This is a genomic window from Arthrobacter sp. SDR-2R, from assembly GCF_057747955.1.
On sequence record NZ_CM173231.1, the window covers coordinates 223,862 to 339,204 of the forward strand.

A 115,343-nucleotide genomic window follows, 5' to 3' on the forward strand; every position below is an offset into this window, starting at 1 on the left:
GTAGACCACCTCGCGGATGCCGGCCACCAGGTGCTCGCCCGTCTCGCCAACGCTGCCGCCCACCACAATCACGGACGGATTGAGCAGGTTCACCACGGTGGCCAGAACCTCGCCGATGTCCCGGCCGGCCTGGCGCAGCGCCTGGATGGCCTGCAGGTTGCCGTCGGCGGCGAGCCGGAGCACGTCCGAGCCCTTTGCCACGTCCAGTCCCTGGTCCCGGAGGGAGCGCACGACGGCGGGACCGGACGCCAGCGCCTCCAGGCACCCATAGTTTCCACAGGCACACAGGACATCCGCGCCGCGGGCCACCTGGACGTGGCCCAGGTCGCCTGCCGTGCCGTTCGCGCCACGCTGCAGTTCCCCGTTGCTGATGATGCCGGAGCCGATGCCGGTGGCCACCTTCACGAAGAAGAAGTTGTTGTGTTCGGGCCAGTGCGCGGACTGCTCCCCCAGCGCCATGATGTTCACGTCGTTGTCCACCAGCACGTGGACGGGCAGGGACCGCTGGACGTAGCTGACCACGTCGAACCCGTCCCAGCCCGGCATGATGGGCGGCTTGACGGGCTTGCCGGTGTCATGTTCCACGGGCCCGGGCAGCCCGATGCCGATCCCGGCCAGTTCCGCAACGGTCCGTCCGGTGGACGCCAGCAGTTCCTTGCCCTGCGCTACCACCTGGTCCAGCACGGCTTCCGGCCCGTCGGCCACCTGCTGCGCCAGCCGGTGTTCGGCCAGGATGTTTCCGCCGAGATCCGTCACCGCAACGATGACGTGCGTGGCGCCCACGTCCACGGCCAGCACCAGGCGGGCTGACGGGTTGAAGGCAAAGCGCGACGGCGGCCTGCCGCCGCTGGAGAGCGCCTCACCCGCGGGACCCACCAGGCCGGACAGCATCAGCGCATCGATCCGCGAGGCGACGGTTGAGCGGGCCAGACCCGTGCTCAGCGCAAGCTCGGCGCGGGTGCGGGCCCGGCCGTCACGAAGCAGTTGGAAGAGGTCCCCGGCGCGCGACAGGCTGCCGACATCGGACTCTTTTCCGGCCTGCTTACCTGTCACTGAAGTCATGTCTAAGTCATAACACTCTTACTTTCTGCTGTCACCAATCAGAAGAATGACGCGCAACAAACAACTTTTGCTTGACGTGCGTCAAAAGTAGTTCTACGTTGTGACTCAAGGCACATTCGCGGATCCGATGGTGAACATCAGCCGCACTGATTCCGGCACCGTAATCCGCTTACACCCCCAGAGTCCGCTTACAAAGAGGTAACTGACCTTGTCCCAGCAAGCAGCGTCCCAGCACGCAGCGCCGGCAGACCGGCCGCTCCTCGGCGTCGGCATCCTCGGCGCGGGGCCCGTCACGCAGGCCATCCACCTCCCGGCACTGGCCCGCCTCCAGGACATCCTGGAAGTACGGCACATCATGGATGTGGATGCCGCCGTGGCCTCGTCGGTGGCGGCCCGCGTTGGCGCCACGGCCGGCACCAGCATGGCTGCCCTGCTGGACGATCCCGCCGTGGACGTCGTGGCAATCTGCAGCCCCCACCAGTTCCACGCCGACCAGGTCATCGCCGCCTGCAGGGCCGGCAAGAAGGCCGTCCTCTGCGAAAAGCCTTTCGCCATGAACGCCGAGGAAGCCGCCCGCATCTCGGCCGTCAGCGCCGAAACCGGGGTGCCAATCGTCGTCGGGGCCATGCACACCTTCGACCCCGGCTGGCTCGCGGCCGAACAGAACTGGGGCGACCTTCCCGGGCAGGTCCACACCATCCGTTCCTCCATCGTCCTGCCGCCCAATGCCCGGTTCGAGGACTTCGCCACCGAGATCGTCACGCGGCCGGCCGCAGGCCGGCCCGACTACTCGGACCCGGACGTCATCAAGAGCGCACTCCGGGGCGGGATCATGGGCCTGGCCATCCACGACCTGCCGCTGGTCCGCCGGTTCACCCCGGACTTCACGGACCTCGAAGTCCTCCAGGTGTTCCACGTCCGCCCGTTCGGCTATGCCGTTTCGCTGCGCACCCCAACCCGCGTCATCGAACTGCGTGCCGTTATGAACGGCACCTGGAAGCCCGAGTGGACCTTCGAGGCCATCGGGGACGATGCGGCCCTTCACATCGACTTCACACCGTCGTATGTCCAGGCCGGCTCCGCAGTGGCCACCCTCACCCGCGGCAACGGCAGCGATACCCGCACGTTCGGCCCGTACGGCCACAACGGTTATGAGGGCGAATGGCGTGAACTTGCCGGGCTTGCCCGGGGAACCCGCCAGGCACCCGCCGCACAAACCCTGATCGACGACCTCACCTTTGCCCTCGCCATCGCCGACGCCACGGCAGCAAGCGCCGGGGCGGGGCATGCCGGTGCCGCGGAAAAAGCAGGAGTTACGCCATGAGCGGCCAGTACACGGTCTCGGCATCACCCGCCGCGCGGGAAGAGGGCGCGGTTACCCAAACGGTGGCCTCACTGCCTGAAACCTTCGGCCCGGCTCCGGAGAGCCGGCAGGGCACCGCCGACGTCCTGGTGGTCGCAGGCGCACCCGGCTGGACCACCGAAGCACTTCACGCCGTTGCCGCCGGCACCCGCGGCGTTGTGGTGGCCAACCCGGCACCCGAGGACACCACGGAACTGGCCGCCGCGGTTGACGCCGCAGGAACCGCCGTCGTCCTGGACCTCCGCTGGGCCTCCAACCCCGCCCTGGTGGCCGAAGGCAGCGCCCCGGACGCCCGCGACGCAGTGCGCAGTGCCCTGGGCAGCGCGTCCCTGCTGGACAGCGTTGCGACGGCGGCCCCCGGCACCGACCCGCAGCGGCTCCTGGGCGAACACCTCGCCGCGCTGCTGGCCGTCAGCGGACCGCTCGACGGCGTAAGCCTCCTCCGCAGCGACGCCACGGGATACACGGTGGCCGGCAGGCTGGCCAACGGCGCGCCCTTCACCGCCCAGGGCGTGCTGACCGCTGCCCGCCCGGCCGCCGTCGACATCCGCCTCTACACCGCCGACGGCGGGGTGTCCGTCCAGGTCCCGGATCCGGACGCCGCCTGGCCGGCCGAAGTCCGGGTCACCGGAGCCCATGGCGAACTTTTGCTTCCCACGCTTTACGAATCCGCCCACCGGTCAGCGTGGCGGCGCCTGAAGGACCATCTTGGCGCCGGCACCCGGCCGGACGATCTGGCCGGGTTCGCCCGGCTGACCGACCTCTACGCAACCCTCGCTGCCACGTAACCAGACCCACCGATACGCAACCTGAACAGCAGTCCAGTCCCACCTCCACTCTCGACGATGAGCAGGACCGCACCAACGGCGCACTGCGCCGGCCGGTCCCGAAAGGACACATCATGAACGCAACTTCCGAACAGCGCCGCCCCTTCTCCCGGCGCGGTTTCCTGGGCCTGACGGCTGCCGCCGCCGCAGCACCCCTCCTCGCCGCCTGCGGCGGCGGCTCGGCATCGCAGGGCGGCGGAGGCGGCGCGGGCGGAACGGTCAAGTTCTGGGACATGCCGTGGGCAACGCCCGCCTACAACGACGCCGCCAAGGGCATCGCAGAAGGTTTCTCCGGAGCCAACGGCGCCAAGGCCTCGTACCAGATCATCCAGTGGAACAACTTCTACCAGACCTTCTCCTCCGCGATCGCCTCGAAGACGGGCCCGGCTGTCTCCACCGGCGGCGGCTTCCAAGCCTTCCAGTTCGAGCAGCAGGGCCAGATCGCGTACGCGGACAAGGTGATCGAGAAGCTGAAGGCCAATGGCCAGTTCAACGACTTCCTGCCCGGCGTGCTGGACCCCTTCAAGTCGGACAAGGGCTACGTGGCGGTCCCGTGGCAGCTGGACATGCGCGTCTTCTGGTACCGCAAGTCGCTGTTCGAGAAGGCAAACGTTGCCCTCCCCACGGACTGGCCGTCCCTGCTGGAAGCAGGCAAGGCCCTGAAGAAGGTGGGCGCATTCGGCTTCACCACCGGCGCAGGCGCGGGCAACAACTACGCCAACCACTCCATGATCATGATGATGGTCAACAACGGCGGCGGTGTCTGGAACAAGGACGGCGAGCTGGACCTGATGAACGACCGCAACGTGGAGGCCATGGAGTTCGTCCTGGAACTCGTGTCCAACGGCATCGTCGACCCCGCCGCTGTCAGCTACACCACGGACAACATGTCCGCGCAGTGGAAGGACGGCAAGGCAGGCTACGGCCTGTTCCAGGTCAACGTTCCGCAGCGTGTGGGCGATACCTCGGGCGACCTGCTGGTGGCTGACCCCATCAAGGGTCCGCACGGCGACAAGGCAACGATCGTCTTCCCGAACAACATCATGATGTACACCAACACCCCGTCCCAGGAGGCGTCGGAGGAGTTCCTGGTGTACTACCTGGGCCAGCTCAAGCAGCTGTGGCAGAAGAAGCTGATGTCCGCCCTTCCGGTCTTCAAGTCGATCACGGAGATTCCCGAGTTCGCCAACGACCCCAACAACGTCAAGATCGTCAAGGACTGGCAGCCCATCGCCAAGACCTTCGCCGCCCAGGGCAGCAGGCTCAACGCCAACCTCGCCGCACTCGACGGCGGCCAGGCACTGAACCAGTTCAGCCAGACCATCATCACCGGAAAGGCCGACGCCAAGACTGCCCTGCAGACCTTCCAGTCCGGCCTCGAATCAGTCCTGAAGAAGTAGGACGGACCGCCCATGTCCAGCACCACCACCCAGTCCGGCCTGGCCCGGGCCCGCCGCGGGATTGCCCCCGGCGGGTCCGGGACCGCCCCCGGCAAGCGCAAGAGCAAGCTCTCCGCCCAGGCGACCAGGACCTTCTTTTGGCTCCTGCTTCCCTCCGTGGTCCTCCTTGTCCTGATCCACGGCTACCCGCTGATCTATGCGGCCATCCAGGCCACGCATGACGGGGACCTGCTCCAGACCGGCAACTTCGTGGGCGCGCAGAACTTCGCCACCGTCCTGACGTCGCCGGCCTTCTGGAAGGCAGCACAGTTCACGCTGTGGTTCACCATTGTGGGCGTCTTCGGGTCATGGCTCGTGGGCCTGGGCCTTGCCCTGCTCCTGCGGACCAGGATTCCGGCCGGCGGCACCTTCAAGGTCCTGCTGCTCCTGCCGTGGGTGGTGCCCATCGTGGTCTCCTCCACCGCATGGAACTGGCTGGTGGCCACCCCGGACAGCCTGATCCCGTCGCTGTTCCGGAACCTGGGCATGGGCACCCCGCTCTTCCTGGCCGACCCCTCCCTTGCTTCCATCACGGTGATGGTGTTCAAGGTCTGGGTCAGCTTCCCGTTCATGATGATGATGATCTCGGCCGCGCTGGCCTCCGTGGACACCACCGTTTACGAGGCAGCCAGCATGGACGGCGCCAGCCGCTGGCAGCAGTTCACGCAGATCACCCTGCCGCTGATTGCCCGCTCCACCTACATCAGCTGGATCCTGATGACCATCTTCTGCGTCAACGACTTCCCCACCATCTACCTGCTCACCGGCGGCGGCCCGGTCAACGCCACCACCTCCCTGGTGGTCCTGGCGTACCGGACCGTGTTCCAGGACTTCGCCACCGGCCCAGGCGTGGCCATCGCCTTCCTCATGACCATGACCCTGGTGGTCATCTCGGTTATCCTGTACCGCCAGATCCGAAAGTCGAGCGTCGAATAATGAGCGCAGTACTCCACGCCCATCCCGAATCCGGCCCCACGCTCGGCGTCGATGCCGGCAAACGCCGCAGGGTCCTCTCCGAGGCGGGACAGCGCGGCCGCTGGTGGCGGTTCGCCGCGATCCTCATCATCACGGGGATCGTGCTGGTGCCCATCATGGTCACCATCCTCCTGGCCTTCACGCCCGGGCCGAACAGCACGGCCACCGGCCTGACCTTTGAAAACCTCGGCAACGTCTTCTCCAAGACCCTGGCCGCCACCTGGCTGAAGAACAGCCTGATCACCACCCTTTCCACGGTGGTGGTGTCCGTGGCCGTGGCCGCACCTGCCGGCTACGTCCTCTCCCGGGGCCGCAGCAAGGCGGTTTCCGGATATTCGCTGCTCCTGTTCGTGATGCAGTCGCTGCCCATCATCACCTCCGTGGTGCCGCTGTTCATCCTGTTCGCCGGCATGGGCCTGGTGGACAACCTCCTGGGCCTGACCATCATCTACGTCGGCTCCACCATGACGGTTGCCACCTGGATGATGGCCGCCTACTTCGATTCCATCCCGATCAGCCTGGAGGAGGCGTCCTGGATCGATGGGTGCTCCGTTTTCGGCTCCTTCACCAAGGTGGTCCTGCGGAACTCCCTGCCCGGCGTCCTTTCCACCGCGATCTTCGCCTTCCTCCTGGCCTGGAACGACTACCTGGTGGCCATCGTGTTCCTGCGCTCGAATGAAATCTTCACCCTTCCCATGGGCGTGCAGTCCTTCTTCCAGCAGAATGCAACGGACTGGACCTCGGTCATGGCCCTGGCCGTGGTCATGATGCTTCCGCCCGTCATCGTCTTCGCCACCTTGAACAAGTACTTCAGCGTGGGCGGCATCGGCGGCTCGCTCGCCGGCCGCTGACCCCAACCCCAACGACCTCTACAGAACCGCTAAGGAAACCCATGTCCTACTCACTGCAGCTTTACACGCTCCGCAACGCCATTTCCGAGGATCTTCCGGGGACCATCAGGAAGGTGGCGGAGATCGGCTTCACCCAGGTTGAGCCGTACAACTTCGTGGCCACCGCCAGGGAACTCGGCGCCGCCCTGAAGGAGTACGGCCTCACCGCGCCGTCCGGCCACGCGCCCCTGATGAGCCAGGACCAGGACGAAATCTTCGCGGCGGCCAAGGAACTGGGCATCACCACCGTCATTGATCCTTTCCTTCCCGCCGAGCACTGGCAAAAGGCCGAAGACATCCAGGCCACCGCCGAAAAGCTCAACGCGGCCGCCAAAAAGGGTGCTGAATACGGCATCCGCGTGGGCTACCACAACCACGCCTGGGAACTGGAGTCCACCATCGAGGGCCGCACGGCCCTGGAGTACTTCGCATCCCTGCTGGACCCGGAACTGGTCCTGGAGGTGGACACCTACTGGGCAGCCGTGGGCGGCCAAGACCCCGTGGAACTCCTGGCCAGGCTGGGCGACCGGGTGAAGTTCATCCACATCAAGGACGGCCCCCTGAACAAGGACAATAAGGCCCAGCAGCCCGCAGGCCAGGGCAAAGTGCCCGTGATGGAGGTCATCGCCGCAGCAAAGTCGCTGGAGGTGGGCGTGGTGGAGTTCGATGACTATGCCGGCGACATTTTCGATGGCATCGCCCAGAGCCTTGCCTTCCTGAACAGCGACACCGACAGCAACACCGCAGCCGAAGGAGCCAACGCGTGAGCACCCCCGCAAGCAAGCCGGCCCGCACCGGGCCGGTGGGCGTTGGCGTCATCGGCGCCGGCGTGATCAGCAAGCAGTACCTGGACAACCTGACCGCGTTCCCGGACCTCAAGGTCCACGTGATCGCCGACCTCTTCGAGGAAGCCGCCGAGGCCCGGGCCAAGGAGTACGGCGTCCCGGAGTGGGGCGGCGTGGACAAGGCCCTGAACCACCCCGACGTCGAGATCATCGTCAACCTCACCATTCCCGCCGCCCACGTGGAGGTGGCCACCGCCGCCGTCAACGCCGGCAAGCACGTCTGGACGGAAAAGCCGTTCTCCCTGGACCGCGAATCCGGGCTGGGCCTGCTCAAGACCGCCGACGCCGCCGGGATCCGCCTTGGCTGCGCCCCGGACACCTTCCTCGGGGCCGGCATCCAGACGGCCCTGCGCCTGATCCAGCGCGGCGACATCGGCACGCCGCTGACGGCGATGACCACGTTCCAGACCCCCGGCCCGGAATCCTGGCACCCCAACCCCGCGTTCCTCTTCCAGCACGGCGCCGGCCCGCTGTTCGACATGGGCCCGTACTACCTCACCACCCTGGTCCAGGCCTTCGGCTCCATCCGCAAGGTGGCCGCCGTCGGGTCCAAGGCCAAGGATGTGCGCGTGATCGGTTCCGGGCCCAAAGCCGGCGAGGAGTTCACCGTCGAGGTGCCCACCCACGTCTCCGCGATGGCGCAGTTCGAATCCGGGGCCTCCTCGCACAGCGTCTTCTCCTTCGAGTCGCCCCGGACCCGGATGGGATTCGTGGAAATCACCGGGACCGAAGCCACCATCTCGCTGCCGGATCCCAACTACTTCACGGGCGACATCAAGCTCTGGCGCGCCGGCGACGAGGACTGGACCACCGTTCCGGCCACCGGGCCCGCCAACGGCCGCGGCATGGGCGTGCTGGACATGGCACGCTCGCTGCGGGCAGGAACAGCCCACAGGGCCACCGGCGAACTGGCGTACCACGTCCTGGACACCATGGTCTCGATCTCCGAATCCATCGATGCGGGCACATTCGTGAACGTCGAAAGCTCGGCCCCGGTATCCCCCGCCCTCCCCGAGGAGTGGGCACCGGAAACCGCCACCCTCTAAATCCAGCACGTAGTCCAGCCAGCAGGAAGCACGCAGGAACGCATCATGACCACACCCGCACACCCGTCCGAACCTTCGGCCTCCCAACCGGCTCCCCGCCCGCTGGGTGTAGCCGCGATCGGTTACGCCTTCATGGGCAAGGCCCACTCCAACGCGTGGCGGAACGTGGCCAGCTTCTTCGACGTCCCGGCCTTCGAGCAGAAGGTCCTCGTGGGCCGGGACGCCGGCGCCGTCGCCGAGGCGGCGGCCAAGTACGGCTGGGCAGAATCAGCCACCGACTGGCGCACGGTGATCACCCGGGACGACATCGACATCGTCGACATCTGCGCCCCGGGGTGGATGCACGCCGAGATCGCCATCGCCGCCCTGGAAGCAGGCAAGCATGTCCTGGTGGAAAAACCCCTGGCGAACACCCTCGCGGAGGCCGAGCTCATGACCGCCGCCGCGGCCAAGGCCCGGGCCAAGGGCGTGCAGTCGATGATCGGCTTCAACTACCGGCGGGTCCCGGCACTGGCACTGGCGAAGGAGCTCATCGCCGAAGGCCGCCTGGGCACGGTCCGGCATGTCCGCGCCGCGTACCTGCAGGACTGGCTCGCGGACGCGCAGGCCCCCATGACCTGGCGGCTGCGGAAGGAAACCGCCGGGTCCGGCGCGCTGGGGGACATCGCCAGCCACGCCATCGACCAGGTCCTGTTCCTCCTGGGCGACCAGGTCACCGAGGTCAGCGGCCGGCTGAACACCTTCGTGGGCCGCCGCCCCGGCACGGACGGCATCGAGGACGTCACGGTCGACGACGCCGCCTGGGCCACGCTGTCCCTCACCTCCGGGGCGGTCGCCTCAGTCGAGGTCTCCCGGGTGGCCACCGGCAGGAAGAACTCGCTGCAGATCGAGGTGTACGGGGACAAGGGCAGCCTCCTGTTCGACCTGGAAAACCTCAACGAACTCGGCTTCCTGGATGCCACCGTCCCGGTCCGCGAACAGGGCTTCCGCCGGATCCTGGTCAACGAGCCGGAGCACCCGTACCTGGACGCGTGGTGGCCGCAGGGCCATATCATCGGCTGGGAACACACCTTCACGCACCAGGTCCGCGACTTCCTGCTGGCCATCCGGGACGGAAACCAGCCCTCGCCGTCGTTCGAAGAAGGACTGAACGTCCAGTACGTCCTGGACGCTGTGGAGGAATCCGCCGCCAACAAGAGCACCCTCACCGTCGTCCGCCACTAGCACCCCCGTCTTCCAAGGAGCCCTGCATGCCCCGCCCGTTCACCCTGTTCACCGGCCAGTGGGCCGACCTGCCCTTCGAAGAAGTCGCCCGCCTGGCCTCCGGCTGGGGCTACGACGGCCTGGAAATCGCCGTCTCCGGCGACCACCTGGACGCCTGGCGCTGGGACGAACCCGGCTACGTCGAGTCCAAACTCGAAATCCTGGACAAGTACAACCTCAAGGTCTGGGCCATCTCCAACCACCTCAAGGGCCAGGCCGTCTGCGATGACCCCATCGACTTCCGCCACCAGGCCATCGTCGGCTCCAAAGTCTGGGGCGACGGCGACCCCGAAGGCGTCCGCACCCGCGCCGCCGAGGAAATGAAACACACCGCCCGGCTGGCCAAAGCCCTCGGCGTGGACACGGTCGTCGGGTTTACCGGCTCCTCCATCTGGCAGTACGTGGCCATGTTCCCGCCCGTCCCGGAAAAAGTCATCGACGCCGGCTACCAGGACTTCGCCGACCGCTGGAACCCCATCCTGGACGTCTTCGACGAATGCGGCGTCCGCTTCGCCCACGAAGTCCACCCCTCCGAGATCGCCTACGACTACTGGACCACCGTCCGCACCCTCGAGGCCATCGGCCACCGCGAAGCGTTCGGCCTGAACTGGGACCCCTCGCACATGATGTGGCAGGGCATCGACCCCGTCTCCTTCATCTGGGACTTCAAGGACCGGATCTACCACGTGGACTGCAAGGACACCAAGATCCGCCAGACCGGCCGCAACACCGTCCTGGGCTCCCACCTGCCCTGGGGCGACCCCCGCCGCGGCTGGGACTTCGTCTCCGCCGGACGCGGCGACGTCCCCTGGGAAGCCTCCTTCCGCGCCCTCGCCGCCATCGGCTACAACGGGCCCATCAGCATCGAATGGGAAGACGCCGGCATGGACCGCCTCCACGGCGCCCCCGAAGCACTCACGGCCCTGAAAAAATACGACTTCCCCGCCTCCCAAACCAGCTTCGACGCCGCCTTCAGCAGCAAGGACTAGGACGAACTGACGTGGTCCGCACCCTTCAACCAGGCCAGCGCTGCGAGGTGTGGACCGCGTCGGTCACCGGCGAATCCTCGCTGGTCTTCCGCACCGGGGACATGCTGCTCGAGGCGCCCAACTGGACCCTCGACGGCCGGGCACTGATCCTTAACGGAAACGGGGAACTCTGGCGGCTCGACCTGGCGGCCGGTTCGCTGGAGCCCCTCCCGCTGACCGGCGCCCCGGACCTCAACAATGACCACGTCCTGGACCCTGACGGCAGCAGCATCTTCCTCTCGGGCGGGGACGGCCACATCTACCGCGCACCACTGGCAGGCGGGCGGGCCACCAGGATCACGGACGACGACGGATCCTTCCACTTCCTCCACGGCGTCAGCCCGGATGGGCGCAGGCTGGCGTACGTGGACATTGCGGCGGGAGACTTCACCCGGCCCGGCCGGCTGCGCACCATCCCCGCTGGCGGAGGCCCGCCCTGGGACGTGGAGGTGGGCGGGGGGCACTGCGACGGGCCCGAGTATTCACCCGATGGCGACTGGCTGTACCTCAACACGGAGTCGTTCACCACGGCACCCGGCCATGCCCAGCTTGCCCGGGTCCGCCCGGACGGCAGCCAGTTCGAGCGGCTCGTCAGCAGTGCCACCGTCGACTGGTTCCCGCACCTGTCCCCCGACGGGCGCCTGGCCAGCTATGTGCGCTTTCCCGCTGGAACCCGGGGCCACCCCGCAGACCTGCCGGTCGACGTCGTCCTTGTCTCCACCGGCGACTGGACCGCGCCGCTGCACACCTGGCCGCTGTTCGGCGGCCAGGGCACGCTCAACGTCAACAGCTGGGCGCCGGATTCGAAGCGGTTCGCGTATGTGGCCTACCCGCTGGACACCGCGCAGGGCCACTAGGGCCTGGTCACACAGCGTCCTCGTTCAGGACCACGTCGTACGCCTCTACCCGCCGGTCCGTCACGGTCGTGGGCGATTCAAGGTGGACCGCGCCGGACGGCAGGATCCCGGCCCCGCCGTACCGTTCCATCACCTGCCACTGCGCCACCACGTCCTCCCCGGCGTGGTCTGCAGGGAGCGTGCTCCAGAAACGGAACCCGCCGGCGTCGTCCAGCGCCTCCCTGCGGTAGAGCACACAGCCGCCCAGCCAGGCCACGTGGTAGGGCACCCACTCGCCGGGCTGCAGCGACAGTTCCGCGCAGACGTGGCTGAGGTTGGCGGCGCTGTGCAGCGGCCAGCGTTCAAAACCCGGGGCACCCGGACGGATGCGCTCCGGAGCCACCGGTCCGTCCCAGGCCTGGAAGGAGGCCGTCTGTTCCGGCCTGCGGTCGTCCAGGAAGGACAGGCCCTGCGGTGCCATCCCCACGAAACCGCACTGGAGCTGGTCCAGTGCCTTGCTCAGCCGTTCCACGGCACCGGGCTCCAGCCAGACGTCGTCGTCCAGGAAGAGGCACTGATCCGCGGTGGACTGGTCCAGCAGGAACTGGCGGTGTTCGGCCAGTCCGCGCCGCGGAAGGTGCCGCAGCAGCGTGACGGGCCGGCCCTGCACCTGCAGCACCCGCACCATGGCGGCGGCAGCGGGATGGTCCCAGGCCGGCTGTCCGGCTGACTGGTCGCTGATGACGACGGCGAACGCGGGCTCGGACTGTGCGGCCAGTCCCGCGAGGGTGACGGCGAGTTCGGCAGGCCGGTTGCAGGTGGGCACCAGGACGTCCACCGCTACCTTGTCCGGCCGGTCCTGCGGCCGCGCCCACTGTTCGGAAGATCTCCTGCCCACACTCCACCTTCCTGGCGTTGACGTTGGTGCCGGCGGCAGCGCAGGCTGCTTGCTGCTGCCTGCCGACGGGATGGGGTTCCGCGTGTTCCGTACCCCGGGGGACGGGATGTATTCGCCTTGGCGAAACCGCAAAGGCCCCCGCTTCCACTGCCCGGGGGCAGCGGAAACGGGGGCCTTTGGTCAGGAGGCTTTATCCGGCGTCGAAGCTCTCGTCGTCGTCATTGGGCGACTCTTCCTTCGGAAGGTCGTTTCCGCTGCCGTCCGGAAGGCCCGTCGCTTCCTGGCCCGACTCCGAGGACACCGGCGCCGACCCCTGGGAATCGTCATTGGACTCGTCGATCTCGGCCGCGCTGGACGGAAGATCCATGTCGTGCGGGACGGGAGCCTGGCCCGCGCCCGACTGCGGTTCGTTCGTGTCCGCGCCGGCCGTGGACGCGCCGCCGCCGGACTGCTGGCCACCCTCCGTGCCTGCCGCCTCCTGCTCGGCCGTGGGGGTGCCGTAGCCGCCCGGAGCCGTCTCGGGTTCAGCCTGCTGGTTTTCCTGCGTCATGCTTCCTCCTGTTGTTCGTTGCCGATATTGCTGGTCTGGTGATGCCGGCCCGGATGCCCCAGCGGGTGGGACGCCCATTAAAGCCCCTTGCCGCCCGTGACCGGGAGGACTGCACCGGAAATGTAGGACCCGTCCTCGGATGCGAGCAGCACGTACGCCGCGGCAAGCTCGGCCGGCTGCCCCGCGCGCCCCAGCGGCGTGTCCTGCCCGAAGGAGGGGAGCCTGTCCGGCCATTCGGTGGCCGGGATCAGCGGTGTCCAGATGGGGCCCGGGGCCACGGCATTGACGCGGATCCCCTTGGGACCCAGTTCCTGGGCCAGGGCCTTGGTGAACGCCACCTGCGCCGCTTTGGTCATGGCGTAGTCGATGAGCCCGGGTGACGGGTTGAAGGCCTGGATGGAGGCCGTGGTGATGATCGAGGCACCCGCCTTCAGGTGCGGCACGGCCGCCCGCGCGGACCACAGCAGCGAGTAGAGGTTGGTGCGGAAGACCCTGTCGAACTCCTCGGTGGGGAGCGTCTCGAGGCTCTCGCGGTTCTTCTGGTACGCGGCGTTCAGGACCAGGATGTCGAGGCGGCCGAATCCGGAGACCGTCTCCTCCACGATGCGGGTGCTGAACTCCTCCTCACGTCCGTCACCGGGAAGCAGGAGCGCGCGGCGGCCGGTTTTCCGGATCCATTCCGCCGTATCCTGCGCGTCGTCTTCCTCCTCAGGCAGGTACGAGATCGCGACGTCGGCCCCTTCCCGGGCGAAGGCGATGGCGGCAGCCTTGCCGATGCCTGAGTCCCCGCCCGTGATGAGGGCTGCCTTGCCGTCGAGCTTGCCGTGCCCCTCGTAGCTGCGCTCCCCGTGGTCTGGTTTGGGGTCCATGGGGCCGGTCAGCCCGGGCTGCTTCTGTTCCTGCTCGGGAAACGGGCCCGAGTGGTAGCCGCCGCGCGGATCCTTCGGCTGGTCTGTCTGCTTGTCGGTCTCGCTCATAGTCCGCCTGCCTGTGTCGGTTGACCTGTGTCGGTGCGAAGGGCCCGCCGTGCTCCGGCCCTTCGAAGCTATCCCGGGCGGAGGACCAAGTCCACCGCCCAAGACTAATAATCAGTAAACTTATCAAATGTAGGAGCACGCGCAACGGCCTGCCTTGTTTCTGGGTACGGGAGGAGTAGAAAGAAAGCCTGGGCCGCGGCCGGAGAGGAAGGAGGGCCGATGTCTGAGGTTGAGGACTACACGGGCCGGACGGGACGCAATGAAACCCGCGAGGAGCAGCTTGACCGCAACTGGGCGGAACTCCTGCAGGAGCTCCGCGTACTTCAGACCGGGGTGCAGATCCTGGCCGGCTTCCTGCTGACGCTGCCGTTCCAGCAGCGGTTCGAAAAGCTGGACGGCTGGGAGGTTGGCCTGTATCTCGTCAACGTCGTCATCGCCGCGCTCACCACGGCCTTCATCCTCCTCCCGGTCAGTGTGCACCGCCGGCTTTTCCGCAAGCGGCTCAAGGAAACACTGGTCTCCAGCGCAGACAGCATCACCAAGATCGCACTGGGCGGCATCGCCCTGCTGAGCGCCGGAACAGCCGCCCTGGTGTTCGATGTTGCCGCCGGGCGGTCTGCCGGCGTCACGGCCGGGGGTGCACTGCTGGGCGTCATGGTGGTCATGCTGGTTTTCGTTCCGCTCCGCCTGAACAAGCGGGCTACAGGCAGGATCCTCCCGCCAGCATCGGACAAGGAGTAAGACATGCGCAAATGGGCAAGGGAACATGGCCTGCTGCTGGCCAACCTGGGCTGCTTCCTGGCGTTCTTCGTGGGCATGATCCTCTCCGGAGCCGCTTCCTACAGTGAAGACCAGCAGGCCCACGGGGAGCCCGCCGTCTCGGTCCTGGAGTTCCTGGGCACGGGCGCCTTCGTCGAGGCCACCTTCGAGAACTGGGAATCGGAGTTCCTGCAGATGGCCATGTACGTGGTCCTCACCGTGTTCCTGTTCCAGAAAGGCTCATCCGAATCCAAGCCAATGGGCAAGGAGGCGCCGCAGGATGAAGATCCCCGCCAGGCGGCCCTGCGGAAGGCCACGCCCTGGCCGGTGCGGCGGGGCGGAGTGGTGCTCAAGGTGTACGAGCATTCACTGTCGATCCTGCTGTTCTCCCTGTTCCTTGGCTCGTTCTTCCTGCACGCCGCCGGCGGTGTGGACGAGTACAACCAGGACCAGCAAAGCCATGGCCAGCCCGCCATCACGTACCTGCAGTACCTGGGCACCAGCCGCTTCTGGTTTGAGTCCTTCCAAAACTGGCAAAGCGAGTTCCTGGCCGTCGCGGTCCTGGTGGGCGCGTCGGTCTACCTCCGGGAGAAGGGGTCCCCGGAATCGAAGCCCGTTGCCGAACCCCACTACGAGACCGGGACCTGAAGGCCCGGCCCACCTGGCCGATCCAACACCCGGCCCAATCCAGCCGGCAATCCAACCAGCCCCACCCAAGTGGCCGTGGGCTAGGCCCCTTCGAGTACCTGGCTTGTTGCCCAGGCCAGGTACTTGCCGGCGTTCGCCACAGCGTCCTGTGGGCTGGATGCGACGTCCAGCAGCTGCGCCGCGGAAACCACGCCGTGCCCGGCAAGGTCCTCAAGGGTCACCAGGATCCTGCCGGCCACCACGATGACGGGAATTCCACGTTCCCGGGCTGCGTCCGCGAGCGCGATCGGCGCCTTGCCGGTGAGTGACTGGGAATCCATGGATCCCTCACCGGTGATCACCAGGTCTGCCTGGTCCAGCTGCGCGGCCAGGCCGGTCAGTCCGGCCACCAGTGCGAAGCCGCCTTCCAGCGTGGCGTCGGTGAAGGCAAGGAACGACGCCGGGAAGCCGCCGGCGGCGCCGGCGCCTGGGACGTTCACGTCCCGGCCCGTTGCTTCCCGCAGCACTGACGCCCAGTTGCGCAGCCCGGCGTCGAGCATTTCCACGCTGTCCTGGTCCGCGCCCTTTTGGGGGCCGAAAACGTGCGCGGCACCGGATGGCCCGTACAGCGGGTTGCGGACGTCGACGGCGATGCGGAACGTGGTTGCAGACAGCCGCGGGTCCAGCCCGGCGGTGTCCAGGGCGACGATGTCCGCCAGGGAACCGCCGCCCAGGGGCACCACGTTCCCCGCGCCGTCCAGGGGCTTCAGGCCGAGGGCGCGCAGGGCGCCGCTGCCGCCGTCGGTCATGGCCGAGCCGCCCAGGCCCAGGACGATCTCGGTGGCGCCCGCATCCAGTGCGGCAGCAATGAGCTGGCCGCAGCCATAGCTGTGGGCACGCAGGGCGTTGGCGGGCGTTGGTTCCATGTCCGCCAAACCGGAGGCCTGGGCCGTTTCGATCACTGCCGTAACCTTGCCGTCCCCCGCCTTGTGGATGGCCCAGGCAGCGCCCAGCGGGGCAAGGATGGGCCCCACCACGGCGTTCAGCCGCTCTTCGTAGCCTGCGGCCACGGCCGCCTCAAGGGTGCCCTCGCCACCGTCGGCAATGGGGAACTGCGTGACGACGGCGTCCGGGTACACCCGCAAGGCGCCTTCCGCGATGGCAGCGGCAGCCTCGGCCGCCGTCAGGGACCCCTTGAACTTGTCCGGAGCGATAAGAATGCGCATGCGCTCCATCATGCCAGCAAGCCGCCGGAAAGCGCTTGCCAGATCCGCGATATGGACTCTGTGACTGCCCCACGCTCAGGAGAACAGCCAGCGACAGGCACCAGGGGCCTACGCTTCGCGCCAGTCGTTGCTGGTGATGTGCGATCCCGCCTGCGGACCCATCTGGAGCATCCCGCCGTCGACCACCCACGCCGCACCGGTCACGTAGCTGGAGGCAGGCGAGGCGAGGAAGGCGATGACGTCGGCGATCTCCCGGGCATGCCCGGGCCGGCCCAGCGGCACCCCGGGGCGCTTCGTCGTCGTCGGGTCCTGGTCCTCCTGCCCCGTCATTGGCGTGGCAATCTCCCCCGGCGCCACCGTGTTGGCGGTGATGCCGTACTGGCCCAGCTCCAGGGCGAGCGTCTTCATCAGGCCGCCCAGGCCGTGCTTGGACGCATCATAGGCGGACGATCCGACGCGCGGCTGGAACTCGTGCACGCTGGACACCGCCACCAGCCGGCCGCCCTTTCCGGCCTTGACCATGCGCCTTGCTGCCGCCTGCAGGCAGACGAACGCGCCGTTGAGGTTCGTGTCCAGGATCCTCATCCAGTCATCGATCCCCATGTCCAGGAACTTTGTGCTCGCACCCGTCCCGGCATTGTTCACGAAGACATCCAGGCCGCCCAGCTCCCCGGCGAGTTCATCGATCACGCCGGCAGCGGCGTGGAGCTCGGTGGTATCCAGCTGCCGGACCACGGCCTTGCGCCCCAGGCCGCGGATTTCTTCGGCGGTACCCTCGGCGCCTGCCTTATCCGAATGCCAGGTGACACCCACGTCCATGCCGGCGCGGGCGAGCGCCACGGCGGTGGCCTTGCCGATTCCTGAGTCTGAAGCGGTGACGATGGCGGTGGTGGGCGTGAAGTTGCTGGTATCCGGCATGGCGGGGCCTTTCGTCAGGTCTGGCGGGTCTTGTCAGGGCGGCTCTGGTTCGGGCAGGGCGGCTCTGGTTCGGGCAGGCCGGCTCTGTTCAGGCCGGGCGGCGGAGATCGGGCTGGTAGGACTCGTCGGCGGCGGTGGCCGTGCTGCCGCCGGCTTCCCGGGGCTCCGGCTGCGGTTCGGGCACGGCCATCAACGGAACCGCGAAGGTCACCACTGGCCGGGCACCGCCGTCGTCCGCCGACCTGATGGTCAGGCTCCTGGTGCCGGGCGGCACCGACGGGGTAAACACCTGCAGGTTGCGGGAACCGACAGTGGCCGATTCCTGCAGGGTGTATTCCGTGCCGAAGTGGTCCTCCACGATGAGGTGCGGTTCAGCCGCGTCATCCGAGGGAAGGTGGATGTTGACCACCAGGCCGGATGCCCAAACCTCCACTGACAGGATGGTGAACTCCGTGGCGGAGGTGACGTGCCGCCCATAGGTGGGAGGAAGGAGCATCCGGCGCAGGGCGCCGGATGGAATGAAGTTGCTCATGATGGTTCCTGTAGGTCTTGCGCCGACGGTCGGGTGGCGGCGCCGGAGGGTGATCCGGTGGCGGCCGAACGTGGTGGCGCGGGTGCGGCTTAGGCGTCTTCGCGGTCCGCGGCATCCGCATCGCGGATCCGGTTGCCTTTATCTCCTGCCATGGCAGTCTTCCCTCCATCCCCAGCTAACTAGTAAGTCTACTTACCATAGAGCCTCCGGATCCGGCCCCTGTCAAGGGGATGGAAGGCAGCCTGCGGCCGGGCTGCGGGGATATGCGTGAAGTCTGCGGAATCAGTTCGAACACCCCACTGCCAGGGCTACCGGCGGGGGCGGACCACCGCGTAATACCCGGGCACCCTGTCCTGGCCCGGCACGCCGGTCACCGGGTTGGTTTCGATGGCCACATGGCCATCCTCAAGGAGTTCCCAGTCCGACGCCGGGAACGCACGTTCGCGCTCTTCCGGCCCGAAGTGCCCCGGCATGGGAAGCCCGCGGATGGCCAGCTCCAACGGCGCCGGAATGCCATGCGTGCTTGCCCCAAGATGGGTGACGTACTCCAGCGGGTTTCCCTGGAAGTTGGTTTCCGCCATGAAGACCGTCCCGCGGCCGCCCACCAGGATCCGCAGGTTGTCGACCATCGCCGTTTGGTGGGCCGCATCGAGGACATGCAGCACGCCGCGGATAAAGACGTTGGCGCCGTCAGGGCCCAACTGGAAGGACTCCGCCAGTTGCCCGGCAGCACCCTCCGCCGTCATGTCCCTGGCTTCAAAGGCGGCGTTTCCGATTCCTGCGGACTCCGCCCGCGCCCGGGCAACAGCATGGGGTGAGACATCCACGCCGATGACCCGTGGAAAGATCCCGGCGAGCGCGCGGGTGAAGCTGCCGTGCCCACAGCCGGTGTCCACAACGGGAAGCGCAGGGTCCAGGTTACGAAGGAGGCTGTCCTGGTAGCCCTGGAACTCATGGTTGCTCCCCGAGTCCCAGAGGACCTCGCCGCCCGGACCGGTGGAAGTAATGCCGGCCCAGTACCGGTCCCACGCCTTATGCCGGTCCTTGGGGGCGCTGCGTGAGAGCCTGATGAGCTTGGGGATCATCAGGTACTTCTGCCAGGTGGACCGTGGCGACTTTGTTGGAGACACGGCTCAAATATATGGTCCTGCCCGTCCCGGTGGCGGACCTTCGGCAACATTACGGCGTGCCACAACTCCCTGGCAGCGCGGAAAGCGGGGGTAAGGGTGCGCACGCCGTGGACCCGCTTCGCCCGCATCCCCCTAGAATGTAGTCAACTGGGAGGGAAGGGAGCACTGTGACGGCTGTCCCGAGTGACGCGCGCCTGCCCCGCACGGCCGTCGTGGCCGATCCCGACGCAGGCCGGAGGGCCCGTAACGCCCAGGCGCTGCGCGACGCCGGATACACCGTCCTCGAAGCCACCGACGCCGGCAGCCTCGCCGCGGTGCTGGACGGCGGTGAACCGTCAGTCGTCGTCGCCGATGCCTTCCTCTCCGGCGTCCTGTCCACCACCACGTCCGCCGCCCCGGTCCTGGTGATGGTGGACCTGGACAGCCCCGCGGAGATCGCAGCTGCCAACCCGCCAGGTGTCCACGACTGCATCACCAAGCCGCCTGCACCCCAGGAGCTGGTGCACCGCGCGTCCGTCCTCATCGACCAGGTATCCCGCCGCCGCGCCTCCAGGCAGGAAGCCGAAGCGCTCCGGGAGCAGTTGCGTGAAGTCTCTGCCGCGGTGCGCGCCACCAACGACCCCCAGGAAATCGCCAACCACGTCGTCGCGGGATTCGGCCGCACCTTCAAGGCCGACCACGTTGTCCTGGCAACCTTCGAGGATCACCGCGTCCCCGTCATCACGGCCGGGTGGCACAGGCGGGGCCTCGCGGAGCTGCCCGCTGACGCCCTTCCACGCGAGGAAGACGCCCGTGCCACGGCGGACATGCTCTGGGCCGGGACCGAGACGCTCTCCGCCGACGGAAACGAACCGGCCGCCCGCAGCGAGGCGAGGCCCGGCCCCGGTCCCGCCATCGCTGGAGCCGCCTCAACCCTGGCGGTGCCCATCGGCGAAGGAAATTCCTCCCTGGGCATCATCTGGATCGCCATGATGGACCGGCCCCGGACCTGGTCCAGCGCTGAACTGGGGCTGATCCAGCACGTGGCCGGCAACGCCGCCTACGGCCTCATCCAAAGCCACCTGATCAGCAGCCAGCAGCAGGTGGTCAAGCAGCTGAGGGAACTCGACAAGGCCAAGACTGACTTCCTGGCAACGGTGAACCACGAGCTGCGGACGCCGCTGACCTCGATCATGGCGTACCTGGACATGATCCAGGAAAGCACCGAGCATCCGGTGTCCCGGGAGGTCCACCAGATGCTGGACATCGTGGTCCGCAACACCGAACGCCTCCGCACGCTCATCGAGGACATGCTCAGCGTCTCCCGCGGCGGGCTGGACAACGCCGCGATGCAGCTGGCACCCGTGCGGCTGGGTCAGACCCTGGATCTGGTGGCCGCGGCGCTCCGTCCGCTGGCCACGCTGCAGAACGTCACCATCGACGTGGACCCCGTTCCGGAGGATCCGGAGATACTCGCGGACGAAGTGCAGCTGCAACAGGTCTTCACCAACCTGGTGTCCAATGCCATCAAGTTCACGCCCAGTGGTGGACGGATCGAGGTGGGCAGCGAGTCCCATGCCGCCGCGGACGGCTCCAAATGGGCCACCGTGCGCATCGCCGACACCGGCATCGGCATCTCGAGCGATGAAATCAACCACGTATTCACCAGGTTCTACCGCGCCTCCAACGCGATGAACGGCGCCATCCCGGGAACAGGCCTGGGCCTTGCCATCTCCAAGGACATCGTGGACCGCCACGGCGGCCGGATCGACGTCGCCTCCACCCTGGGCTCCGGGACCACTGTCACCGTCAGCCTTCCCCTCGGCACCGACAACGTCCAGGCCAACTAGGCGCCGAAGGAGGACCTGCCATGTTTGCCGACGACGATCCCCGGCTTTCGCAGCTGCTGGAAGGTATTGTCCGGCTGGCTTCCGGGGACCTCAGCTCACGGATCGAGGTCTCACCCGCCCGGGATGAACTGGACGCGATCATCATGGGCACCAATCTCCTGGCCGAGGACCTGCAGATCATCTACGAGGAGCTCGAGCAGCGGGTGCAGGTCCGGACCCAGCTGCTGCACGAGGCGCACCTTGAGATGCAGAAGATGGCAATGCAGGACCCGCTGACCGGCCTGGCCAACCGGTCCGCACTGATCGAAGCACTGCGCACCGCCCTGGAAGCCCGCACCGCGGCCGGCGGCGAGCCGGCGGATGAAGGCCCCGCCATCTTGCTGATGGACCTGGACGCGTTCAAATCCATCAATGACAGCCTGGGACACACGGCCGGCGACCAGGTCCTGGTGACTGTGGGCGAAAGGCTCCGGACCGCGGTCCGCGCGGCGGACGTCGTCGCCAGGCTGGGTGGTGACGAGTTCGCGATCGTCATGCCGTCGGCGTCGGCAGACCAGGCCGCCATCGTGGCGCACCGCATCCTGGCCGCGCTCACCGAACCCATCGAACTGCCCGGCCGCAGCGTGCGTTGCGGTGCCAGCATCGGGCTCAGCGTGGGCAGTGAAGGCCACAGCCCGGAGGACATGCTGATGGAGGCCGACGTCGCCATGTATGCCTCCAAGGCCGAAGGGCAGAACAGGCTGCACCGGTTCGAGCCGGCCCTGCTGCTGATGCGGCGGCTCCGCAGCCAGCTGGTGGACGACCTGCGGGCCGCCATCAAGGATGACGCGCTGACGCTTTACTACCAGCCCGTGGTGGAGCTCGCCACGGGACGGATCGAGGGCGTGGAGGCACTGGTCCGCTGGAACCACCCCACCCGCGGCTTCATCATGCCGGACGAGTTCATTCCCCTTGCCGAGGAGGCGGGACTGATCTCGGAACTGGGCCTGTGGGTGCTCAGGACGGCTGTGAGGCAGCTCCGGGCCTGGATCGACGCATGCCTGCTGGACAGTACGTTTTCCGTGCGCGTCAATATCTCCGCCACGGACCTGCAGAGCCTGCAGTTCATTGAGGACGTGCGGAACGTGCTCCAGGAGACCGGGGTCAGGCCCGACCAGGTGGTCCTCGAATTGACCGAAGTGGCCATCGTCAAGGGCAATGAACTGGACCGGTACTCGCTGGGCGGGCTGCGCGGCCTGGGCGTGGGCATCGAAATTGACGATTTTGGCACCGGCTACTCCTCCATCAGCTACCTCCGCCGGCTGCCCGTGGACCGGGTCAAAGTGGACAGAACGCTGATTACCGGGCTGGAGACCGATCCCAGCCAGCCTGCCCTGGTGGCCGCCGTGCTGCAGCTGGTACGGGCGTGCGGGCTGGAAGCCGTATGGGAAGGCGTGGAAACCGCTGAGCAGGCGGAAATCCTGCGCGGGCTTGGCTGCCGCAGCGCGCAGGGCTACTACTTCAGCCGTCCGGTTCCGCCGGACCAGATACCCCAACTGCTGGCTGACCAGCAGGAAAGCGCTAACCAGTAACGCAAAACTACTGCGCTTTTGTGGCCGCCGTTATACGATCAGCGTGCGGTGTCTGGTTTTTCGCCGCCGCGAAATTCAGGTCTGGCAACACCGTACTTTTATAAGGCGTTTGGAAATTTGAACATTATTGGGCCATCGGGTCATTACTTCGTCAACTGGGGGCGTTGCTAATGTCGGTTCGGGTACAGGCATGGGGAATTATCGCTGCCGTGCTGGCGGATACGGATCCTGCGGGAGCCGCTGTCCGGCAACGGCTGAGCAGGAGCCTCGACGAGAATCCTGGCGTGCCGGAACGCGCTTTGCTGGAGTATCTCCTGGAGACCCGGCGCAGCGATGCCAACACCGTGGAAACACTGGAAGCGGCCAGGGACATGCGCCTCACAGCGCCCACCCTGCCGCCGCAGTTCGCTGAGCAGCTGGACGCCATCCGCAGCATCTCACGGATCAGCGCCCTGCTCGAGAACCAAATGCTGATGACCGCATTCCAGCCCATTTACGGCCTGGAAGGAAAAACCGTGGTCGGCGCGGAAGCCCTCTCGCGCTTCGTCAGCGATGACGGTGCCGCTGCAGAACTGTGGTTCGCCGAGGCCGCGGCCGTGGGCCTGGGCGCAAACCTGGAGTTCTCGGCTTTGGGATCCGCCGCGGCGGCAGCCCGCGACCTGCCGGACAACCTTTATGTGTCCCTCAATATTTCGCCCACCTCCTGCATGGACCCGCGGCTGCCGGAACTGTTCGACCATATTGAACTCCCCATCGACCGCATAGTGCTCGAATTGACCGAGGACATTCCGGAAGAGGAATATCTGCAGTTCATTTCCGCGATCAATCCACTGCGGGAAAAGGGCCTGCGGATTGCCGTCGATGACACCCACACCGGGGCCGGCGCCCTCAGCCGCATGATCCACCTGCGTCCAGACTTCCTCAAGGTGGGACGCAACGTAATCGGCGACGTCGACAAGGACGGCCTCCAGCGGGCCCTGTCGGCCTGCCTGGTGGACTTCACCGACCAGATCGGCACCATCCTGGTGGCTGAGGGGATCGAAACGGTGGGCGAACTCAAGGTCCTCACCGAACTTGGCATCAGCGCCGGCCAGGGTTACCTGCTGGGGCGGCCGTCAGTGCGGCCCCAGGATTGGGCCAACTGGAACACGCGGCTGGACGTGGACGGCCTGGAGCGCCATTTGGCGGGACCAGGGGAGTCGCGGGGCCGCCATGGCAAAGAGACTTCCTGACACACAGCACGCTCACACCTAAGGCGAGCAGCGCGGCGCATGGCATGACGCCAGGCGCCGCGCCTGCCATTAACCGCTATTCGGAGTGGCCCTGGTCCCGGCTCATCTGGTCCTCTGCCGGCGGCGTCTCTCCCGGGGGCACTCCCCCGCCCGGTTCCAGCCCGGTGACATTGCCCTCTGCCGGGTCGGGGTTTGGCGAACCGGCCGCCTCCCTGCTGCGCTGCTCCGCCAGGTGCGGCTGGGCGGCGCCAACGTCTTCCTTCCCCGGGCGGTCGGGGTTCGCGGGGTCATTCTCCGGATGGTAAGTGCTCATGCTGATCTTCCTTCCTCTCCGGCTGCGGTCCGATTCCCCAGCACTGGACTAATTGTAAGCATGCTGATAATTCTGGAGGAGTAGGGCCGGTATGCCGCTGGGCGCCGGCACGCAATGTCGGAAGGAGCAGTCAGATGGGAATCGGCGACAGCATCGGCAAGGCAGCAGAAAACGCCATGGAGGACCTGGCCGGAACATCCAAGCCGACGGAGAAGATGAATGTGCCCGACCCCACGAACCCCAATGACGGCGTGGAAGTCCACTCGTCCCTGAGTGAAGGTTCAAATGCCATGGAGGCGGAGAAGCAGAAGGCGCCCGGCCTCAATACAGGCGCTGCCCCGGCACCGGTCTCCAACCGTCCCCTGGGCGGTGACACCGACGAAACTGACCCTGGCCAGGCGGACCGCGACGGCCTTACCGGCGACGCCACCGCGCCGTCCGGAGGCTAGGAACCCGGCGCAGGCGGGTGGCCCTGCGGCCACTCCCCGCGCTCCATGAGCACTTCGCGAAGCAGGTCCGCGCGGTCCGTGACGATGCCGTCCGCGCCCAGGTCGAGGAGGCGGTGCATTTCCGCGGCATCGTTGATGGTCCAGACGTGCACCGCCAGGCCAAGGGCGTGGGCGCGGCGGATGAACCCGGCGGTGGCCACAGGGATCCGTCCATAGCGGACGGGGACCTGCAGCGCATGGACGTCCCTGAGCACCCGGCGCATGAGCCGGTGGAACACCGGGCGTGGAAGCACGGGGCCCAGCAGGGTGAAGAGGGCATTGGAGGACACGCCGGCGGAGGAGGCAACCGGCCGGCTGAGCAGTTTCAGCACCGCCCGCCGTCGACGGTCCGAAAAACTGGTGACCAGGACCCGCTGGTGCACTTGGTGCCGCTCGATGGCGGCGGCCGTGCTGTGGACGGAGCCCCAGTCCTTGACGTCCAGGTTCAGCCGGGCGTGTGGCAGCTGGGTCACCAATTCATCGAACGTGGGGATGGGCTCGCGGCCGTTGATCCTGGCCTTGGCGACGTCCGCGGCCGGCAGGTCCGCCACGCGGCCGCTGCCGTCGGTCAGGCGGTCCAGGGCTTCATCGTGGAAGAGCAGCAGCACGCCGTCGGCCGTGGTGTGCACGTCCGTTTCCAGGTACCGGAAGCCCAGTTCGACGCCGGAGCGGAACGCAGCCATCGAGTTTTCCAGCCCCTCAGCCGAGAACCCGCGGTGGGCCATGGCGATGGGTAGCTGCCGACCGGCGTCGTCCTTGTGCTCGAAAAAGGGCAGGGTCACAATGTGAGCGTACCCGAGCCGCGCGGGGTTGGGGCCGGCGGGTCAGTCAGCGCAGTCGGTTTCCCCGCATGGCACAATGTCCACCCCGTCGCCGCAGTGCAGGAGCGTCCGGCCGCGGCCGCCGTCCAGGTGGACCCAGACTGCCGTGTGGTCGGCGGTGATGGTGTCCACCACGCCGCCCGCCTCAAAACCGGGAGAAAGCAGGACGCGGACCCGGTCGCCCTGGCGCAGCTGCTTCCAGTGCGGAGCCGGGGTTGCTGGCCGGTGCGGCCCATCGGCCATGTGCTGTTTGACGTTCCTTGCCATGGTTGCCCCCTATGAGCCGGCGTAAGTAGTGCCTGCTTTCCATGGTTCACGCTAGGGGGCGAAGGTAAACGCCAGGTGAGCGGCAGCTGTGAATACGGGGGGCTGCTGCGGTCAGGAAAACTGGACGCCCAGGGAGGCGAGCCGCGCCTCCAAAACCTGGGCCACGCCGTCGTCGTTAAAATGCGGTGCCTGCTGCCCCGCCGCGCGGATGGCCTCCGGATGGCCGCTGGCCATGGCATAGCCGTGACCCGCCCACCGGAGCATCTCGATGTCATTGGGCATGTCGCCGAAGGCCACCACATCCGCGGCGTCAATGCCCAGCCCCGAAGCGTACTCGGCCAGGGTAACGGCCTTGTTGACCCCCGGCAGGGAGAGTTCCAGCATGGCAACGCCGGGCGAGGAGTGGGTCGTCGCGGCCAGGTGTTCGACGGCGGGTGCCACCTCGGCGAGGAAATCATCGGGTGTGCCGTCGCGGACGATGGCAAGGAATTTGACCACCGAATCGTCACTGGTGAGCGTGTCCTTCAGCGGGGCCGGGGTGAATTCGGCCAGCAGCTCGCTGGATTCGTTTTCGATGAAGCCCGGTTCCAGATGGAATCCGGTGAGCGTTTCCGCTGCGAACAGGGCCGCGGGGCGGAGCGCCTTGATGATGCCGCGGACCTCCAGGACGGTGTGGATCGCCAGGGTGCGGGCGGAGACCAGGCGGTCCGCCTCCAGGTCCCAGACCACGGCACCGTTGGAGCAGATCACCCGTCCCGTGTGGCCCAGCTGCTCCTCGAGGGGGTGCAGCCAGCGCGGCGGACGGCCCGTGACAAACACGAGCTCGACGCCGGCATCGCGGCAGGCGTGGAAGGCGCGGATGGTGCGGGGGCTGATTTTTCCGTCGTGCCCAAGGATCGTTCCGTCAATATCGCTTGCTACCAGCCGCATGATGCCAGTCTACGTGGGGGTTTGTGCACCGTCGCCGCCGGGGCGGCCGCTTCGGGTCCGCGGGCTGTCCAGGGACGGCCGGGGTGGTGCCGTTGTCAGCCTCCGGGTCTACACTGAAACTATCGAACATATATTCGAATAAGGGTGTGTTGTGGGCGTTATTATTGGTCCCCGCGTGATAGATGCGGGCGCCTCGTTATTCTCGGTGCTGATCTCCCCCGTGGCGGTGGCGGCAGGGTTTCCGTCTCCTGCGCAGGACTACTTTGACGGGCGGATCGACTTGAACGCGCACCTCATCAAGGACATCACCAGCACCTTCGTGGTCCGGGTCACCGGGGACTCCATGGAGGGCGCCGGCATCAGCGACGGTGACGAACTGATCGTGAACCGGGCACTGGAGCCGAAGGACGGGTGCGTGGTGATTGCGGTGCTGGACGGGGAGCTGACGGTTAAGCGCCTCCGCATCACCGGCACCGGCGTGGTGCTGCAGGCGGAGAACCCCAAATATCCGGATATCCACGTCCCCGCCCTGTCCGAGCTGACCATCTGGGGTGTCGCCACCAGGTGCCTGCACCATGTCTGAGGTATTCCATGTTTGAGGAGCAGCATGCCTAAGCCGGTGCTCATGCGGCGGATGCCGCAGATCGCCCACGTGGATGTCAACTGCTTCTACGCCTCCGCGGAGCGCGCCTTCGACCCCTCCCTGGAGGGCCGCCCGCTGGTGGTGCTGTCCAACAATGATGGCTGCGCGGTGACCCGCTCCCCCGAGGCGAAGGCCCTGGGCATCGCCACCGGCGAGCCCTGGTTCAAGCTCGCGCCGCGGGCCAAGGAGTGGGGCCTGGTGGCGAAGTCCAGCAACTATGAGCTCTACGGGGACATCAGCTCCCGGGTGATGGAGCTGCTGGGCAGGTACTCGGCGTGGCTGGAGGTGTACAGCATCGACGAAGCGTTCCTGGGCGTGAAGGGAAAACCCGACGAGCTGCTGGCCCTGGGCCGCAGGATGAAAGAGGCCGTGCGGCGGCACGTGGGGGTGCCGGTCTGCGTGGGCATCGCCCCCACCAAGACCCTGGCAAAGCTCTGCAACAAGTGGGCCAAGAACAACGCCGCTTTTGGCGGGGTCTGCCTCTGGGAGTCGGTCCCGGCCGACGTTCGCGAGGCCCTCATGGGCCGGTTGCCGGTGGACGAGGTGTGGGGCATTGCCGGGCGGCTGATGAAGCGGCTCAACGTGTTGGGCATCTTCACCGTGCGGGACCTGGTCCGGGCGGATCCGGTGGCGATCAGGGACAAGTTTTCGGTGGTGCTGATGCGCACCGTCCTGGAACTGCGCGGCACCCCGTGCATTCCCATGGAGGAGGAGCGCGTCGGCCGCGACCAGCTGATATTTTCCCGTTCCTTCGCCACTCCCGTGACCACCGCCGCCGGCCTGCGCGAGGTTCTGAGCATCTACGGGCAGCAGGCGAGCGCCAGGCTGTCCAAGCACGGACTGCAGGCGAAAGTGCTGACGGCCTTCGCTGCCACGTCCCCCTTCAGGGATTACGAACAGGCCTACCCTTCGGTCTGCGTCTCCTTGCCCATGCCCACCGCGGACCCACTCCTGCTCACCAAAGCCGCCCACGCGCTGCTGCCCAATATCCGGGATGGACTGAAATATGCCAAAGCAGGCCTGATGCTCACCGACCTGCGGCCCACGGGAAACCAGCCCCCGCTCGAACTGTTCGAGAACCGGCACGAGGAACGCGGCATCGGGCCGTTGCTCGAGGATGTGAGCCGCCGGTTTGGACGGGGGTCCATCGGGCTGGGGCATGCGGGCATCAAGTCGGGCCTGGACTGGACCATGAAGCGGGACATGCGTTCGCCCCGTTACACCACGCACTGGGACGAGCTCCCCCTGGTGAAGGCCGCGTAGGGGCACCAGGAGGGCCGAATCAAGACGCTCCGCGACGATTTTTAACGCCCTGCTACGCCGCATTGAGGCTTCGCGTCTCCCCGTGAACCACTGCGACACGAATGATTGTGGGGCCGCCGGGCGCTCCGTAATCTCGTCTCAGCATCAGCCCCAGCAAAGGATTTCCCATGGCAAACCCGCAGGACAAGAGTCCGCAAAACCAGCAAGCATCCACCCGCATCGTCGCCGGCGGGTCAGCCAAGCCCCAGCGCCCGCTCGGCCTCAAAATCGGCATCGCGGCAGCCGCGCTGGCCCTGATCGGCGGGGGTGCCGCCGTCGCCTCCGCCGTCAACAACGGCACCGCTGCACCGGCAGCCGACGTGGCGCCCGCCGGCAACCCGGCGGCCGAGCTGAAGCTTGGCTACTTCGGCAACGTCACCCACGCCCCAGCCCTGGTGGGGGTCAGCAAGGGCTTCATCGCCGATGAACTGGGCAGCACCAAGCTCAGCACCCAGGTGTTCAACGCCGGCCCCGCAGCCATCGAGGCGCTGAACGCCGGCGCCATCGACGCCACCTACATCGGCCCGAACCCGGCCATCAACTCCTTCGTGAAGAGCCAGGGCGAATCCGTCAACATCATCGCCGGTGCCGCGGCCGGCGGCGCACAGCTGGTGGTCAAGCCGGAAATCGGCTCCGCTGCAGACCTGAAGGGCAGGACGCTCGCGTCGCCGCAGCTCGGCGGCACGCAGGACGTCGCCCTCCGGGCCTGGCTTGCCACCCAGGGCTACAAGACCAACGTGGACGGCAGCGGGGACGTGGCCATCAATCCCACCGAGAACGCCCAGACCCTAAAGCTGTTCCAGGACGGCAAGCTCGACGGCGCGTGGTTGCCTGAACCGTGGGCGTCACGGCTGGTGCTGACGGCCGGAGCGAAGGTCCTGGTCGATGAAAAGGACCTGTGGGATGGCACACTGTCCGGCAAGCCGGGCGAGTTCCCCACCACCATCCTGATCGTGAACCGGAAGTTCGCCGCCGACCACCCGGACACCGTCAAGGCGCTCCTGAAGGGGCATGTGAAGTCGGTCGAGTGGCTGAACGCGGCACCGGCCAACGAAAAGGCAACTGCCATCAACGCCGCGCTCAAGGAAGCCGCCGGGGCCGAACTGAAGGCCGACGTCATCGACCGTTCACTGAAGAACATCGTCTTCACCGTGGACCCGCTCGCCGGAACCTACCAGAAGCTCCTGGCCGACGGCGTGACTGCCGGCACCACCAAGCAGGCGGACATCAACGGCATCTTCGATCTGCGGGCCCTCAACAGCGTCTCGGACGGGAAGACCTCGGCAGCGGGGCTTGGCAAGGAGTAGGCCCTCCCTCCATCGGTTGCTCCGCAGGTGTCTTTTGAGTCCTCAGAACGGCACCTGCGGAGCAGCCGATTCCTGCGGAAATCCTGTGCATTTCCGGCGCTGAGGCTCAGGAGCACGCCACTAGGCTATGGAGGTTGGCCCGTGGCGGGCCGCGGGAGCCAGGGGGATGCCAATGCATGGTTACGGGAAGAGCAACCGGTCACAGCCAGACATTCCTGGCGGACTTGCCCCACCCCATGTTCGGCGTTCCCCCAGCGGACGGATCCCCCAATGGGCCATCGATGAGGCCTTCGGCAGGGCGGAAACACCATCTCCATGGCGCGCCGAGCCTCCCCGGCCTCGACGGAAGACGTCCTGGGCCTGGTCAAGGACGCGACGGCGGCCACAACGGTCGATGCAGTTCAAGACCGTGCTGGGGATTGCCCTGGTTGTCTGCCTGTACTTCGCGCCGGCGCTCTTTGACCGCGTGATTCTTCCTGTTGCGGCCCCGTACCTGCCTGGCGCGAAAGTGCCGCCTCCCGGGTACGAGGCCTCCTCATCGCCCCTCGGCACGCCTCCCGCAACCACCGGTTCCACCGCCTTTGTGCTGCAGGAGTCGCCAAAGGAGGGCCAGCCGTTTGTGGCTTACGATCCGTGCCGCCCGATCCATTACGTTGTCCGGCCGGACAACGCCGTGCAGGGTGGCGACATCCTGGTCCGGGAAGCAATAGCAGCAGCCTCCCAAGCCTCCGGCCTGCAGTTTGTGTATGACGGAACCACCACGGAGGCCCCGGCGGATGACCGGCAGGCGTTCCAGCCTGACCGCTACGGGAAGCGGTGGGCGCCGGTGCTGATCGCCTGGTCCGCCCCTGCGGAATCTCCCGGCCTTGCCGGCGATGTTGCGGGCAACGGCGGCAGCGGCTACGCCCAGGCCCCCGGACAGCCGCTGGTGCCGCTGGTCCTCGCCGCCGGACAGGTGCGCCTTGACGCGCCAGATCTTGGCGGCATCATCGCCAGCCGCCCTGACGGTACGGCAGAGGTGCGCGCAATTATCATGCATGAGCTCGGACACGTGCTGGGCCTTGATCACGTCGATGATCCGGCTCAACTGATGAACGCGAAAAACATGGGCATCATGGACTTTGCCGCGGGTGACCGCGCCGGCCTTGCCCTGCTGGGAGCCGGCCCGTGCGTGCCGCAACTCTAGGGAACATCGGCCCGTCTCCCCGGCAGGGAGGAAGATTGCGGAGTATCAGCTTCGTGGATATCTGATATCGAAAAGCTCGTCTTCCCCAAATATATGAAGTACTTCACAGTAGTTACAGGACCTGCACCAATCAGACGGCAGCCAGTAACCAAAAGGACTTCAACGTGGAAACTCCCCTCTCCCATCTTGCCCACCTCGAGATCACCAGCCCGGACGTCGAAGCCTCGGCACGGTTCTACGAGGAAAAGTTCGGCATGCGCATCATCGACCGCGTGGACGGTAACGTCTACCTCCGCTGCTGGGGCGACTACTACCGGTACAGCCTGGTGGTCACGGAAGGACCCGAAGCCTCCCTTGGCCGGATGGCATGGCGCACCAATTCGCAGGCAGCCCTGGAAGCAGCAGCCCAGCGCATCGAAGCGACCGGCGTGCAGGGAACCTGGACCGCCGGCGGCCACGGCTACGGCAAGGCCTACGAATTCACCGGCCCCTACGGCCACCACATGCGCCTCTTCTACGAGGTGGACAAGTTCGTGGCGGAGCCCGGCTTCGAATCCACTTACCCGGACCGGCCCGAGCGCCGCAGCAGCCACGCCGCAGCACCCCGGTTCCTGGACCATGTCACCGTTGCCGCGTCAGATGTCCGCGGCTTCGCCAAGTGGTACAACGAGGCCCTGGGCTTCCGCGTCATGGCCTTCGTGGACCTGGACGAGGCCCCCATCACCGTCTTCTCAGTCCTCACCACCAACGAAAAGTCCCACGACCTGGGCGTAGTGGCCGATACCTCCAACCGCCCGGGCCGCGTCAACCACATCGCCTTCTGGGTGGACACCACCGAGGACCTGCTCCGCACCGCCGACGTGATGATGGAAAACGGCACCCCCATGGAATACGGCCCCTCCATCCACGGCGTGGGCGAGCAGAACTTCCTCTACTTCCGCGAACCGTCCGGCCTGCGCGTCGAGCTCAACTCCGGCGGCTACCGCAACTACGTGCCGGACTGGGAGGCCAACACCTGGAAGCCGTCCGAAGGGTCCAACAACTTCTACAAGAACGGCGCCATGCCGCACTCCATGACCGAATCCTTCCCACCGGCCGAAGGCTTCACCGCCACCGAGGAAGGCGCGTCCCCGGAAATGAAGGAAGCGCTCCTGAACCCTTACGCCAAGCACGGACGGGGCTAACGGCACCATGGCCGAAGCACAGTACGCACTCATCCGGTTCCAGGAGCCTGGCGACGGCAAGCCCCGCGCGGGCCTGCTGGTTGATGACAGGGTCCTGCCCCTGAACGGGGATATCAACTCGCTGATCGAGCATTGGGACACCACCGAAGGACAGCTGGACGCCCTGGCCGCCACGGCAGGTAAGACCACCGGCCTGGCGCTTGCCGACGTCGACATCCTCGCCCCGGTGGAGCCCGCCCAGGTGCTGCAGACGGGCGCCAACTACCGCAAGCACGTCATCGACCTCGCCGCGGCGCACCGCGAACCCGGCGAGGACGAGGAGGAAGTGCGCGCCAAGACGGCCGCGATGATGGACAAGCGCGCAGGCCAGGGCACGCCGTACTTCTTCATCGGACTTCCGACGGCGGTCGCGTCCGCCACGGACGATCTCACCTTGCCTGCGTATTCCAAGTCCCACGACTGGGAGCTGGAACTGGCCGCGGTGATCGGCAGGACGGCGTTCCGGGTCACCCCGGAGGAGGCCCTCGAGTACGTGTTCGGCTACACCATGGTCAACGACATCACCACCCGTGAGTATGTCTTCCGCAAGGACATGCCCGCCATCGGCTCCGACTGGTACCGCGCCAAGAACGCCCCGGGCTTCCTGCCCACCGGGCCGCTGCTGGTGCCCGCCAAGTTCTTCGGCGACCCGCAGGACGTCCAGGTGACGCTGAAGCTCAACGGCAAGCCCATGCAGGACGAATCCACGCAGGACATGATCTTCGGTGTAGCCAAGCTGGTCAGCGAAGCCTCCCAGATCATGCCGCTGCGCCCGGGCGACCTGGTGCTCACGGGCAGCCCGGCCGGCAACGGCCAGCACTGGGGCCGGCTGCTGCAGGACGGCGACGTCATGGAAGGCACCATCACGGGCCTGGGCACCCAGCTCATCCACTGCAAGGACGAAGTGACAATGGAAAGCAGCAGGCAGTGACCACGCAGGACACAGCACCAGTCACCGGCACCGGGGAATCCGCGGATTCCCCGGTCATCCGGCGTGACGATCCACTCGGCAGCATCCGTGCCATGGCACGGGCACACAACAACTGGGGAAGGTGGGGCCAGGACGACGTCCTGGGCACCCTGAACTTCATTGACGCCGCCAAGCGCATCGAAGCAGCGGCCCTGGTGAAGACCGGCGAGGCCTTCTCGCTGTCCCAGCCCTTCGACACCAACGGCCCGCAGAAGGGCTGGCGCCGCCGCACCAACCCCGTGCACACCATGACGGACACCGGGGTGGACGCCGAACGCGGCAACCAGGGTTTCCCGCACGGCTTCGGCGGCGCTGATGACGTGATCGCCATGCCGCTGCAGTGCTCCACGCAGTGGGACGGCCTGGGCCACATCTTCGACCAGGGCAAGGCCTGGAACGGGCGCGCCGCAGGTGACGTGGTCACCTCCGAGGGTGACCTGGTGACCGGCATCGAAACCGCCGCCGCCAAGATCGTCACCCGCGGCGTCCTGCTCGACGTCGGCCGGGCGCTGGGCCCCGGGCTGGGACGGAACGACGGCGAACTGCCGGACGGTTTCGCCATCACTCCGGAACACCTCCAGCGGACCATCGAACTCCAAGGGCCCAGCTCAACAGTGGGCCGGGGCGATATTGTTGTGATCCGCACCGGGCAGTACACCCGGGTGAGCCGCGACGGCTGGGGCGACTATGCCGGCGGCTCCGCCCCCGGGCTGTCCTTCAGCACGGCACCCTGGCTGCACCGCAGCGAGATCGCCGGGATTGCCACGGACACCTGGGGTTTCGAGGTCCGGCCCAACGAGTTCGACGGCGCATTCCAGCCACTCCACCAGATCGCCATCCCCAACCTGGGCCTGTTCCTGGGCGAGATGTGGGACCCCGACGCATTGGCGGAGGCATGCGCGGCGGACGGCAGGTACGACTTCCTGCTGACCGCAGCACCGCTCCCCATCACCGGGGCCGTCGGATCACCGGTCAACCCGATCGCCGTCCGGTAGCTTTCACTACAACAAACCACCAGCAGTAACGCCGTCAATACAAAGGAGTCAGCGATGGCAGCAGTACAGAACGTCGGAATCGTGGGGGCGGGAGCCGCGGGGCTGGCCGCCGCCATCCTCCTGGCCGACGCCGGAATCCAGGTGGAAGTCCTCGAGAAGGCAGACGCCCCGCAGACCCTCGGGTCCGGCATCACGCTGCAGGGGAACGCCCTGCGCGTCCTCCGCCACCTCGGCGTCTGGGACCAGGTGGAGGCCAAGGGCTACGCCTTCAGCACGCTCGGCCTGCGCGCCCCGAACCCGGCCGGCACGGTGCTCGCCGTCCTGGAGGATATCCGCACCGGAGGTGACGACCTCCCCGCCACCATGGGCATGTACCGGCCGGACCTCACGGCCATCCTCCGTGAACGGGCGGAACAGGCGGGGGCCCGGATCAGCTACGGCCGGACGGTCACCAGCATCACGGACGACGGCGGCTCGGTCACCGTGGGCACCGCCGACGGCGGCACAGCCACCTACGACCTCCTGATCGGCGCCGACGGCCTGCACTCGGCCGTGCGCAAGGCCATTGGCATCGACGTGGAACCCCAGCCCACCGGCATGGGCATCTGGCGGGCGTTCGTGGAACGGCCGGAGGAAGTGGTCCGGACCGACCTCACCTATGGCGGCCCCTGCTTCATCGCCGGCTACTGCCCCACCGGCCCGGACACCATCTACGCCTACCTGGTGGAGAAGGCCCAGGAACGCAAGCACGAGGACGGCCCCCGCATCATGGCCGAACTCGCGGCAGCCTACGGCGGGCCCTGGAACGAGATCCGCGCCAACCTGGACCACAGTGCCCGCATCAACTACACGTGGTTCACCACCCACCTGGTGGACGGGCCCTGGAACCGCGGCCGCACCGTGATCATCGGCGACGCCGCGCACAGCTGCCCCCCAACGGTGGCGCAGGGTGCAGCCATGGCACTGGAGGACGCCTCCGTCCTGGCCGAGCTGCTGATCAGGGCCGACGACGTCACCGAAACCCTGTTCAAGGAGTTCAGCGACCGCCGGCTGGACCGCGCCAAGGCAGTGGTGAACGCCTCGGTCCAGCTGGGCCAGTGGATGCTCGACGGCGTCCGCGATGCCGATGTGCCCGGGCTGATGCACGGCCTGTCCGTCATGCTGAAGGAGCCGGCATGAGCACCCGTCCCCACACGAACCCCACGGTGGATGTCCACGCCCATATCCTGCTGCCGGCCCTCCAGCAGCTGGTGGCCGAGGCCGATCCGGAGGCCTTCGGCGCCCAGCAGGCCCTGGAGGTGCGCCGCAACGGACCCGAATCCATGGCCGCCTCGGGCCGGATGATCAAGGAACGCTGGCCGCAGCTGACCGACCTGGACCGCCGGCTGGCGGACATGGACGCCCAGGGCGTGGACGTGCAGCTGGTCTCACCGTCGCCGTCGCACTTCTACTACTTCGCCGGGGAGGAGCTGTCCCTGCAACTCGCCCGGGCCGCAAACCAGGCGGTGCGCGAGTTCGTGGACCGCGCGCCGGGGAGGCTGAACGGGCTGGGCCTGGTCCCGCTCCAGCACCCGGGCCTGATGGTGGATGCCCTGGAACACGCCGTCTTGGAGTGCGGGCTGCTGGGAGTCGAAATCGGGTCCTTCGCCGCCACTCCGGGTGACCCGGAACGAGGCACCATTGAACTCTCGGACCCCCGGCTGGAACCGTTCTGGACCCGCGCCGAAGAGCTGGACGCCCTGGTGTTCCTGCATCCGTTCGGCTGCTCGCTGGATGAGCGGCTGGACCGCTTCTACCTCGCCAACACCGTGTCCCAGCCGGCCGAGAACGCGGTGGCCCTGTCCCACCTGATCTTCAGCGGCGTCCTGGACCGGCACCCCGCCTTGAAGGTCCTGGCCGCCCACGGCGGCGGCTACCTGCCCACTACGCTGGGCCGGTCGGACCATGCCTGGATGGTGCGGCCGGAGGCACATGGGTGCGCCGCGCCGCCGTCGTCCTACCTGCGGAAGCTGTACTTCGACTCGCTGGTCCACAGCCCGGCTGAACTGCGGGCCCTTGTTGCCGCTGCAGGGCCCGGGCAGGTGCTGCTCGGCTCGGACTACCCATTCGACATGGGGTCCGACCTGCCGGTGGACGAAGTGGAGGCTGCCGCACTCCCGGCCGACGACGAGGCCCGGGTCTTGGGCGGCAACGCACGGGCCCTGGGCATCACCGCGGCAGCCGCCCTGGCCACCCGCCCCAACGCCTAAGGAACACCCACATGGTCAAGATTGCCCGTTGGAACCACGACGGCGGGACGCGGTCCGGCTTCGTGGACGGCGAACACTGCTATGCGCTGCCGGCAGGCCAGTCCGTGCAGACACTGCTCGATGCCGGGCTGCAGGAGACACTGGACCTTGCCCGGAAAGTCACCGCTTCCGCCGCACCCGTACCGCTGGCGGAGGTGCGGCTGCTGGCCCCACTGGAACCGGCCACCATCCGGGACTTCGTGGCGTTTGAGGAACACGTGGAAGGAGTGCGGAAGAGCATCGACGGCGTGGCGGGCGTGGTGCCCGAATGGTACGAAGCACCCACGTTCTACTTCACCAACCCGCACACCGTCACCGGTACGGGCGAGGTGATTGGCATTCCCGCAGGCTGCACGGACCTGGACTTCGAAACAGAGGTGGCAGCCGTCGTCGGCCGCGTCCCCGGCAGCGACGGGCGGAACCTGACCGCAGAGGAGGCGCACCGGCACATCTTTGGCTACACCGTACTCAACGACTGGTCGGCGCGCGACCTGCAGCGCCGGGAGATGAAGGTCAGCCTGGGACCGTGCAAGGGCAAGGACTTTGCCAACACCCTGGGGCCTTGGATTGTCACGGCGGACGAGTTCGAGGACCGCCACGACGCAGACGGGTTCCTGCCGATCTCCATGGCTGTGGAAGTCAACGGGCGGCTGATTGGGCAGGACCTGCTCTCCAACATGGGCTGGCCGTTCGCCGAACTGGTGGCCTATGCGTCGCAGGATTCCGTGGTCCGGCCCGGCGACGTGCTGGGCTCCGGCACCTGCGGCAGCGGCTGCCTGGCCGAGCTCTGGGGCCGGAACGGGGCACAGACTCCCCCGCCGCTGAAAACAGGTGACGTGGTGCGCATGACCGTGGAAGGCATCGGAACCATCGAGAACACCGTGGGCTCCCGGCGCGAAGCCGCGACCCGAGTTCCCGCCCGGAACCGGCCGCGGAACCGTGTTGCCGCTGCTGCTCCTTCCGGAATCTAGGGTGGTTTCGCTTCAGCTCGAGGGCCGGACGGTGGTGGTCACCGGCGCTGGCCAGGGCCAGGGTGCTGCCGAGGCGCGGCTCCTGGTGGAAGCCGGGGCACGCGTCATCGCCACTGACCTTGCGGCGGACATGCCCGCGGAGCTGGCCCGTGCAGCCTCAGGCCCTGCCGGGCAGTTGCTGTACCGGCAGCTGGACGTCAGCGATGCCTCCGGCTGGTCCGAACTCGCCTCCTGGCTCCAGTCCCACGGCTGGCGGGTGGACGGACTGGTCAACAATGCAGGCATCACCCAGCGCAGCCGGTTGCTGGACGCGTCAGTGGCCGATCTGCAGAAGGTCTATGAGGTGAACGTCGCCGGAGCCCTGCTGGGGATCCAGTCGCTCGCGCCCCTGATGGGCAGCGGCGCTTCGATTGTTAATGTCGGCTCTGTGGCGGGCCTGACCGCGCATTATCCCGTGGCCTACACCACCAGCAAGTGGGCGCTGCGCGGGTTGTCCCAGATAGCCGCCATGGAACTGGGTCCGCGCGGGATCCGTGTGAACACCGTCCATCCGGGTTTCATCGAAACACCCATGACAGCGGGCGCAAAACCAGAGTTCCGGCAGGCAACCCTGGCCGAAACCCCGCTGGGACGTACCGGAGGCGTGGAGGAAGTGGCCGGCGTCGTGCTCTTCCTCCTCAGCCCGCTCTCGTCCTACGTGACGGGTGCGGAAATTCCGGTGGACGGCGGCCAGTCCTCCCACGGCGGCGCCAAGTCCATCTCCGACGCGCTGCGCTGACCGACCCGGAAGACGGGTCAGCCCGGGAGCACCGCCGACCAGCCGCCGTCGACCATCAGGTTGGCTCCGGTCACGTAGGACGCTTCGTCCGAGGCAAGGAACAGTGCGCACTTTGCCACTTCTTCGGGTGCGCCGATCCGGCCCAGCGGGATGCTGCCGGCGATGGTGCGCATGGGGTGGTCGGGGGCGAGGAGGTTGCCCTCGGTGGCGGCCGTCCGGATCATGCCGGGGCTGACGGCATTCACGCGCAGGCCGTGCCTTGCCCCTTCCGCCGCGAGCTGCTTGGTCATGGCCACCACGGCGCCCTTCGTGGCGGTGTGGGCCAACCGGCCGTTGGTCATGGACCCGGTGACCCCCGCCGTGGATCCCACCAACACGATGGCCCCGTTCTGCGCCTGGATCAGCTGGGGCCAGAAGTACTTGACCGGCAGGAACACCACGTCCATCTCGTGTTCAATGTTCCACTTCCAGTCGGCATAGGTCAGTTGCTCCACCGGGGAGAAACGCGTGACGGCGGCATTGGCGTAGAGGATGTGGACCTGGCCGTGGCGCTCCGCAACGTTGGCAGCCCAACCAGCCACTGCTGCCTCATCGGTCAGATCCACCCGGCTGCTGCTCATCCGTCCCCCGGCGTCGGTGACCGCCGCTACGGTAGCCGCGGCGCCGTCGTCGTCCATGTCACACCCGACAACCAAGGCCCCTTCGGAAGCGAAGGCGAGCGCGGCCGCCCTGCCTTGGCCGCTGGCCGTTCCGGTAATGACGGCGGTTCTGCCGGCCAGGCGGTGGCTGGAGACAGGCATAAGGAGTCCTCCCGAAAGCGTGTTTTCACGACTTTCGCAGGAATTCGCCCGGCACGGAACGGCGTCTTGGGTCTAGGTGGTATCCGCCGCGCGGATAGTCCCGCAGATATCGCCAGGACGGGTTCAGCCCTCTTCCGTCGCGGGAGTGCCTGCTGCCGGTGCCGCAGCGTCCGCGGCGAGGGCTTTGCGCCGACGGGCAACCTGGACAGCAATGGCGGTGGGGATTGCGGCCAAAGCGGTGATCCGCATCCAGGGCCGGTCCAGGACATGGCCGGTAAGGGCATCGAGGGAGTAGGGCCCGGAGCCGCCGATAGTGAAGGCCGCTGCTGCCAGGCCCAGCACCGCGGGGTACTCGAGGCCGCCCTCCTGGGCGAAGAATCCGTTCGGGGCATGGACGCTGGCCGCTACGCCCATGGTGGTTGCAGCAGCAGAACCGGCGGCAGGCGTGGCAAACCCAAGGGCCAAGGCAAGCCCAGCTCCCGCTTCACCTACGCCCGCAAGGACGGCGCTTGTTTTAGCGGGGCGGAACCCCATGGCGTGCATGCCCTTACTGGTGCCTTCGACGCCTCCCCCGCCAAACCAGCCGAAGAGTTTTTGGGATCCGTGAGCGACGAGCACTCCTCCCAGTGCCACCCGGAACAAGGTTTGCGCCGCGGCCGCCGCCTCAGGGCTGGTGGTTACACTGCTCATGACAGTCCTCCTTGGGTTGTTTGAGTCGCTGCACGGCTCGCTTGCGCACGAGTCTACGACTGCCCAACCACCCCGTCACGGGAGGAATTATCGGCCAGGACACCCCGACACGGGAGAAAATAAGCCTGGCTTCACGGGGTATCCGCCGCGTGGATAGCCACCGGATGGGCGTTGACGGGGAACAGCTCGTGGAGCCGGGCGCAGGAGCGCTGGACCACTGACCGCAGCCACACACTCGCGGGATCTTCCGCCTGGGACGGGTGCCAGTACATGGCCTCCACCAGGGACGCTTCGGTGCCGCCGGAGAACTCCAGCACCACGATATCCGCGCCGCGCTGCGCCCGTCCGGCCAGCATCCTCGGGACCAGTGCCACAAGGTCCGTGCCTTCAACCAGGAGCGGCAGGGACAGGAAGCCGGCCACCACGGCAGCCACCCGGCGCTGGATGCCCCGGGACTCGAACAGCTTGTCCGCCGGGGTGCTGATGCCCTCACCAAAATAGCCGACGGCGTGAGGCACCGCGGTCAGGTCTTCGAGGGTCAGGCGGGGCTGCTGGAGCAGCGGATTGCCGGCGTCGGCCACGGCCACGAAGCTGTCACGGAAGAGCTGCTTGCTGGCTCCCTGCATCTGGTATCCCGTTGGCCCCACCAACAGGTCGATCTTGGAGTAGTCGGCCATCTGGCCTTGGATGCCCGAACCGGCCGTGGGGACGAAGTCCACGGAAACACCCGGCGCTTCTTCCCGCAGGATCCCACGCAGCGGCCCCACGATGAGCGCCGCAGCGTAGTCCGAGGCGGCGATGATGAACTCGCGCTCGCTGGTGGCGGCGTCGAACCCGGACCGCACGCGCGTGGCACGCTGGATGTGAAGCATGGCTTCATCAACCAGCGGGACCAACGACTGGGCAAAGGGCGTGAGGTCATAGGTGCGGCCGTTGCGGACCAGGAGCTCGTCGTCGAAATGGCGCCGGAGCCTGGCCATCGCCGCGCTGGTGGCCGGCTGGCTCAGCTGGAGCCGCTCCGCCGCCCGGGAGACGTTCCTCAGCTCGAGCAGGACCTGAAGTTGGGGCAGCAGGTTCAGGTCCAGATTCTTCATACCCACAGGTTATCCGTGCCCGGATCGTGCCTTTTCAAATGCCGCCTGCTGCAGACTGCCGGGTCAGGAACCCAGCTCCTCGGCCACCTTCCGGGCACCGCGCACCGCGATGGCCACGCTCATCAGCGTGGGGTTCATGGCCGTGGCCGTCGGAATGAGCGCGTTCCCGCCCACTACCAGGTTCTTGTAGCCCCACACCCTGGACCAGGGATCCGCCACTGAGCTGCCGTCGTCGGCCGCCCCCATGCGCATGGTGCCCTGGTAGTGCAGGCTGGAGCCATTGGGCATCAGCCGGGGCTCGGCCACAAAGACACCCAGGGCCTTGCCGGCACGCCGCAGCCGCTCGGTGGCCTGGGCAATTTCCGCTTCTTCGCGGTCGGTGAGCGCATATTCGATGGTCATGTTGGGGAAGCCGCGGTAGTCGGGCTCATTGTCGTCGAAGCTGACGGCATCCTCGTAGCGGGGATGCTTGCGCAGGCCATAGCCCATGTTGACGTAACCCCACCTGTTGTCCGAGTACGCGCTGCCGGGTTCCATCGGGAACGGTGTGGACTCCGAGTACATGACCTGGACGGAGAAAGGGTGTTCCGGCTCGGAGAAAGGGATGCGGTTCACAGCAGCGACGGGATCCGCGGGGTTCTGTGCCCGTCGTGCCAGTTCGGCATCAAGGTCCTCCTCCGCGGCGAAGCGGCGCATTTTTTCGGCGTCGAGGGCCACCGTGGAAATCACCACCGGGTGTTCGGTCAGGTAGTGGCCCAGCGCTTTAGGACGGACGCCCGAGGCCCACAGGAGCTGGGGCGAGCGGAAGGCATCGGCCGCCGCCACCACCACGTCCGCCGGCACAAAGGATTCCTCCCCCGTGCGCAGGTCCTGCACGGTGACACCGGTGGCACGGTTTCCGTCCAGCTCCACCCGGCGGACCAGGGTGAGGTCGCGGAGTTCGAACCGTTCTGACAGCGGACTGCCAGCGTCCACCAGCGGGCCCAGCACGACGTCGGCACCGGCCCACCGCACGGATCCGTCCGGTTGCGGGTCTCCGGCGACCGGAAGCGTGCCCACCCCGTAGCCTTCGGGAAGTTCCGCACCGAACTCCTCGTCCAGGAGGCTGCGGATGGCCTCCCCCACCTTCGAGTCGGCGAACGCCGCGCTGTGGACGTGCAACAGCTGCTTTGCCTCGTCAATCAGCCCATCCCACTCCTCATCTGCGATGAAGGGGATCCTCTCGCTGAAGGCAGGCGACGGCGTGGCGCAGGTCCAGTGCGCACCCTGGCCGCCCACATTGGTGGCGGCTGCTGCGGCTGGGAAGGTCGGCGCGTGGGCGGAGCCTTCCCCGCCAAAGTCCAGGAGATGGGTTCCCTGGCGGGCGGTGAACATGCCTTCGGTGATGGTTCCGGCCGGAATGCCCAGGGATTCCCGGAACTCCCCAGCCTGTGGCCCCTGGGACATCTCCCGGGCCCGGGCCTTCTCGGCGGGATCAGCGATGTTGCGGACGCTTTCGCCGGGAACGGCGGTCAGCTGCGGGCCGGCTTCGAACATCACCACCCGGGCAGTGGGGACTTGTTCCAGCAGCACGCGGGCGTAAGCGGAGCCAATGGGCCCGCTGCCGACGACGGCGATGGTGGGGTTGGACATGATGTCTCCTTTGAGATCAGGCCGAGAGGGTTTCGGAAGGTGTGCGGGGAGCGGATACGGGTTCGTCCGAGAGGCGCCCGGACGGCAGCAGCACGGCCGCGGGGATGCCCAGGGCGTAGGCAGCTGCCAGGCTGATGAAAATGGGTGTGAACACCGAGCTGTAGATCCCGGCAACAGCGGACTGGACCGCCGGCGCGGCCGCATGCACCAGCTGCGGGGTCAGCGTGGCGGCATCCAGGCCTGCCGGCAGGAGAACCGCGACGCCGGAGCCGATCACTCCGCCGATCACTGCCGTGGCCACCGTTGAACCTACCTGCCGCACCAGGTTGATGGTGGCGGTCATGGTGCCGGTCTGGGTGGCGGGTGCGGCGCCCTGGACAACCGCGATGATCAGGCTCATGAAAGCCCCGGTGCCCATGCCCACAAAGCCCATCACGATCATGGGCACCCACAGCGGAAGCCCGGCAGGCAGCACCGCCATCACCAGCAGCCCGGCGGCTCCCAGCATTGTCCCCAGGATGGGGAAAATCCTGTACCGGCCGGTGCGGCTGGCCACCCAGCCCGTGAGCAGGTTGCTGATCAGCATCCCGAACACGGTGGCGATGGGAACCAGGCCGGACACCGTGGCGGTGGTTTGGTAGGCCATCTGGAAGTAGGTGGGCAGGTAGGCAGTGATGGAGAAAAGGCCGACGCCGATAATCGCCGAGAGTGCGGTGCCTGCGGCAATGGTGCGGTTGGCAAAAAGGTGGAGCGGGATGATGGGCTCAGGGGCCCGCCGCTCGATCAGGAAAAAGGCAATGAAGCCCAAGACACTGATGGCCACCGCGGTTGCGGTGGCCATCCCGGCGTCAGGCTCTGCGAGCCAGGAGGCGGCGAGGACGAGTGCCACGAGCGAGGCGGTGAACACTCCAGCGCCGGCAACGTCGAAATGCCGCGGTGCGGGGCCTGGCTCCAGGCGCGGGACGGCAGCCAGCGCGAAGGCGAGTGCCGCAGCCCCGACCGGGATGTTGATCCAAAAGACCCATTGCCACCCCCAGTAATCGGTGATGGCACCGCCGAGGACGGGGCCTACCAGGATGGCGATGGGAAATGCAGCGCCGATGATGGCCATGTAGCGCGGCCTCTCCCGCTGGGTGGTCACGCGGGCAATGATGGTCTGCGACATCAGCTGCAGGCCGGCCGAACTCATGCCTTGCAGGACGCGGGCGCCGATCAGCCACTCCATGCTGGTGGCAAAGCCGCACACCAGGGAGGCGGCCAGGAACATCATCAGGGAAGCCAGGAAGACCCGGCGGGCGCCCAGGACGTCGCCGAGTTTGCCGAGCACGGGCAGGAGCAAAGTGCTGGCCAGCGTGTACCCCACCACCACCCAGCTCATCAGTTGAAGCGCGCCGAGTTCGCCGGCAATGGTGGCCAGGGAGGTGGAGACGACAGTGTGGTCCAGTGCCCCGAGGAAGGCGACGGACAGGAGGGAGGCGACGAGGAAGCGGAGCTTTACAGGCGAGAGTGTCATTGAGGTCTGCCCGAACGATCGGGCCGTCGGCGCGACGTGGTGTGCCTCCGGCGCAGCATCACGACGGAGAACGGGTCCGGTTGGAACCCCGGCGCCACTTCCACCCTATCGACACTTAGGTTGGAAAGCAACATAAGAATGCTTCACTTTGACATCATGGCTGCGGGTCAAAGTGCCCATCCCGGAGGGCCAGTGCCAGCGCCATGTCGTCCAACAGTTCCGCCAGGTCCATCACGGCCACCCCGCAGGACAGTGCCGCGATTGCCCGGCGAAGAGCCAGGCGGGGCGACGATTCGTAGCGCTGCGGGGCCCGCACGGATCCCTCCCCGGCGGCCGTCTCCACCCGGGTCAGCCCGGTCGGCTGGTCCACGGTCACTTCCGTCCGGACCTCCCCGAGGGCAAGGACCTGCAGCAGGCCTCCCGGATGGGCCCCGCTGACAGGCGTCGCCAGGAGGGTGCCCGGAGCCATTGCAGGGCGTCCGGGATGGTGCAGGAGCGCCATCCTGCCCCCACCCGTGGCCGCGCCCGACTTGAGCGCCGGCGATACTCCCGCCAATGACCGCAGCCAGCCAAATCCATCGCAGGCAAGGGCATCCAGCGCCGCAACCGGACCCGCACACTCCACGGATACCAGGCGCGCCGCGCTGCCGCCCCTTGCCCGGAGGGCGTCTTCAACAACGTCCTTGCGCAGGCGGGGCCGCTCGACAATCACAGGGATATCTCCGGGCCACGCCTCCTGGACCAAAGCCTTCCGCGGCGTCCCCGGGCCGGCAATCACCACGGCCACCGCTCCCTCGTCCCGGGCGTCCAGCATGCCCCTCCACCAGTCACCTCCCCCCGGAACCACCACGACGCTTCCCTTGGCACCCGCGGAGCGGATGGTGGTGACGGGCAGTTCGGCGACGGCGGCGCGATAGGACGGCAGGTCCGTGGAGACGCTCCACACGCGGCCCCCGCTGCTCATACCCGCGCCGCTTCAAGAAGCCGGGCCGCAGCGGCATCGGCAAGGTCGACCACATACTGCGCGTCCGCGAGCAGTTCGTCGTACTCCACCGGGCCGGATCCTTCGAGGAGAGAGGCAAAGAGCCGCCACTGCGCCAGGTAGCCGTCGTCCTTGTCCCGCCGATACTCCGTCCATTGCCCGCCCACACTGCGTACGCGGACAGCAGCGCTGCCCGCGTGGACGAAGGCAGGCGGAAAATCAACCTCGATCCGGTCACGGGAGGTGGCGATGGTCATGCGCCAGAAGGCATCCGGCCCCTGCGGCAGCATGGTGAGCGCCAGTTGGACCAGGACGCCGCCGGCCCGGTACCCCACCAGATAACCAACAGGCGGAACCAGCCGCGCGTAGGCCACCTCGTCGATACTCGGCGCGACGTCCCTGACGGCAGGCAGGTCATGGACGGCAAACCCGGTCAGCAGCTGCCACAGGACTCCAGCCGCCACGGCCGGGTCATCCAAATCCGGGTGGCCGCGGCGGGGAGCCTGGAAGGGACCGCCTTCCGCTACCAACTGGTGGTACCTGTCATTGGGAGGAAGCGCCACGGTGACCGAGACGGCCTGGACCTTTCCTTCACGTGCCACCAGGTGGTGCTTGGCGCGTCCCCAGGCAGCATCAAAGAGATGGTTGGTGCCCACCAGCAGGAGGACGCCCGCGGACCTGCACGCGTCTATGACTTCGCCGGCTTCCTCCCGGGAAATGGCCAGCGGTTTCTCGCAGAAGATGGCCCGCTTTCCGGCCGCCACGGCAGCCAGGATTTGGCGCGCATGTTCACCGGGCGGGCTGCAAACGGCGATGACGTCCACGTCCGGGTCCGCCAGAAGGTCCGCCTCGCCCGTCGACCAGCGGGCACCGCACCCTTGCGCCAGCCCCCGGGCGCGCCCACTGCCGGCATCGGCAATATGCCGCACGGTGAACTGGTCCGGCAGCCGTCGAAGCACGGGGAGATGGAGGGCCACCACCCCGGGTCCTGCTCCCAGTATTCCCACATTCCACGGCATCCCAGCCTCCCGTCTTATGTATTTATTATGCATAAGTTTGGGATGTTGCAGCCATAGTTCCCACAAACAGCGCGTTAGTGAGCCACCCTGTGTGAGAATTGTTGCCATGACGACAGACTCCACACTCCGCTTTGGAGCCCAGACGGATGAAGTGACCAGCCTCCTCCGGATCGTGAACCTGGTCCGGACAGGCGAGGCGACCACGCGGCCCGAGATCGGCAAGGTCACAGGGTTGGGCAGGGGCGTCGTCAGCCAGCGCGTGGACCAGGCCATCCAGATCGGCTTCCTGGGCGATGGCGAGTTTGGAGCGTCGTCCGGCGGACGCGCTCCACGCACCCTCCGTTTCCGCGCGGAACAGGGGCGGATCGTGATCTGCGCCCTCGGGGCAGCTCATATCCGGGTGGGCATAGCCGCGCTGGACGGGGACATCCAGGACCACGCGCACCGCCCATGGGACATCGCCCAGGGGCCGGAGAAAACAATCACCGCCGTCATGTCACTGGTCGACGATGTGCTGAAGAAGCACCCCGCAGTGCCCGTGTGGGCCGTGGTGGTGGGGCTTCCCGGCCCCGTCGACTTCGCAACAGGACAACCCGTGGCCCCGCCCATCATGCCGGGGTGGAACGGTTACGACGTCCGCACCCCCTTCGAGGAGCGCTTCAATGCACCGGTGTGGGTGGACAACGACTCCAACCTGCTTGCCCTGGGTGAGCGCGCCCGGCGGCGCGACTCCCTGACGGACCTCATCTACTGCAAGATCGGGTCCGGAGTGGGGGCCGGCCTGCTGTCCAAGGGCCGGATCCACCGTGGTGCAAACGGGGCGGCCGGCGATATCGGCCACGTCCGGGTTGCCGACTCCGACGCCCAGTGCCGGTGCGGCAAGGTGGGCTGCCTGGAGGCGGTGGCCGGCGGCTGGGCCCTGGTCCGGGACGCCGAGCAGGCCATCAAGGAGGGAGTCCAAACCTCCCTCGCCGGACGGACAAAGAAGGCCCCGCTGACCCTGGAGGACATCACCCTCGCTGCGCAGGGCGGGGATTCCCTGGCCATCTCACTCATCCAGAAGTCGGCACGCGTGGCGGGTGAAACCATTTCCGCGCTGGTCAACATGTTCAATCCGGGCGTCATCGTCATTGGCGGCGCCATCGCCTCGGCAGGCGAAGTGTTCCTGGCTGAGGTGCGGCGGCGCGTCTACGAACTCTCCCTGCCCCTGGCTACCCGGGACCTCACCATTACCCTGTCGGTGAATGATGAGCGGGAGCCCCTTCGTGGCGGCGCCGAACTGGCCCGCGAGCAGCTGTTTGAGATCACGTTCCCCCGTTGGTTCGCGGAAGGCAGGCCGTCTCCGGAGCGGGTGGCGGTACCCGCCTAGGCTCCTTTTCGGAACCGGCCTGGGTGCAGGTCAGGCCACGTCGCGCGAGGTACCTGGCTCCGCCGTCCGGCCAGCGTCAAGCCGCGACTCCACGTGGAACGGCAGGACCAGCGGCGAGCCGGGACGTGCCTGCAGATAGGGCACCATCAGCTCGAAATCGACGGCGACTGCGTGCGTCCCGGCCGGGAGTTCCCGCGGGGCGGCAAGGACGAGCCGGTCCTGGATGAACCACCACCCGGCCTCCGCCTGAAGGGCGTCCGCCGGGACCCGCCGGGCGCCCAGCACCACCGCCAGCTCAGGGGGTGCCACCGCAACGCCGGCCACCGCCAGCCGGAGACCGGCCACGCTGGCCAGGGGCATGGAACGGATCCAGGGCAGGCCCAGGCGCAGTTCGAATCCTTCCGGGGTGGCAGTCAGCGCATCATGCCGCAGGGCCATTTCCAACATAGTCGATATCCTTTATCCTGAATTAGGCATAAGTTTGCAGGTAAAAAGCATAACCGGGAGGGCTTGCTGTGGAAACGGTATTTCCGGAGGGCTGGACTCTGTGTGCCAGCACATTTAACTGGGCGCCGGACATTGTCGCGGCCCGCCGAAGGGCCCCTGACATCGTGGCCGGAATCGCCGACTCCACCGTAAAGACAATCGAGCTCGAACCCGGGCTGGTGTGGCGGTCGTTCCCGGATCCAAGCGACGGCGAGGTGGATGAGCTCCGGGAGAGCCTGGTGGCCCGGGGCGGACGCGTCAGTATCGTTGGCGTGAGCCTGGATGACTTCGTTACCCGTACCCAGCGCCGTTCCGCGCAGGAGCGCCTGGACTTCCTGGTCCCCCAGCTCCGCGCGGCGCACCGGGTGGGAGCGGGCGGCGTCCGGCTCCCCATCGGGCAGGCGGGCCCGGAGCTCCTTGCGATGGTGCGGCCGCTGCTGCACGAACTCGATCTGGTCCTGTACGAGGAAATCCAGGGCCAGCAGGTTCCGGACCATCCCGCCGTGGCACCGGCCCTGGAGGCGATTGCGCGGCTTGACGACGACCGGGTGCGGGTCCTCGTTGACATCAGCATGCTGATGCCCACCCTTCCCGTCACCTACCTTGAGGAACTAAGGCGGGGAGGCATCTCCCCGGACCTCATCCGCCGCCTCGAAGACGAATGGCGGGACCCCGCCACGCTCGACGCCGTTACCGCCCTGCTCCGTTCGGGCGACGTGCCTCCGCAGATCCACACCCTCTTCATGAACCTGCTCATCCGCTTTGGCCGCAGCGGCGCCGCCGACCTGGCGGGCATCCTGCCGCGCGTGGGTGCCTTCCACCTGAAGTTCTGGGATTTGGACGACGACGGCGGCCGGGTTTCCCAGCCGCTGCGGGACCTTGGTTGCCTGCTTGGCCGCAGCGGCTTCAGCGGCACGCTGACCAGCGAATGGGGCGGCCACGAATGGCTGACGAACGACCCCACGGAGATGACGCGGAAGCACCTGGCGCTGGCGGAAACGGCACTGGCCCCTTTCGGCTGAGCCTGCGCGGCGCCTGGTTCCACCAGCAGGGAAACGGCCGGCCCCGGGATCTTCCAAGGCCGGCCGTTCCATTGCCGGCGTCGCTATTTAGTGCTGAAGGCTGCGTCGAAGGCCGCCGCCGAGGGCTGGTACCCGGAGAGCCGGCGCACGAACGCCAGGGCCTCCGGCGCACCGTCCAGGCGGTCCATGCCGGCGTCCTCCCATTCCACCGACAGCGGTCCCCGGTAGCCGATCGAGTTCAGCATCCGGAAGGCGTCCTCCCAGGGCACATCACCGTGGCCGGTGGAGATGAAGTCCCATCCACGGCGGGGGTCGGCCCACGGCAGGTGGGATGACAGCCGGCCGTTGCGGCCATTGGCCAGCCGCTTCTTCGTGTCCTTGCAGTGCACGTGGTAGATCCGGTCCTTGAAATCCCAGAGGAATCCCACCGGATCGATGTCCTGCCACACCATGTGGCTGGGGTCCCAGTTCAGCCCGAAGGCCTCCCGGTGCCCGATCGCCTCCAGGGCCCGCTGGGTGGTCCAGTAGTCGTAGGCGATCTCGGACGGGTGCACCTCGTGGGCGAACCGGACACCCACCTCGTCAAAGACCTCAAGGATGGGGTTCCACCGGTCCGCAAAGTCCTGGTAACCGGCGTCCACCATCTTTTCGGAGGCGGGCGGGAACATGGCCACGTACTTCCAGATCGATGATCCGGTAAAGCCTGTCACGGTCTTGACGCCCAGCTTCGCGGCAAGGCGTGCAGTGTTCTTCATTTCCTCGGCGGCACGGCGGCGGACGCCCTCGGGGTCGCCGTCACCCCAGACGACGTCCGGCAGGATTCCCCGGTGCCGTTCGTCGATGGGGTCGTCACAGACGGCCTGGCCCTTGAGGTGGTTGGAGATGGTCCACACCTTCAGGTTGTTCCGTTGCAGGATGTCCAGCCTGCCCTGCACGTAGGCCTCGTCATCCCAGCGCCACGGGTCCAGGTGGTCTCCCCAGCAGGCAATTTCCAGCCCGTCGTAGCCCCATTCGCCGGCGAGCCGGGCCACTTCCTCGAAGGGGAGGTCGGCCCACTGGCCGGTGAAGAGGGTGATTGGTCGTGCCATGTAGTTTCCCTTTCCTAGCCGGCCTGGACGGGGACACGGGCGGCCACGCGCGTCCAGGCGGAGTCATTGTCGGAACTGCGCTCGACGGCGTCGAGCACGCGCTGCACCCCGAGCCCGTCGTCGAAGGTCGGCTGCGGGTCAATGCCGCTGGAGATGGCCTCCACGAGGTCCTTGACCTGGTGCGAGAAGCCGTGCTCGTAGCCAAGCATGTGGCCGGCCGGCCACCAGGCCGAAACGTAGGGATGGTCCGGCTCGGTGACCAGGATCTTCCGGAAGCCCTGCCTGTCCGCCGGTACTGTCCGGTCGTAGAACTGGACGCTGTTGAGGTCTTCCAGGTCGAAGGCCAGGGCACCCTTGTCTCCCGAAATTTCGATCTGCAGCGCGTTCTTCCGCCCGGTGGCGAAACGCGAGGCCTCAAACGATGCCAGTGCGCCCGATGCGAACCGGCCGGTGAAGATGGCGATGTCGTCCACAGTCACCTGGCCGTAGCCGGCCGTGGCCGTGCCGGACAGCCCGGACCCGGAGTCCAGGAGCGGCCGCTCCTTCACGATGGTGTCGATGACGCCGGACACCTTGTCGATGTTTTGTCCGGTCACGAACTGCGCCAGGTCGATGGCGTGGGCACCGATGTCGCCGAGTGCGCCGGAGCCGGCATGTTCCTTCTGGAGGCGCCACGCCAACGGCATGTCCGGGTCAACCAGCCAGTCCTGCCGGTAGGAGGCGCGCACCTGGTTGACCTTGCCTACGGCACCTTCGGCAATGAGATTGCGCAGGAGCATGACGGCGGGGACCCGGCGGTAGGTGAAGCCCACCATGGCCCGTACGCCACGGGCTGCCGCCTTTTCAGCCGCCTCCGCCATGGCTTCTGCTTCCGCCACCGTGTTGGCCAGCGGCTTTTCGCACAGCACGTGTTTGCCCGCTTCGAGCGCCGCAATGGCGATTTCCGCGTGCGAGTCGCCGGGCGTGACGATGTCCACGACGTCGATATCGTTACGCGCCACCACCTCGCGCCAGTCCGTGGCTGACTCAGCCCATCCCCATTTCCCGGCGGCGGCAGCAACGGCGTCGGCGTTCCTGCCCACCACGACGGCCATGTCCGGTTCGGCCGGCAGGTCGAAGAAGCGGGGCGCGGTGCGCCAGCCCTGGGAGTGCGCTGCACCCATGAAGCCGTAGCCGATCATGGCCACGCGCAGGCGTGTCATGCCAGCACTACTTTCCGTTCGACGGCGACGCGGTTGCCCACGTAGTGCATGGGGGCGATCTGCATGTACAGGACGCGGAGGGTCAGGATGACTTCGACGTCGATTTCCTCGCCGGCGTCGGGGACACGGTCCAACGGGATGATGATGTCCGGCTTGTCGGCCACGAACCACAGGGTTTCCCACTGCTCCGGGAGTTCCGCGATGGAGTACGACTGGCCCTGCAGTTCGAAGCGGAGTGATTCTTTGGGGATTTCTTTCCCGTTGACGGTGGCCGCGACGTCGTCAACGGCGGACAGCCAGAGGCTGCGGTACCAGGGCAGCTGGACGGAAACGGAAATGCCCTCGGGGTGCCGGCGGACGTCAGCGTCCTGGAAAAGGGAGTTGTGGGTTGCCATGATGGTCCTTACTCGAAGGTGTCGACGAATGTCTGGTGGGGTAGCGGCGGCTGCGGTTCCAGCGTCTGCCGGGCCGACGGATTGTAGGGGTGGTATTGGCTGGGGACCGGCTGGTCCGCGGGCGGCATGAAGACGGGCTTTCCGTCGTCACCGAAGTACATGAGGTCCAGGGCGAAGGCGTGCTGGTTCTTCTCCGCGAAGCTGATCCAGTTTTCCTCGAAGGGTGCCCGGAGCAACTCGTAGCAGCGGAACTTCCAGATCTTCCATTCGCCGTCCTGACGCAGGAAGTCCACCGCATATTTGCACCAGACCCAGTGGGCCCAGACTTTCTTGCCCTGGACTTCGCCCGGCGAGTACATGTAATCGGGGCTCTCCTTGGCCACGTCCGGGTCGGTCAGGCCGGACTCGTTGCCGGTCATGATCCAGACGCCCTTGGCGGTCTTGCCGTCGGCCGCCACTTCGATGACCGGAGTGGTGGTGTAGTGCAGGATGAGCTTGCCTTCAGGGCGGGGGCGGCCCTGGTGATAGCGGATCACGCTGTCGTAGTCGGTGTACTGGCCGGCGTTGGTGTAGCGGGCCCGGATGCCCGGCGTTCCCGGCTTGACCCAGAGCGGGATGATCTGCTCATCCTCGAACGCATTATGGAGGTACATGTAGCGGTTGAACAGGTTCTCGATGTCGCCCCGGTCGTTGGCGCGGCGCGCCAGCCGGAGCGCTTCGCCAAGCTCGGAGCGAAGCCGTTCCACCTCGGCAGTGAGGCCGGTGTCGGTCGCAGGCATTGATTTCTCCTTAGGCGGGAACCACTGATTCCTCGATGGCTTGGCGCATAAGGGCATGCTGCTTCTTGACCAGGTCGATTGGATCCGATTCGCCAAGGTCGGCGAAGGCGTGGCCTTCCCATTCGCTGGAGAGGAAGCCCTGGTAGCCGCCCTTGACGAACTGCCGGACAATCCTCGGAATATCCATGGCGGGCTCGTTGCCGTTCCCGTCGATGTCATAGAACTTGGCATGGACGTGGAACATCTGCGGCATGATGTCCAACCATTCCTCCGGTGGAACCAGGCCGTGCATGTTGAAGGCCAGCCGGGTGAACGGACCCAGCTGCGCCGGGTCGAAGTTGTTCTCCCGCAGGTAGTCCTCAAACTCCTGGTTGCGTTCCTGCATGGGCAGCGGCTTGCGCCAGATGTCCTGCATGACGGCAAAGTGTTCCTGCGGCAGGCCCATCTGGGTCAGCGTGCGGAACAGGGTGGGCGAGAGGCTGTGCATGGTGGAGCTGAAGTCCGCGGTGAAGCCCAACCGGTCACTGCCGAGCTCCTCATACATCTCGCGGATCTGCAGGATCTTCGGATCGTTGGGGCCCTGGGGGGCGTGGATCTCGTAGCCCAGCTTCTGGTCATACTTTTCGGCCAGCGGAAGCAGCCGGCGCAGCAGTTCCTTGCCGGCGGACCGGATGACGATTTTGTTGAAGCCCAGCGTGTTGGCGGTCTTGAGCTGCCGTGCGAAGAAGTCGAACTCTTCGTCCGGCGTCATGTCACGGTCCTTGCGGCGGCCCATGTCCAGGTTGGTGCCCACGGCGCTGGGGGTCAGTCCGTAGCGGTCCATGCTGTCGCGCCAGAGCTTCACGAAGTCGTTGTCGACGTCGGGGTAGGTGCGCAGCATCTGCGCGATGTTGAACTCGACGCCCGGGCCGAGGCCTTCGTCGGCCACGGCCTTAATCAATGTCTCCGGCGTATAGTGCCCGGCGGCGAATTCGGAGGTGAGTGAGTAGAGGGTGATGCCAAGCTCGATGCCGGAGCCGGCGATGCCTTCAGTCATGTTTGTGTTCCCTTCAGTGTCAGCCGCGGACGGGCTGGGCGAGGTGGCTGTTGAGGATGCGGCGGGCTTCTGCGGGGTCGGTGATCATGGCCGAGCCCGCGTTGGCGGCTGCGGACCGCTGGACGGCCTGCTCGCCGCGGATGATGTCGAACGGGTCCTGCCAGTTGTTCCAGTGCCAGCCTTCGTATTCGCTGGAGATGGCCCCGGAGTAGCCGTTCTCCACGAGCTGGCGGACCAGGTCCCGGACCGGCACGGAGGGTTCCTCGCCGTTCTCGTCGATGCCGAAGAACTTGCCGTGGACGTGGCGGACCCAGGGCATGATTTCCAGCCAGGTGTCCAGCGGTGCGGGGCCGAAGAGGCCGGTGCCGTTGATGGCGAAGTCGATGCCGAGGTCCGGCCTGCCGTTGCGGGCAGCAAGCCCGATGAAGGCGCCGAAGCGTTCACCGTGAACCTTCTGGGTGTTGGGCGGGCCCTCGGCGCAGAAGCCGTTCCACAGCTCCACAACCTGCCGGAGCAGGTCTTCCGAGGCGCCGCGGCGGCGGTAGGCCTCCAGCAATGACGGCGCAAAACCGGTCACGGTGGCACCCCAGTCGGCAGTGAACCCGAGCAGTGGGGAATCGAGCTTTTCGTAACGGTCACGGAGCGCGAGCACCCGTTCGTGGGCGCCGTGCTGGTCGGCATGGACTTCCAGGGCCAGCGTGACGCCGTACTGTTCGGCGACGGGCAGCAGGCTCTCCATGGCGTCCGGGGTCAGCGAGATCTGGACCCGGGCGATCGGGAAGCCCAGCCTGGAAGCCACTTCGATCTGCTTGCGCATGTACTCAACCAGCTCGCCATGGTTCATCAGCCGATCGCGCCGGATGCCGGTGTCCACGTTGACGGCCAGGGAGGTGGGAACCAGGTCCACCTCTGCCACCAGGTCCCGGAACTGGCCCACAAAGTTGTCATCGATGCGGTCGGGGAAGCCGCGAAGGCTGGAAAAGCCAATGACCTCCAGTCCCGGACCGAATCCTTCGGCCGCGACCCGGCGGATGAGGCCGTCGAGGTCGTACTGCCGGCCGTGGAAGGCGCGGGTAAAGCTGTAGAGCGTGACGCCCTGGATGGGCGTGCCAAGGCTGGTCATCGCTGTGCCACCTTCATGGTCTTGGTGTCGTGCTCTTCGATGTGCAGCACGCCGTGGTCGGTGATGATGTATGGGATATAAAGCTTCAGGTCCACGCGGACTTCGTGCTCAGCCTCGCCCTCCGCCACGGGAAGGTCCCCGGACAGGACGGCGGAGTCCAGCGGGAACCACCATTCGCCGGTTTCCTCCACGAGTTCCTCAAAGCTGAAGGTGCGGTTGTTCATGGTCCACTTCAGCGAACCTTCGGCGGGGGCCACGCCGTCCACCGTCAGGGCTGCCCCTGCAATGCAGGAACCCGGAAGGGCGCGGTACCACGGGATCCGGACTTCGACGGCGGTGCGGCCGCCCTGCGTGGTGAGTGTTCCCTGCTCGATTATGCGGTCGGCGATCATCGAGACCTCCTTGTCTGCGGCATGCCTAGCCTGCACTTGCTGTGAAGGGCCACACTGGGCCTCTTCTTCATTGTTTTGACAGTCTATTGTCTGATTCTGACATAAGTAAAGCGCTGTTGATATCGGCAGCGATTTTCCTGGCCCCACGCACGGCGAGCGCCACCGCCGTCAGCGTGGGATTGCACGCCGTGGCGGTGGGGATGACGCCGTTGCCTGCCACGAAGAGACCGGGGACCTGCCACACCTGGCTGTCCGGGGAACAGACGCTCTCGCCGTCGTCGGTCCTTCCCATCCGCGTGGTGCCCTGGTAGTGCAGCGACGATCCCGGCGGAAGGACGAACGGGCGCTCGTCGAGCGGCTCGCCCACCGCCTTGCCCAGCCGCACTATCTCCCTGCCGGCACGGTCCAGCACCTCGTGGTCCCGCTCCGTGAGGCGGTAGTGGATGCGCATGGCGGGCATTCCGTAGGAGTCGCGGGCGCCGTCGTCGAACGCCACCCGGTCCTCACGCTGCAGGTCCTTGGCGCAGAACAGCCCCAGCCCAACGATTGAGCCCGGAACAACAGGGTCGTCGTCCGCCAGCGGGACGGGGGATGCATCCAGCTGCATGATCTGCCCGTGGAAGGGCATCTCATCGGTGTAAGGAACCCACGCCACCCCGGCCTGCTCGCTGAGCGCGCCGGCGGCCGCCGGGTGCGTGCCGCCCGCGGAGACGTCGCGCAGCCTGCTGGCGAACACCACCTGAGCCTGGTCGTTGAGGTACCGGCCCAGGGCATCGGGCCGGATGCCGGAAGCCCACAGCAGCTGGGGCGTGCGCAGTGCATCGGCGCCCACCACCACGTAGCGGGCGGCCACGCGGGAGATGGTTCCGTTGCGGCGGTCCCGGACTTCGACGCCGGCTGCCGCGCCATCCTCCACCAGGACCTTCGTCACCAGGGATTCGTCGAACAGTTGGAACAACGGGTTTTCCCGGGTCACGTCGCCCATGACGACGTCGGACCCCGACCAGGCGAGCCGGCCGTCCTCCCGCCGGTGGACGGCGAGCGGCATGGGCTGGACCCGGTAGGCGGGGGCGCGGCCGCTGTCCACCGCGGCGGCGAGGCGTTCCCGTACGAGGTCGGAGAACGGTGCGCCGTCAAAGGCGGAGCTGGTCACACCCAGGAGGCGGTCCGCGTCGTCAAGAAGCTGTTCCAGGTCCGGAAGGAACGCAATCCGCTCATTGCCGCCAGGCCGTGGACAGGCGGCCGTCCAGTGCGCGGCCATTCCGCCCACGTTGCTGGACATGGCTGCTACGGGCATGCCGTCTTCGCCGGGGAAGGAGTAGCCGTCCTGGAGCAGGTAGGTGCCCGGCCTGGCCCTTCGCTGCCCGCTCTTGACCGCTCCGGGGGAATTTACCGTCTCAGCTCCCGCACCGGGCCCTTCCGAGGCACGCTGCGCAAGGGTCCGCCGTTCCGGATCCTCGATGTTCTTGACGTGGGCGCCGGGTGGATTGCTGACCGTGGGGCCCACCTCGAACATGGCGATGGTGGCGCCCGGTGCTTCCTCGCTGAGGATCCGGGCGTAGGCCGAAGCCGTGGGACCGCTGCCGACGATGGCGACGTCCACGGAGCCGGGGTAGCGGCTGCCGCTCACCGTTCCGCCGCCAGTTCCTGGATCCGCCGCACGGATTTCGCAGAGTCGATCGTCGGGTAGTACTCAAGCCCGATGGGGCCGGCGTAGCCGCTGTTGCGCAGGTCCGCGAGCCGCGAGGGCCAGTCGATGGAACCGGAGCCGGGCTCACCGCGCCCCGGGGCGTCGGCGATCTGAACGTACTTGATGAGGTCGCCGGCGTTGGCCAGCTCGGCCACGGCGTCCTCGCCCTCGACAGTGGAGTGGTAGAGGTCGTAAAGGACACCAAAACCGGGCGAGTTGACTCCCCTGGCCACGTAGACTGCCTCCGAGGTCCGGTCCAGGAGTGCCCCGGGGTGGTCCACCCTGATGTTCACCGGCTCAAGAACAAGGGTGATGCCGGAACCTTCGATATGGGCCACGCCCTTGGTGAAGATCTCGATCAGTTCGTCCAGCTGGTCCTGGCGCTTGCGCCCGCCGAAACCGGTGCCGCTGCCAACCACGATCCGCGGGCAGCCGAGCTGTCGGGCCACCTCGACTCCGGCGTCCAGGCCTGTGTAGAAGGGGGCGTGGTCCTTGGGCGGGATCATGAACTGCATCCGGGGCTCGGCCAGCTGTGCGGTGAGCTGGACCCCGGTTTCCTCAAGTGCTGCCTTGAGGGCCGGGATGTCCTTGCCTGTGGGGCCCCACATCTCCACCGCGTCGAAGCCGGCCGCGGCGGCGGCGCGGACTCGGTCGGCGGCGCTTTCTCCAGCTTCGGTGAACAGCAGGTCGATATTGGGTGCAAGTTGAAACATGGGTGTCTCCTGAAGTCGGATGGGGTGTTTAAGGAGGTGGGGTTGTTCTTCCCCGGGTGCCGTTTTTGGGCGCGGTGGACCAGGGCAGGCGCCTGGGGGCGCATGGTCGTGGGTGGCGCTTAGCCCTTGAGGCCGCCGGAGAAACCTTGGATGAAGCGCTTCTGGGCGAACAGGAACAGGGCCAGGATGGGGATCATGGACACGATCACGATGGCGAAGATCGAATTCCACTGGGAGACCAGGGACCCGATGTAGTAGTACATGGCCACCGGCAGTGTCTGGTTGGCGGAGCCGCCCAGGAAGATCAGCGATGTGAAGAAGTCATTCCACACGATCAGCCCGGCAAAGATGGTGACCGTTCCCGTGGCCGGAGCCATCATGGGGAACACCACCCGGGCGAAGATCTGGGACTTGCTGGCGCCGTCAATCGTTGCCGCTTCCTCATAATCGGTGCCGAGGCCGCGGAAGAAGTTTGAATACAGGAAGATCGACAGCGGCAGCAGCATGCCGGTGTACAGGACGATCAGGCCCCAGGCAGAGCCGGTGAGGCCGAGGGCGCGGGCGCCCATATACAGAGGCACAGCGCCGAGTTGGCCCGGAAGGATGATGGCGATCAGGAACAGGTAGTAAGCTCCTTTGCTCCAGCGCTTGGTGCTGCGCGAGATGACGTAGCCGGTGATGGAGCCGAGGGCAACGAGCCCCAGGATGCTGCCGGCGGTGATGATGGTGCTGTTAACCAGGCCCATCACCACATTGGAATTTCCCTTTGCGGACAGCACCGCAATGAAGTTGCTGAAATCGGGGTTGACGGGCGGAGCCAGCGCCGAGGTAGTAAACAGTTCGCCGTTTGGCTTCAGTGCCGTGGTCACCAGGAAGTAGAACGGGGCGAGAAAAACCAGGGCCAGGGCCCAGAGCCCGATTTCCCGGAGCAGGGTCAGTTTGGTGTAGCGGAACATGCGTTAGTCCTCGGGATTCGATCGCGTCAGCCGCTGCTGGATTACGGCGAAGATCAGGATGATCGCGGCGAGTACCAGCGCCAGGGCGGCGCCGCCGCCAAAGTTTCCCAGCGCGAAGGCCTGTTTGTAGACCTGGGTGGCCAGTGTTTCCGTCGCCCCGGCCGGGCCACCGCCGGTGAGCGCCATGATGGGGTCGAAGACCCGGAGGCCTTGGACGATCCCCAGCGTGGTGGCAACGGCCACGGCGGGGCGGATGGCGGGAAGGGTCACGTTGCGGAACCGCTGCCACAGGTTGGCGCCGTCGATCGCTGCCGCTTCCTCCACTTCGACCGGGACGCCGGCCAGGCCGGCCATGAAGATGACCATGGCAAAGCCGGTGGAGGACCAGACAAGCACTACCAGGACGGTCCAGATGGCCCATTGCGGGTCCGCCAGCCAGGGTTTGGCCTGGTCGCCGGCGCCGATCGCTGCGAGGAAAGCGTTGAGCGGGCCGTCGAAGTCGAAGATGTACTTCCAGATGTAGGCCGTGGCCAACGGGCTGAGCACTACCGGCATGAAGAAAAGGGTGCGGAGGATGTAGCGCGTCTTGATTACGCGGTTAAGCCCCAGTGCAATGATCAGGCCGGCGATGTTGCCAAGGAGGACCGAGCCGAAGGCCAGGAAGAGGGTGTTTGACAGGGCCCCGAGTTTGGTGGGGTCCCTGAAGATCGCTTCAAAGTTGGCCCAGCCCGTGATCTTGAACGCGCCGATGCCCGTCCAGTTGGTGAACGCGAAGAAGCCGCCGATTCCGGTTGCCACATAGTGGATGGCAAACACCAAGGCAATCCCGGGCAGGGCCCACCACCAGTGTCCGAACTCCAGGCCGCGGCCGCGGGGGCGGGCGTCCTGGCCCACCCCCGGGGTGCGCCTGCCTCGCCGGGGTGCTTCAGCTGCTTCGCTTTTGGGTTGCATCGTCGCAGTCATGGTATTTCCTTGCTTGTCCCATTGAGTCATGTCGGAACGTTGATGGTGACGAACGCTTACTGTCCCCAGGCGGCGTCCATGGCCTGCAGGACCTGGTCAGGGCTCTTCTGGCCGGTGACGATGCCCTGGACCCCGGTGGCCAGCGCGTCGTAGACCGCGGAGTTGGGCCACTGGATGTTCGGCAGGGGGCTGTAGCTGCCGTTCTTGATCAGTTCGCCGACGTTCTTGTAGGCGCCGCTTTCGAAGTCGTACTTGTCCAGCCCGCTGACGGGGAGGGCGCCGTCGATCTCGGCGAAAGCCTTGGTCTGCTCCGGCTCGGCTGCCCAGTCCAGGAACGCTTTGGCAGCGTCCTTGTTCTTGGAGGCAGCGTTGATGGAGAAGGCGTAATTGGCGCTGGCGTAAACGTAGTCCTTGCCGGAGCCCTTCTCCGCTGGAAGTGCGCGCACGGCGAAGTCGGTTCCGGCCGCGGCGGACTGCAGCTGCTTCCAGCTGGGAGCGGGAATGAAGCCTGCTACCGACGTTCCGCCGGCAAGGCCTTTGGTGATGGCGTCAAAACCGGCACCGGCGGCGCCCTTCTGGAAGCAGCCGGCGTCCTTGAGGGTGTTGACCGACTCCAGGGCGGACTTCCAGCCATCGGAACCGGCGAAGGTCACTTCCTTGGCTGCGCGCTTTTCGTTCCATTTGGGGTCTTCCGCGTAGACGCGCGTGGCAGCCAGGGACATGGCCATCAGGCCAGTGTTGGGCGGGGCCGAGCCGGCGATGGCAAAGAGCGACTTGCCGGATGCCGCAAGGGTCTTGCACTGGTCCTCCAGGGCCGCGAAGTCAGCCGGGAACTGGCCGGCGGCCTTGACCGCGGTCTCGTTCGTGACCAGGGCAGCCACGGTTATTTCCGTTGCCTGGCCGTAGACTTTGCCGTCTTTCCCGAAAGTGCTGTCGCTTCCTGCCGGAAGCAGCTTTTTGGCAGCGTCATCCAGCGGTTCCAGGAAGCCGGCTTCGGCCAGCGGGAGGATGCTGCGCCCCTGGCCCGCGCCAGGGGAAGTCACCACGACGTCGGAGGCGTTGCCGGCCTGGAGCTGCGTACGCAGGGTCTGGTCGTAGGAGTCATTGGGCTGCGGGTTGAACGTAATCTTTACGTCCGGGTGCGCCTTCATGTAGTCCTCGCCCAGCTTCTGGAACGGGCTTTCGATCGTGTTGGAGGTGGCGAAGGAGAGCGAGAACTCCTTGCTGCCCGACGAGCTGGCGCTTTCAGCGGAAGAGGAGCAGCCGGTAAGGGCCAGGGCAGCCAGGGTGGGGACGGCAAGGGCGCCGGCAACCTTCAGGCCCAGGGAGCGTCGGTGCTGTGTCATGTTCAGCCTTTCAGACTTCGTTGTCGAAGAACATCCGGGAGCGGTGATCCCGGTCACTTACCAGTATGAAGGAGATGTGTAGGAAAAGCACATAAGTCTTTGCTATGAAAGACATAAGTCTGACGGGGGTCTGCGGAACGGGCGCCGTTGCCGGAGCGCCCCAGGTCGCATTAGAGAGGGTGATACACACCGCTCGACGCATTGAAGGCACTGATAGAATCCGGTGACGTACTTCACGATCGAAAGACAGCTCCGTGACCAACTACGCACCGCTCGCCCGGCTTGACCTGAACCTGCTGATTTCGCTGGATGCGCTCATCACGGAACGCAGCGTGACCCGGGCAGCGGAGCGCCTTCACTTGAGCCAACCGGCATTGAGCGCTTCACTGGCGCGGCTCCGTTCTCACTTTGGTGATCCCATCCTGGCCCGGCGCGGCAATGCCTATGAACTGACGCCTTTCGCGCTGCGGTTGGCCGAACACACCACCACCGCACTGGAGGCTGCCCGCCGCGTCTTTGAGAGCCAGGCGTCGTGGGAGCCGGCTGAGTCAGAGCGCGAATTCGCCATCTATGGCTCCGACTACGGTTTCAGCACCATTGGCCGGGTCGTTTCGGAGCTGGCAGCCCAACGCGCTCCCGGGGTCCGCTTCCGGTTCATGCTGCACAACCCGCTCGTGGTTGAGGACGCCGCAAACCGTCTGCGCGCCGTGGACGGAATGGTGATTCCGCACGGCTTCCTCAGCGGCCTCCCGTACCAGGACCTGTGGCGGGATGGCTGGATGGCCGTTGTCTCCTCATCCAACGAGGCAGTGGCCGAACGCATCACCATGGAAAACGTCGCGGAGCTTCCGTGGGTCATGACCTTCCAGTCCCGGTCCGCATTTACGTCGGCCCAGCGCCAGATCCAGCAACTCGGGATTGAACCGCGCGTAGAGGTCGCGGTTGAGAGTTTCCTATCCCTCCCCCACTTCGTTCTGGGGACGCAACGGATAGGGCTTATCCAGGCAGCCCTGGCACCCATTGCCCTGCAGCTGGACGGCGTGCGGGTCCTGCCCCTGCCCTTCGACGCAACCCCTTTGGTTAATGCGCTGTGGTGGCACCCGAGCCATGACCGGGACTCCGAGCACGAGTGGATGCGGGCCCTGTTCAAGGAGGCCGGCGACATCGTTGCGGCTTCCGCAGCCAGAGAGGCGCTGTAAGCAAAGGGCCCGGCCAGGGAGTACCGGCCGGGCCCTGCTCCGCTGCCGGCGGATCAGGCTGAAACAGATACCGGACGCATGCTCCTCCGGATCAGGTCGTGCTGCTTGCGAACCAGCAGCAACGGGTCCACCTCGCCCAGCTCGGCAAAGGCGTGGCCCTCCCATTCACTGGACCAGTAACCCCGGTAGCCGCCCTCCACGAACACGCGCACCAGCTCCGGATAGTCGATTGCCGGCTCATTGCCCTGCTCGTCGATGTCGTAGAACTTGGCGTGCACATGCAGGATCTGGGGCATGATGTCCGCCCATTCCTGCGGGTCGACATGGCCGTGCATGTTGAACGCCAGGTGGGCAAAGGAACCCAGCCGGGCGGGATCGAAGTCGCGGTCCTTGAGGTAGCCGATGAACTCCTCCTGCCGGGCCCGCATCGGGACGTCCGTTGCCCAGATGGCCTGCAGCGTCCGGACGGCCTCGTCGTCCAGCCCGGCCCGGCGGACAGCGCGCAGGAGCGTCGGTGACATGCTGTGCATGGTGGAAGAGAAATCCGCCACGAACCCAAGCAGGGGCGAATCAAGCTCCGCATACACATCGCGGACCTTCATGATCTCCGGTGAGTTGGGCCCCAATGGCGCGTGGATCTCATAAGCGAGCTTGAGCTCCAAATCCTCGGCGAGCGGCAGGAGGCGGCGCAACAGGTCAGGCTTGGCGCTCTGGATGCGGACCAGGGGGAAGCCAAGTTTCTTCGCGCCCTGGAACAACGTTTCGGTGAACTCGTATTCCTCATCCGGCGTCATGTCCCGGTCGCGGCGCCGGCCCATGTCCAGGTTCGCGCCGAAGGAGCTGGCGGCGAAGCCGTGCTTGTCGAAAGTTTCGTGCCAGGACCGGGCGAAATCACCCGTGACCTGCGGATAGGTCGGCAGGACCTGCGACGCCACGATCTCGATGCCCGGGCCAATACCCAGTTCTGCCACCCTGTTCAACAGTCCGTCGAAGTCATACCAGCCTGCTCGGAACTCAGCGCTGGCCGAGTACAGGGTGAGCCCGAGGGAGAACGGGTCTTCTTCGGCCTTCGGCGGAGGCGGCGGGACCGCGGCCGCCAGGGCCGGAGCCGGGGTCGCCTTGTCCGTGACGGTGAGTTCCAGCGTCTGGTTCACGAAGTTGGGGACATACATCCCTGGGCCGCCGTCCTGTCCCGGAGCAATCTGCATGTACGGCAGCCGCAGTTCGCCAACTACCTGAACCGTGTGCTGCCCGCCGAGGACTACAGGGGTTTCCCGTGTGGCGATCAGGAGCGGATGTTCCTGGAGGTACCAGAGGGTTTCGCTCTGGGAGGGCAGCTCCGGAAGCGCGTAGCGGATGCCGCCCAGTTCCAGCGAGAGGTCCTCCGTGGAAATCTCTTCGCCGTCGACCGTCAGCCTGAGGCTGGAGACGGAGGAAAGCCAAAGGCTCCGGTACCACGGCAGGGTCAGGGCAAGGGCAAGGCCGTCGGGATGGGAGCGGAGGCTGGATTCGTTAAGAAGTCCGTTGGGCATGGGGTCTCATTCGTGGGAGTCGGGATGGGTCAGGCGAGTTCGGACGTGATGCGCCGGATCAGAGCGTGTTGGCGGCGGACCTGTTCGATGGCCCGCCAGGGAGTCCGCTCGCCTTCGTATTCGCTGGAGAGGTAGCCGGTGTAGCCGGAGTCCTTGAGGGCCTGCAGCACCGGGCGCCAGGGGATCTGCTGGTCCTCCAGGCCCTCGTTGATGTCATGGAATTTGGCCTGGATGAACACCACGTACTGCGCAATGTCCTTGAAGCCGGCCGGGTCCACGCCGATGCCGTCCAGGAAGGCGGGCCGCGTCTCCCGGGTTTCCCCTTCCCGCAGGGGGATGGGCCGGTCCTGGAAAATCCCGGTGTCGATCAGCAGGCCAAAGTTTTTGGTGCCGGTCCGCTCAATGAGGGCGATGTAGTCGTCCACCACCGGATGCTTGATGGGCGTCGGCGAGTGGATCTCGGGGCAGATGATGACTCCCAGCTCATGAGCGAGGTCCAGGGAGCGCTCCACGGATTCCGTCCAGATGGGATCCGGGACAAGGTCGGCGGACACCACTCCAATCTTGGGCCGGACAAAGCTGAAACCCAGCCGGCTGGCCAGCCTTAGGTCCCGCTGGAGTGCTTCCGCCCCTTCTGCGGCGGTCATGGACCGGCCCGGGTGCAGCCGGGTGTCGATCCATGACCCGTAGTTGGTTGGCTCCAGCGAATACTTCTCCAGCAGCGCAAACCAATTGTCGATCCAGGCCGGAGAGGGCTCCGGGTAGCTGGCCACATGCCCCTCGCCGAGAATCTCCACGCCGGTGGCCCCGACGTCGGCGACGGCGGCCAAGGCTGTCTCCAGGTCCATCACCGTGCCGAAGTCGTCCATGTAGCTGTAGAGGGACACACCGTAGCGGAAGGTACCCTCGCCGCCTTCGGGAGCCAGCGTCACCGTGCGGCTGACGCGGTAGGTGGAGGGCTGGTGCTCAAGGGGGATGTAGGACATCCTCAGCCGCAGCTCGATAGTGAGTTCGTGGACACCCTGCGGCAGGCCGCCGTCGAACGGAACCGTGACCAGCGCCGCCTCCTCAAGGGGCCAGCGGACGCCATCGCTGTTCCAAAGTTCCTGCAGCGAGTACTGCCTGCCGTCAAAAGTCCACAGGGGAACATCGGCGGGCACGTCCACGAGGTTGCCTACGCGCACTGCAATTCCATCGATAAGGGACGCCGTCATGCCGCGGTAGGAAGGCATCCGGACCCGGAACTGGAAACCGGTGATGCGGCCGCCCTCACGAACATTGCGGAAGCCGGATGACTGGATGAGATCTCTCTCGAGAAGCATCGTTGCTCACTCTCTCTAGGTGCGGAACCAGCGTAACATCGTTATGTTGTTTTCATACATAAGTATGTATGCATTCTCCTAAACCGCTGAAACGAGGCAGTGCTGCCATGGCCGACATCCTGAACGCCCTTATCCTCTCCGGGCATATGACCCGGGAGCATGACAATGAATTCCGCAGTTTCAGGGCCCACAACCAGTGGCTCACCACCCTCCTCGAGGACACGGGCCGATTCCGGGTCAGGGTGGTGGAGGACCCCCGGGGACTGGGGTCCGACGTGATCGACAGATACGACGTTGTCCTGGTGGTGTTCGAGGGCCGCGACGGATACCACGAGAAGGCCGTGGGCTTCGGCGCGGTAACCGACGCTGCCCTGCTGAAGTTTGTCCACCAGGACGGGAAGGGCATCGTCTGGTTCCATGGCTCTGCCGTCCAGGAGGACGACTGGGGATATCCGGAGGAGTACAACATAATGCGGGGTGCCAAGCTCAGCGTGCCCACCGGACTGCGGCCGAGGCCGTGGGGGGAGGCCCTGGTGCAAACCGCTGAACCGCGCCACGCCATCACCGAGGGCATCAGCAAAACCTGGACTGTGACCGGCGACGACATCCTGACCGGAGTGCAGCTGTACGAAGGAGCACAGGTGCTGCTCTCGGTCTTCGATGACGTGGAGTCGTACGGGAATGCACCCATGTGGCCGATGTCCCACTACCCGGTGGCCATCCCGGTGGAGGGACTAAGCGGCCTGCCCGGCATTAACACCCTCCAGCCCCTGGCCTGGATCAACCACTACGGGGAAGGCCGCAGCTTCACCATCACCATCGGGCACGACATCGACACCTTCCGGCGGATCGAGTTCATCCGGATGTTCCCCCGCGGCGTCGAATGGGCCGCGACGGGGAAAGTCACGCTGGACGGCCCGGACCGGCGCGGCGAACGCCGCTTCCTGCCGTGGCCCTACTACGACCACGGAGCAGTGTAGCGGGCCCTGGGAGCCCATCGCTTGCTAGCTGTACTAACCCTCTTCGGCCGTTCCCAGCCGGTCCATCTCAGCCCGCGTCGGCGGGTTGGCGCCCGGCCGCGACACCGTGACAGCCGCTGCACGGGCAGCATGCGCAAGGAGTTCGGCCAGCCCTTCGGCGGGCAGGTCGCGCAGCGCCCCGCGGTTCTGCGCGCCGTCCAGGTCCCGGTCCACCAGGCCGGACAGCAGCGCCGCCATGAAGGAATCCCCAGCCCCCACGGTGTCCGCCACGTCAACTTTCGGTGCGGGAACGGACGCTTCGCCGGCGCGGCACACTCCCCACGGCCCATCCGCGCCCCGGGTCACCACCACAAGCGCCGGCCCCTCCGAGCCTCCCAGGGCCAGCCACTTCCGCGCCGAGTCCAGGACGTCCTGCCCCGGATAAAGCCATTCCAAGTCCTCGTCGGAGGCCTTGACCACGTCCGCCAGGGTGACGAACTTCTCCGCCTGCCGCCGCGCGAAGTCCACGTCGGTGATGATGCTGGGCCGGCAGTTGGGATCGAAACTGATGGTGGCCGAGGGGTGGGCGTACTCGACGGCGGCCAGTACTTCGGTGGCACCAGGCATCAGCATCGTGGCTATCGAACCCGTGTGCAGCAGCGTGGTGCCCTGCAGCATGAAGCCGAGCCGGTCCGCGAGGCCCGGGAGCTCCCAGGTGAGGTCGAACGTGTAGGTGGCGGCGCCGTCGTCGTCAATCAACGCGGTGGCCACGCTGGTGGGCAACTCATCCGGCGGTACCGGCAGCATGACGGAACTGGCGCGCAGGTGGGCAGCCACCGAATCGCCGTACGCGTCCCGGCCGTAGCGGCCGATGAACTGCACCGGATGGTCCAGCCGGGCCAGGCCCACGGCAACGTTCAGCGGGCTGCCGCCCACATGGGCCTCAATTCCGGAGGCGCGCTGGACAACGTCAACAAGGCCTTCGCCGATCACTGTGAGCATGGTCATACTCTGCCAGAAAGCGGACCGGTCAGCAGGTCGTGTCAGCGGAGCAGCCGGCCCACCAGTTCCCGGCACGTGAGATACGCCTCCGCCGTGACGTCGATCAGGGCGAAGTGGTCCCCCGGCACCCTGACCAGCTGTGCCGGCACGGGTCCGGCCTGGCTGGCCTCAACATAGGTGGTGGACATGCTGAGGGGGACGTCGTCGTCCCCCAGCGCGTGGACGGCATAGACGGGAATGTCCAGCGGCAGCGCGGCCATGGGGTCGGCCATGCGGTGGCGTCCGGGAAATTCCGACGACGGCCCGGCCAGCAGGTTTGCCACCGCACCATCGCTGAGGCTGAGCCGCTCGGCCCCGCCCAGGTTGAGGACCCCCGACTGGCTCACCACCCCGGTGAGGCGGACGCCGTCGGTGCTGTTTTCCACCTGGCTGCCCTCTGCGGGTCCGAGCCCGTCCAGCCTGTTCCTGCCTGCCGCCCACACCGCCAGGTGCCCGCCGGCGGAATGGCCCAGCGCCACTACTCTGCCCAGGTCCAGCGCGTGCGGTGCTGCCAGGTCGGCCAGCTTGTCGATGCCGGCCAGGATGTCCTGGAAGGTGCCCGGCCAGCCGCCGCCGTTGCCGGCACGCCGGTACTCGAGGTTCCAGGCCGCCATGCCGTGTTCCGCCAGGTCCTTGGCCAGCGGCTCCCCCAGTTCGGCCCCGTAAGTGGAGCGCCAGTACCCGCCGTGGATGACCACCACCACGCCCCGGTGCCTCCCGCCAACCGGAAGATCGGGAAGGAAGAGTTCGCCCCACTGGCTGGGGTCGTCGCCGTAGTCATGGCGGTAGCGTCGCGTCACACTGGCCCACTTTAGCGGCCCGGATCGCCGGAAGAGCCCCGTGTTTCCGCGGCCAGGCCCATCAAAACTGGGCCAGAAGCGCGCGGTGCCGTCGTGCCCTGCCGTTTAGCCCCTCACTTTTCTGGGCACGGTCCCTGGCATGGAGGAACCTGCAGTGACCACCCAAGGGTCAACGGTGGAAGATTGGACGCGCGCGCTGGCGGAATCCACGGGCTCACCCGGCGGAGGGGCGGGGACAGGGCTGATGCTCGCCGTCGCCGCCTCGCTGACGTCCATGGTGGCCGGCTACAGCGGGGACGACGGCGGGGAGCCGGCCCGGATACGCGCCCGGGCGCACGCACTGCGCCAGGAAGCCCTGCGGCTGGCAGATGACGACGCGTCCGCTTCCAAGGCGTTCGGCGCCGCCTTCCGGCTGGACCCGGGCCCGGAGCGGGACGAGGCGATCCGTTCCGCGTCGCTGGAAGCCGCGGCGTCCTCCGCCCTCTTGGGCGAACGGGCCATCGGGGCCATCGACGACCTGGGCTGGCTGGCAACCAACGGCAACCGGTCGCTGGTGGCGGATGTCGTGGTCGCGTTTGGTGCCCTTCGGGCTGCCGTTGCCGGGGCACGCACCAACGTCAGCTTTGACCTCGGGTCCCTGCGGTCCGCCGGTGCAACCCTGGATCAGGTCCGGGAACAGCATCCGGACCTGTGGGCCGCCGTCGAGAAACTCAACGGAGCCATGGAGCGCATCGACGACCTGACAGCTGCGATCGACCACCGCGCCGCCCCCACCGACGCCGCCTGACACCGGGATACTGGGTACAACACCGGGAACAAACACCCGGGAACAAGGGAGGGCCGCGCATGGCACGCGTTTTCATCACCGGATCCACCGACGGGCTTGGCCTGGCCGCGGCGGAGACGCTGCTGCAGGACGGCCACGACGTGATCGTGCATGCGCGGTCCTCCCGGCGCGTCCCCGCGGTGCAGCACCTGCTGGACCGCAGGGCGCACTGCGTCACCGGTGACCTCGCGGTTGCACAGGAAGTCCGGCAGATCGCGGACCAGGCCAACGCGATCGGCGGCATCGAAGCGGTCATCCACAACGCGGGCGTACTCAACGGTGCGGCCCTGCTCCCGGTGAACGTGGTGGCCCCGTACCTGCTCACCGCCCTCATTCCCGGCCCGCGCCGGCTCATCTACCTCAGCAGCGGCATGCACCGCGGCGGCAGCACCGGCCTGGACGGCCTGGACTGGGCAGGACGGACGACGACGGCCTCCTACTCCACAACGAAGCTGCACGTCACTGCGTTGTCGGCAGCGCTGGCCCGCCTTGTCCCGCATGTCGCCAGCAACGCCGTCGACCCCGGCTGGGTGCCCACGCGGATGGGCGGCCGGTCAGCTCCGGATGACCTGGAACTGGGGCACCGGACCCAGGAGTGGCTGGCCACCAGTGATGATCCCGGGGCCCTGGCCAGCGGGGGCCACTGGTACCACCAGCACCGGCAAACGCCGCATCCGGCGGCCACCGACCCCCGCTTCCAGGACGCCCTCCTGGCTCGCCTTGCGGACCACACCGGGGTCACCCTCGACGCGCTGGCCTAGCCCTTCACGCGGGGGCCGCCAGTTCCCGGATGGTGATGCTGGAAAAGATGGCCGGGCCGCCGTCGGTGTACAGCGAGATGCCGGTATCGCCGTCCGCAAAGTGCACCTGCTGCGACAGCACAGTGTGGCCGGCGTTAACGAACACTTCCACGCTCTGGGTATCCACCAGGATGCGCAGGTGGACGGACCTGGCGTTGGGGTCGATGGGCGCCGCCGCCCGTGTGTAGGGCACCAGCGAGTAGCCGGGGAGGTCCGAGGGCGCCCGGTCAACGTACAGTTCGGCCCCATACTTGCCGATGTTCGTGTGGCGGGTCCCGTCCGCCGAGCGGCCAACGGAGACCCCCACATTCGTGGCCGCCTCCCATGAGATGTCGAGCTCCAGCTCGTATGCGCGGCCGTTCCAGGGCAGGACGGCACTCCCCTCCACGGTCCGGTCCGGGAGCCCGGTGGTGGCCGTGGCATACCTGGCGAGCGCCCTGACGGGGCTGCTCAGCAGGCTGTACCAGCCCCCTGCCTGGCGCTCCAGGCGCAGTTCGCGCACCACCGAGTTCTGTCCGTTGTACCCGTCCGTGGCATCGGTGGGGACATCCCGGGCGGCGTACTTCCAGTTGTTCATCCAGGCAACGGCGTAGCGGCGCGTCTCCGGTGCTTCGGCCGCAGGCCAGGTCACCGCCGCGTACCAGTCCCAGCCCCAGTCCAGCCATTGCGGATTGTCCACGTCGTCGGCAAGGAACTGGTTACCGTCCCAGGTTCCCGTCCAGTAGGCGTAGGTCATGGGCAGCCCGATGCTGTACGCATCCATGCTGGCGCCAAGCACCCAATGCCAGGTCCCGTCGTCGGCCTTTATCTGGAACAGGTCCGGACACTCGATGCCGCCCAGCGCGTGGTTGGGGTAGTCGAAGTTGCGCTTCAGCTGCCAGTCCCGCAGGTTCACCGACGTGTAGAAGGCAGCGTAGCGCGCCCGGCCAATCACGCACACCCACTCCCCGCGGGCCGCGTCCCAGTGGATCTTCGGGTCGCGGAACCATTCCGCATTTTCAATTTCCGCCTGGGTAACGGCCGTACGCCCGTCGGTGTTGGCAATGACCGGTTCGGGCAGGGAGGTGAAGGTGTAGCCGCCGTCCGTTGACCAGTAGAGGTACTGCTCCTGGTACTTGCGGATGCCGCCCGTGGGCTGCGTTGCCAGCACAACGACGGCACCGGTTCCGAAGCCTGCGGTATTGCCCGTATCCACCACTGCGGAGCCGGACCAGACAGGAAAGTCCGGCTGCAGCGGAAGGGCAACCCCGTGGTGCGTGAAGGCCACACCGTCCGCGGTGGTGGCGTGGTCCCAGCCGCCGGGGCCGTTGTTCTGCGCGGAACGCAGGTAGTAGAGGTGGTAGGTGCCGTCCAGGTGAACCGGACGCTGCGGGTCGCAGAGCCAGCCCGACGGCGGAGTCATGTGGTAGGCGGCCCGCAGTGAGGTTTGGGCGCGCGTGGGGACGGTCAGTCCGTTGCCCAGAAACAGGGCGAGCGCGCCTGCTCCTGAACCTTGCAGGACGTGGCGGCGGGACAGGGCGTGGGTCATCGTTGACTTCCTCTCATGGCCGGCGTCATCGCCGGGGCGCTCGACGGCGCCGGGACCCTCGTCAGCCCAGGACACACCGCCGTGCTTAAGCGCTTTAGCAGGAGAGGGTAATGTCCATCCACTCGACTGGTCAAGCGTTTCAGCAAAATGGCGCCCGTCACAATACGGCCGAAAACGACCGGGGAAAGTATTTTTGCTAAAACGCTTGATCAAGTGGCGCATTCCACGCTACCTTCGTGGTGATCAAACGCTTTAGCAGAAATGGACATCACCGCTGATGAGCTATCCCGTCTTCTTCCAGCCCGCCGATGCCTGGGTTGGAGACCTTATCCCCTTCCAGAAGGACGGCGAGTTCTGGCTGTTCTACCTTCACGAAGTCCGGGCCGAACCCAAGCCGGGCACCGCCTGGAACCTGGTGACCACCAAAGACCTCACCCAGTTCCAGGACCACGGGGTGGCCCTCCCCCACGGAACGACGGAGGAGCCGGACTTCAACTGCTACACCGGCAGCATCGTGGCCGACGGGTCCGGGGTGCACCACCTGTTCTACACCGGACAGAACCCCGCCAACCTCGGCACCGACGGGCTGCCCCTGCAGCTGGTCATGCACGCCACCAGCACGGACGGCATGGACACCTGGACCAAGCACCCCGGGCTCACCTTCGGGGCGCCCACCGGGTATGAATCCGCTGACTGGCGGGACCCCTTCGTCTTCCGCGACGAAGCCGCCGGCCTGTGGCGGATGCTGCTCGCCGCCCGCCACTCCGACGGGCCCGAGCGGCGCCGCGGCGTCATCGCCCAGTGCGTCTCCACCGACCTGATGACCTGGACGCACACGGACCCGTTCTGGGACCCCCGCCGCTACATCACCCACGAGTGCCCCGACGTCTTTGAATGGAACGGCTGGTGGTACATGGTCTACTCGGAATTCTCCGAAACCTTCACCACCAGGTACCGCATGGCCAAGAGCCCCACCGGCCCGTGGACCGTCCCCGCCCTGGACAGCGTGGACGGCCGCGCCTTCTACGCCTCCAAGACGGCAGAGCGGGACGGCCGGCGGTTCTTCTTCGGCTGGATTGCCAGCAAGGAAGGGAATTCCGACGACGGCGCCTGGCAGTGGGCGGGCACCATGGCGGTCTTGGAGGCGCGGCAGAACCCGGACGGGACTTTGGCGTTCGGGTTCACCGACGAGCTGGTGGACAGCTTCTGGGACGACGTGCCGCTGGAGCTTGAATCCGGGCTGCCCCTCCGGCTGGACGTGCCGGACGGCTACGGCGCCGCCGTCGCCACCAGCAACCTGCCCGCCCAGTTCCATGCCAGGGCGGTGTTCGATATCCAGGCCGGAACCACCGAATGCGGAATGCTGCTCCGCTCCAGCCCGGACGGTGACCGCTCCTACGTCCTCCGCCTCGAACCGAAGCGCGGGCGCCTGGTGTTCGACCGCTGGCCCCGGACCATCACCGGCGACGCCCAGTGGCACGTGTCCGGCGATGTTCCCTTCGCCATCGAACTCGAACGCCCCTGCAACCTTCCACCCGGCCGGCACACGCTGGAAGTGGTGGTGGACGGGGACCTCTGCGTCGCCGTCGTGGACCGCCAGGTGGCGCTCAGCACCCGGATCTACGACCTTCCCGCCGGCGCAATCGGCGTGTTCGCCGGCGAAGGATGCGTTACCGTCACCGACCTCGAAGTACGCAAGCGCACCGACAACTGAATACCAATCCTCCGTTCCACCCGACCCGTTCCACATGATCCACTCCAATCAAGGGAGATTGCCGCAATGAAGAACCTGTTCCGCGCTGCCGCCGTCGCAGCAGTCACCGCCCTGGCCCTGACCGGCTGCGGGGGCGGAAGCTCCACCAGTTCCACCAACGTCGCCCCCACCGGCGAGATCAAGCCCCGCGAAATTTCGTGGCTGCTGTCCCGCCCGGCCGACGGCGCGGTCATCAACATCATGAAGAAGCTGGCCGACGACTACGGCAAGGACCACCCGGGCTTCAAGCTGAACCTGATCACCACCCCGGACCGGCCCTCCTACATCCAGAAACTCGAAACCCTGGCGGCGGCCAACAAGCTGCCCGAACTGTTCGACACCGACGCCACTCCGTTCGCGCAGCAGCTGGCAAAGCAGGGCAAGATGCTGGACGCCGAGAAGCTGCTGAAGACACTGGACATCTACGACAAATACCGCCCCGGGGCCCTGGACTACCAGCGGTTCGACGACGGATCCCTGTACATGATCCCGTTCCAGTACGAGCTGGAATACATCTGGTACAACAAGGCGCTGCTGGCAAAGGCCGGGGTGGCCGTGCCCAAGTCCCTGGACGACATTCCCGCCATGTGCACCGCCCTCCGCGGCGCCGGCATCACGCCGATTGCCATCGACGGCCAGGACCAGTGGCCGCTGGAACGCTACGCCGCCTACCAGCCCTTCCGGGCAGCCGGACCGGAGTTCGTCCAGAAACTGAAGAAGGGCGAGGCCAAGTTCACCGACCCCGCAGGACAGAAGACCGTCAACTGGCTGGCGGAACTGGGCAAGGCCAAGTGCTTCCAGGACGGGTTCTCCGCGCAGGGCTATTCAGACGCGCAGAACCAGTTCACCTCCGGCCAGGCCGCCATGTACAACATCGGCACCTGGGAATTGCCCAGCCTCGCCACGGACAAGCTCAACCCTGCCGTGCGCGACGACATCGACTTCTTCACCCTGCCCACCACAGCCGGCTCGGTGACGGCGGCCAACGAGTTCGTGTCCCCGTCGGGCATCGGCATGGCGGTCAACGCCAAGACCTACGATCCGCTGGTGAGCGACTTCCTTAAGTTCGCCCTCCAGAAGTACCCCGCTGAATACGCCGCCACCGGGGCACTCTCCCCCACCACCGACGTCGAAACCGCCATTCCTGCCAACGCCACGCCGCTGTACCGGAAGGCGCTGGACCAGGCCAAGGACCTGGGCGCCAAGCAGGCCATGCCCTGGGACACCCAGCTGGACCCCACCACCAACGGGCGGCTGCAGCAGGAGCTCGTCCTGCTGGTGCAGGGCGAAATCACGCCCCAGCAGTTCACGGAGACCATGGACAGCACCATCGCCCAGAACGCCCCCAAGTTCTTCAAGTAAAGGCCAGCCATGCTCCCCAACAGGATGCTTCCCAACAGATCGAGGACCTCAGTCCTGGTCTTCCTGCTCCCGCCGCTGCTGCTGTACGGCGCGGCCGTCCTCTTCCCCATCCTCCAGTCCCTGTTCCTGAGCTTCTTCTCCTGGAACGGCATCAGCGACATGGAATTCGTGGGACTGGAGAACTACCTCCGCATGTTCACCGCGGACGACATCTTCTGGCGGGCGTTCCTGAACGCCCTCCTCTACCTGGCCATCTGCCTGGTCCTGCAGCTGGGCGGCGCCCTGGTGGTGGCCAGCCTCCTCACCTCCCTCCGCCGCGGACGGGAGCTCATCAAGACCCTGTACCTGCTGCCTGCCGTGATCTCCACCGTGGCCATCGCCTTCCTCTTCGTGCGGATCTACTCGCTGGAGCCGGTAGGCCTGCTCAACCAGCTCCTGCACTGGATCGGGCTGGGCAGCCTGGAACGGCCCTGGCTCTCGGACGTCAATACCGTCCTGGCGGCGGTGTCCGCGCCGGAAGGCTGGCGCTTCACCGGGCTGTACATGCTCATCATCTACGCGGCGCTGCTGGCGGTGCCCAAGGAGCTGGAGGAAGCCGCGGTCCTTGACGGCGCCTCCCGGTGGACCCTGTTCACCAGGATCCGTTTCCCGTACATCCGCCCGGTGTGGATCACCACCACGATCATGGCCACCACCTACGGGCTGCGCGGCTTCGACATCCCCTACCTGATGACCAACGGCGGTCCGGGCCAGTCCTCGGAACTGCTCACCACCTACATGTACAAGACCGCGTTCACCAGCACGGACTTCGGCTACGCCAGCACCATCTCGGTGTTCATCGTGGTGGAGTGCCTCGTGGCCGTCGGCCTCATCCTGTTCCTGCTCAAGCGGAAGGCAGACGCATGATCACCCAGGCAGCCCCGCCCACCCGGCCCGCCGCCGTCGTCCCGCCCACGCCGGCCGCACCACGCCGCAGGCGCCGGCCGGACCTGTTCCGGACCCTGTCCCGCGTGCTGATCATGCTGATCGTGATCGTGCAGGTCTACCCGCTCGCGTGGCTGTTCCTCACCAGCCTCCGCACCGAACACGACTTCGCCACCGGCGACCCCTTCGCCCTGCCCGGCGCCCTGACGTGGGACAACTACGCCAGGGCATTCGAAACAGGCGACCTGGGCCGGAACATCCTCAACAGCTTCGTGGTGACCATGGGCGCCAACATCCTCATCGTCCTGCTGGGCATGATGGCCGCCTACGCCATCCAGGTGCTGGGCTTCCGGCTCAGCAAACTGGTCCGCGGGCTGTTCCTGATCGGCATCATCGTGCCGGTCCAGATCGCCCTGGTCCCCCTGTTCATCGACTACTCCACGGTGAACCTGCTGGACACGTACCAGTCAATGATCATCCCGCTGGCCGGGTTTTCCCTGCCCATGTCCGTGTACCTGTTCTGCTCGTTCTACGAGTACATCCCCAAGGAAACCTATGAGGCGGCCTCCCTGGACGGCGCAGGGCCCTACCGGATCTTCGGGCTGATCACCCTGCCGCTGTCCCTGAACACCGTGGTCACGGTGGTGCTGGTCAACAGCATCTTCATCTGGAACGACTTCATCTTCGCCAACACGTTCGTCCTGTCCGAGGAGCTGAAGACCATTCCGCTGGGCCTGCAGAACTACATCGGCGCCATGGGCAAGGTGGACTGGACGGCAACCTTCGCCGCCGTGTGCGTCACCATTACGCCGCTGCTGCTGGTGTTCCTGGTGCTCAACAAGGCCATGATCCAGGGCCTCGAAAGCGGGGCGACCAAGGGATGACCGCCACGGCAGGCAGATATACTCCAGACGGAGGCCAGAAGATGTCAACGGAGAACAAGCCAGGCGGGCCGGCGCCCACCGCCCAACCGCCGCGGATGCCAGAACGCGCCCATCCGGTGACCCTCCGCGAAGTGGCCGAAGCCGCCGGAGTCTCCACGGCCACCGTCTCCCTGGTGGTCAACAAGAAGAAGAGCGCCAGGATCGCCGAGGAGACCCGGCAACGCGTCAAGGACGCCATCCGCACCCTCGGGTACCGGCCCAACGCCATGGCCAAGACGCTGGTCAGCGGGACTTCGAAGTTCATCGGGCTCGTGGCCGACGGCGTGGCCACCACCCCCTTCGCGGGCCAGATCATCCACGGCGCCCAGGACGAGGCATGGAAGCACGGGTACGCCCTGCTCATCGCCAACACCGAGGGCAACGGCGAACTGGAACAGGACGCCATCAAGATGATGCTCGAGTACAAGGTGCGCGGCATCCTGTACTCCACCTGGTTCCACCGGCAGACCGAGATCCCGGAGCCGCTGCGCGAAGCCGAGTTCGTCCTGGTCAACTGCTTCTCCGACGAGCCCGGCACCCGCGCCGTGGTTCCGGACGAGGTCCAGGGCGGCCGCTCCGCCACCGAAATCCTGCTCCGGAACGGCCACCGCCGCATCGCCTTCATCAACGCCACCATTCCCGCTCCGGCCAAGGACGGACGCCTGGCCGGCTACCGCGAAGCCCTCGAGGATGCCGGGGTGGCGTTCGATCCCGGGCTGGTGATGGAGGCCTATCCGGACCAGGAGGGCGGCTACGGGGCAACCGCGGAACTCCTCAAGCGCGACGTGACGGCGGTGTACTGCTACAACGACCGGATGGCCATGGGCCTGTACGACGGCCTGCGGGAGCGGGGCCTGTCCATCCCGGACGACATGGCGGTGGTGGGCTTCGACAACCAGGAGGTCATCGCCGCCCACCTTCGCCCGCCGCTGTCCACCGTGTCCCTGCCGCACTATGAGCTGGGCGCGGCCGGTGTGCGGACCCTCCTGGGCATCGACGCCGCCACAGACGGGGCCGCCAAGATCCACTGCCCGCCAGTGGAGCGGGCCTCGGTCCGGGCCCAGGCGCGGGCCTAGCCTCACCGGCCGGCCCCGCCGGCGGCGTCAGGACGCGCGGAGGCGGCGTTCGACGTCGGCCGTGTCCGGGTACGCTGCCTGGGTCCCTTTGCGGGTGGTTGCCAGGGCCGCGGCAACGGAGGCGAAGGCGGCGGCATCGGCGAGCGCATCGCCCGCCGCAAGCCGCACGGCAACTGCTCCCGTGAACGCGTCCCCGGCACCGGTGGTGTCCACCGCGTGCACCTGGGTGGGTTGAACGGACGTCACGCGGGAGCCGGGAGACGCCAGCGAGTCCAGCACCACGGAGCCCTGCGAACCGAGCGTCACCAGCACCTGCTGGATGCCCCGGGCGGCAAACCGCTCCCGCGCCGCTTCCCACTCGTCGGCTGGCGCGCCGGCACCCGGCACGGAAACACCAAGGAACAGCGCGGCCTCGTGGGCGTTGACCAGCAACACGTCAGCCAATCCGGCCAGGGCTGGCGGAATCTCCGCGTAGGGCGAGAGGTTCAGCAGGACCGTTGCGCCGGCGTCGTGCCCTGCCCGGGCTGCGGCCAGCACCGTGTCCATGCCGACCTCAAGGCAGAGGCTCACCACGGCGGCCTCCTCCAGCACGTCCCCGGCGTCCGCGACGTCGGCCGGGGACAGAGTGCCGTTGGCCCCGGCGGAGATGATGATGTTGTTCTCGCCACGGGCGTCCACGGCGATGACCGCGACGCCGGTGGGCTCAGTGGAGGTCCGCACGTGCCCCACATCCACGCCGGCCCCTGCCACCGAGGCCTCGAGCATGGCTCCGTTGGCGTCCTTTCCCACGGCACCCACCAGGCTGACGTGGCCGCCCAGTCGGCCGGCGGCCACCGCCTGGTTGGCGCTCTTGCCGCCCGGGTTCACGGCAAATCCGTTGCCCTGGACGGTTTCGCCCGGCTGCGGCAGGCGTTCGCAGTAGATGGTGAGGTCGGCGTTGAGGGAGCCGACGACGACGATCCGGCCCGTGCTGCCGGCCGCGGTACTCATTCAGTCACCTCAGCCTCAACCGGCTTGGGGATCAGCAGGGACGCGGCGAAGGCGGCGACGGTGAGGGCCAGCCCGACAAGCACGACGGTCAGGTAGGAGGCCTTCGCATCGCCGAGCGCCTGCGTGGCCACCAGGACCGCGGGAAGGATGAGGAAGCTCAGGCCCGCACCCAGGTTGAAGGCGCCGGCATTCATGCCGGGCAGGAAGCCGGGGTTGCCGGCGGGCGAGAGGACAACGCCGAGTCCGTTGAGCATGATGTTGACGGTACCGGCGTACATGATGCCCAGCAAGACGGTGCCGGCAATCATCATCGGCAGGCTGCCCAGGCCGAAGAAGGCGATGACGGCCAGTGCTGCGATGCTGCCGAGGAGCCCGATCCGCAGCACCTTGGTGTACCCGAGGACGGGGGCCAGCCGCCCGCTGAGCGGACCCACCAGCCAGCCGAGCAGGGCGTACGGGGTGAGGATGATCAGCGACATTTCGGTGGGGCCCACGCCGAACCCGGGGTTGGCGGCCTGGACGTAGGCGGGAACGATGCCGTTGATGACGGCGAAGATGCCGGTCATGGTCAGCGTGGTGGTGAGCAGCGGAGCCCAGGTGGAGCGCTGGCGCAGGTGCACGGTTCCCACCATGGGCTGCGCGGCGCGCTGTTCGGTGCGCCAGAAGGCGAAGAACGCGACGGCGGACACCAGTACCAGCGCCAGGCTCAGCATCAGCGTTGTGGCGGAGAAGCCGCCCACCAGCTTGGAGGCCTCGTTCAGTGCGGTCAGCAGGGCGCCGACGGCCACCACGATGAAGAACACGCCCAGCCAGTCCATCCGGGTGCCGGCGGCAGGCTTGCTTTCCGCCGCGAGGACCATGATCAGGGCGGTGGCGGCGGCGGCCAGCACCACCATGAGCCAGAAGATGCTGCGGAAGCCGAAGTGCTCCGCGAAGTAGCCGCCCACGAAGGAGTCCACGCCGGCCACGCCGCCGTTGACCGCGGTGATGAGGCCCATCAGGGTGCCGTATTTCCGCGGGTTGCTGACCGCAGAACGCAGCATGATCAGGCACAGCGGCACGGTGGGTCCGCTGACGCCCTGGATGATGCGGCCCACGAAGAGCCACGTGACGTCCGGGGCGAGCGCCGCGATGACGGACCCCGCGGCCATCAGCACCATCATGCCCACCAGGACCTTCTTGCGGCCCACGATGTCGCTGAGCCGGGGCAGGAACAGGGAGAAGAGGGCGGCGGCGGTGAAGAACCAGGTCTGGGAGAGGCCGATGACGGCCTGGTCGGTGTTGAGCTCCTCGCCCATGGTGACCAGGGCGGGGCTGAGCATGGAGGCGTTGAGCTGGAAGGCCACGCAGGCTGCCAGCAGTGCGGTCATGAGGGCGGCGACGTTGCCGCGGCCGGTCTTGGTTTCGGTCATCGTGGCAGTCATTTACTTGACCCCTCCGGCGGTGAGGGAGGCACTGGCCTGGCGTTCGACGTCGGACGCGTTGCCTTTGGTGATTGGCTCGCCGATGCGTTCCAGCGCGTCGGTGACCAGGTCCCAGAAGCGCGCGTGGTCCAGGTCCACGGCCACACTGGTGTGGCAGTCGGCGGGGGCGGGGGCGCGGAAGTCCGCCACGGTCATGCCGAGCGTGAGGGCGCCCTGCAGTTCGATGTTGACCGGCACCTTGCGGGTGCTGACGATGCTGGGGTCGATCACGTAGGCCACGGCGCACGGATCATGGACCGGCGGGTGATCGAAGCCCTGCGCGTCCTTGTAGGTGTGGGCGAAGAAGTCCATCAGCTCGGTGACGAATTTGGCCGGGGTGGTGCCGATGGCGGCGATCTTTTCCACGACCTCGGGGGTGGCGAGCGCCTGGTGGGTGAGGTCAAGACCCACCATCACCACCGGCCATTTTTCATTGAAGACGATGTGCGCGGCCTCGGGGTCGATGATGATGTTGAACTCCGCCACGGCGCTCCAGTTGCCCACGTGGTAGCCGCCGCCCATGAGGACCACTTCCCGGACGCGTTCCACGATGCGCGGTTCCTTGCGGGCGGCCATGGCGATGTTGGTCAGGCCGGCAGTGGGGACCAGGGTGACGGTGCCGGGCTCGTGCGCCATGACAGTGTCGATGATGAGGTCGACGGCGTGGCGCGGATCCAGTTCGATGGTGGACTCCGGCAGTGCGGGGCCGTCCATGCCGCTTTCACCGTGGATGTCCGGCGCGGTTTCGATGCTGCGGACCAGGGGCCGCGGGCAGCCGGCGGCGAAGGGGACGCCGGTGATCCCGGCGATGGTACCGACGGCCAGGGCGTTGCGGGTGACCTTTTCAAGGGTCTGGTTGCCCACCACCGTGGTGACGGCCAGCAGTTCGATGTTCGGGCTGCCGTGCGCCAGCAGCAGGGCCACGGCGTCATCATGGCCGGGGTCGCAGTCCAGGATGATCTTCCGGGGCTTTGGGTGGCTGTCTACGGGCCGGGGATCTAGTTCCACGATGGTTCTCCACGTCATTGGGGCCTGCCGGGGAGGCAGGGATTCAGTCTTCCGGGAGTGATCATGGCAGGCTTTTGCGCCCAACGTCAAACGCTTAACGTTGGGGAGGTATTGCCGCACGTCAAACGCTTGATGCGTTGCTGCCCCTGGTGTACCCTGCGGCGGATAGGATCGAAGTATGGATTCCGGGGAACAGGTGCAGCAGCGGGCGCGGCCCCGGCGGGTGACGGCAGCCATGGTGGCGGCGCGGGCCGGCGTCTCCGTGGCCACGGTGTCATTGGTGGCCAACGGCAAGACGGCGGGCCGGGTGTCCGAGGACAACATTTCCCGGGTGCGGGAGGCCATCGCCGAGCTGGGGTACGTGGTGGACGGCATCGGGAGCTCGCTGGCCAAGGGCGTCAGTTCAATCGTGATCCTGGTGGCGCCGGACATCTCCAATCCGTTCTTCGCCAAGGTGATCGGCGGGGTGCGGGAATCCCTGGGGCCCAACTACCAGCTGCTGCTCTCCGTCACCGATTCGGGCGAATTCCCCAAGGCCGACGACGTCCGGAAGCTGATGTCCCTGCGGCCGGCAGGGCTCCTGGTTGACGCACCGAACGCGGACTTCCTGGCCGATCTGTCCGTGGCCGGGCCCCTGGTCCTGCTGGACGCTCCCGGCCTGGAATCGGTTGCTCCCGCGGTCAATCTGGACGTCGCGCAGGGCGCCCGGGAGTTGGCCGCCCACCTCGCCGGGGCCGGGCACCGGCGCGTGGCCTACCTGGACAGCGTGACCGGAACCGAAACTTTTGCCATCCGCCGCGAGGCGTTCCTGGCCGAAGCGGCCGCCCGGGGCATGGCGGTGGATCCGCAGCATATCCCTGCCACCACCATCGATGTTGGCGAGGCCGCGGCGGCCTTTGCCGCAGCGTGGCCGGACTGGCAGCGCCAGGGGGTGACCGCCGTCGTCTGTGCCACGGACACCCACGCCTACGGTGTGCTGCAGGAAGCCCGGGTGGAAGGGGTCCGGATTCCGGAGGAGTTGGCGGTTGCCGGCTTCGACGACCTGCCGTACTCCGCTACCATCAGCCCGGGCCTGACCAGCGTGCACCTGCCCGCGGCGCTGCTGGGCCTGAAGGCCGGGGAGCAGCTCCGCCGCCTGATGGAAGGCCGGCCGCTGGAGCAGGAGGAACTCATCCTCGAGAGCTCCCTGGTGGTGCGCGGGTCCACGTCGGCCGCCGAAACGTAGGGGGCCCAAAGGCTTCCTGTCGGACCCCCGCCGTAAGCTGGGACCATGCCGAGTAACTGGGAAAACCTGGACGAGCCGCTGCGTGAGTCGGTGCAGCACAACGTGGAGATCTATGAGCGCGTCCGGCCTGCCCTGAAGCTGGTTACCCGGGACGTTTTGCTGGTTCTGCGGGACATGCTGAAGGACAGCGAGGTCACGCCGCTGTTTGTCACCGGCCGCACCAAGACGGTGGAATCGTTCAAGGAGAAGATCTCCCGCACGGAAGAGCCGCTGGAACCCGGCGGCCGGCGGCTCCTGAAGTTTCCGGACCCGTTCCGCACGCTGAATGACATGGTGGGCATCCGGGTGATCACCAAGCTGCCGGCCGAGAACGCCGCCGTGGCCAACATCATCAAGCGCCAACGGCAGCTGTTTGACTGCCGCGGCGACCGTGAGAAGGACATCGGCTCCATCGAGAGCGGCACATACGGGTATTCCAGCCGCCACCTCATCCTGCGCACCATCCAGAACGAGGCCGTCAAGGAATACCAGCAGGTCTTCAACCCGGACCTGCAGCCCAACGGCAGCTACTTTTTCGAGTGCCAGATCCGCACCATCTTCGCCCACGCATGGAGCGAGATCGAGCACGACATCCGGTTCAAGGCCGAGGACCCTCGCGCCTGGACCCCGCACTTCGACCGGCAGTTCACCGCCACCGCGGCCATGCTGGAAACCGTGGAGACGGCCTTCGCCGACCTGCACGAACGGTATGAGGAAGTCCGCAGCTTCTGGGACGTGGACGGCGAAGGGGCCGCGCCGCTCACGCCCAACCGGATCCGGGACGTGTGGCGCACGCTGCTCCCCCACGTTGACCGCAAGGTGGACGACGACTGGGGCTGGGCCGCCGAACTCCTCGCCGCGCACGGCCTGAACCAGACCATGCAGCTGGCCGGGCTGCTCAGCGCCAACCGCATCACGGAGGTCCGCAAGGCCCTGGACCACCGCTACTCCCCCGGGCCGGACCGGCTCCTGGACGACCTCCTCCTGTGGCAGTACGGCACCAAGCACATCGACCTCACCGCGGAAGGGCCCGACGCCGTCCCGCACCCGCGGCGCGACAGCCTCCTGCGGCGGCTGCGGCAGATCGAACGGTATCGGATGACGAAGAAGTAGGGGTAGGTACCTTGACGGCCCGTTTATATGGATCGAACCCGCGACCTGAACCAGATTCCCTGAACGATGGGAGGTTATTGGGGAGGCACGGCAGCTGATCCGAGAACTCGACCGCACTCCTCTGGTCCACCTGACGCCGCTCTTTGACCAGCACGCCTATGGGGAGCTGAGGATGACCACCCTTGACCTTCTTCGTGTGTTGGGACAAGAGGCCGACGAACGCAGCAGACTCTCATCAGCCTAAGGGCCGATAGTTGATCTTGTGCAAAGCCGCGAGCGAGAGGGGGTGGAGCGACCCCTCCCCCGCCGTTCAGGAAAGGCTGTGGATTGCCCCGGCCCAGCGGGGACCCGAGACGGCCCGGCGGACCGCCCTGGTACGTCCATGGAAGTCGATTTTTGGCATGCGCGGGGAATCGTCAGTTTGACTGCCGGGGTCAGTCCAGGTGGCTGGCGGTGCCGCATTTGTGGTTGTTGTGCTGTGGTCGGTGATCAGTCCCATGCCGGCATATTCGCGCACGGCTGCGATGCCGGCAACGGCGTCGGTCTTGGTATCGAAGGGCTTGGACACTGCCATGACAGTTCCATCGGGTGCTGTGAGCCGGAACCTGAACGCAGATTCGGTGTCGATAAATAGTTCGAACATTCCTGCCATTGCGATCCTTTCGTCTGCGGGATCTTGGGGCGGCATCTTTGCCGCCGGACAGGAGCGGTGGCATCGTTGCCTCCGTTTTCCCTGGTATCCCGCCGTCCAAATTTTCATCAATTCAGCGCGCGTTCCTCGAGTTTCTCGTGGGACCGCTTGCCGGCGCAAGATGTCGCCTGGCATCCAGTAGAAGTGATCACCTGCTCTCGGGTGTCCAGTCCACGCGCACCTTCCTCGGGGAGTTCACGAGACAGCCTCAGTGCTCGGCAGGTCGTCAACAAATGTTGACCCAACCTCTGGCGTCAACTAATGTTGACGCATGGAGGTGGAACGGATGAAGACTCTGGTGGCATCCATGGACGGGAAAGGACCGGCTGAAGCCCTGCAGGCGGTCGCCCAGCTGCAGAAGGAAGTCGGGCGAACAGAAGCGTCCCTGGTCAGGAAGGCCCGGCAGGCCGGCCTTTCCTGGGAAGCCATCGCGCTGTGCCTGGGCGTGAGCAAACAAGCCGTCCACCGTAAATACGGAAGGCGCTAGGTGCTGCTTCGGATCCTGGGCCGCGACCGCCCAGGCAGCAGGCAGCCACTCCCCTGCCTCAACTGAGAGAACGTCGCTGACTGATAGCCGACGTTATGTCAAGTAGAGAACGGCGTACTGCATCAGTTGCATCATTTTGGGACTTTGTGCACTGGCCGTCGGCCGCCCGGTTCTGCCGTTTCCGGGGCTCAGCCTTCGCACTCGATGCAGTACCACTGGCCATTGCTTTGCCGTGCCAGCTGGGACCGGTGACGGACCAGGAAACAGGATGAGCAGGTGAACTCGTCCGCACCCTGCGGGATGACCTGGACGATGAGCTCCTCGGAGACGATTTCCCCGCCGGGAGTCAGCCCTTCGTCCAGGGCGTCCGCTTCATCGAGCTCGGTGACGACGCTGCGGGCATCCGGAGCGCTGGCGGACTTCAACGCCTCCAAGGAACTCTCCTGAGATTCCTTGACGTCGGAGCGGACTTCGTCGTAGTCGGTAGCCATGTTTGGCGGTTCTCTTCTCTGTTCTCTGTCGGCTTCCTGTCTGACCAGAGAGCAACGTACACCATGGCGGCGTTGTTTCCCGGGAAGAGCGTCCCGACACGTGCATCAGCGGCGATGGCTTTGCCGTGCCGCCCGTGGACAATCCACCGGGTGCGAGCCGGTCCGCCTGCGCGGAAGTCTTGACGTGTTTCCTTGCCCGAGCTGACACTCGTTCATACCTAAGGGTTGGAGGCCGGCGAGCATGGACAGCGAATCGGTTACGTGCGGGTCAACACGCTTGACCAGAATGAGCGACGTCAGCTGGAGGGCGAGGTCCTGGACCGGCTGTTCACCTACAAGGCCTCCGGCAGGGACACCGCGCGGCCGCAGCTGAACGAGCTGCTGCGGTTCGTCCGGGACGGGGACACCGTTGTTGTGCACAGCATGGACCGCCTAGCCCGGAACCTCGACGATCTGCGCGCACTGGTCCAGGGACTTACGTAACGAGGGGTGCAGTTGGAGTTCCTCAAAGAGCATCCTGTCTTCACCGGCGAGGACTCCCCCATGGCGAACCTTATGCTGCCGTCATGGGTGCCTTCGCCGACTTCGAGCGGGCCCTGAGCCGGGAACGCCAGCGCGAAGGCATTGCCTTGGCCTAGCAGCGCGGCGTCCACAAGAGCCGGAAGAAGACGCTCACACCGGAGCGGGCGGCCGAACTCGTCCACCCCGCCGGCAATGGCATCCCGAAAGTCGTCCTTGCACGTGACTACGGAATCAACAGGGAAACCGTCTGCCAATACCTCCGTCAAGCAAGAGTGGAGTAAGCCCGTCTCCTCCCCCGCGGAAAGCTTCTCTGCTCCAAGCAAATTCTGCGCCCAACGATGGAACGAATTCATTTACTGCCTTGAGCTTATATCTGCCTGCTCGCAATCCATCCCCTGGGTCGATACCCTTGGCACGATGACAAATCCTGAAGACTGGATGGACATCAAGGTTTGCGCAAATTGTCCTCTTGGAGCCTGGAAATCCGCGCTGTCGGTGCTTGTATCTAGGATGATGAAGCACACGTATTCTTGGTTCAAGGTGGGGGAATGGCGCAAGAGTTCATCGCTGGTCGGTACGCGGAAATTATTGGTAGTCGGCGGCAGGGTGGACAGGGTGACGTTTTCAAGGCTGTCGACCTTGTCGACAACGGACGATTTGTTGCCGTCAAGGTAATCCCAGGAACGCAAGACCCTATAAATACTGTCTTCTTTCATAGGGAGACGGATGCCCTCGCCAGGCTCGATCACCCGAATATCACCGGTCTTCTCGATAAGGGTTTCGACGCCTCGTTGGGCGTTTACTACATCGTGCTCGAGTGGATTCCGAGCACCTTGGTCGATTGGCTAGCGGCTCTCGATGAGCCCCCTGGGTGGGACGATTTGTGCGAAAATGTCGGGCTTCCCCTCTCACATGCCCTGGCCCACGCGCACGCTCAGAATGTGCTCCACCGGGACATCAAACCAACAAACATTCTTTGGGACGGGAGCAAGCCGCTTCTGGCTGACTTTGGTATCAGCAAGATCAAAAGCCAAGTTGCAGCTCCAGGTGATGCAACAGTTGTCGATCATGCTTCAACTCCCTTTGCACCACCTGAGCGAGTAACGAAGGCAGCTTCGAATAGGGATGTTCATGGACTGGCGGCAACCCTTTTACGCTGTCTTGTTCCTTTCGAGTTAAAGACGTATTCGGACATCGACAGGGCACTTTCGGATAGTCGCGACGGCATTGACGTCCCCGACCGCGCCATGGATCTCCTGAAGCGCTGCCTGAGCAATGACCCGAGCGTCAGGCCGAAGGACGGCCAGATTTTAGACTTCGAGCTGCGGAAGATGCACACCGATAGAAGCAGGAAATGGCGCGCCCAGACCCAGCTGGTGCTGACGCTTGCACCGCAAGCAAGAGCGCAACTGCAACGTGAACGTCTGGACCTAAGCCCCGAGCAAACTGTCGAAACCCTTATGGGTAGTGCGACGTACGCCGTGCCCCGCAGGTCCGTGTCGATGCCAGGGCCGGGGGCACCTCTTACACCCGATGAATTTGATCTTGTAGGAGACGAGCTGCTTCTTCATGTGCAACACACGAGTCAGGGCATGGTGTGCAATCGAGCAGGCGTCCGTGACTTTTACGAGTTGGAGCGCCGCCGGCGAATGCCCGGAGCAGTACTCCTTCCGTCGGACGAATACATCTGGACGGCACGACCACCAAGGCAGCAGCTTGCTGCAATTCAAGCGGCCAGGGCATTGCGTAGCCTTCTGAGCCAAGCCATCCAGGATGCTGAAGACCGTGAAAGTGAACGATTTCGCCAAGCGCGGCTCGACGGGTGGTCACGGCTCATCGAGGCTAAGGAGGAATTGGACCGGAAGCTGGAAGACCCGGTCGGTTACAGCCTTGAGTCCCGTTCATGGAACACTGCGAAACTGCGATTGACCAACGAACCTCGCGAGGACATCGTTGACCAGGATCTGCTGGCCCGCGATAACTCACGTCCATCCACGATCAACGTGCCCTGCAACGTGGAGGAGGTTGACGGTGATGAAGCCCTCGTCCGAATAAATGGAAATCCTGACGATTTTCCCGAGGACGGTCTCCTCGTCCGCAACCGCACTGCCTCTACCTCGGCTGTGCGACGGCAACGAGAAGCACTCGGCGCCATCCGAGACGAACGAAGCCTCCGCACGGATCTACGGAGTCTCGTATTAGATCCATCAGGAAGTTCCCCTTCTCGTCCGGTCGAATTTGCATCCCAGCACGTGAACCTCGACGATGACAAGCGCGTGGCGGTGGCAAACGCCCTCGGTGCCCCGGATCTCTTTCTGGTGGAAGGTCCCCCGGGAACTGGTAAGACCTCTTTTATATGTGAGCTGGTTGCACAGCATCTTCAGGCCCGGCCAAACGACCGAATCCTGCTCGTAAGTCAGATGCACGTTGCGTTGGACAACGCAGTAAGTCGCTTAGACAAAGCCGGTGTATCTGGCATCGTCCGTCTTTCCACACGTGAGGATCGGGTTGCCGTAGACGCGGCTCACCTACTGCTACCGAATAAGTTGCGGGCTTGGATCGCGGAGGTCAGGCAGCGGGCTGCGCAGGGACTCGAACAACTCGTTGCTTCGGCTGGGGTCTCAGCCCCACGCCTCCACCTTGCCTTCGCTGCTGAGGAAGCTGCCGCCGCATTAAGACTGAAGGACCGCCGCCAAGAGGAGCTCGAAGCATTCGACTCCGCGACAGGCGACGATGACGTCGCGGACGAACTGCGGGATCGGCTCACGAGAGCTGAGCAGGCCGCTGATGCGGCAGTAGAGGCAGTTCAGGCCCACGTGGAAAGGCAGGGTGTAAGAGTCGATGTACCGCTTAGCATAAGTGGGCTCACACAACTGTCCACATCCTGTTTGGACGGCCAGGCGGAGGCCGAAAATCTGAGGGACATCATGCATGCCCAAGCAGATTGGCTCGCCAGTCTCCAGGATCCCCGTTCAGCTGAATTGCTCTTCTTACCTAAACAATCTGTTATCGCTGGCACTTGTATGGGCTTCCTTAGCAACCAGAACGTCCGCGACATCGACTTCGATCTTTGTATCGTCGACGAGGCTTCCCGAGCGACGTCGACTGAACTCTTCGTGCCGATGGTCCGTTCAAGGCGGTGGGTTCTCGTTGGCGATACTAAGCAACTCCCACCCATGCGCGAAGAGGTCATGGATTACCCTGAAATTGTCGAAGCCTATGATCTCAACGAACTCCTTGGAACTGATTCCCTCTTTAGTATCTTGGTGGCTGAATCACCCCAAGAGTGTCGGGCCAGCCTCATCACTCAGCACCGAATGGCGCTTCCCATAGGGAATTTGATTTCCAAGACCTTTTACGGCGAGCAGTTGGTGCATGACCCACATCCCTCCCTAGACGGACATGCGCTTCGTGACCAATCTCGGGTCGTTTGGTATTCGACTAGCAGACGAGAGAAACGATATGAGGACTCGTCACAGGTTAGAAGTTCCTCTAACTCAGTCGAGGTTGATATCGTGTGCGACCGCCTCCGCCAGCTCGACGAAAAGGTCGCCAAAGGTGAGGTCCGACGACTTGACGGAGCCTCCGTCGAGGTTCTAGTTCTCACGGGATACCAGCGACAGCTTCTAATGCTGGATCGCGCGATCCGAAGTCTCCGGCTTCCCCACCTCGAGGTCAAAGTAAAGACAATCGACGCGGTGCAGGGACAGGAGGCCGACGTCGTCATTTTCTCCGTCACCCGGAGCAATGCTCGTCTCGAGATGGGGTTCCTAGCTGAATCCTTCGGCGAAGGACGCATCAACGTGGCGCTCTCTCGGGCGAGGGAACTTCTGTGGGTTGTAGGAGACTCGGAGTTCTGCGCTGCCAAGGATGGGCCACTCAAGAGAGTGCTTGAACACATCAGCAATGCCAAGGGCTGTGGAATGGAGTTTGTGTGACTGACGCACTGGTTCGAGCAGCCCGCCGACACGCCCACGCAATTCCCGGCCACCTCCTCGTGGCCGCCGAGCCCTGCGCTATCCCGGCTTCCGTACTTACCGTCGACGTGTTGGCAGAGCGAGCAACTGACCTTGGCGTGGCGGAGCGATACACCCTACTGGCGGTCTCAAAGGGAATAAACACCCTAGAAGAGCTTTCCTGGTTCTTAGGCCTTGAGAGTACCGACACGGCCAACGTAATCAGTTCTTTGCTGCAACTCGAGATGATCGATTACCGGGCACAGGACAACAAGCAGCGCAACATTCAACTATTGCCTCCTGGGCTGGACGCCGTGGACGGCGTAGTAGCCGCAGCTCCCAAAGTTGTCACCCTGTCGGTCATGTTCGATCGGATTACCCGCACTCCTGTCGCGTGGACAAAGAGATCCCTTACTCGTGAGTGGGACGCGAGGAACACGGAAGGCCTCTTTAGGCTGCCGCCGGCGACAGGTGAGCCGGTAACTATAGACGAACTCTCTCCAGCAAACCTTGGCCCTATCTTGGCGGGCAGGAACCAGGTCAACAGGATCCTTGGCGCGCTAGGCGTCACGGAGAACCGGAGGTATTTTAAGGAAGCCACTCTGCTGATCTATAAGGGGATTGATAATGATTCAATTCGTCTTGGCATCGACATTGACGGCATTTGGAGCCCGGACCACGAAGTAGCTCTTGAAAGGATGGGCGTCGCCGAACGACTCGGTATCCGAGTTGAGGGGCCGCAGCCCTTGCCACCGAGCGACCTTTCCCTCGGCTTCCCTGAGCCTGCCAAAAAGTTGGGGCGTGACGAGGTTCTCCGACTACAAGCCCTGGCCGATACGGTGGAACAAGCGACGGACGGGGCTAGTGCTACAACTGACGACCAGCTTGAGGCTGGGAAAACCATTGAATCAGCGGCAGTCCGGTGGTTAGGAACATACGAGCATCCGCTCATTCTCGATGAGGCTTTGACGAAGAGCCGGAGGCGGCTGCTCATCATCAGTCCATGGATAACGAGTGCGGTGGTAACGAAAGAGTGGATCCGCCAGCTTGAGAGGCTGGCACACAGGTGTCCAGTGACCATTGCTTGGGGTTACGAGGACAACCCGAAAATCGACTCGGCTTTGGCCGGCCTTCACGCAGCAGCCGGCAGAAAGAATCAATTGGCGGTAGTGAGGTTGAAAAACACTCATGCCAAAGTTCTAGTCGGCGATGACTTTTACGTAACCACAAGCTTCAACTGGCTTTCATTCAGGGGTGATAGCAGCCGGCGCTATCGGATGGAGGAAGGGACTCTAATTCGCGATCGAGCTCTTGCTGATCAAGCTTACGAGAGGTACCTGGACCAGATCCGACAGCAGGCCATAGAGGTAGTTGGAGACCTTCCCGAGCCTCGGGGAAGGTCTGCTTCTCGCGCCGCACCAATGGTCCCGCCTCAAACGGCTGCGAATCATACTCGAAAGAATCGGGAGGGCGTGGAAAAGCCTTCGGTGGCTAGGAAGCAGCGAAGAACCCCAAATGAGGAAGATTGGTCGCGGCTTAAGGTCGGAAGCACCATCGCGGGAACAGTCAAGAACCTCACGAACTTTGGAGTTTTCGTAACTCTTGGAGATGGAATCGACGGACTAATTCACAACTCTCGACTGCCACAGACAATGAATGGGAACCAAGTGAGCAAGTTTGAAGTTGGGCAAAGTATTTCCGTGAAGATTCTTGAGATCCAGCCCGAACGTAACCGGGTCTCGCTCGGGATGGCGTAGCGGCCAAACGCGCAAGGAGTCGCAACCTTACAGAATCATCATTATCGGCTCTCGATGGTGGTTGTTCGACAGGAGGCCCGGGCGTGAATGCGGTGACGATCTGACAGGGACCCCAGGGGGCCGGTGTGAAGGTCCATCTTTGGGGTCCTTCAAGACTCCCCTAAGGCTGTGCTGACCTGCGATTTTGGCATTGACGACAAGAATGCCGGGGTTCTGAATGTGCGCGATGTTCCGAGCTGCCGTTCGTAGTCGGCGACTTGCACGAGGCGATTGAAAGGCCCGTTCCGGCGTCAGCGCTTCCTTGAGCTAGCGACGGCGCTCGAGGGCGTGTTCACCGAATACGAGCGGGCACGGCAGGCGAAGCTCGCGCAACTGCGTCCCGGTGCGGTCCCCGCTCGAACGGGACGCCGCCCGGATCGTGGTTACTCGATTGTCGGACTCTTGTGAAGTTGCGATGCCACATTTAATTAGGCACCTTTTATTTCAAAGTGGATAGGACTACTATTTGGGCAATAACAAGGGTTTATGTACATAGTTCAATTAAATAGAGTCCTATTTAATTCTTCCCCGAAAGCAACGCAGCAGCCCGCTTCGTTCATGCTTTGAGGAGTCAGTAACGAATCGCCTGCCCTTATCACTTCAGCGATCCAATGGAGCCTCGTTATGCAAGAAACAAAAACCCGCGCGAACCGCGCACTGATTGGATGCATTCTTTTAGTTTCAATGAACTTCGGCACCTTCATTGTGCTCTCGAACTACCTCAGCGGGCTATCGATGCAGTTCAGCGCAACTATGGGCCAGATTATCTTGCTGTTCTCGATCTCATCGATTGGCAGCCTGATCGCCAACCTCAGCCTGGCGCCCATGTTCCGGCGCATGAGAATCCGCTCAATTCTCCTGATCGGGATCTCCTGCTATGCGGCCTTCTTTCTTCTCACGGCATTCGCGACCTCGCTTCCGCTGCTCTACGTCGCTGCCCTCCTCTTTGGCATGGGTGTGGCTGGATGCGGATTCGTCGTAGCCCAGGCCGTCATCATGTGGTGGTTCGTTCGCGGTGTTGGGAAGAAGATCAGCTATCCCTCAATCGCATATCCGCTCGTGTCGCTTGCGCTCTCGCCGGCGATTGCCTGGGGGATTCAATCGATCGGCTTCACTCCGACGCTTTTGATTCACGGGCTCCTTTGCGTCGCCGTGATGCTCCTCTCTGCTCTTGCGCTCATCCCTGAACGACCCGAATTCTACGGATTGACCGCCTACGACCCCGCGCCGAGAACGAAGTTAGATGCCTCCTCGACCGAAGTCCGTGAGGCGATACACGCGGCCTCCGGGGCGGGACCGGACGCATCTTCTGACCATCTGGTCGCCGTCGCATCAGCGGCAGCACCGGCCGGCCTCACTCTCAAGCAAGCATTGAGGACGCCTTCGTACTGGTTGGTAAGCATCGCCGTATTCTTAATCGTGGGTGTGGGCACAGGATTTGGTGGACAGGCAGTCGTTATTTTCGAGGCCGCCGGCGGGGTCACAGCAATGGTTGCCGCCCTCATCCTTTCCGTGAAGAACTTCGCTGCGATGATCTGGAACTTCGCGTACGGTGCTCTAGCTGACAGAATCGGCGGTCTTCCCGCGAGTCTTGTCTTCGGCCTAGGCGTGATGGTTTTCAGCACAAGCGCGGTCTACGTCTCGGGAACGGGTGGCGCAATCTTCATCGCGGCAAGTCTCGCGGTCACGCAGTTCGGCGGAATGTACGCCGCGATGATTCTCCCTCGAATGTTTGGGCTGAAGGATTTCGGTAGTATTCTTGCTTCGATCAATGTGAGCGCAGCACTCGGTGGCGCAGTCGTTGGAGCCGTCGGTGGTTTTATCTACGACGCCACGCTCAGCTACACAATGTTCTTTGTCTTTTTCGCAGCAGCCGCCGCAGCCATGGTTACCCTCCAGGTCGTGGCTACCCGGGCGCGAGCCCTGAAGCGAATTGAGGAAACAGCTGCCGACGAGCCAATCGACGAGCGAGTCGCGGCCTGACTTCTTACGGAAAGCGGATATCCTCGCCGAGCAAAGCTGAATTTGTCCCGAACAGGCCGAATTGATTCGTCCCTTAATTCGAGAACCTGGACCGGCCCGGTAAGGCCTCGGTCGAGGCTGAGGATTTGTTCGTTACGGACTTTCTTTGCTACAACACCTTCCTCCACGGAATCCCTGTACCTGTCCGGCTGGCAAGCACACAGCCAGCGGCACAAAACCAGGCCACTCTTCGGCTGTTTCAACCGACAGTCAGTCGTACCACCGCAGGATATCCCGCATGCGGTCGCCATCAAGCCCACTGATTCCATACTTCCAGCACAGCCAAGGACCCCCGTGAGTTCACCAGCAGGACATCCATCCGCATGGACGGCCGACGTCGACCACAGAATTTTCATCCCTCGAAAAACGCATACGCACCGCCCCCATGACTGGGCAGACCTTCGGGGAGCAACTGTGGTAGTCCGCCGATCTGGAACATACTTCAGAACTGGCCGCGTGGAAGAAGCAACTTCGGAGCTTCTATGGCTCGCGCAAGAAGGCGTCGAGTCGAGAATGATAATCGACAAACTCGACGGCGATGAGATCTGGGTTGACCCCCAGCAACTGCTCTTCCTAAAGCACCGCGGGTAGCCGAATGAGGCATCCAAGGGCGGCCATCAGCGTTCCTGCACTGTACAGCAGGGCGTCACACTCCTCCCGGACGCTGCGTTCTCCGCGAACTTGAAGTTCCAAAGTCGCGGGGCCCGCTGGCGTAGGACTACGGACCTTGTGTCTTGGCCAACAAACGCTTTGAATTCATCACAGAAAGGACCTGAGATGAGAACCTTCGTAGCCCATCTCCGCATAACCTCCAAAGCGGACATAGATGATCGCCTCACGCACGCGGTTGCGGGAGCTATAAAAAGGGCAGAAGCAACCAGGCGCAACGGCGTTGTGGTCACCAGGCACAACCTCTCCCGCTTCACGGTGGCGATCAGTCCGAGTGTCCCATTCCGACTCGTCAGGGAGCGCGACCTGGTCGGAGAACTACCCTGATAGAAGGGGATCTTCACCCCTTTCGTGTCGCTTGCCATAGGCGACAAACAGCCAATAGGACGCACGCAACATTCCCCATTTTGGTCGTTTTCGGGAAATTGGGAGTAGACGCAAATACGACGCAACAACCCGAACCTTGCCGTTGCGGGTCTGGAATAGCGTTGTACATGGGGATAAACACGCGTTCACCTTGACATTTTCCTGAAAGTAGCCGATGTTGCGTTCCCGCACTCCCGAATCGCGCCGCCGCCCGTCGCCGGCGATTACCACCGTCCTGGCCCTCAGCGGCACCGTCGTGGCGCTCATGCAGACACTGCTGGTTCCGCTCCTGCCAGATTTCCCCGGAATCCTAGGCGTGAGTACGGACGACGCGTCCTGGCTGGTGACCGCAACCCTCCTTTCCAGCGCCGTGGCGACGCCAATCGTTTCCCGTAGTGCTGATATGTACGGCAAGCGCAAGATGATGGTGGCGTGCTTGGCCATCATGGTGGCAGGGTCTGTAGTGGCAGCTGTTGGTAGCTCCTTTGTATGGCTGATCATCGGCCGGGCCCTCCAAGGCTTCTCCTCCGCGCTGATACCGGTGGGCATCAGTATCATGCGCGATGAACTGCCCAAGGAAAAGATGGGTTCCGCGGTTGCATTGATGAGCGCCACCCTCGGAATCGGCAGCGCCCTGGGCCTTCCGTTGGCCGGGCTTTTGTACGAGAGTATGGGCTGGGCCTCGATATTCTGGGTCTCGGCAGCCGCCGGCGCCCTGCTGCTCCTTGCCGTGGTGCTGGTTGTCCCTGAATCGAAGATCCGCACGCCCGGGACCTTCGACTATGCCGGGGCGTTGGTGCTGTCCGCCGCGTTGGCCGCCCTGCTGCTGGCGATCTCCAAGGGCGGATCCTGGGGCTGGGGGTCCGAACCGGTTCTGCTGCTGTTCCTCACTACCGCAATCCTGCTGGGCGTCTGGGTCCCGTATGAACTCAAAGTCCGTCAGCCGATGGTCGACCTGAGGACATCTGCCCGCCGCCCGGTGCTGATGACCAACCTCGCCTCGCTGCTGATTGGCTTTTCAATGTTCGCCAACATGCTCCTGACCACGCAGCAGCTCCAACTTACCGCCGTTACCGGCTATGGCTTCGAGCTGAACGTCATCGCCGCGGGCCTGTGCATGGTCCCCTCCGGGCTGGCCATGGTGGTCTTCGCACCGCTGTCCGGGCGCATCATCAGGATCTTCGGCGGCAAGACCGCACTGCAGGCCGGGGCGCTGGTGATGATTGTGGGCTACGTGGGCCGGGTGTCTTTTTACGACTCCATCGCCTGGGTGATCATCGGTTCAGCCGTGGTTGGTATCGGCACGGCAATCTCCTATGCCGCAATGCCTACGCTAATTATGGGTGCCGTGCCGATCACGGAGACGGCATCCGCGAACGGCCTGAACAGCTTGGTCCGCGCCATTGGCACTTCGACATCCAGTGCAGCCATTGCTGCCGTCTTCACCTCCGTCACCATGACAGTTGGCGATACCCATCTCCCCTCGTTTGACGCGTTTAAGGATATTTTCTGGCTTGCAGCCCTGGCATCGGCGGCCTCGATGCTCGCGGCCTTCTTTATCCCGTTCACTTCTGCCGCCCACCGGCTGCCGGCGCCACTGGTCGCCGCCACCGAACTGGTGGTGCAGGGCCGCGTCCTGAACACGGACCACCGCCCCCTCACCCCCGCCGTCGTCACCGCTCTGCAGACCGACGGTGAACCCGTGGACTGGAGCCGGGTAGACGCTGAAGGTAACTACTCCGTGGCACTGCCCGGCGCCGGACGGTATCTGATAGTGGCCAACGCCGGCGGCTGGGCACCCATGGCCGAAGTCTTTAACTTCGACGGCCGCACTCTCCACAAGAATGTCTTCCTCCGAAACCGGCTGCAGGTCCATGGAACAGTCGCCGTTGGCGGCGCGTCTTTAGTCGGGGCGGCGGTAACCCTCCTTGAAGCCGGTGGCGGGTATGTCGGCACCACCCGCACCGACGGCAACGGCGGATATGCCTTTCCGCTGCCCATTGCCGGCCGTTATGTCCTAACCATGCTTCACCCGGTGACTCAAGAGGCCATGGCACAAAAGGTCACGGTGGACAACAGATCCATCACCTTGGACCTTACCGCCTCACCCGTGGATGACACCTCCGGAGAGAAAGTGGGAGCGTGATCATCCCAGCCACGACGCGATCCTCCATGCAGCCGGTCAGCTTTCCGGAGAACACGGCTACCGGGCCGTCACGGTGCGAGGCATCTCTCCGCCGACGCCGGAACTCTCCAAGCCCTTGCCTTCCGCGTGTTGAAGCGCCGGGCACTCGAAATTCAGGAGCCTTGGGCCAATATGTCGCTAGCCGTGCTGGACACACCCAACACCGCAGCCAAACGGGCAGACATCCGTGGGTGCTACCTCAATTCCATCGCCCAGCTCATCAGGACACCACCCAGGACCGCTGTTTCGCCTCTACCCTGACCGCTCTGATGACTGAGTTCGGCGACGCCATTCCCACCCCAAGCCCCTTTGATGGCTGGGACTTTGACGAACTAGTGGGCCATTACCGAGAAATCATGCAAACCCAGATTGACTCGTCCAAGGCTGCCTCAGAGACCGGATCCCAGTGAGTGCCGGCGGTCCGCAGACACCCGTCCGTGAGGGCGCCGCCGCGCCCGTAGAGGAGATGCCTCACGTAGTTGATTGTCCAGTTGGGCACCCCGACTTGACGCTAGGGCCGGCACTGGGACGCCGAGCTTGTCAGCGCGCCGGAAGCGGTACCCGACAGCCTGGAGCAGCTCCTAGAGCACTCGACGCCCGGGCGGCCCGCCAGCTGGCGGCACATGCCGCGGATGGTTCTAAACCGGCGATTCCAGAAGTCGGGCTACTAATGCAACCAGATCCTCATTTAGGGGGTCCAGACGCGGATCGAAGCGGGCTACGACGTTCCCGTTTTGATCCAAGAGGAACTTTTCGAAGTTCCAGTCGATGTCCTGGGCCACGCCGGTCGGGAAAAGCTTCAGAGCCTGATATAGGGGGTGAGCCCCCATACCGTTGACCTCGATCTTTTCGGTCAAGGCAAACGTCGTCGCATACGTACTTCGGCAGAAATGGGCGAATTCCATGTCCGACTCGGGCGCTTGCTCTGCGAACTGATTACAGGGGACGCCAAGTATTTCCAGCCCAAGGCCGCGGAATTCTTGATGAAGCTTTTCCAAGGACTGGAGTTGGGGTGTGAGCCCGCATCGCGAGGCGACGTTGACGATGAGCACGGTTTTGCCGGGGAAGCTTTTACTGATCGTCGTGAGGGTCCCGTCCATCATCTTGAACTGGATATTTGTGATTGACTGCAAGGGGTTCTCCTAGCTGCTCAAGGTCTTATCGGGTCGCGGTGTGGGCATAATGGCGTGCAGGAGCGGTTACGGGGAAAATACTTCTGGACCGTATGCTGCGGAGGCCGTTTCAGCAGGAGGACACCTGATACCGTCCGGCCCGTTGCGTCCTTCCCGACCTTGGAAGGTCGCGGCAAAGTAGGGCCCTCATGCGATTCTCCAGTTGGTTGGCTAAAGCCAGGTGTTTAGGTTTCCCGAACCCACAGACGATCTGTTTGGGGGTGAGTACGCCGTCATCGAACATACCTCCTTGTGATGTGGATGAACCGGTTCTCCCGGCACTTTGCCGGCTGGTGGAGAGCTTTCCACCTGCGTCTTAGGAGGCAGCGTCTGGCCCGACCAAGATTTTGACCTCCGTCTGGCGCCCTTCTCCGAGGAGATGCTGGATGCCTGCGTCGAGGGCCTTTTCGAGGGGGATCTTGCTGCTGATCAGCTTCTCCGGCTGGATTCGGTGATCGGCGATCGCGGCGACAACCTCGGCAAAGTCGGCAGCCGTGTAGGCGAAGCTTCCAACCAGCCCTTTTTCAGTCATCAGGAAGATGTTCGGGTCTATTGCTACTTCGGAGTGAAAGTGGGCCACAATGACGCTCCGGCCGCCGGGGCGGAGTGCGTCGAGCGTTGGCTGCAGCGTTGGTTTGCCGACTCCTGACGCGTCGAAGGAAACGTCCACTCCAGCGCCGTCGGTAACGGTGCGCGCATATTCGTTGACGTCGACTTCGCGTGGATCGATCACGTCAGCGCCGAGTTCGCGGGCAAGCTCCTTGCGGGAGGCGCTAAGTTCGCTGATGATGACGCGGGAGGCGCCGACGGCGCGGAGGCATAGCAAGAGGCCCAAACCAATTGGACCCGCGCCGACAACGAGAGCGGTGGTGCCGTCCGCCGCACCGGACTGCTTGACAGCGTGCCATGCGACGGTGAGTGACTCGACCAGGGCACCTACTTCCGGGGTAATCCCCTCAGGGAGGACGAAGGTGTGGTCGGCCGGCACGACGACATACTCACTGAATCCGCCTCCCCATCCGTTGATACCGATAAAAGCATAGTTTTCGCAGAGGTTCGGGGTTCCTTTGAGACAGGCTGGGCAGGTGCCGTCCGCGAAGTTTGGTTGCACGGCTACAAGGTCGCCGATGTTGATACCGGTTACATCGTCAGCGAGCTCAGTGACGAAGCCTGAAAACTCATGACCCAGTGTCTTCGGTCCGGTCTCGTTCATGATGGGATTCGGCCAGTCGAGTGGCACAGGTGCGTGCTCGTAAAGTGCGAGGTCGGACCCGCATATCCCAGCCCACGCGATCTTTACCTTGACGGTTCCAGGACGTATCTGTGGCTGAGGGATCTCATCGAGTTTGGCTTGCTCCGGTCCGTGGATGCGCAGGGCTTTCATTTGATGTTCTCCTTATGGTGGGAAGGGTGGTTGGCGTAACCCAAAAAATTGAGGCGCATCCGGCATTGTTCCGGCTTGCACTCCGATGGCGAGACCACATCTGCTTGGCCGCGCAAGTCAGCGGGAATCCTACTCTTTTCTGTGCCCGATGAATCAAATGCGCCGAACTTCACGCTGCTCCGGGAAAAGAATCAGGGACGTGGAACCGGGTAACCGCAAGCTATCGCAGCAGCGCTTATGTTCGGCAGTTGTAAGTCTGAATCATTTTCTTGGTCCTCGTACCACCAGCCTGCCCAGGGGGCCGCTGTGAGAATTCCGCATGGGAATTGACTGTTGTCCATGTTTTGAACTGGCTTGCACTCACTGGTGAACGAAAAGAGACGCTGTGAATTCGTTGGCATGGCTGGACTCGTCTTTTCTAGTTCATACCCGGGTCGTCCGTCAGGGTACCCAGATCCTCTTCGTGGGGTTTCTACTTGTCAGGAGTTGAAGCGGGGTGGGTGCGATGAGGAGCTCGCAGCCACGTGACTCTTCGAGCATGCTTCTCTGCTCGGTCCCGTGTAGCTGATATCCAGGCCGCATGGCGGGAGCCAATGGCGTCTTCGACGATGCCTGTCCTGACGAACGTGCCGTTGAGCCAAACATCGACTTCGTGCCGAAGGAGCTTCGGCCAGTCCTGGCGGGTAGGCGCGATCGGCGGCTTGACCTTGGTCCTTCACAGCCTGGTCCCGTCACTGAAAGACGGAGTCAAAGTGCTGGTGCGGTACCGGTGTCTGAGGTTTGTCTTGGGCCCGTGCGTGCTTGCTGTGCAGAGCAGCAGTCATGCGTCGTTCCGTCTTTGACAGACACCTGTTGTTTTGTCGGCCGGCGGCCGTCTCTCCGCGCTTACCAGCATCTCCAGCGGACCGCATCCCTGAGCGGTGCGGACAGGGGCTCGGCCGGTAGGGGAAAAAGTCGCCAGATTTCCGAGTGCGGCGCTTTCTACGACGCCCAAGTCGTTGTCCTGTTAGAGCGCGCAGCGAGAGCTAGCGGCTGGGTCATTGGCCCCGCTTGGCACCTCCCCCTTGAGTACCGGTGTGATGTCGCGTTTGAACTGGGACCAGTTGCATTCGCTGGTATTCATGAAGTAGGGCTCCTCCATATATTGGACGAAGGTCCATCCGGAGGGGGTTGCCCGCAGGACAGCGGAGACGCGGGTGTGGGTCACGGCTTGGATGGAGCTTTCGACTCGGAGCATTTCCCACCGAAGCACGAAGACTGCGACGGCGATGTCGGCCGTCAGCTCCCGGCTGTGGAAACGCGGAAGATCAACGGCCACACGATTTATCCGTGATGCTGTCCGGGACAGGTGGGAGATGATTGCGGCGGAGCCCAGCAGTATATCGTCGAGCTCCTCGGCGATATAGGTTGCCTCGTGGTCCTCCTGCCAGAAGGAGTGCAGCGCCGCCACATCCAGGCGCGCCCATGCTTGTACATACCGCTCCAGTGCGGCTCGGACACTGATACGTTCATTCATCCCGGCATCTCCTGCTGAACCCCGTATGGGGAAAATCCAATTACCCTGTCAGAGGGAACTCCGCGCTCAACTTGGTCCAGTTCAGCTGAGGCCCCGCGCAGCAGGAGCACGTCCTGGCTGCCTAGTGTGAGCCGGGTGAATCCGGCCTCAAGATAGTCGGGGGCGAAGTCAGGGGCTCCACTGTGGACGGCGGCCTCCTTACCGCGTGCGGTTGCTGCTTTCGCAAGCAGGGCTACTGTCTGGAGGAAGCCGGACGTGGGAGGAAACTGCTGGTGGCCGTATCCGAGGGCGATACCGAGATCGGCCGGTCCCACGTAGATTCCGTCAATACCGGCAACCTCGAGGATCGCCTCGATGTTTGCCACAGCCTGAGCTGTTTCAATCATGACGAAACATCGTGCCCGGGACTGCAGCTCCGCGGGTGCGCGGCTGATGTCCGGGTGCACGGGGCCGTAACTGCGGTTGCCGTAGGGCGGGAAGCTGCATGCGGCTGCTGCTTCCCGGGCGTCGTCCGCGTTCTCGATCAGTGGCACAATGACACCGTCTGCCCCGGCATCGAGCACCCGGCCGATAAGTTCGGGCCGATTCCGCGAAACGCGCACGAGCGTGGGGGTGGTGCCCAGGGAAGTGGCGTTGAGGATGTTTGCCACGTGTGTCTCGTCGAGCACCGAGTGCTGGCAGTCGATTCCGACGTAGTCGAATCCGCTGGAACGCAGGATTCTAAGTGTGTGCGCGGATCCTTCTGTCATCCAGACACCTAGGGAAGGGCGGTCCGTGGGTGATGGTCTGGTTGCTGGCGCTGGCATGGATAAGTCCTTGCTGTGATGGGTTGTTCAGAATGTGGGTTGCTTATTCACAGGTCAAGGGTCAGCCTGGGCGTTTTGGAACGGGAGACACAGATCATCATCCGGTCTCCTTCCTTCTGCTCGATGTCGCTGAGGACGCTGTCGCGGTGGTCGGCGACGCCGGCCAGGATTCGCGTCTCGCAGGTGCCGCACATGCCCTCTTCGCAGGAGCTGAAGACCATGACGTCCGTCTTTTCCCGGAGCACTTCCATGATGGTGGAGTCGGCCGGGACCTCCAGCACGACCCCGCTGGCGCTCAGTTCCACCTCGAAGGCGGTGTCGGGGTCATGCTCGATCACCTTGGGCGAGAACCGTTCGAACTGTAGGGCGCCGGGCGCCAGTGTCCCACTATTGGCCTCCACGGCTTTGAGCATAGGTTCGGGGCCGCAGCAGTAGACCAGGGTTCCCGGTTCCAGGCTGGACAGCAGCTCGCCCAGGGGCATGAACCCGCGTTCGTCCTCGGGGTAGAACTCGACCTTGTCCTCTGACCCGTGGAACTGGTCGGTGAAAGCCATGCTGGTGGCAGTGCGGCCTCCGTAGAACAGCCTCCAGTTCGCCCCGCTGTTCCGGGCGGCAGCAATCATGGGGAGGATCGGGGTGATGCCAATGCCCCCCGCGATAAACAGGTAATTGGCCGCCTCCACGAATTCAAAGTTGTTGCGGGGCGCGCTAATTGTGAGAGTGGCGCCGGGGTGGAGTTCATCGTGGATGAACTTTGAACCTCCACGGCTGTTGGGTGCCAGCAGTACGCCAATCCGGTAGGTGGTCCTGTCCGAGGGGTCGCCGCAGAGAGAGTACTGTCGGAGCTGGCCGTTACTGGTGAAGACGTCAATGTGGGCGCCCGGTTCCCAGGCTGGCAGTTTGGAACCATCCGGGCGCTCCAGCACCAACTCTGCGACCCCTTCCGCTGGTGCACGCTTCGATGCGACGATCACCGCGAGGGTTTTGTTGTCCTCTTGCCAGAGGCCGTCTGCGTCTGCGGGTGCGTTGTGTACGTTGAGGCTCATACTGGTGCTCCAAGGGTGCTCAGCAATTTGTGGTTGCCGATCTGGGACAGGCGGGGGGCGTAAAGGGACAGCGCGTTGTCGAAGAGGATCTTCGAGGTCTGCTCCGGGGTGAGGCCCCGGGGCAGCTCACCGGGCGTCATTGTCGTCCAATGGGGGTAGTTGCTGCCGTAGACCAGCAGATCCGCCGCCCTGCTCATGTCGTACCAGTCAGACGCGTCGATGTCCTCCGGGGGTCCCTCCAGCTGGTTCGTGCGGAAGACGAAGTGCTCTAGGTACTTCCCCGGCTCCTTCGTCATCCATGGCACTTCATGGCGGCTGATGGCGAAGTCGATGTCCATGCGCCACATCAGGGTCATGGAGAGGTCGTGGCCGCCGTCAGCGAAGATGATCTTCAGGTTGGGCAGCCGTTCGAAGACACCTTCCATCACGAAGCTTGCGGCATGGTAGACGAAATTCGAGGATTCCTGCGCGGCGTAGGAAATGTGCTTGCGCGGGTATCCGACGATGGTGGGCTTGAGGTTCGCTGCAGCACCTCCGTCGGAGTGGACGGCGATCGGGAGACCGTACTGGTGGGCGGCTTCCCAGATGGGGAAGTAGTTCCGCTGCCCGTAGGGCCGCAACGCGTCCAGCGGGACACCGACCTGTACCATCGCCGGGTGTTCCCCCCACTTGTGGATTTCCCGCACTGCGGCGTCCGGGTCGGAGGGATTCACGCGGATCGTCCCGACGAAGCGTTTACCATGCTCGGGGTCGGCGAGCCAGGTCGCGCTGAGCCATTCGTTTGTGGCCGCGCACAGGACGGTGGACATGTCCTGGTCCGGTTGCGGGCCACGGGTGAGTGGGTTCAGCACGCCCAGCACGGTGCCGTCGCTGTCCATCTTCTCGATGACCTTCGCAATTGAGGATCCTGAGAGTGTGATGTCGTCGGTGCGTGCAGAGTCCAGGTACTCGCCGTAGGGCGGGATCCCGGTCGGGGCGGAGTAGAGCTGGCGAAGGATCCCGGGGAAGTGGCGCTTGCTTTTCCAGGGTTCAGGCATCCAAGCATGCGGCTCGAGTTCGGTCTTCCAGAACGGGGTGATGTTGGTGTCAATGACGCGGGGGGCAGTAGACATTTAGGCGATTCCAATCAGTACAACGTTGTCGTCCTCGACAACGACTTCGTAGGTGCGGACACGCATCTTTGCTGCGACCGCATTTCCGTTTTCCAAGTCAAACTCCCACCCGTGCCAAGGGCATTTGATCAGCTCGTTCTCCCGGCCGTATTCAATCGAATAGGGTTCCTTTCCGGCGGTCGTCTCGCCGGTGAGGTTGCCAAAGCACATAGGTCCGCCGCGGTGGGGGCAGTAGTTGACGATGGCCGTGTATTCTCCATTGATGTTGTACACGCCGACGCCGAATTTCCCCACGGGTACCAGGCGCATCGATCCCGGTGGCAGCTCCTCGACTTTTGCCACGATGGTTCGGAGCCCGCTCTTTTGAGTCTCAGTCATCTCATGGCTCCTAGTCTGCTGCGATGAAGTCGTTGTGGGAGACCGAGCTCTTAATCCGCTGGACGCCGGTTTCATCGGCCATCTTTGACTTGTAGCGCGTCATGGCATCCGCGTTTACGTCCAGTGCGTCGACCGGGCGGGTCTTGGGCAGCCCGTAGAGCTCGATCGCGTTGCCACTGAGGACCTTGTCGCGCCAGGCGGCGGGGAATCGGCTGCCGACGAAGCGGGGATCGTCGTAGTCCCAGTGCGGATAGTCGCTGGAGAACATCAACATGTCCTCCCCGCCCACGAGCTCGATGAGCCGCATCAGGTGGCGGGGGTTCTCGGGCTCCTCGAGAGGCTGGGTGGTGATACGCAGCTGTTCGCGGGCGTATTCGCTCGGGCGCCGGCGTACGTTGGGGATCTCAGTCTTGAGGGCATCCCAGTAGCGGTCCATACGCCACAGGGTCGGGGCGGCCCAGGTGAATCCGCCCTCGACAAAGACCACGCGCAGGTCAGGGAGTTCCTCGAAGACACCGTCAAAGATCAGGCTGTTGAGGTGGGACACGTAGTACATCGACCACGATCCCATGGCCTCAATGTGGTAGGAACTGTAACCCACTGGCGTCATCGACTGCATCGAAGATTCCCGGGTGATGTGCATGCCCACCGGCAGTCCGTGCTTGGCGGCAGCCCGAAAGACCGGACGGTACATTGGATGGCCCGCTGCTTCGGTGAGAACCTCCGGAGCAAACTGCACCTGGCAGAAGTAGGGGTGACCCGCCCACTTCTCGATCTCCCGTACTGCAGCGTCCGGGTCACCTGGGGAGACACGGATTCCTGCACGGTAGCGCCCATGCCAATTATTTTCCGGGCCGAGCCATAGCCGATTGATGTACTCATTGGTCGCTGTTGCACGGGCGGATTCCCACTCGGGATCCCACCACTTCCCCCGGGTCAGGGGCAGCAGGATCGCGTAATCCGTGCCCGATTCCTGGAAAACCTGTTCCGCGTAGAGCGTCCTGTCCTGACCCGGGCGGTTACCTGGCGTCACCGCATCGGCACGCGCTGCGGTCGGAGGAGCGTAAAACAGGCGTGTGTTCTCGATGTCGTTGATGCGTGCGGCATTTTTGTAGTACCGCGTCCGCCAAGGTTCGGGGATGTACTCAACCATGTCTGCGACCCAGATGTCCGGATGCGTATCTGTGTCAACGATGCTTACCGGTTTGTGGTCGCCGATTTGGAGACCACCGGCGGTGGATGCTGTTTCGAGCATAAAATCCTGGCTCCTTTGCGCTGGAAAAATAGGCTTCTATATAAACCTTCGGCCTTGCTAGATCGGCCTTGTGATAGACAACACTAGCGCCTATGCTGGTAAATAAAAGGAACCTAATTAGAGGTGGAACAAGTTTGGAAAATCATCCCAGTCAAAAAGTCGGATGGAGTGTTGCCGGGCGCTTGATCGAGGAGGTCCGTGGGGCTGGCTGGCCTCTGGGTAAGAATCTGGGGAGTGAACCGGAGCTGATGCAGCGTTACTCCGTCAGCCGAGGCGTGCTGAGGGAAGCCATCCGACTCGTGGAGCAGCAGGGAATAGCCGAGATGCGACGGGGCCGCAGCGGAGGTTTGATCGTCCGGGAGCCAGATGACAGCGGAGTTGTCACCTCGATGATCAACTACCTGATGTTCAGGCGGGTAACGCCCGCGCACCTGCTCGAAGCCCGTCAGGTAATCGAGCTTTCCCTCATTCCCCGGATCGTGGACCGGATGAACAATGAGAACGAACGGCGCATCCTTGCATTCCTCAAGGCCGAATCCTCCGCGGCGGCTCTTACGCCCGAGCGGACCGTTGGCGCACGCTCCAGAGGCTTTCACACTCTGTTGGGGTCCCTAACAGGAAATCCCGCCCTTGAACTGTTCGTCAGATGCCTGGAAGCGCTCGTAGCAAGGGAGTACTACGCTCGCCAGCGGCAAGATATGCAGGAGTTCCACGCCAAGGTCCACGACAAACATGTGGAAATCGCCACCGCTCTTATCGCCAAGGACGAGCCGTTGGCGCGCCGGCTGTTTTCAGAGGCCCTGGAGATGACCGCACCGCTCTACAGTAACGGTGGGACGGAGCCGCTCACACCCTGGACCTCGGAAGCCACCGGCTAACAGCCAGCTTTTCGCGTCCCACCCAGGTCAAAACATGGTCTCTCAATATAGGAACCCCAATAGTGGACTTTCCCCAAGCCTCTGCTGTCTTCTGCTAATCGCATGCCGATTTTTGGCGCGGTTACCTTCCTGCGCGGGCCATAACCACGTAAGCGCAGCGAATTCCCGACGAGTCCAATTAAGTGCCCTCTTTCCTTATTGACGCGGATTACCCGCTGTCCATATGGTGAGTGGCACCACATGGTGAAGATTTTCGATAGTGATCAACAGGGCCGCACTGCCGTCTGCGAGCAACACACCCTGACTGCAATACCTTTCGGAAACCCGCCAGGCACTCTCCCCCAACGACGTGAAGGGTTGCAATGATGATCCAAACCAACCTGTCCCCTACCGTGGACCTAACTCCCTCTTACCGGCAATGGCAGAACTGGGCCGGCAACCAGCGCTCCACGCCCACATACACCAGCACACCCGAAACCGAACAGGATTTCGTTGACACGGTGCGTTTCGCACTCAAGCAGGGCCTGAGCATTCGGCCCATGGGCTCCGGGCTGTCGTTCTCGCCCCTTGTACAGACCGGCAGCGTCCTCCTTGACACTTCCCGCTACACCGGCATCACAGGAGTCGACTCCGCGAAGCACCGTGCACGGGTCAAGGCCGGCATGGTCGTCAAAGAGATGCTTCAGAAGCTGTGGGATCTCGGGCTATCCATGGAAAACCAAGGAGGCATCCGAGCTCAGTCCATAGCCGGCGCACTTTCCACCTCAACCCACGGGACAGGCAAGGACCTCCGGAGCCTTTCTTCACAGATGACGTGGGTTCGACTGGTCAACGGTGAAGGGGAGATCGTTGAAATTGATGAGTCCACCCCCGATCTCCTTCACGCTGCCCAAACCGCGATGGGGACCATGGGCGTGTTCCTGGAGGTGGAACTGCAACTCGTCCCCCGTTACTACATGGCAGAAAACCTCTCCTATATTCCATGGGCCGATGCACGCCGGACGTGGCACGAGGATCTGCAAAACAACCGGCACCATTCACACTTGTGGTTCCCCACGGATAACTCCCCCGGCCTCTATGGCATCCCTGCAGACCCCCGCCTGCCCGCAGCGAACACCAGCCTGGTCTTCCAGTTCAATCCCATCGTGATCAACGATGAGTCGGAGTTGGACCCCACCACATATGGAGCCCGGCGTGACCGGGCGTACCAGATTCTCTCCGGCGACAATCTGCCCCCCGTGTTCGACGAGCTCGAATACAACGTCCCGATCGAGAACGCGGAAGAGGCCGTAGCTGCGGTCCAGGAACTCTTCTACTCCACGCACAACGGCCAGGAAAATCCCATGTTCGTTCGGTTCATCAAGGGCGACGAGGCGTTCATGTCCCCCTTCTACAAGCGCGACGCGGCAACCATCTCCGTATCGAGCGCCCCGAACACCAACTACTGGCCGTTCTTCCAAGACGTCGACCGCATCCTGTCGCAGTGGGATGCGCGGGCACATTGGGGAAAGCTTCACCTCATGACGCGTGAACGACTCGAATCGCTCTACCCCAAGTTCGGTCACTTCTCCGACATTCGCAAACAGTTCGACCCCCAGGGTGTGTTCCTCAATGACCATCTGCGCTCTCTGCTGACATAACGCACAGTTGCCAGGGTTGCCTGCCCGCGGCGCGTTCATGACGCCCGGCGGCAACGACGCCCGGAGCAGCCCAGGGAGGCTTCTCCGAACCTCAGCAAGGTGGTGGAGTCGGTCGGAGACTTATTGACTCCTTATCTTCCCCGGCATTCTGGCAGCTTTTGTCGAAGCAGGGCCTTGACATGCCCTCGTCCCACGCATAACTAATTCATTTGATTTGTTGGAGCTTGGCCCCGCAGCATTGATCTTCGTCTCGCTGATCGCGGTCCGAATCGAGAGGTGCCCGTCGGGCCGTCGCGGCGCCCTGACCCGTCTGAAACGGTCAGCTTGCAGCCCCGATGAAGTAAGCCACTTCTTACCCCTACGCCGTGGTCCTAGGGCGAATCTGTGCAGCCCCCTCGCTGATGAGTGCAGGGGATCAATGAACCTGGTTTGGAACCGCGTTTCATCCCTGACCAAAGTCATTTTTAGTTGCGAAACCCATGAGAAGTACCAAATCCGAACGCCTAAACAGGCGAAATAAGAACGAAGGTGCAAGCATGCTTTCTAGTGAGATTGATAGCACATACCCATCTGAATATACGGCCGCTGTTCCCGGCGCTCACGGCCAAATGACTACTAGGACGTTTAGAACACCGAGCCCCGACAAGGGAGAGGTGCTAATCAAGGTGGATCGGGCAGCCGTGTGCGGTAGCGACCTTCACGCCCTGTACGAGGGCCTGGGATCGTTGATCGCCCGAGATGAACCGTTACCGGGAACTCCGGGCCACGAGGGCGTAGGCACAGTCGTCGAGTCCCGCTCGGAAAAGTACGCCGTCGGCGACCGCGTTCTTGTTCTTCAACTTGGTACTTACGCCGAATACATGGTTGCGAAAGAGACGGCCCTGGTTGAGTTGCCCGATGATCAGCCTTTCGACCGGATGGTTATGGCCCAGCAACTCGGAGTCACACTGTACGCCATGGAACGATTCTGGCCGGACAGCGAGCCCGGACGTGTAGCCACAATTATCGGCGCCGGACCCATCGGTCTGTTTTTCTTGCAATTAGCGCGCATGTGGGGATTCGAACAAATAGTGGTCTCGGATCCAGAGCCGAGTCGCCTCGCGGCAGCCAAAAAACTAGGTGCTACGGTCACTATTCAAAGCTCCGAGCAGTCAGTAGTCGAGGCCACACATGAAATTAGCAATGGTAAAGGGGCTGACTTGGTCATTGAAGCCGCCGGCCTTGACTCTGCACGTTCCCAGGCAATCGAATGCGTTCGGACCTATGGACGAATTGGCTATTTCGGTTATCCCGAGGCCTCCGGGATGGCTGAATTTCCCTACAACACAGCCTTCTGGAAAGGGCCGATCTCGATTGAATTCGTCATAAATGCTCAGGGCGTCGCAGGCTTGCCACATTTTCATAAAGCAGTCGATTTAATCGCGACGGGCAAGATCGAGGTTGACTATCTATTGGGCCAGGAGTTCAGCCTCCCTGAGATCGATGAGGCCTTCAAAGCGGCCAGGAACCGCCAGTTCATCAAAGTCCAGGTCGTGTCTTAGCAGAGTCTAATATTTCACGAGGTGACACTCGTAAGTAGTTTGGGCACGGTACTGTCCGGCGAGTAAATCATTGCTGGCTCTGAGCCTTCGGACCGGTAAGGCTCAGAGCCAACACCCAGCTACCCACAGGTTATCCGGATCCCCCGGCCCCCATGACTCTCCTGTCGTCCGAACGCCTCCTTCCGGACCAAATTCCCGGCGGAATATCCACCTCCGGTCTGGCGCAGCTGACCATCATCAAAGCCGACACAGGTCGATGTGGAGCGAATAGACATCTGCCCCCTGACCCGACGAGGGAACACAACAAGAACGAACGCGCCCAGACCCGGCCGGTCCGGGCGCGGTCACGACGACAAGCGCTTGGCCAGATCCCGGCTGTGCCTAAGGAGAGTGCCCCGGTGCAGCGAGGCACGAGACTGGGAGGCACTTGCTGGATATCTGTAAGCCTGCGCATTCCCAACCTGGCGTTCGCCGGTGTTGGAGCCCTCCAGCTCCTCACATCACTAGAGTCGTCATCGCTTTGATTGGCGTAGTCACCGTGTCATATGGCCCAAGACTCCAAGGCGTCCGCCTGCATCCTCGGCATCGTAACCAGGGAGCGCTGAACTCGCGCCCGGGAACACCGGACTGAAATTTCGTTCGGCCACAATCACCTGTAACAACCGGCGGCAGCAGAAACGAACCTCGTTGTCAGTCCGCTCTAGGAGAAGACATGACGTCCATCGAACTACGCGAAGACCTGACGACGCGAATTGCTTACGTTTCAGACGCTTCAATCTATCGGCGCGTGCCTGCCGCCGTGATCGAACCCGCCTCCGTTGAGGACATACGCGATGCCCTTCGCCTCGCTAGGGACCGTGGCTGGTCCGTTACCTGCCGCGGGGGTGGCACCTCAGTGGCAGGCAACGCCATTGGTGACGGGCTCATCATCGACACGAGCCGGCACTTTAACCAAATTCTCTCCATTGACCCGAAGGCCCGCACAGCACGCGTGCGCCCGGGAGTCGTGTGCGACACGCTACGGGATGCGGCTGAACAGTTTGGACTCACTTACGGCCCGGACCCTTCAACGCATTCCCGCTGTACGGTCGGCGGGATTTTCGCCAACAACGCCTGTGGTTCTCACTCAGTCGCCTGGGGCACAGCCGCCGATAATATCGTCTCCCTCAAACTGATGCTGGCTGACGGCCGCGAGATAGAAATCGGTGCCGGCTACTGCAGCGATCCGGTGATCGAGGACAATCTCAAACGGCTCCGCGACGACTACCTCAGCGTCCTGCGAACTGAGTTGGGCCAATTCGCCCGGCAGGTATCCGGCTACGGGCTTCACCACCTGCTCCCTGAGAACGGCTTCAACGTAGCCCGGGCCATAGCCGGGACCGAAGGAACCTGCGGGGTAATCACAGAGTTGACGGTGCGGCTCGTCGAGCGCCCGCGGGCCACCGCCTTGGCGGTCCTGGGGTTCTCTGATATCTTCGCCGCCGCGGCAGCGGCACCTCGTCTCCGACAGCCCGGCGTGTACACGGTCGAAGGAATGGGGGCCGACCTCCTGTCCGCCCTTCGTTCACGACCGGGCCAGTCAGCTGCAGGATCGGAACTGCCTACGGGTGGGGGCTGGCTTTATGTGGAGGTCGGTGGTGACACTCCCGAGGTCGCCGGTAATGCCGCCCGGGCACTGGTCGGCGAACTTGCCCGGGACGGACGAATCGTCGACTCCGTGGTGGTGACGGAGCACACTCAGGCACGTGCGCTGTGGCGGATCCGCGAAGCCAGCGCCGGGATTGTCACGCGGCTGCCCGACGGCGGCGAAGCCTGGCCCGGGTGGGAGGACTCCGCCGTGCCGCCGGAGCATCTGTCCGACTACCTGCGCGATCTGTACAAGATCCTGGACTCTCACGGCCTGCGCGGCATCCCGTTCGGCCACTTCGGCGAAGGCTGCGTGCATATCCGGCTCGACTTCAGCCTCGGATCCGAAGAAGGCGTCGTCGGCTACCGGAAGTTCATCGAGGAAGCCGCCGCCCTGGTGGCCCGGTATGGCGGGTCCGTCTCCGGTGAACACGGCGATGGGCGCGCACGCTCGGAACTGCTGCCGATTATGTACTCAACCGAAGCTCTGACGGCCTTCGCACGGTTCAAAGGCATCTTCGACAACGAGGACTTCTTCAATCCTGGCGTCCTTGTAGACCCGGAGCCGATTGACCAGGGCATCCGTCCAGGCCCTGGAAACCGCACCTTTGAATTGACTCCCGTACACGCCTTCAGCCACGATAGCGGATCGTTCGCGGGTGCCACGAACCGCTGCGTCGGCGTAGGCCTTTGCCGCTCCGATATGGGTTCCATGTGCCCGTCCTACCAGGTGACCCGGGATGAGGTCCATTCCACCCGTGGCCGGGCACGGGCGCTGGCGGAGATGCTGCGCGGGGAATCGGTGACTGACGGCTGGCGGTCCAAGGAGACCTTGGAGGCACTGGACTTGTGCCTGTCCTGCAAGGCCTGCTCCTCCGAGTGCCCCGTCAATGTGGACATGTCCACATACAAGGCCGAATTCCTCCACCACCATTTCAAGGGCCGCCTCCGCCCAATGGCCCACTACGCGATGGGATGGCTGCCGCTGACGTCACGCCTGCTGGCGGCTATCCCTGGTGCCGCCCGGTTCGCCAACTGGATCCTAGCGTTCCGCCCGGTGGAAGAGCTGGTCAAGCATCTCGCCGGCATCGAACCCAAGCGCCGCATGATCCACTTCGCACCCCAAAGCTTGCGAAAGTGGTTTAGGAAGCGGTCTGCCTCCGTAGCGCAGCCGGTAGACCCGGGACAACCCACCGTGATGCTGTGGCCGGACACGTTCAACAACTTCAATACGCCCGACGTTGGACAGGCGGCTGTCGAGGTCCTGGAGGCCCTGGGATACCGCGTACTCCTCCCGGAAGGACAAGTGTGCTGCGGCCTGACATGGCACTCCACCGGGCAATTGGATATGGCCAAGCGCGTCATTACCCAGACCCTGGATTCGCTGGGGTCGGCCCTAGACGCCAATATGCCGATCATCGGACTTGAGCCCTCCTGCACTGTAATGCTCGCGGACGAGATCACAGAACTCCTGCCTGATGACCCAAGAGCGGCCAAACTGGCCCGTCAGGTGGTGACGCTGGCGGACGTCGTGGCAGGTCACCAGGGACCCTGGCCATTCGGCGAAATCAACATCAAGGCCATATCCCAAGTGCACTGCCACCAAGAAGCGAAGGGTTCCTATGATCCCGACAAGGCGGTACTGCAAAAGCTCGGAGTTGACACAGACATCATCGGCTCCGGCTGTTGTGGGCTCGCCGGTAATTTTGGTTTCGAACCGGGACACTGGGACGTGTCACAGGCACTCGGCGAACGCGAACTCTTCCCAAAGGTGCGCGAAAAAGACGAAGCCACAATCGTGTTAGCCGATGGGTTCTCCTGCCGCACGCAGGTGACACAAGGCACCGGAGTAGATGCGAGTCACCTGGCCGAAGTTCTCAAGTCGGCGCTGAACCAGAAAACCGTTCAATCCGACTGAACTGCCCGCACCAGACCGAGGTTGCGGCAACATGAAACTCCTCGGTTGCTTCGGACATTTGGCGCGTGCTGTTGGCTTTCAGTGGCAATCCAGGGTGCGGGATGAGTCCGGCACCGCTTTTGCCCACGACAAGCCCACCCTGTCCCGTCTTCTGCACATCCCCAGCCATCACCCTCGCCCGCGTCCCAACTCCCCCTCGACCGGGCACCTGAAGCCACACTCCCAAAGCAGGCAGGGCCGGCGCCTAAGGGATGACTCATCAAAAGACGGCTACGCCGCTCATTAGATTGCCCGACGACTTCCCGCACCTACCATCACGTTAATTAGGTTCCTTTTATTTTGCCGCGCAAACGCTAAAATCGTAAACGTCAAGGCTAATTTTGTCGGCTTAGGATTAAAATAGCAGCCTATTTTTTAACGCAAAGGAGCGATTGATTATGGCAAGGTTCGCAGGCAAAGTGGCACTCGTGACGGGAGCAGCGTCTGGTATCGGGGAAGCGATAGCGAGGAGGCTTCACGCAGACGGCGCGACAGTGATCATCGCGGATGTGTCCAACGCCCGTGACGAAATCGCGGGGTCCTTGGGAAAGAGGGCGGTTGCACGAAGGCTTGATGTCGCCGATGAAGCAGATGTGCGCGCCACGGAGGAATGGGTCCTGGCGGAGTACGGCAAGCTGGACATTCTTGCCAACAACGCCGGTATTGGCGGGGCTCGGGCACTCACGCACGAGTATCCGGTCGAAGAATTCGACAGGGTGATGGCGATCAATGTCCGTGGACAGTTCCTGGTTCTCCAGGCCGGGCTGCGGCTGATGCTGACCAATGGTGGCGGGGCTATCGTGAATACGGCGTCCGTTGGCGGGTTCCGCGCTACCCCGAACTCGATTGCGTACATAGCTTCGAAAGGTGCCGACGTGATGCTCACCCGCACTGCCGCACTGGAGTACGCCCAACAGGGAATCCGAGTAAACGCGGTCGGGCCGGGTACAATTGCCACGCCAATTCTTGCGAATGCTCCGGAATCGTTTGTCGAGATGCTGGAGTCGCAGGTACCGCAGGGAAGGCTCGGCCGAGCGGAGGAAGTCGCCAACGTGGTTGCATTCCTCGCCGATGACGAGCAGGCCTCTCACGTGACCGGACAGGTTTGGCTCGTCGACGGCGGCCGCTCGGCCAGCTAACCCAGCAGGCAAACTATCGCGGCGACGCCACGGGATGAATGGCCACGGCCCCGGAAGTCCCCTTAAGGGCTTGCCGCCTTACCCTGGGCTTTCGATGTCGTCCCAACGCTTGGGCGTCGAAGCAGCATGGCACCACTGCAGACCTACAACCACCCCGTCCCGGCTCATGCGCTCCCGGTGGGAGGAAAGCCACTTCCGAAGGACGAGCCCGCGGTGATGCCGGGAACCGGCACCTACACGAAGGTGGTTTAGCTACCTCGAACGGCGCGATCCCCCGCGAACTCTCCGGCTGGTGCTGGTCCCGGACAACCGGAAACCCGACAACACGGCAATCACTTCTAACTTCCGGCCTCTCAAGGAAAGGAAAAGGCCCGGAGGCAACCTAGACAGTTGTTACATTTCAGCGCGTGGAGTAAACCCGAGGTATTGCTATGGTCACCTCCTCAAACAAGGTCACGATTGACATTCCTTGACCAGCGGTAACCTCCAGCCGACCACATCGCCATGCGGTAACCAACCAGCGAAATAACAGGTGACTTGGCTCACGGGTCATTGCCTCGCTCAATGACAACCGGCTGACCTGCAAAGATGTCAGCTTTGGGGCGGTTTCTCACGCACTAATGGGTGTTGTTTTAGTGTCTCCGTATGGCATTCATCAGGAGGGTACGGACGGCCTCCGGTGCGACGGGGTGCAGATTGTGGAGTATCTGCGGAGCCGTCATCGGATCGTCGAGCAAGTGGGCTCGGCGCCATACGGAGGCCGAGCTCGGCGTGCTGCTCCAGCGCGCCCGTGAGCTGCTGGAGAACCCTGCCTAGGGCGTCCTCGAGCTTGGGGTTGAGCCCAGCCGCCGGTGAAAGGCCTAATAGGCCATCCAAGTGACCCGGGGCCTGCGCGAGATTGTGTGTTCCGGGACCTGTTGATGCTCGGGTCGTGGAACGAACCTACCTGCTCGATACCGGGAGGGTTCTGCGGGACCTTGGCAAGGACCGTGCCAGCTACGCCACGATGAAGCGCATCCTTGGCCGCGCCGCCACCGCGAAATACCGGGACCGGGTCGCGACCTGGTGCTTTGACCATCCCAGTACCGACGGCAACACGTCCTTAGTGCCTTATGACGCGTCACGACGCTGTATTTCGAGGCGGAGAAGGAAGACGAGGTGCGCAAGATGGGCTATTCCAAGGAACGCTCCGTCGACCCGCAGATCGTATTCGGTCGGCTCGTGGACCGCCGTGGGTTTCCGCTGGCGATCCGCTGCTTCGAAGGCAACAAAGCCGAGACAGCAACCATGATCCCTATCATCAAGCAGTTTTAGGCCGCCACGGCGTGGCTGACATGGTCGTCGTCGCCGACGCCGGCACGCTCTCCGCGGGGAACCTAGGGGCGCAGGACAGGCGAACGTGCGGTTCGTCGTTGACTCCTGGGTGACGAAGGCGCCGAACGACCTGGCCTCGCACTTCCCGTGGCACAGCCACGCGTTCACTGACGGGCAGCTGCTCGATACCATCACCCCCATGACCGGCACAAGAACGAAAACGACCCCGCCCTCCGCCTGTCGAACCCGTCTGGGACCCAGAACAGCACTCGGGATCGCGGTGGGCAGTGTGGGCCTACTCCCGAAAGCGGCGGTCCATGACTACAAAACACTCACGGCCCAGGAGAACCGTGCACGGAGGTCATCGAGGTCCAGAAAGCCTCCCGGACCACCAGGTTCGTCAAGACCTCTCGTGGGCCGCGCAGCCTCTATGAGGAATCGCTGGCCCGTGCCCGGCAACTGGTCGGCTTGAAGGACTACCTGACGAATATCCCCCGAGACGCCGGGGAAGTCATTGGCTCGTACCACGAACTGTGGCACGCTGAGCAGTCCTTCCGAATGAGCAAAACAGACCTGTGGAGCCACGCCCACGTTCCACCGCATACCGTGACGCGATCGAGGCGCCCCTGACCATCGTGTTCACAGCGCTTGCCGTCTCCCGGACCGTCCAGACAGGACAGGAATCGCCGTAAGTAACATCATCAAACGACTCCGGCCACTGGGCTCAGCAACCATCGACATCAACGGCAGCACTCAGATATTCGTCCCAGCTTCGACGCCGAGCAGCAGGCGATTATGGATGCCATCACAGCCCGAAACTCGGGTACTAAGCAACTGTGCCAAGTCAGGGCAATCACCCTTCTGACTTCTGCCCGCTCAAGGGAAGGAAAAGGCCCGGACGCACCTTAGGACAGTG

General features: G+C 64.8%; 101 protein-coding genes and 2 pseudogenes (1 of these 103 cut by a window edge). 53 read left to right on the forward strand and 50 right to left on the reverse strand.

The features are described 5' to 3' along the window. A protein-coding gene (locus tag AC3ANU_RS01080) for an ROK family transcriptional regulator (protein WP_018770298.1) crosses the window boundary here: on the reverse strand, positions 1-1,062 show its 5' portion. The gene continues 156 nt to the left of window position 1, outside the view; only the first 1,062 of its 1,218 coding nucleotides appear in the window; its start codon is at positions 1,060-1,062; its stop codon lies off the left edge, out of view. Positions 1,063-1,270: 208 nt separating this feature from the next. On the opposite strand from AC3ANU_RS01080, the gene AC3ANU_RS01085 reads away from it, so the two are divergent. The 10 genes from AC3ANU_RS01085 to AC3ANU_RS01130 all read left to right on the forward strand — a co-directional run bounded on the left by AC3ANU_RS01085 (position 1,271) and on the right by AC3ANU_RS01130 (position 11,595). Next, positions 1,271-2,386: a Gfo/Idh/MocA family protein gene (locus AC3ANU_RS01085; protein WP_488315268.1), complete on the forward strand. Its 1,116-nt coding sequence runs from the start codon at positions 1,271-1,273 to the stop codon at positions 2,384-2,386. Further along, on the forward strand, positions 2,383-3,213 hold the full coding sequence (locus AC3ANU_RS01090; protein ID WP_488315269.1) for a hypothetical protein: 831 nt from the start codon (positions 2,383-2,385) through the stop codon (positions 3,211-3,213). The genes AC3ANU_RS01085 and AC3ANU_RS01090 overlap by 4 nt, the downstream gene beginning before the upstream one ends. 113 nt (positions 3,214-3,326) lie before the next feature. Beyond that, complete coding sequence (locus AC3ANU_RS01095) at positions 3,327-4,652, forward strand: ABC transporter substrate-binding protein (RefSeq protein ID WP_018770301.1); 1,326 nt, start codon at positions 3,327-3,329, stop codon at positions 4,650-4,652. A 12-nt stretch (positions 4,653-4,664) separates the two neighbouring features. Then, positions 4,665-5,627 (forward strand): carbohydrate ABC transporter permease, encoded by a 963-nt coding sequence (locus AC3ANU_RS01100; RefSeq protein WP_018770302.1) that lies wholly within the window; start codon positions 4,665-4,667, stop codon positions 5,625-5,627. After that, the gene (locus AC3ANU_RS01105) at positions 5,627-6,517 is read left to right on the forward strand and encodes a carbohydrate ABC transporter permease (protein ID WP_018770303.1); all 891 of its coding nucleotides are present in this window, start codon (positions 5,627-5,629) and stop codon (positions 6,515-6,517) included. The genes AC3ANU_RS01100 and AC3ANU_RS01105 overlap by 1 nt, the downstream gene beginning before the upstream one ends. A gap of 41 nt (positions 6,518-6,558) precedes the next feature. After that, positions 6,559-7,323: a sugar phosphate isomerase/epimerase family protein gene (locus AC3ANU_RS01110; protein ID WP_488315270.1), complete on the forward strand. Its 765-nt coding sequence runs from the start codon at positions 6,559-6,561 to the stop codon at positions 7,321-7,323. Then, positions 7,320-8,447, forward strand: a complete 1,128-nt coding sequence (locus tag AC3ANU_RS01115) for a Gfo/Idh/MocA family protein (RefSeq protein ID WP_488315271.1) — start codon at positions 7,320-7,322, stop codon at positions 8,445-8,447. The genes AC3ANU_RS01110 and AC3ANU_RS01115 overlap by 4 nt, the downstream gene beginning before the upstream one ends. Positions 8,448-8,492: 45 nt before the next feature. Then, positions 8,493-9,671 (forward strand): Gfo/Idh/MocA family protein, encoded by a 1,179-nt coding sequence (locus AC3ANU_RS01120; RefSeq protein WP_488315272.1) that lies wholly within the window; start codon positions 8,493-8,495, stop codon positions 9,669-9,671. Between the two features lie 26 nt (positions 9,672-9,697). Next, positions 9,698-10,699, forward strand: a complete 1,002-nt coding sequence (locus AC3ANU_RS01125) for a sugar phosphate isomerase/epimerase family protein (protein ID WP_488315273.1) — start codon at positions 9,698-9,700, stop codon at positions 10,697-10,699. Positions 10,700-10,710: 11 nt separating this feature from the next. Next, entirely contained in the window at positions 10,711-11,595 is an 885-nt protein-coding gene (locus tag AC3ANU_RS01130; protein WP_488315274.1) for a TolB family protein, read from the forward strand. Positions 11,596-11,602: 7 nt separating this feature from the next. Here the strand turns inward: AC3ANU_RS01130 and AC3ANU_RS01135 are convergent, their stop codons facing one another. From AC3ANU_RS01135 to AC3ANU_RS01145, 3 genes are all read right to left on the reverse strand, one after another. Further along, complete coding sequence (locus tag AC3ANU_RS01135) at positions 11,603-12,472, reverse strand: glycosyltransferase family 2 protein (RefSeq protein WP_018770309.1); 870 nt, start codon at positions 12,470-12,472, stop codon at positions 11,603-11,605. Between the two features lie 190 nt (positions 12,473-12,662). Next, positions 12,663-13,022, reverse strand: coding sequence for a hypothetical protein (locus AC3ANU_RS01140; protein ID WP_488315275.1), 360 nt, complete (start codon positions 13,020-13,022; stop codon positions 12,663-12,665). Between the two features lie 77 nt (positions 13,023-13,099). After that, positions 13,100-13,999, reverse strand: a complete 900-nt coding sequence (locus AC3ANU_RS01145) for an SDR family oxidoreductase (protein WP_134165339.1) — start codon at positions 13,997-13,999, stop codon at positions 13,100-13,102. Between the two features lie 219 nt (positions 14,000-14,218). On the opposite strand from AC3ANU_RS01145, the gene AC3ANU_RS01150 reads away from it, so the two are divergent. Together AC3ANU_RS01150 and AC3ANU_RS01155 are read left to right on the forward strand one after the other, a co-directional pair. Beyond that, positions 14,219-14,740 carry a DUF6328 family protein gene (locus AC3ANU_RS01150; protein ID WP_018770312.1) on the forward strand — a complete coding sequence of 174 codons (522 nt, stop codon included), beginning with the start codon at positions 14,219-14,221 and terminating at the stop codon, positions 14,738-14,740. A gap of 3 nt (positions 14,741-14,743) precedes the next feature. Further along, on the forward strand, positions 14,744-15,406 hold the full coding sequence (locus AC3ANU_RS01155) for a DUF6766 family protein (RefSeq protein WP_134165340.1): 663 nt from the start codon (positions 14,744-14,746) through the stop codon (positions 15,404-15,406). Positions 15,407-15,486: 80 nt separating this feature from the next. Here the strand turns inward: AC3ANU_RS01155 and AC3ANU_RS01160 are convergent, their stop codons facing one another. From AC3ANU_RS01160 to AC3ANU_RS01175, 4 genes are all read right to left on the reverse strand, one after another. After that, positions 15,487-16,611: a glycerate kinase gene (locus AC3ANU_RS01160; RefSeq protein WP_488315276.1), complete on the reverse strand. Its 1,125-nt coding sequence runs from the start codon at positions 16,609-16,611 to the stop codon at positions 15,487-15,489. A gap of 108 nt (positions 16,612-16,719) precedes the next feature. Further along, positions 16,720-17,529: an SDR family oxidoreductase gene (locus tag AC3ANU_RS01165; protein ID WP_018770315.1), complete on the reverse strand. Its 810-nt coding sequence runs from the start codon at positions 17,527-17,529 to the stop codon at positions 16,720-16,722. A gap of 88 nt (positions 17,530-17,617) precedes the next feature. Beyond that, entirely contained in the window at positions 17,618-18,061 is a 444-nt protein-coding gene (locus tag AC3ANU_RS01170; protein ID WP_488315277.1) for a hypothetical protein, read from the reverse strand. 308 nt (positions 18,062-18,369) lie between these two features. After that, positions 18,370-19,146, reverse strand: a complete 777-nt coding sequence (locus tag AC3ANU_RS01175; protein ID WP_018770317.1) for a class I SAM-dependent methyltransferase — start codon at positions 19,144-19,146, stop codon at positions 18,370-18,372. A gap of 212 nt (positions 19,147-19,358) precedes the next feature. On the opposite strand from AC3ANU_RS01175, the gene AC3ANU_RS01180 reads away from it, so the two are divergent. The 3 genes from AC3ANU_RS01180 (at position 19,359) to AC3ANU_RS01190 (ending at position 23,823) form a co-directional block, all read left to right on the forward strand. Further along, positions 19,359-21,020, forward strand: coding sequence for an ATP-binding protein (locus tag AC3ANU_RS01180; RefSeq protein WP_268002401.1), 1,662 nt, complete (start codon positions 19,359-19,361; stop codon positions 21,018-21,020). A 20-nt stretch (positions 21,021-21,040) separates the two neighbouring features. Then, on the forward strand, positions 21,041-22,591 hold the full coding sequence (locus AC3ANU_RS01185; protein WP_056388484.1) for a putative bifunctional diguanylate cyclase/phosphodiesterase: 1,551 nt from the start codon (positions 21,041-21,043) through the stop codon (positions 22,589-22,591). Positions 22,592-22,761: 170 nt separating this feature from the next. After that, the gene (locus AC3ANU_RS01190) at positions 22,762-23,823 is read left to right on the forward strand and encodes an EAL domain-containing protein (RefSeq protein ID WP_026265935.1); all 1,062 of its coding nucleotides are present in this window, start codon (positions 22,762-22,764) and stop codon (positions 23,821-23,823) included. A gap of 76 nt (positions 23,824-23,899) precedes the next feature. Here AC3ANU_RS01190 and AC3ANU_RS01195 read toward each other — a convergent pair whose 3' ends face one another. Next, positions 23,900-24,136 (reverse strand): DUF6480 family protein, encoded by a 237-nt coding sequence (locus AC3ANU_RS01195; protein ID WP_018770321.1) that lies wholly within the window; start codon positions 24,134-24,136, stop codon positions 23,900-23,902. Between the two features lie 134 nt (positions 24,137-24,270). Between AC3ANU_RS01195 and AC3ANU_RS01200 the strand changes: the two genes are divergently transcribed. Beyond that, positions 24,271-24,585: a hypothetical protein gene (locus tag AC3ANU_RS01200; RefSeq protein WP_488315278.1), complete on the forward strand. Its 315-nt coding sequence runs from the start codon at positions 24,271-24,273 to the stop codon at positions 24,583-24,585. On the opposite strand, the gene AC3ANU_RS01205 is transcribed toward AC3ANU_RS01200, so the two are convergent. The 3 genes from AC3ANU_RS01205 to AC3ANU_RS01215 form a co-directional block, all read right to left on the reverse strand. After that, positions 24,582-25,406: a glycerophosphodiester phosphodiesterase family protein gene (locus tag AC3ANU_RS01205; protein WP_026265936.1), complete on the reverse strand. Its 825-nt coding sequence runs from the start codon at positions 25,404-25,406 to the stop codon at positions 24,582-24,584. The two genes, AC3ANU_RS01200 and AC3ANU_RS01205, sit on opposite strands and share 4 nt — an antisense overlap. Positions 25,407-25,448: 42 nt before the next feature. Then, a complete protein-coding gene (locus tag AC3ANU_RS01210; RefSeq protein ID WP_018770324.1) occupies positions 25,449-25,712 on the reverse strand; it encodes a hypothetical protein in 264 nt (87 codons plus the stop codon). A 111-nt stretch (positions 25,713-25,823) separates the two neighbouring features. Next, positions 25,824-26,642, reverse strand: coding sequence for an HAD family hydrolase (locus AC3ANU_RS01215; protein ID WP_488315279.1), 819 nt, complete (start codon positions 26,640-26,642; stop codon positions 25,824-25,826). A gap of 151 nt (positions 26,643-26,793) precedes the next feature. Between AC3ANU_RS01215 and AC3ANU_RS01220 the strand changes: the two genes are divergently transcribed. From AC3ANU_RS01220 to AC3ANU_RS01270, 11 genes are all read left to right on the forward strand, one after another. Continuing rightward, positions 26,794-27,225: a LexA family protein gene (locus AC3ANU_RS01220; RefSeq protein ID WP_018770326.1), complete on the forward strand. Its 432-nt coding sequence runs from the start codon at positions 26,794-26,796 to the stop codon at positions 27,223-27,225. Between the two features lie 24 nt (positions 27,226-27,249). Then, positions 27,250-28,548, forward strand: a complete 1,299-nt coding sequence (locus AC3ANU_RS01225) for a Y-family DNA polymerase (RefSeq protein ID WP_488315280.1) — start codon at positions 27,250-27,252, stop codon at positions 28,546-28,548. A gap of 167 nt (positions 28,549-28,715) precedes the next feature. Continuing rightward, the gene (locus tag AC3ANU_RS01230; RefSeq protein ID WP_056388496.1) at positions 28,716-29,894 is read left to right on the forward strand and encodes an ABC transporter substrate-binding protein; all 1,179 of its coding nucleotides are present in this window, start codon (positions 28,716-28,718) and stop codon (positions 29,892-29,894) included. A gap of 172 nt (positions 29,895-30,066) precedes the next feature. Continuing rightward, positions 30,067-31,080, forward strand: a complete 1,014-nt coding sequence (locus AC3ANU_RS01235) for a matrixin family metalloprotease (RefSeq protein ID WP_488315281.1) — start codon at positions 30,067-30,069, stop codon at positions 31,078-31,080. 164 nt (positions 31,081-31,244) lie between these two features. Next, positions 31,245-32,264: a VOC family protein gene (locus AC3ANU_RS01240; RefSeq protein ID WP_488315282.1), complete on the forward strand. Its 1,020-nt coding sequence runs from the start codon at positions 31,245-31,247 to the stop codon at positions 32,262-32,264. A gap of 7 nt (positions 32,265-32,271) precedes the next feature. Next, positions 32,272-33,234 (forward strand): fumarylacetoacetate hydrolase family protein, encoded by a 963-nt coding sequence (locus AC3ANU_RS01245; RefSeq protein WP_488315283.1) that lies wholly within the window; start codon positions 32,272-32,274, stop codon positions 33,232-33,234. Next, positions 33,231-34,268 (forward strand): cyclase family protein, encoded by a 1,038-nt coding sequence (locus tag AC3ANU_RS01250; protein ID WP_488315284.1) that lies wholly within the window; start codon positions 33,231-33,233, stop codon positions 34,266-34,268. The genes AC3ANU_RS01245 and AC3ANU_RS01250 overlap by 4 nt, the downstream gene beginning before the upstream one ends. 54 nt (positions 34,269-34,322) lie before the next feature. Further along, complete coding sequence (locus AC3ANU_RS01255; protein ID WP_488315285.1) at positions 34,323-35,447, forward strand: FAD-dependent monooxygenase; 1,125 nt, start codon at positions 34,323-34,325, stop codon at positions 35,445-35,447. Next, positions 35,444-36,517: an amidohydrolase family protein gene (locus AC3ANU_RS01260; protein ID WP_488315286.1), complete on the forward strand. Its 1,074-nt coding sequence runs from the start codon at positions 35,444-35,446 to the stop codon at positions 36,515-36,517. The genes AC3ANU_RS01255 and AC3ANU_RS01260 overlap by 4 nt, the downstream gene beginning before the upstream one ends. An 11-nt stretch (positions 36,518-36,528) precedes the next feature. Beyond that, positions 36,529-37,527, forward strand: a complete 999-nt coding sequence (locus tag AC3ANU_RS01265) for a fumarylacetoacetate hydrolase family protein (protein ID WP_223993318.1) — start codon at positions 36,529-36,531, stop codon at positions 37,525-37,527. 1 nt (position 37,528) lies between these two features. Further along, entirely contained in the window at positions 37,529-38,305 is a 777-nt protein-coding gene (locus tag AC3ANU_RS01270) for an SDR family NAD(P)-dependent oxidoreductase (RefSeq protein ID WP_488315287.1), read from the forward strand. A gap of 17 nt (positions 38,306-38,322) precedes the next feature. On the opposite strand, the gene AC3ANU_RS01275 is transcribed toward AC3ANU_RS01270, so the two are convergent. From AC3ANU_RS01275 to AC3ANU_RS01305, 7 genes are all read right to left on the reverse strand, one after another. Next, positions 38,323-39,105 (reverse strand): SDR family NAD(P)-dependent oxidoreductase, encoded by a 783-nt coding sequence (locus AC3ANU_RS01275; RefSeq protein ID WP_488315288.1) that lies wholly within the window; start codon positions 39,103-39,105, stop codon positions 38,323-38,325. 123 nt (positions 39,106-39,228) lie between these two features. Continuing rightward, a complete protein-coding gene (locus AC3ANU_RS01280) occupies positions 39,229-39,795 on the reverse strand; it encodes a DoxX family protein (protein ID WP_488315289.1) in 567 nt (188 codons plus the stop codon). Between the two features lie 131 nt (positions 39,796-39,926). Beyond that, the gene (locus tag AC3ANU_RS01285; protein WP_488315290.1) at positions 39,927-40,889 is read right to left on the reverse strand and encodes a LysR family transcriptional regulator; all 963 of its coding nucleotides are present in this window, start codon (positions 40,887-40,889) and stop codon (positions 39,927-39,929) included. A 63-nt stretch (positions 40,890-40,952) separates the two neighbouring features. Then, on the reverse strand, positions 40,953-42,521 hold the full coding sequence (locus AC3ANU_RS01290) for a GMC oxidoreductase (RefSeq protein ID WP_488315291.1): 1,569 nt from the start codon (positions 42,519-42,521) through the stop codon (positions 40,953-40,955). Between the two features lie 16 nt (positions 42,522-42,537). After that, positions 42,538-44,034, reverse strand: coding sequence for an MFS transporter (locus tag AC3ANU_RS01295; protein ID WP_488315292.1), 1,497 nt, complete (start codon positions 44,032-44,034; stop codon positions 42,538-42,540). Between the two features lie 154 nt (positions 44,035-44,188). Beyond that, positions 44,189-44,998: a hypothetical protein gene (locus AC3ANU_RS01300; RefSeq protein ID WP_488315293.1), complete on the reverse strand. Its 810-nt coding sequence runs from the start codon at positions 44,996-44,998 to the stop codon at positions 44,189-44,191. Continuing rightward, positions 44,995-46,035 (reverse strand): Gfo/Idh/MocA family protein, encoded by a 1,041-nt coding sequence (locus AC3ANU_RS01305; RefSeq protein ID WP_488315294.1) that lies wholly within the window; start codon positions 46,033-46,035, stop codon positions 44,995-44,997. The genes AC3ANU_RS01300 and AC3ANU_RS01305 overlap by 4 nt, the downstream gene beginning before the upstream one ends. A 106-nt stretch (positions 46,036-46,141) precedes the next feature. Between AC3ANU_RS01305 and AC3ANU_RS01310 the strand changes: the two genes are divergently transcribed. After that, on the forward strand, positions 46,142-47,404 hold the full coding sequence (locus tag AC3ANU_RS01310) for an ROK family protein (RefSeq protein WP_488315295.1): 1,263 nt from the start codon (positions 46,142-46,144) through the stop codon (positions 47,402-47,404). 30 nt (positions 47,405-47,434) lie between these two features. Here the strand turns inward: AC3ANU_RS01310 and AC3ANU_RS01315 are convergent, their stop codons facing one another. Next, positions 47,435-47,851 (reverse strand): hypothetical protein, encoded by a 417-nt coding sequence (locus AC3ANU_RS01315; RefSeq protein ID WP_223993298.1) that lies wholly within the window; start codon positions 47,849-47,851, stop codon positions 47,435-47,437. 68 nt (positions 47,852-47,919) lie between these two features. On the opposite strand from AC3ANU_RS01315, the gene AC3ANU_RS01320 reads away from it, so the two are divergent. Further along, the gene (locus tag AC3ANU_RS01320) at positions 47,920-48,912 is read left to right on the forward strand and encodes a sugar phosphate isomerase/epimerase (RefSeq protein ID WP_223993296.1); all 993 of its coding nucleotides are present in this window, start codon (positions 47,920-47,922) and stop codon (positions 48,910-48,912) included. Positions 48,913-48,995: 83 nt separating this feature from the next. On the opposite strand, the gene AC3ANU_RS01325 is transcribed toward AC3ANU_RS01320, so the two are convergent. The 12 genes from AC3ANU_RS01325 to AC3ANU_RS01380 form a co-directional block, all read right to left on the reverse strand. Next, on the reverse strand, positions 48,996-50,000 hold the full coding sequence (locus AC3ANU_RS01325) for a sugar phosphate isomerase/epimerase family protein (protein ID WP_488315296.1): 1,005 nt from the start codon (positions 49,998-50,000) through the stop codon (positions 48,996-48,998). 14 nt (positions 50,001-50,014) lie between these two features. Then, positions 50,015-51,202 carry a Gfo/Idh/MocA family protein gene (locus tag AC3ANU_RS01330; protein ID WP_223993288.1) on the reverse strand — a complete coding sequence of 396 codons (1,188 nt, stop codon included), beginning with the start codon at positions 51,200-51,202 and terminating at the stop codon, positions 50,015-50,017. Further along, positions 51,199-51,597, reverse strand: coding sequence for a C-glycoside deglycosidase beta subunit domain-containing protein (locus tag AC3ANU_RS01335; protein ID WP_488315297.1), 399 nt, complete (start codon positions 51,595-51,597; stop codon positions 51,199-51,201). The genes AC3ANU_RS01330 and AC3ANU_RS01335 overlap by 4 nt, the downstream gene beginning before the upstream one ends. An 8-nt stretch (positions 51,598-51,605) precedes the next feature. Then, positions 51,606-52,376, reverse strand: coding sequence for a nuclear transport factor 2 family protein (locus tag AC3ANU_RS01340; protein WP_488315298.1), 771 nt, complete (start codon positions 52,374-52,376; stop codon positions 51,606-51,608). A 10-nt stretch (positions 52,377-52,386) separates the two neighbouring features. Next, the gene (locus AC3ANU_RS01345) at positions 52,387-53,412 is read right to left on the reverse strand and encodes a sugar phosphate isomerase/epimerase family protein (RefSeq protein WP_223993284.1); all 1,026 of its coding nucleotides are present in this window, start codon (positions 53,410-53,412) and stop codon (positions 52,387-52,389) included. Between the two features lie 19 nt (positions 53,413-53,431). After that, the gene (locus AC3ANU_RS01350; RefSeq protein ID WP_488315299.1) at positions 53,432-54,535 is read right to left on the reverse strand and encodes a sugar phosphate isomerase/epimerase family protein; all 1,104 of its coding nucleotides are present in this window, start codon (positions 54,533-54,535) and stop codon (positions 53,432-53,434) included. Further along, positions 54,532-54,927, reverse strand: a complete 396-nt coding sequence (locus AC3ANU_RS01355; protein ID WP_488315300.1) for a C-glycoside deglycosidase beta subunit domain-containing protein — start codon at positions 54,925-54,927, stop codon at positions 54,532-54,534. The genes AC3ANU_RS01350 and AC3ANU_RS01355 overlap by 4 nt, the downstream gene beginning before the upstream one ends. Before the next feature lie 67 nt (positions 54,928-54,994). Beyond that, on the reverse strand, positions 54,995-56,557 hold the full coding sequence (locus AC3ANU_RS01360; protein ID WP_223993281.1) for a GMC oxidoreductase: 1,563 nt from the start codon (positions 56,555-56,557) through the stop codon (positions 54,995-54,997). Next, positions 56,554-57,330: a TIM barrel protein gene (locus AC3ANU_RS01365; protein ID WP_223993280.1), complete on the reverse strand. Its 777-nt coding sequence runs from the start codon at positions 57,328-57,330 to the stop codon at positions 56,554-56,556. Before AC3ANU_RS01365 ends, AC3ANU_RS01360 begins: the two co-directional genes overlap by 4 nt. A gap of 119 nt (positions 57,331-57,449) precedes the next feature. Beyond that, entirely contained in the window at positions 57,450-58,286 is an 837-nt protein-coding gene (locus AC3ANU_RS01370; RefSeq protein WP_488315301.1) for a carbohydrate ABC transporter permease, read from the reverse strand. Between the two features lie 3 nt (positions 58,287-58,289). Then, positions 58,290-59,249 (reverse strand): carbohydrate ABC transporter permease, encoded by a 960-nt coding sequence (locus AC3ANU_RS01375; RefSeq protein WP_488315302.1) that lies wholly within the window; start codon positions 59,247-59,249, stop codon positions 58,290-58,292. 56 nt (positions 59,250-59,305) lie between these two features. Next, positions 59,306-60,595 carry an ABC transporter substrate-binding protein gene (locus tag AC3ANU_RS01380; RefSeq protein ID WP_488315303.1) on the reverse strand — a complete coding sequence of 430 codons (1,290 nt, stop codon included), beginning with the start codon at positions 60,593-60,595 and terminating at the stop codon, positions 59,306-59,308. 254 nt (positions 60,596-60,849) lie between these two features. Between AC3ANU_RS01380 and AC3ANU_RS01385 the strand changes: the two genes are divergently transcribed. Then, entirely contained in the window at positions 60,850-61,794 is a 945-nt protein-coding gene (locus AC3ANU_RS01385; RefSeq protein ID WP_223993276.1) for a LysR family transcriptional regulator, read from the forward strand. Between the two features lie 53 nt (positions 61,795-61,847). On the opposite strand, the gene AC3ANU_RS01390 is transcribed toward AC3ANU_RS01385, so the two are convergent. Both AC3ANU_RS01390 and AC3ANU_RS01395 read right to left on the reverse strand, forming a co-directional pair. After that, a complete protein-coding gene (locus tag AC3ANU_RS01390; RefSeq protein ID WP_488315304.1) occupies positions 61,848-63,326 on the reverse strand; it encodes a C-glycoside deglycosidase beta subunit domain-containing protein in 1,479 nt (492 codons plus the stop codon). Positions 63,327-63,355: 29 nt separating this feature from the next. Continuing rightward, positions 63,356-64,648, reverse strand: a complete 1,293-nt coding sequence (locus AC3ANU_RS01395) for a C-glycoside deglycosidase beta subunit domain-containing protein (protein WP_488315305.1) — start codon at positions 64,646-64,648, stop codon at positions 63,356-63,358. 107 nt (positions 64,649-64,755) lie between these two features. Between AC3ANU_RS01395 and AC3ANU_RS01400 the strand changes: the two genes are divergently transcribed. Next, positions 64,756-65,628 (forward strand): ThuA domain-containing protein, encoded by an 873-nt coding sequence (locus tag AC3ANU_RS01400; RefSeq protein ID WP_488315306.1) that lies wholly within the window; start codon positions 64,756-64,758, stop codon positions 65,626-65,628. Positions 65,629-65,661: 33 nt separating this feature from the next. Here AC3ANU_RS01400 and AC3ANU_RS01405 read toward each other — a convergent pair whose 3' ends face one another. Together AC3ANU_RS01405 and AC3ANU_RS01410 are read right to left on the reverse strand one after the other, a co-directional pair. Continuing rightward, a complete protein-coding gene (locus AC3ANU_RS01405) occupies positions 65,662-66,609 on the reverse strand; it encodes a carbohydrate kinase family protein (RefSeq protein WP_056388619.1) in 948 nt (315 codons plus the stop codon). 41 nt (positions 66,610-66,650) lie between these two features. Further along, positions 66,651-67,448, reverse strand: coding sequence for an alpha/beta hydrolase (locus tag AC3ANU_RS01410; protein WP_488315307.1), 798 nt, complete (start codon positions 67,446-67,448; stop codon positions 66,651-66,653). Between the two features lie 139 nt (positions 67,449-67,587). Between AC3ANU_RS01410 and AC3ANU_RS01415 the strand changes: the two genes are divergently transcribed. Then, positions 67,588-68,235: a cyclodeaminase/cyclohydrolase family protein gene (locus AC3ANU_RS01415; RefSeq protein WP_488315308.1), complete on the forward strand. Its 648-nt coding sequence runs from the start codon at positions 67,588-67,590 to the stop codon at positions 68,233-68,235. 59 nt (positions 68,236-68,294) lie between these two features. Then, the gene (locus tag AC3ANU_RS01420; RefSeq protein WP_488315309.1) at positions 68,295-69,035 is read left to right on the forward strand and encodes an SDR family NAD(P)-dependent oxidoreductase; all 741 of its coding nucleotides are present in this window, start codon (positions 68,295-68,297) and stop codon (positions 69,033-69,035) included. Positions 69,036-69,039: 4 nt separating this feature from the next. Here AC3ANU_RS01420 and AC3ANU_RS01425 read toward each other — a convergent pair whose 3' ends face one another. Next, positions 69,040-70,602, reverse strand: a complete 1,563-nt coding sequence (locus AC3ANU_RS01425; protein ID WP_488315310.1) for a glycoside hydrolase family 32 protein — start codon at positions 70,600-70,602, stop codon at positions 69,040-69,042. 277 nt (positions 70,603-70,879) lie between these two features. On the opposite strand from AC3ANU_RS01425, the gene AC3ANU_RS01430 reads away from it, so the two are divergent. From AC3ANU_RS01430 to AC3ANU_RS01450, 5 genes are all read left to right on the forward strand, one after another. After that, entirely contained in the window at positions 70,880-72,316 is a 1,437-nt protein-coding gene (locus AC3ANU_RS01430) for a family 43 glycosylhydrolase (RefSeq protein ID WP_134164788.1), read from the forward strand. Positions 72,317-72,382: 66 nt separating this feature from the next. Further along, positions 72,383-73,717 (forward strand): ABC transporter substrate-binding protein, encoded by a 1,335-nt coding sequence (locus AC3ANU_RS01435; RefSeq protein WP_018770335.1) that lies wholly within the window; start codon positions 72,383-72,385, stop codon positions 73,715-73,717. Between the two features lie 24 nt (positions 73,718-73,741). After that, complete coding sequence (locus AC3ANU_RS01440; protein WP_056388621.1) at positions 73,742-74,623, forward strand: carbohydrate ABC transporter permease; 882 nt, start codon at positions 73,742-73,744, stop codon at positions 74,621-74,623. Then, on the forward strand, positions 74,620-75,525 hold the full coding sequence (locus AC3ANU_RS01445) for a carbohydrate ABC transporter permease (protein WP_018770337.1): 906 nt from the start codon (positions 74,620-74,622) through the stop codon (positions 75,523-75,525). Before AC3ANU_RS01440 ends, AC3ANU_RS01445 begins: the two co-directional genes overlap by 4 nt. A gap of 41 nt (positions 75,526-75,566) precedes the next feature. Then, entirely contained in the window at positions 75,567-76,640 is a 1,074-nt protein-coding gene (locus AC3ANU_RS01450) for a LacI family DNA-binding transcriptional regulator (RefSeq protein WP_224084189.1), read from the forward strand. 27 nt (positions 76,641-76,667) lie between these two features. Here the strand turns inward: AC3ANU_RS01450 and AC3ANU_RS01455 are convergent, their stop codons facing one another. Genes AC3ANU_RS01455 through uriH form a run of 3 tightly spaced genes read right to left on the reverse strand, consistent with a single transcriptional unit; the run spans position 76,668 to position 80,119 of the window. Next, complete coding sequence (locus AC3ANU_RS01455; protein WP_488315311.1) at positions 76,668-77,630, reverse strand: ribokinase; 963 nt, start codon at positions 77,628-77,630, stop codon at positions 76,668-76,670. Next, positions 77,627-79,054, reverse strand: coding sequence for a uridine transporter UriT (uriT, locus tag AC3ANU_RS01460; protein ID WP_488315312.1), 1,428 nt, complete (start codon positions 79,052-79,054; stop codon positions 77,627-77,629). Before uriT ends, AC3ANU_RS01455 begins: the two co-directional genes overlap by 4 nt. Continuing rightward, entirely contained in the window at positions 79,055-80,119 is a 1,065-nt protein-coding gene (gene uriH / locus AC3ANU_RS01465; protein WP_056388509.1) for a uridine-preferring nucleoside hydrolase UriH, read from the reverse strand. 217 nt (positions 80,120-80,336) lie between these two features. Here uriH and AC3ANU_RS01470 point away from each other — a divergent pair, with 217 nt between their 5' ends. Both AC3ANU_RS01470 and AC3ANU_RS01475 read left to right on the forward strand, forming a co-directional pair. Further along, positions 80,337-81,326: a LacI family DNA-binding transcriptional regulator gene (locus tag AC3ANU_RS01470; protein WP_488316005.1), complete on the forward strand. Its 990-nt coding sequence runs from the start codon at positions 80,337-80,339 to the stop codon at positions 81,324-81,326. A gap of 45 nt (positions 81,327-81,371) precedes the next feature. After that, positions 81,372-82,478: a GTP pyrophosphokinase gene (locus AC3ANU_RS01475; protein WP_018770343.1), complete on the forward strand. Its 1,107-nt coding sequence runs from the start codon at positions 81,372-81,374 to the stop codon at positions 82,476-82,478. Between the two features lie 310 nt (positions 82,479-82,788). On the opposite strand, the gene AC3ANU_RS01480 is transcribed toward AC3ANU_RS01475, so the two are convergent. After that, positions 82,789-83,130: a YegP family protein gene (locus tag AC3ANU_RS01480; protein WP_488315313.1), complete on the reverse strand. Its 342-nt coding sequence runs from the start codon at positions 83,128-83,130 to the stop codon at positions 82,789-82,791. Between the two features lie 310 nt (positions 83,131-83,440). Between AC3ANU_RS01480 and AC3ANU_RS01485 the strand changes: the two genes are divergently transcribed. Further along, positions 83,441-83,656, forward strand: a complete 216-nt coding sequence (locus AC3ANU_RS01485; protein WP_478222575.1) for a death domain-containing protein — start codon at positions 83,441-83,443, stop codon at positions 83,654-83,656. Positions 83,657-83,844: 188 nt separating this feature from the next. On the opposite strand, the gene AC3ANU_RS01490 is transcribed toward AC3ANU_RS01485, so the two are convergent. Further along, on the reverse strand, positions 83,845-84,147 hold the full coding sequence (locus AC3ANU_RS01490; protein WP_223993254.1) for a DUF4193 domain-containing protein: 303 nt from the start codon (positions 84,145-84,147) through the stop codon (positions 83,845-83,847). Positions 84,148-84,372: 225 nt separating this feature from the next. On the opposite strand from AC3ANU_RS01490, the pseudogene AC3ANU_RS01495 reads away from it, so the two are divergent. From AC3ANU_RS01495 to AC3ANU_RS01520, 6 genes and pseudogenes are all read left to right on the forward strand, one after another. Then, a pseudogene (locus AC3ANU_RS01495) lies at positions 84,373-84,950 on the forward strand (recombinase family protein). Positions 84,951-85,217: 267 nt separating this feature from the next. Next, positions 85,218-88,607, forward strand: coding sequence for a serine/threonine-protein kinase (locus AC3ANU_RS01500; protein ID WP_223993252.1), 3,390 nt, complete (start codon positions 85,218-85,220; stop codon positions 88,605-88,607). Continuing rightward, positions 88,604-90,382 (forward strand): S1 RNA-binding domain-containing protein, encoded by a 1,779-nt coding sequence (locus AC3ANU_RS01505; protein WP_223993250.1) that lies wholly within the window; start codon positions 88,604-88,606, stop codon positions 90,380-90,382. The genes AC3ANU_RS01500 and AC3ANU_RS01505 overlap by 4 nt, the downstream gene beginning before the upstream one ends. A gap of 663 nt (positions 90,383-91,045) precedes the next feature. Further along, positions 91,046-92,404, forward strand: a complete 1,359-nt coding sequence (locus AC3ANU_RS01510; RefSeq protein ID WP_488315314.1) for an MFS transporter — start codon at positions 91,046-91,048, stop codon at positions 92,402-92,404. A gap of 1,249 nt (positions 92,405-93,653) precedes the next feature. Further along, on the forward strand, positions 93,654-95,624 hold the full coding sequence (locus tag AC3ANU_RS01515; RefSeq protein WP_488315315.1) for an MFS transporter: 1,971 nt from the start codon (positions 93,654-93,656) through the stop codon (positions 95,622-95,624). A gap of 308 nt (positions 95,625-95,932) precedes the next feature. Then, positions 95,933-96,073, forward strand: coding sequence for a hypothetical protein (locus AC3ANU_RS01520; RefSeq protein ID WP_488315316.1), 141 nt, complete (start codon positions 95,933-95,935; stop codon positions 96,071-96,073). 228 nt (positions 96,074-96,301) lie between these two features. On the opposite strand, the gene AC3ANU_RS01525 is transcribed toward AC3ANU_RS01520, so the two are convergent. The 8 genes from AC3ANU_RS01525 to AC3ANU_RS01560 form a co-directional block, all read right to left on the reverse strand. Beyond that, the gene (locus AC3ANU_RS01525) at positions 96,302-96,796 is read right to left on the reverse strand and encodes a glutathione peroxidase (protein WP_488315317.1); all 495 of its coding nucleotides are present in this window, start codon (positions 96,794-96,796) and stop codon (positions 96,302-96,304) included. 355 nt (positions 96,797-97,151) lie between these two features. Next, positions 97,152-98,219, reverse strand: a complete 1,068-nt coding sequence (locus tag AC3ANU_RS01530) for a 2,3-butanediol dehydrogenase (protein WP_488315318.1) — start codon at positions 98,217-98,219, stop codon at positions 97,152-97,154. A 1,006-nt stretch (positions 98,220-99,225) separates the two neighbouring features. After that, positions 99,226-99,735, reverse strand: coding sequence for a nuclear transport factor 2 family protein (locus tag AC3ANU_RS01535; protein WP_488315319.1), 510 nt, complete (start codon positions 99,733-99,735; stop codon positions 99,226-99,228). Further along, entirely contained in the window at positions 99,732-100,484 is a 753-nt protein-coding gene (locus AC3ANU_RS01540; protein WP_488315320.1) for an HpcH/HpaI aldolase family protein, read from the reverse strand. Before AC3ANU_RS01540 ends, AC3ANU_RS01535 begins: the two co-directional genes overlap by 4 nt. 104 nt (positions 100,485-100,588) lie before the next feature. Continuing rightward, complete coding sequence (locus AC3ANU_RS01545; protein ID WP_488315321.1) at positions 100,589-101,587, reverse strand: PDR/VanB family oxidoreductase; 999 nt, start codon at positions 101,585-101,587, stop codon at positions 100,589-100,591. Then, on the reverse strand, positions 101,584-102,699 hold the full coding sequence (locus tag AC3ANU_RS01550; protein WP_488315322.1) for an amidohydrolase family protein: 1,116 nt from the start codon (positions 102,697-102,699) through the stop codon (positions 101,584-101,586). Before AC3ANU_RS01550 ends, AC3ANU_RS01545 begins: the two co-directional genes overlap by 4 nt. Next, entirely contained in the window at positions 102,700-103,077 is a 378-nt protein-coding gene (locus tag AC3ANU_RS01555; protein WP_488315323.1) for a Rieske (2Fe-2S) protein, read from the reverse strand. Positions 103,078-103,087: 10 nt separating this feature from the next. Then, a complete protein-coding gene (locus AC3ANU_RS01560) occupies positions 103,088-104,332 on the reverse strand; it encodes an amidohydrolase family protein (RefSeq protein WP_488315324.1) in 1,245 nt (414 codons plus the stop codon). A gap of 182 nt (positions 104,333-104,514) precedes the next feature. Here AC3ANU_RS01560 and AC3ANU_RS01565 point away from each other — a divergent pair, with 182 nt between their 5' ends. From AC3ANU_RS01565 to AC3ANU_RS01590, 6 genes and pseudogenes are all read left to right on the forward strand, one after another. Beyond that, entirely contained in the window at positions 104,515-105,210 is a 696-nt protein-coding gene (locus tag AC3ANU_RS01565) for a FadR/GntR family transcriptional regulator (RefSeq protein ID WP_488315325.1), read from the forward strand. Between the two features lie 362 nt (positions 105,211-105,572). Beyond that, a complete protein-coding gene (locus AC3ANU_RS01570) occupies positions 105,573-106,850 on the forward strand; it encodes a D-arabinono-1,4-lactone oxidase (RefSeq protein ID WP_488315326.1) in 1,278 nt (425 codons plus the stop codon). Between the two features lie 653 nt (positions 106,851-107,503). Continuing rightward, positions 107,504-108,391: a zinc-binding dehydrogenase gene (locus tag AC3ANU_RS01575; RefSeq protein ID WP_488315327.1), complete on the forward strand. Its 888-nt coding sequence runs from the start codon at positions 107,504-107,506 to the stop codon at positions 108,389-108,391. Positions 108,392-109,103: 712 nt separating this feature from the next. Next, positions 109,104-111,935: an FAD-binding and (Fe-S)-binding domain-containing protein gene (locus AC3ANU_RS01580; RefSeq protein WP_488315328.1), complete on the forward strand. Its 2,832-nt coding sequence runs from the start codon at positions 109,104-109,106 to the stop codon at positions 111,933-111,935. A gap of 437 nt (positions 111,936-112,372) precedes the next feature. Next, entirely contained in the window at positions 112,373-113,113 is a 741-nt protein-coding gene (locus tag AC3ANU_RS01585; protein WP_488315329.1) for an SDR family NAD(P)-dependent oxidoreductase, read from the forward strand. Between the two features lie 645 nt (positions 113,114-113,758). After that, positions 113,759-115,292: pseudogene (locus AC3ANU_RS01590) on the forward strand (IS1634 family transposase). The last annotated feature ends 51 nt before the right edge of the window (positions 115,293-115,343 follow it).

Excerpts from the sequence above, each read along its gene's own strand:
- AC3ANU_RS01090 (WP_488315269.1), top strand. The coding sequence starts at position 2,383 with ATGAGCGGCCAGTACACGGTCTCGGCATCACCCGCCGCGCGGGAAGAG.
- AC3ANU_RS01175 (WP_018770317.1), bottom strand. The coding sequence starts at position 19,146 with ATGATCCCCAAGCTCATCAGGCTCTCACGCAGCGCCCCCAAGGACCGG.
- AC3ANU_RS01420 (WP_488315309.1), top strand. The coding sequence starts at position 68,295 with ATGGCACGCGTTTTCATCACCGGATCCACCGACGGGCTTGGCCTGGCC.
- AC3ANU_RS01305 (WP_488315294.1), bottom strand. The coding sequence starts at position 46,035 with ATGCCGTGGAATGTGGGAATACTGGGAGCAGGACCCGGGGTGGTGGCC.
- AC3ANU_RS01365 (WP_223993280.1), bottom strand. The coding sequence starts at position 57,330 with ATGTTTCAACTTGCACCCAATATCGACCTGCTGTTCACCGAAGCTGGA.
- AC3ANU_RS01120 (WP_488315272.1), top strand. The coding sequence starts at position 8,493 with ATGACCACACCCGCACACCCGTCCGAACCTTCGGCCTCCCAACCGGCT.
- AC3ANU_RS01100 (WP_018770302.1), top strand. The coding sequence starts at position 4,665 with ATGTCCAGCACCACCACCCAGTCCGGCCTGGCCCGGGCCCGCCGCGGG.
- AC3ANU_RS01535 (WP_488315319.1), bottom strand. The coding sequence starts at position 99,735 with ATGAATGAACGTATCAGTGTCCGAGCCGCACTGGAGCGGTATGTACAA.
- AC3ANU_RS01400 (WP_488315306.1), top strand. The coding sequence starts at position 64,756 with ATGGCCGACATCCTGAACGCCCTTATCCTCTCCGGGCATATGACCCGG.
- AC3ANU_RS01485 (WP_478222575.1), top strand. The coding sequence starts at position 83,441 with ATGGAGGTGGAACGGATGAAGACTCTGGTGGCATCCATGGACGGGAAA.
- uriT (WP_488315312.1), bottom strand. The coding sequence starts at position 79,054 with ATGACTGCCACGATGACCGAAACCAAGACCGGCCGCGGCAACGTCGCC.
- AC3ANU_RS01280 (WP_488315289.1), bottom strand. The coding sequence starts at position 39,795 with ATGAGCAGTGTAACCACCAGCCCTGAGGCGGCGGCCGCGGCGCAAACC.
- AC3ANU_RS01540 (WP_488315320.1), bottom strand. The coding sequence starts at position 100,484 with ATGACAGAAGGATCCGCGCACACACTTAGAATCCTGCGTTCCAGCGGA.
- AC3ANU_RS01275 (WP_488315288.1), bottom strand. The coding sequence starts at position 39,105 with ATGCCTGTCTCCAGCCACCGCCTGGCCGGCAGAACCGCCGTCATTACC.
- AC3ANU_RS01105 (WP_018770303.1), top strand. The coding sequence starts at position 5,627 with ATGAGCGCAGTACTCCACGCCCATCCCGAATCCGGCCCCACGCTCGGC.
- AC3ANU_RS01500 (WP_223993252.1), top strand. The coding sequence starts at position 85,218 with ATGGCGCAAGAGTTCATCGCTGGTCGGTACGCGGAAATTATTGGTAGT.
- AC3ANU_RS01370 (WP_488315301.1), bottom strand. The coding sequence starts at position 58,286 with ATGTTCCGCTACACCAAACTGACCCTGCTCCGGGAAATCGGGCTCTGG.
- AC3ANU_RS01390 (WP_488315304.1), bottom strand. The coding sequence starts at position 63,326 with ATGCCCAACGGACTTCTTAACGAATCCAGCCTCCGCTCCCATCCCGAC.
- AC3ANU_RS01520 (WP_488315316.1), top strand. The coding sequence starts at position 95,933 with ATGACTGAGTTCGGCGACGCCATTCCCACCCCAAGCCCCTTTGATGGC.
- AC3ANU_RS01450 (WP_224084189.1), top strand. The coding sequence starts at position 75,567 with ATGTCAACGGAGAACAAGCCAGGCGGGCCGGCGCCCACCGCCCAACCG.
- AC3ANU_RS01245 (WP_488315283.1), top strand. The coding sequence starts at position 32,272 with ATGGCCGAAGCACAGTACGCACTCATCCGGTTCCAGGAGCCTGGCGAC.
- AC3ANU_RS01330 (WP_223993288.1), bottom strand. The coding sequence starts at position 51,202 with ATGACACGCCTGCGCGTGGCCATGATCGGCTACGGCTTCATGGGTGCA.
- AC3ANU_RS01560 (WP_488315324.1), bottom strand. The coding sequence starts at position 104,332 with ATGCTCGAAACAGCATCCACCGCCGGTGGTCTCCAAATCGGCGACCAC.
- AC3ANU_RS01395 (WP_488315305.1), bottom strand. The coding sequence starts at position 64,648 with ATGCTTCTCGAGAGAGATCTCATCCAGTCATCCGGCTTCCGCAATGTT.
- AC3ANU_RS01570 (WP_488315326.1), top strand. The coding sequence starts at position 105,573 with ATGATGATCCAAACCAACCTGTCCCCTACCGTGGACCTAACTCCCTCT.
- AC3ANU_RS01355 (WP_488315300.1), bottom strand. The coding sequence starts at position 54,927 with ATGATCGCCGACCGCATAATCGAGCAGGGAACACTCACCACGCAGGGC.
- AC3ANU_RS01550 (WP_488315322.1), bottom strand. The coding sequence starts at position 102,699 with ATGTCTACTGCCCCCCGCGTCATTGACACCAACATCACCCCGTTCTGG.
- AC3ANU_RS01265 (WP_223993318.1), top strand. The coding sequence starts at position 36,529 with ATGGTCAAGATTGCCCGTTGGAACCACGACGGCGGGACGCGGTCCGGC.
- AC3ANU_RS01585 (WP_488315329.1), top strand. The coding sequence starts at position 112,373 with ATGGCAAGGTTCGCAGGCAAAGTGGCACTCGTGACGGGAGCAGCGTCT.
- uriH (WP_056388509.1), bottom strand. The coding sequence starts at position 80,119 with ATGACGTGGAGAACCATCGTGGAACTAGATCCCCGGCCCGTAGACAGC.
- AC3ANU_RS01425 (WP_488315310.1), bottom strand. The coding sequence starts at position 70,602 with ATGACCCACGCCCTGTCCCGCCGCCACGTCCTGCAAGGTTCAGGAGCA.
- AC3ANU_RS01155 (WP_134165340.1), top strand. The coding sequence starts at position 14,744 with ATGCGCAAATGGGCAAGGGAACATGGCCTGCTGCTGGCCAACCTGGGC.
- AC3ANU_RS01490 (WP_223993254.1), bottom strand. The coding sequence starts at position 84,147 with ATGGCTACCGACTACGACGAAGTCCGCTCCGACGTCAAGGAATCTCAG.
- AC3ANU_RS01125 (WP_488315273.1), top strand. The coding sequence starts at position 9,698 with ATGCCCCGCCCGTTCACCCTGTTCACCGGCCAGTGGGCCGACCTGCCC.
- AC3ANU_RS01480 (WP_488315313.1), bottom strand. The coding sequence starts at position 83,130 with ATGGCAGGAATGTTCGAACTATTTATCGACACCGAATCTGCGTTCAGG.
- AC3ANU_RS01470 (WP_488316005.1), top strand. The coding sequence starts at position 80,337 with ATGGTGGCGGCGCGGGCCGGCGTCTCCGTGGCCACGGTGTCATTGGTG.
- AC3ANU_RS01435 (WP_018770335.1), top strand. The coding sequence starts at position 72,383 with ATGAAGAACCTGTTCCGCGCTGCCGCCGTCGCAGCAGTCACCGCCCTG.
- AC3ANU_RS01310 (WP_488315295.1), top strand. The coding sequence starts at position 46,142 with ATGACGACAGACTCCACACTCCGCTTTGGAGCCCAGACGGATGAAGTG.
- AC3ANU_RS01515 (WP_488315315.1), top strand. The coding sequence starts at position 93,654 with ATGTTGCGTTCCCGCACTCCCGAATCGCGCCGCCGCCCGTCGCCGGCG.
- AC3ANU_RS01405 (WP_056388619.1), bottom strand. The coding sequence starts at position 66,609 with ATGCTCACAGTGATCGGCGAAGGCCTTGTTGACGTTGTCCAGCGCGCC.
- AC3ANU_RS01140 (WP_488315275.1), bottom strand. The coding sequence starts at position 13,022 with ATGACGCAGGAAAACCAGCAGGCTGAACCCGAGACGGCTCCGGGCGGC.
- AC3ANU_RS01455 (WP_488315311.1), bottom strand. The coding sequence starts at position 77,630 with ATGAGTACCGCGGCCGGCAGCACGGGCCGGATCGTCGTCGTCGGCTCC.
- AC3ANU_RS01580 (WP_488315328.1), top strand. The coding sequence starts at position 109,104 with ATGACGTCCATCGAACTACGCGAAGACCTGACGACGCGAATTGCTTAC.
- AC3ANU_RS01095 (WP_018770301.1), top strand. The coding sequence starts at position 3,327 with ATGAACGCAACTTCCGAACAGCGCCGCCCCTTCTCCCGGCGCGGTTTC.
- AC3ANU_RS01290 (WP_488315291.1), bottom strand. The coding sequence starts at position 42,521 with ATGTCCAACCCCACCATCGCCGTCGTCGGCAGCGGGCCCATTGGCTCC.
- AC3ANU_RS01160 (WP_488315276.1), bottom strand. The coding sequence starts at position 16,611 with ATGCGCATTCTTATCGCTCCGGACAAGTTCAAGGGGTCCCTGACGGCG.
- AC3ANU_RS01195 (WP_018770321.1), bottom strand. The coding sequence starts at position 24,136 with ATGAGCACTTACCATCCGGAGAATGACCCCGCGAACCCCGACCGCCCG.
- AC3ANU_RS01315 (WP_223993298.1), bottom strand. The coding sequence starts at position 47,851 with ATGTTGGAAATGGCCCTGCGGCATGATGCGCTGACTGCCACCCCGGAA.
- AC3ANU_RS01170 (WP_488315277.1), bottom strand. The coding sequence starts at position 18,061 with ATGAGCAACTTCATTCCATCCGGCGCCCTGCGCCGGATGCTCCTTCCT.
- AC3ANU_RS01345 (WP_223993284.1), bottom strand. The coding sequence starts at position 53,412 with ATGACTGAAGGCATCGCCGGCTCCGGCATCGAGCTTGGCATCACCCTC.
- AC3ANU_RS01415 (WP_488315308.1), top strand. The coding sequence starts at position 67,588 with ATGGAGGAACCTGCAGTGACCACCCAAGGGTCAACGGTGGAAGATTGG.
- AC3ANU_RS01325 (WP_488315296.1), bottom strand. The coding sequence starts at position 50,000 with ATGGCACGACCAATCACCCTCTTCACCGGCCAGTGGGCCGACCTCCCC.
- AC3ANU_RS01255 (WP_488315285.1), top strand. The coding sequence starts at position 34,323 with ATGGCAGCAGTACAGAACGTCGGAATCGTGGGGGCGGGAGCCGCGGGG.
- AC3ANU_RS01440 (WP_056388621.1), top strand. The coding sequence starts at position 73,742 with ATGCTTCCCAACAGATCGAGGACCTCAGTCCTGGTCTTCCTGCTCCCG.
- AC3ANU_RS01295 (WP_488315292.1), bottom strand. The coding sequence starts at position 44,034 with ATGACACTCTCGCCTGTAAAGCTCCGCTTCCTCGTCGCCTCCCTCCTG.
- AC3ANU_RS01300 (WP_488315293.1), bottom strand. The coding sequence starts at position 44,998 with ATGAGCAGCGGGGGCCGCGTGTGGAGCGTCTCCACGGACCTGCCGTCC.
- AC3ANU_RS01285 (WP_488315290.1), bottom strand. The coding sequence starts at position 40,889 with ATGAAGAATCTGGACCTGAACCTGCTGCCCCAACTTCAGGTCCTGCTC.
- AC3ANU_RS01350 (WP_488315299.1), bottom strand. The coding sequence starts at position 54,535 with ATGACCAGCCTTGGCACGCCCATCCAGGGCGTCACGCTCTACAGCTTT.
- AC3ANU_RS01475 (WP_018770343.1), top strand. The coding sequence starts at position 81,372 with ATGCCGAGTAACTGGGAAAACCTGGACGAGCCGCTGCGTGAGTCGGTG.
- AC3ANU_RS01445 (WP_018770337.1), top strand. The coding sequence starts at position 74,620 with ATGATCACCCAGGCAGCCCCGCCCACCCGGCCCGCCGCCGTCGTCCCG.
- AC3ANU_RS01145 (WP_134165339.1), bottom strand. The coding sequence starts at position 13,999 with ATGAGCGAGACCGACAAGCAGACAGACCAGCCGAAGGATCCGCGCGGC.
- AC3ANU_RS01190 (WP_026265935.1), top strand. The coding sequence starts at position 22,762 with ATGTCGGTTCGGGTACAGGCATGGGGAATTATCGCTGCCGTGCTGGCG.
- AC3ANU_RS01235 (WP_488315281.1), top strand. The coding sequence starts at position 30,067 with ATGCATGGTTACGGGAAGAGCAACCGGTCACAGCCAGACATTCCTGGC.
- AC3ANU_RS01210 (WP_018770324.1), bottom strand. The coding sequence starts at position 25,712 with ATGGCAAGGAACGTCAAACAGCACATGGCCGATGGGCCGCACCGGCCA.
- AC3ANU_RS01225 (WP_488315280.1), top strand. The coding sequence starts at position 27,250 with ATGCCTAAGCCGGTGCTCATGCGGCGGATGCCGCAGATCGCCCACGTG.
- AC3ANU_RS01165 (WP_018770315.1), bottom strand. The coding sequence starts at position 17,529 with ATGCCGGATACCAGCAACTTCACGCCCACCACCGCCATCGTCACCGCT.
- AC3ANU_RS01530 (WP_488315318.1), bottom strand. The coding sequence starts at position 98,219 with ATGAAAGCCCTGCGCATCCACGGACCGGAGCAAGCCAAACTCGATGAG.
- AC3ANU_RS01510 (WP_488315314.1), top strand. The coding sequence starts at position 91,046 with ATGCAAGAAACAAAAACCCGCGCGAACCGCGCACTGATTGGATGCATT.
- AC3ANU_RS01430 (WP_134164788.1), top strand. The coding sequence starts at position 70,880 with ATGAGCTATCCCGTCTTCTTCCAGCCCGCCGATGCCTGGGTTGGAGAC.
- AC3ANU_RS01185 (WP_056388484.1), top strand. The coding sequence starts at position 21,041 with ATGTTTGCCGACGACGATCCCCGGCTTTCGCAGCTGCTGGAAGGTATT.
- AC3ANU_RS01110 (WP_488315270.1), top strand. The coding sequence starts at position 6,559 with ATGTCCTACTCACTGCAGCTTTACACGCTCCGCAACGCCATTTCCGAG.
- AC3ANU_RS01260 (WP_488315286.1), top strand. The coding sequence starts at position 35,444 with ATGAGCACCCGTCCCCACACGAACCCCACGGTGGATGTCCACGCCCAT.
- AC3ANU_RS01200 (WP_488315278.1), top strand. The coding sequence starts at position 24,271 with ATGGGAATCGGCGACAGCATCGGCAAGGCAGCAGAAAACGCCATGGAG.
- AC3ANU_RS01215 (WP_488315279.1), bottom strand. The coding sequence starts at position 26,642 with ATGCGGCTGGTAGCAAGCGATATTGACGGAACGATCCTTGGGCACGAC.
- AC3ANU_RS01380 (WP_488315303.1), bottom strand. The coding sequence starts at position 60,595 with ATGACACAGCACCGACGCTCCCTGGGCCTGAAGGTTGCCGGCGCCCTT.
- AC3ANU_RS01150 (WP_018770312.1), top strand. The coding sequence starts at position 14,219 with ATGTCTGAGGTTGAGGACTACACGGGCCGGACGGGACGCAATGAAACC.
- AC3ANU_RS01335 (WP_488315297.1), bottom strand. The coding sequence starts at position 51,597 with ATGGCAACCCACAACTCCCTTTTCCAGGACGCTGACGTCCGCCGGCAC.
- AC3ANU_RS01555 (WP_488315323.1), bottom strand. The coding sequence starts at position 103,077 with ATGACTGAGACTCAAAAGAGCGGGCTCCGAACCATCGTGGCAAAAGTC.
- AC3ANU_RS01230 (WP_056388496.1), top strand. The coding sequence starts at position 28,716 with ATGGCAAACCCGCAGGACAAGAGTCCGCAAAACCAGCAAGCATCCACC.
- AC3ANU_RS01340 (WP_488315298.1), bottom strand. The coding sequence starts at position 52,376 with ATGCCTGCGACCGACACCGGCCTCACTGCCGAGGTGGAACGGCTTCGC.
- AC3ANU_RS01545 (WP_488315321.1), bottom strand. The coding sequence starts at position 101,587 with ATGAGCCTCAACGTACACAACGCACCCGCAGACGCAGACGGCCTCTGG.
- AC3ANU_RS01375 (WP_488315302.1), bottom strand. The coding sequence starts at position 59,249 with ATGACTGCGACGATGCAACCCAAAAGCGAAGCAGCTGAAGCACCCCGG.